Origin of the sequence: Pseudomonas sp. MWU12-2319 (assembly GCF_023242525.1) — a bacterium.
GTDB classification, from domain to species: Bacteria; Pseudomonadota; Gammaproteobacteria; order Pseudomonadales; family Pseudomonadaceae; genus Aquipseudomonas; species Aquipseudomonas gingeri_D.
The window spans coordinates 172,571-287,913 of the sequence record NZ_JALJES010000009.1 but is presented as its reverse complement, the minus strand read 5'-3'; the positions used below and the strand labels follow the sequence as shown (position 1 = coordinate 287,913).

Genomic DNA, 115,343 nt, shown 5'->3' with positions numbered 1-115,343 from the left:
CGTTCCGTCCGGGCGGTACGGTCACGGCGGCGAACTCCAGTTCGATTTCCGACGGCGCGGCGGCGTTGGTGCTGATGCGTCAGTCCGAAGCGCAGAAACGGGGTCTCACGCCCTTGGCTGTGATTCGCGGGCATGCGGCGTTCGCCGATACCCCCGGGCTGTTCCCGGTGGCACCAGTAGGCGCCATTCAGAAGTTGATGAAAAAAACCGGCTGGTCCCTGGATCAGGTCGATCGCTTTGAAATCAACGAAGCCTTCGCCGTGGTCACCCTGGTGACCATGCAGAAGCTGGAACTGCACCACGACAAGGTCAACGTTCACGGCGGCGCCTGTGCCCTGGGCCATCCGATCGGTGCGTCCGGCGCGCGGATTCTGGTGAGCCTGCTCTCGGCCCTGCGCCAGAACGGCCTGAAGCGCGGGGTCGCGGCCATTTGCATCGGCGGCGGTGAAGCCACGGCCATGGCCGTCGAGTGCCTGTACTAGGAGTTCCCATGCTACCCACCGATGAACAACAACAGATCGCCGAAGCGGCCCGGGATTTTTCCCAGGAACGCCTGAAACCCTTCGCCGCCGAATGGGACCGCGAGCACCGCTTTCCGAAGGAGGCCATCGGCGAAATGGCCGGGTTGGGCTTTTTCGGCATGCTGGTCCCGGAGCAGTGGGGTGGCTGCGACACCGGCTACCTGGCCTATGCCATGGCCCTGGAAGAAATCGCCGCTGGCGACGGTGCCTGCTCGACCATCATGAGCGTGCACAATTCGGTCGGCTGCGTGCCGATCCTCAAGTTCGGCACCGAGGAGCAGAAAGCCCGTTTCCTGCCGCCACTGGCCAGCGGTGCCATGCTCGGCGCCTTCGCCCTGACCGAACCGCAAGCCGGCTCCGATGCCAGCGGCCTGAAGACCCGTGCCCGGCTTGAGGGCGACCACTACGTGCTCAACGGCTGCAAGCAGTTCATCACTTCCGGGCAGAACGCCGGGGTGGTGATCGTCTTCGCCGTGACCGATCCGGCCGCGGGCAAGCGTGGTATCAGTGCCTTTATCGTGCCTACCGACTCGCCTGGCTATATTGTTGCCCGGGTCGAGGACAAGCTCGGCCAGCATGCCTCCGACACCTGCCAGATCCTCTTCGAGGATGTGAAGGTGCCCGTGGCCAACCGCCTGGGCGAGGAGGGCGAGGGTTACCGCATCGCCCTGGCCAACCTGGAAGGTGGCCGTGTCGGTATCGCCGCGCAATCGGTGGGCATGGCCCGTGCCGCCTTCGAGGCCGCCCGCGACTATGCCCGCGAGCGGGAAAGCTTCGGCAAGGCACTGATCGAGCACCAGGCCGTGGCGTTCCGCCTGGCGGACATGGCCACCCAGATCGCCGTGGCCCGGCAGATGGTGCATTACGCCGCCGCCCTGCGTGACAGTGGCAAGCCGGCGCTGGTGGAGGCCTCCATGGCCAAGCTGTTCGCGTCGGAAATGGCCGAGAAGGTCTGCTCCCAAGCCTTGCAAACCCTGGGTGGCTATGGCTATTTGAGCGACTTCCCGTTGGAGCGGATCTACCGCGACGTGCGGGTCTGCCAGATTTACGAAGGCACCAGTGACATTCAGCGCATGGTCATTTCGCGCAACCTGTGATCAAGGAATCTATCGATGAGTTATGAAACCATTCTGCTGGACATCAAGGACCGTGTCGGCCTGATTACCCTGAACCGCCCCCAGGCGCTCAACGCCCTGAATGCGCAGCTCGTCAGCGAACTGAACCAGGCGCTGGACGCCCTGGAAGCCGATCCGAACATCGGTTGCATCGTCTTGACCGGCTCGAGAAAAGCTTTTGCGGCCGGGGCCGATATCAAGGAAATGGCCGAGCTGACCTACCCGCAGATCTACCTCGACGACCTGTTCAGCGACAGCGACCGGGTGGCCAACCGGCGCAAGCCGATTATCGCCGCGGTGTCCGGTTTTGCCTTGGGCGGCGGTTGCGAGCTGGCCCTGATGTGCGACTTTATCCTGGCCGCTGACAACGCCAAGTTCGGCCAGCCGGAAATCAACCTCGGCGTGCTGCCGGGCATGGGCGGCACCCAGCGCCTGACCCGCGCGGTGGGCAAGGCCAAGGCCATGGACATGTGCCTGACCGGGCGTTTTATCGATGCGGTGGAAGCCGAGCGTTGCGGGATCGTGGCGCGGATCGTGCCGACCGATGAACTGCTTGAGGAAACGCTGAAGGTCGCGGCACTGATTGCCAGCAAATCGGTGCCGATCAGCATGATGGTCAAGGAAAGCGTCAACCGCGCCTTCGAGGTCAGCCTGTCGGAAGGTGTGCGTTTCGAGCGCCGGGTATTCCACGCGGCGTTCGCCACCCAGGATCAGAAGGAAGGCATGGCGGCGTTTATCGCCAAGCGTGAGGCGCAGTTCAAGGACAGTTGAGTCGCAGGATGATTGGGTAGGGTGGGTGAGTGTGGCGAGCGGGCTTGCCCGCTCGCCATAAGGCCGTGCTCTGCAGTTACACCAGGTAGTGCTTCAGTTCCCGCGCGATCAGCATCCGCTGAATCTCACTGGACCCTTCATAGATCTGGGTGATCCGCGCATCGCGGTAATAGCGCTCCACCGGATAATCTTCCAGATATCCGTACCCACCATGAATCTGCATGGCCGAGGAGCAGACCTTCTCGGCCATTTCCGAGGCAAACAGCTTGGCCTGTGAAGCCTCCGACAAACACGGCCGCCCGGCACTGCGCAGGCGCGCCGCGTGCAGGATCAGCAGGCGTGAGGCATTGATCCGGGTGTGCATGTCGGCCAGCAGGTTGGCGATGCTCTGGTGCTCGATAATCGGCTTGTCGAACTGCACCCGTTCCCGGGCATAGGCCAGCGCCGCTTCGAACGCTGCCCGGGCGATGCCCAGTGCCTGGGCGGCGATACCGATACGACCGCCTTCCAGGTTCGACAGGGCAATGGCCAGGCCCTTGCCGCGTTCGCCCAGCAGGTTGGCTTCAGGCACGCGGCATTGGTTGAGGGTCACCGCGCAGGTATCGGAGGCGCGGATGCCCATCTTGTGTTCGGTACGGTCGACGATAAAGCCCGGCGTATCGGTGGGCACCAGGAATGCCGAGAGGCCTTTCTTGCCCAACTCCGGATCAGTGACGGCAAATACAATCGCCAGCTCGGCGCGCTTGCCGTTGCTGACAAACTGTTTTGCGCCATTGATCACCCACTCGCCGTCCTTCAGTTCGGCACGGGTTCGCAGGTTGTGGGCCTCGGAGCCGGCCTGGGGTTCGGTGAGGCAGAAACAGCCGATGGCCTGGCCGGTGGCGAGGCGTTCCAGCCAGGTTTCTTTCTGGGCCTGGCTGCCGTAATTGAGAACCGGCCCGCAGCCGACCGAGTTGTGAATGCTCATCAACGCACCGGTGGCCCCGTCACCGGCGGAAATTTCTTCCACGGCCAGGGCGTAGGCCACGTAGTCGACATAGGTGCCGCCCCATTCCTCGGGCACCACCATGCCCAGCAGGCCCAACTCGCCCATCTTGGCGACCAGGTCGTCGTCGATCCAGCCGGCTTTTTCCCAGGCCTGGGCATGGGGGGCGATTTCACCACGGGCGAAGTCCCGGGCCATGTCGCGGATCATCACTTGTTCTTCGCTCAGTTCGATATCGTGCATGGTTCAGTTCCCGCTCGTCTCGAAGTCATGGAAAAAGCTGGCGACCTGTTCGGCATCCAGTTCGCGCAAGGTCGGTGGGTTCCAGCGCGGGGACTTGTCCTTGTCGATCAGCAGGGCGCGCACGCCTTCCATCAGGTCGCCACGGTCGAACCACTGGCGATCCAGGTGCAGTTCCAGGGCGAAACAGTCCTCCAGGCTCAGGTGGCGGCCACGGCGGAGCATTTCCAGGGTGACGGCCATGGCCAGGGGCGAGCGGCTCTCCAGCAGGTCGGCGGTTTCCCGGGCCCATTCATGGCTGTCGGCGACGGTCACTTCGCGCAGTTGCTCAACCATGCTCGGCACATCCGGCAGGGCAAAGAAGTGGTCGATGGCCGGGCGCAATGCGTCGAGCGGCGCATCGGGCAGGGTTTGCACGGCGAGTTTGGCCAGCAGGCCCTGGAGGTCCTTGAGCGGTGTTTCGTGCCACTGCAAGCGGTCGAGGCGTTCGTCCAGTTGGGCCAGTTTGTCGCTGGTCAGGTACCAGTCGGCCAGGTCGCAGTAGAGGGCGTCGGCGGCGCGGATCTGTACGCCGGCGACCCCCAGGTAGATGCCCAGTTCGCCGGGAATACGCGGCAGGAAATGACTGCCGCCGACATCCGGGAAATAGCCGATGGCGACTTCCGGCATGGCCAGGCGACTGCGCTCGGTGACCACCCGCAGGTCGGCGCCTTGTACCAGGCCCATGCCGCCACCGAGGACAAAGCCGTCCATCAGCGCCAGCACTGGTTTGCGGTAGTGGTGGAGCGCCAGGTCCAGGGCGTATTCCTCGACGAAGAAATCTTCGTGCAGGCGCCCGCCGCTCTGGTAGCTGTCATACAGCGAACGGATATCGCCACCGGCACAGAAGGCCCGCTCACCGGCACCGCGCAAGACCACCGCGTTCACCTCGGGGTCGTGGGCCCAGGCGTCGAGCTGCTGCTGCAGGGCGCGGATCATGTCCAGGGTCAGGGCGTTGAGGCCGGCGGGGCGGTTGAGGGTCAGGTGACCGATATGGTTGCGCACGTCGGCCAGGACATCGGCGCCGGAGGTGTCGAGGTCCGGGGTGGCGGAGGATGAAACCCGAGCAGTCATTGCTAACTCCCTGCTTTTATTATCTTTTTTGATGTGTTCGGCGGGCGAACGATACCCGATCGTAGCAGTGCAAATTTGCCGTGTACAACCCGAATATTCGCAGGTCGAATCTGCATTTTTGCCTGGATCGATTCGGTGTGCAGATGCCGCCCCTAGACCTTAGTCGTGCCTGGGCTTCAACGCGAACAAGGCCGTACAATGCGCGGATGCAGGACCCCGCGCAAAGCAGACGACTGCAAGCGTTTCTCTCTGACCGTTTGAAGTGAGGCAAGCCATTTATGGCGGATGTTCGTGACCTGTCGATCATTCTGGATCGTATCGACCAGGCAATTATCGAGGTGCTGCGCCACGATGGGCGTATCACCTACCAGAAACTCTCCGAACGTGTGCACCTGACCCCCCGACCTTGCCTGGAACGGGTGCGCAAGCTGGAGCAGTTGGGTGTGATCCGCGGCTATGGGGCGATTATCGACGAGAAGAAACTCTCGGCGGGGTTGTCGCTGCTGGTGCTGGTGGCGTTGTCGAACCAGAGCGGGCGGGCGGCGCAGAAGGCCTTCGAGGCCAAGACCCGAGACTGCCCTCAGGTGCTGGAGTGTCACTTGATCAGCGGTGCGTTCGACTACAGCCTGCGCATGCGTTGCCGCGACATGGAGCATTATCGGGTCCTGACGGAAACCTGGCTGGAAGACCCGGAGCTGCATATCGACAAATTGGTCAGTCATCCCGAGTTGGCCATGGTCAAGACTTCGATGGAATAGCGGGTGCTGCCTGGAGGGGGATCGCGTCGAAAAACCTGTCGATCAACCGTCATCTGCCAACCCTGTTCTTGGCCTGAAAATGTTTCGGATGCCCGGGGGAATGAAAAAGGGCTGCAAAGTCAGTGTTCTGGCTCGGAAAAGCGGTAGAACTGTCATTTCTGACAGTTGTGGGGCGCGGCGATGAACGATTGAATAGCCGGCAGCCCCACCTGCCGGCACGGTATGGAAGGGCGCCACTCCCAGGGAGGACCCGCTCATGATACTGGAGGGACTGCGAGGCTATCGACTTGGCCCGGCGGGCGAAGCGGATTCGACGTTTGGGCAGTCGGGTACGGTCAGGTTGCAGTTCCCCGGTTGTCTGTCGAGCCTGGCCAATGACGTAGTGGCCTGTGCCGATGGCAAGGTCCTGGTGGCACTCAAAGTGGGTTTTGCCGACGGTTGCCGTTTTGGTCTGGCCCGCCTGCATGAGGATGGTGCGCCGGACGCTTCCTTCGGTGACGGCGGTTTTGTCTGCGGTAGCTTCCAAGCCGGTATCGAGGCCATGGCCAGTAGCGTGCAGTTGCTCGCCGATGGACGTATCCTGCTGTTCGGCCTGCACTACCTGGACGACGAGCATACCTTGCCGGGCGTGGCGCGGTTTGACGCCGATGGACGCCTGGATCCGACCTTCGGCGACCAGGGCGTGAAGGTGCTGCGCTTGCCCGGCGGCCTCGCCGAGGGCCCGCGGGACGGCTGGTTACCACCAGGCCTGCCGGGCGTCGAGGCCTGCGCGGGCGTGGTGCAGGAGGACGGCAAGATCCTGCTGATCGCCAACCACACCTACACCTTCGCCGACTATGTCGGATTATTGATCCGTCTTCAGCCCGACGGCACCCTGGACCCGGCGTTCAACGGGCGGGGGTTTGTCGTGGTGCGGCATTTGTTGATGAACTCCTGGCTGAGCTGCGTCCGGGTCCAGGTCGACGGCAAGATCCTGGTGGGTGGCTCGGTGGGCTTTCCCCAGTTGGGACTGATGGTGCGCTACGAGGCCGACGGTCGTCTCGATCATGACTTTGGCGACCTGGGGTTTCTCTCGTTCGGCTTTGCCGGGGCCAGCTCCCTGGTAACAAACCTGGCGGCTGGCAATGAAGGGCGACTGCTCTGTGTCGGCAACCGTTTCAATCCCATGCGCGGTGCCTTGCAGGGGTTCAGCGCCCACGGCGGCATGGACTCCGGTTTTAATGATGCGGATGCGGCGATGCTTGAGCTCGATACCCCGGGCAGTCTTTGGGCCGACCTCGTGGTCCAGGCCGACGGATCGATTCTGGTGGCGGGCTCGACGCTGATGGGCTTTGGCTCGGACTTTGTACTGGCGCGTTACCTGGCCGACGGCCAACTGGACCGGGACTTCGCCGGTGGGCGCGGCTGGGTGCGCACGAGCCTGGGCCACAGCCTGGACACTGTCACCAGCCTGGCGGTGCAGGACGATGAGCGGATCCTGGTGGCCGGCCATTCGTTGTTCGGCAGTTTCAGGGCAGTGGTGTTGCGTTACCGGGGCTGATGGGCCTGCACGGGCACACGACCGTTGGGCTGCCAGATCGCTGCGCGGGCATGGGGGTGCCATAGTAAAGAGCAGCGGATGTAAAAAAACGCTCTGTTTCGGAAGGTGGGTATGTGGCGTTTCAGCCTGTTGTTTGGCGTGATCCTCGCGTTGTCTTCTACGGCTTGGGCGGACGATATGCTCTATGACGTTGTGCAGCCGGTCGAACTCGGCGTCGGAAGGACGCAGGTCGAATTGCAGGCATCGACGCCCACTGATCAAGGGTTGGCGTCCTGGATGGGGCGAGGGCCGTTGGTCCTGGCCTTGTCCGGTATCTGGGCGGCCGAGGCGCCGGCGGTCGCCTATCATCTCTACCTTGATTTGCCGCGGGACAGCATTCCCGGCGTTGATGATCCCGGCTACCTGGGGGGGCTGAATTTTTATGACACCCCCGACCGCTACGTGGCCGAGAATCCCAAACGGCTCAGCTTTCTGCTCGACCAGGCGCTGGTCCGCTTGCGCGATGCCGGGCGGTTGACGCAGCCGCCTACCTTGACCTTCATTCCTGTGCGCCCCGAAGAGCCGGGCTATTCGCCGCGGGTCGAGCATATTTCGATCATCATGACATCTGACTGATGTAAAGGTTCCCACTTTTCTGGAGGAAAACCCCTTCGCTGCTACTCTGAGCGTGCTGTTGATTGTGGAGATCAATTCGTACGGCTCAAGGAGTGAATATGACTGTCAGTCGAAGGAAGGTGCTGAAAGCAGGGCTGGTGGGCGGTGGGATGGCGATGCTGCCGTTCGGTCTTATGAAAAACGCCTGGGCGGCCCCAGGCAAGACCCTGGTGCGTTACAACGTGCTGTCCCAGGAAGGGCAGAAGATGTTGGCGATTTATGCCGATGCCGTGAAGAAGATGATGGCCAAGGATCCCAGGGATCCGCTGTCCTGGACCTTCCAGTGGTACACCCATGCCATGCCCGGCGATCGACCCAAGGCGGAGACCATCGAGAAGATGTACGGCCCCGGTAGCAGTCCGAACAAGGAGTTGGCGAAGGCCATGTGGTGGACCTGCGAGCCCCACGCCAGCAAGGGTGTCAATTCCAATGCCTTTCTGCCGTGGCACCGTATGTATGTGTTGTATTTCGAGCAGATTATCCGCGCTGTTTCGGGCCGGCCCGATTTCACACTGCCGTACTGGGACTATACCGGTCCCTACAGCGCCAGCGGCAACAACTACAGTGTCATGCCCAAGCAGTTTCTGCTGGAGAAGGACCCCGTCTGGGGGCCCCTGTATCGTCCCGATCGCAACCCGGGGTCGAATGCGGGTAAACCCGTGGTCGATGCGGGTAACCCGCTCGACTTGTCCTGCATGAAATGGCCCAACTACGCCGACAAGGGTACGGTGGCGGGGTTCTGTTCCAACATCAATGGCAACCCCCACGGCGCCCTGCATGGCGATGTCGGCAATCAGAAAGGTATGGGCCAGGTCCCTTGGGCGGCGAACGATCCGATTTTCTGGCTGCACCATGCCAATATCGACCGTATCTGGGCCAGTTGGAACAAGAGCGGCGGAAAGAACCCCAATGACAGTGCCTTCCTGAACGAGACCTGGGTCTTTGCCGATGGGGCGGGCAAGGGCGTCAAGGTCAAGGTGTCGGAAGTGCTCGACACGACGACCCTGGCCTATCCCTACGTTTATGCGGAGTATGCCGAGCGTCCCAAGGGCAGCCTGCCGTTTCCCTCCGCTCAGAAAAACTTCCAGCTGCGTGCCGAGAGTGTCGCACCTGGCGCCACGGCCAAGGCGATCGCCTTGGGTGGAAAGGCCACCAGCGTGGCCTTGCAGGTGCCCGTCGCCGTCAATGCGCTCAAGCAATCCTTTGGTGCGCAGCTCAAGGCGCTGCCTTCCAACAGTGTCTACGCCTTGTCGTTCGATGCCATCGACGCGAACGGAGAGCCAGGCAACAACTACCTGGTCTATCTGGGGTTGCCGGCCGGGGCCGCGCCGACACCGGAGTATCTGGTGGGCGGCATCAGTATGTTCGGGGTGGGTATGCAGGGCATGCATGGCGGGCATCATGCCTCTTCCACGCGTGTGAGCTTCCTGGTCGGCGAGCGCATACACGGGCTGCTCGCCGCTGGGGGACTGGAAGCCGCGCCCACGGTGACCCTGGTACCCATCGGTGAGCCAAATCCGGGCACCGAGCCGACGATTGGCAGCATCACATTGCAGTCCCTGGCGGTCTAGCACGTTGGCAGGAGCCGGTCAGCCGGCTCCTGTCGTATGCGTCAGGACTGGAGCTCCGTCCTATCTCTGAACTGCTCCAGCGCCTCGGGATTGGCCAGGGCGTCGGTGTTTTTCACCGCCAACCCGTGCACTACGTTACGCACCGCCAGTTCCACGATCTTGCCGCTGAGGGTGCGCGGAATGTCCGTGACCGCGAGGATCTTCGCCGGCACATGTCGTGGCGTGGTGTTGGCGCGGATCACCTGGCGGATCTGTTGCTCCAGGGCCTCGTCCAGTTCGACGCCCTCGCGCAGACGGACGAACAGCACCACCCGCACATCGCTCTGCCATTGCTGGCCGATGGCGATGCTCTCCAGCACCGGTTCAACCTTTTCCACCTGCCGATAGATTTCCGCCGTGCCGATGCGCACGCCGCCGGGGTTGAGCACGGCGTCGGAGCGACCATGGATCACCATCCCGCCGTCGGCGAATTCTTCGGCATAGTCGCCCTGGGCCCAGACTCCGGGAAACTGGCTGAAATAGGAGGCCTTGAGCTTCTCGCCCCGGGGGTCGTTCCACAAACCCACCGGTATGGCCGGAAAGTGCCGGGTGCAGACCAGCTCGCCTTTGGCATCGAGCACCGGCTGGCCGTTGTCGTCCCAGACCTCCACCGCCATGCCCAGGCTCTTGCTCTGCATCCGGCCACGCACCACGGGCAGTGTCGGGTTTCCGCTGACGAAGCAGGAAACAATATCGGTTCCGCCGGACATGGAGGACAGGCAGAGCTCCTCCTTGATCTGGCGATAGACGTAGTCGTAGCTGCGCAGCGACAACGGCGAGCCGGTGCACAGCAGGGTTTTCAAACTGTCCAGCCGATGGCTCTGGCGTGGTACGAGCCCGGCGTCCTCCAGGGCGGCGAGGTATTTGGGGCTGGTGCCGAAGGCAGTGATGCCTTCGCTGTCGATCAGGTCCAGCAGGCGTTGCGGGCCGGGGTGGAACGGCGAGCCGTCGTAGAGCACCAGGGTGGCGCCGACCGCGAGGCCCGAGACCAGCCAGTTCCACATCATCCAGCCACAGGTGGTGTAGTAGAACAGGCAGTCGTCACGGCCCAGGTCGACATGCAGGCCGTGCTCCTTGAGGTGTTGCAGCAAAACCCCGCCGGTGCTGTGAACGATGCACTTGGGCACCCCGGTGGTGCCGCTGGAATAGAGGATGTAGAGCGGATGAGCAAACGGCACGGGAGTGAATTCGGGATCGCCGCCGGCCTGGTAGAAGTTGTTCCATAGCGCCACGTTGGCCTGGGTGCGGAAGTCTTCGGCGCGCGCTTCGGGACGGGCGTAAGGGACGATCACCAGTTGCTGCAAGCCGGGCAGGCGTTCGAGGATTTCGTTGAGCTTGGCGGTCTGGTCGATCAGCTTGCCGGCATAACGATAGCCGGCGCAGGTGATCAGCACCTTGGGTTCGATCTGGCCGAAGCGGTCGATCACGCCCTGGGTGCCGAAGTCCGGCGAGGAGCAGGACCAGATCGCCCCGAGGCTGGTGGTGGCGAGCATGCCCACCAGGGTTTGCCAGGTGTTGGGCATGCAGGCGGCGACCCGGTCGCCGAGGCCGACACCGGCGGCCCGCAGGCTTTTTTGCAAACCCGCGACCTGGGCGGCGAGTTCGCCGTGGGTCAGGGTCTCCCGGCGTCCGTCTTCGCTGACGGCGACCACCGCCAGGTGCTCGTCGCGGCGGCGCAGCAGGTGTTCGGCGAAGTTCAGGGTGGCCCCGGGGAACCACTGGGCGCTGGGCATCTGCGGGCCTTCGTGCAGTACCGCGCTGGCCGGGCTGTGGAATTCGACGTCGAAGAAGTCGACGATGGCCTGCCAGAAGTCCTCCCGGCGCTCGATGCTGAAGCGGTGCAGGGCGGGGTAGTCGTCCAGTTGCAGGTCGTGGCGATGATTGACGAGGCGCCGGAACGCTTCGATCCGGGTCTTGCTGACACGCTCGGCGCCGGGGCGCCAGAGGACTTCGGCCATGGTCTTTACCTTGTTTTTTTCTAACCGATCTTTGGCAGTGCACGATCATTGTGGGAGCTGAGCTTGCTCGCGAAGGGGGCCGCGAGAACGCCAAAAGCTTCGCGGGCAAGCCCTGCTCCTACAGGTGTGGTGGTGTTTTCGAGAGCGGGTGCCAGGCAATCAACTATTGTGCCAACCAGCCACCATCGATATTCCACGCCGCGCCGCGCACCTGGCTACCGGCTTCGCTGCACAGGAACAGCACCAGCTCGCCCAGGTGCGCCGGGGTGACAAACTCCAGCGATGGCTGTTTCTCCGCCAGCAGATCGTGTTGCGCCTGTTGCGGATCGACCCCGCCGGCGGCACGGTCGTCGATCTGTTTCTGCACCAGCGGGGTGAGCACCCAGCCCGGGCAGATGGCATTGCAGGTGACATTACTCGTGGCGGTTTCCAGGCCCACCACCTTGGTCAGGCCGATCACCCCGTGCTTGGCCGCGACATAGGCGGCCTTGCCCACGGAACCGACCTGCCCATGCACCGAAGCGATATTGACGATCCGCCCCCAACCCTTGGCGCGCATCCCCGGCAGCGCCAGGCGTGTGCTGTGGAACACCGACGACAGGTTGATGGCGATAATCGCATCCCAACGCTCCACCGGGAACTCTTCCACGGTGGCGACATGCTGGATGCCGGCATTGTTGACCAGGATATCCACCCCGCCGAACTCGCGCTCGGCGTAGGCGAACATCTCGGCGATCTGCGCCGGGTCGCTGACATCGGCCGGGTGATGGCCGACCCGGCCACCAAACTGCTGGACCTCGGCGATGACCGCGCCGGCATCACCGAAGCCGTTGAGCACCACGTCAGCCCCGGCCCGGGCCAGGCCCAGGGCGATGCCCAGGCCGATACCGCTGGTGGAGCCGGTGACCAGGGCGGTTTTACCTTTGAGACTCATAGTCGATTCCTCACACGATGCCGGTGGCATAGAAGGTGGCGATCACCACGAAGACCGCCACGGTCTTGATCAGGGTAATGCAGAAAATATCTTTATAGGCTTCCCGGTGGGTCAGCCCGGTGACGGCCAGCAGGGTGATCACCGCGCCGTTATGGGGCAGGGTGTCCATGCCGCCGCTGGCCATGGCCGCGACCCGGTGCAGGACTTCCAGCGGGATATTCGCGGCATGGGCGGCGCTGATAAAACTGTCGGACATCGCCGCCAGGGCGATGCTCATGCCGCCGGAAGCCGAGCCGGTGATCCCGGCCAGCAGGGTGACGGTAATGGCTTCGTTGACCAGTGGATTGGGAATGCTCTTGAGCCAGTCGGCCAGCACCAGGAAACCCGGCAGCGAGGCGATGACCGCGCCGAAACCGTATTCCGAGGCGGTGTTCATCGCCGCCAGCAGGGCACCGCTCACCGCGCTTTTACTGCCTTCGGCGAGCTTGCCGCGAATGGTCCGGAAGCCGAAGATCAGCACCATGATGATGCCCACCAACAGAGCGGCCTGCACCGCCCAGATGGCGGTGATCTTGGCGATATCGGTCTGTACCGGCGTGGCCATGCCCGCCAGGCTGAGGGTGTGGGTCTTGCCGTACCAGAGCGGAATCCACTGGGTGAACAGCAGGTTCATGATGCCCACCAGCAACAGTGGCGAGAGGGCGATCCAGGGGTTGGGCAGGCGGATGTCCTCGGCGGTTTCCGGCTCGTTGCGCAGTTCGGTGCCGTAGCCTTCGCCGGCGCGCTGGGCCTTGTTGCGCTGGCGTTGAAGGAACAGCATGCCGGCGCAGAACACGAAGATCGTGCCGATCAGCCCCAGCCAGGGCGCGGCCCAGGCAGTGGTATTGAAGAAGGTGCTGGGAATGATGTTCTGGATCTGTGGCGTGCCGGGCAGGGCATCCATGGTGAAGGAGAACGCGCCGAGGGCAATGGTCGCCGGCATCAGGCGCTTGGGGATATTGCTCTGGCGGAACATCTCGGCGGCGAAGGGGTAGACCGCGAACACCACCACGAACAGCGAGACGCCGCCGTAGGTGAGCAGGGCGCAGACCAGCACGATCACCAGCATCGCCTGGCGGGTGCCGAACAGGCGGATGGCGGCGGCGACGATGGAGCGCGAGAAACCGGACAGCTCGATCAGCTTGCCGAATACTGCGCCGAGCAGGAAGACCGGGAAGTAGAGTTTGACGAAACCGACCATCTTTTCCATGAACACCCCGGTAAAGGCGGGGGCGACGGCGGAAGGGGCGGTGAGCAGGACGGCGCCGAGGGCGGCGATGGGGGCAAACAGGATGACGCTGTAGCCACGGTAGGCGGCCAGCATCAGCAACGCCAGCGCCGCGAGGGCGATGATCACACTCATGGTGTGTCTCCAAATTGTTATTTTTGTAGGTTAGGTCTGAATCTCCTGTGGGGTTTGCGAGTTCTGTGCCATTTATTTAAGTTATTGAAATAAAAGGGATTTATTGTTTTTTTTGTAATGATGTCTCATGGGCTTGTCTCTGAAGTGAGACGATCTGCCTCTCGAATCGATCGTGAGAGTGTTCCCCGTTATCAGGGTCGCTGATTTCCTGTGGGAGCGGAGCTTGCCCGCGAATGCAGGCGGCGCGGTCTTTCAGGGGGAGCGCGTTATCGTTCTTCGCGGGCAAGCTCCGCTCCCACAGGAGAGTATCTCCATATTGGGAATTGTGTCTCGCTATTGAGAATGCGAGAGACCCAAGGCAAGCATTTTCTTGTACAGGGTCGATCTTCCCAGGCCCAGCCTGCTCGCGGCGTCTTCTACCTTTCCGGCACACTGCGCCAACGTCGCTTCAATCAATTGCCGATCAAAACGCTCCCGGGCCGAGCTGAACGTCTCGTTGCCCAGCGGCTCCATGGTCCGTTCCGGCAGCCGCTGCAACGGTTTGAACGTACCAATCGCCCCACGAATATCCGCTGCACCCAACACCTGTGCATCACTCAACAGCGCCGCCCGCTCCAGCACATTGCGCAACTCGCGGACATTCCCCGGCCAGGCGTGCCGGCCCAGCAACTCCAGGGCCTCGGCCGCCAGCTCATGATGGCTGCGCAGCTCTTCGAGAATCGCCTCGCTCAACGCCGGCAGATCTTCCAGACGCTCACGCAAAGGCGGCACCTGAATCGGCAGGACATTGAGCCGGTAATACAAATCCGCGCGAAATTCACCGCGCTGGATCGCCGCCTCAAGGTCAGTGGAGGTAGCGGCGATCACCCGCACATCGCTGCGCAGCACCTCGTTGGAACCCACCGGCTCGAACTCCTTCTCCTGCAACACCCGCAACAACTTGCTTTGCAGGGGCAGCGGCATATCGCCGATCTCATCGAGAAACAGCGTGCCGCCCTGGGCGATCTGCAGCTTGCCGGGCCGACCCTTGCGATCCGCGCCGGTAAAGGCCCCCGGCGCAGTGCCAAAGAACTCGGCCTCCAGCAAGGTCTCCGGAATCGCTGCACTGTTGATGCTGACAAAGGCCTTGTGCGCCCTTGGCGAGGCACTGTGTATCGCCTGGGCGAGCAACTCCTTGCCGGTGCCGGTTTCCCCCAGCAGCAGAACCGGTGAGTCGCTGTTGGCGCCGCGCCGGGCCCGGCGCTTGACTTCCAGGCTGGCAGCGCTGGTACCGATGAAATGGGCGAAGTTGTATTTGGTCTGCCGCGAGCGCAGCAGCGAGCGTGTTGAAGCCAACTCGGCCTGCATGCCCTGGTAGCGCTTGAGCACGGGCGACAGGCTATGCAGCTCGTCGAACAGGGCGAAGCCGATGGCGCCGATCACCGTCCCGGCGGCATCGTGGATCGGCAGGCGCATGACCACCAGGGGCTCCTTGGGGGTGTCCTGCAGATCCAGCAGGATCGGCTGGCCGGTGCGCACCACCTCGCGCAGCAGGCTGCTCGGGATCACGCTTTCGCAAGCGCGGCCGATGGCTTCGCTGGCATTGGCCAGGCCGAAACGCCGGGCATAACGCTCGTTCATCCAGACGATATTGGCATCGCGGTCGACGATCACCGTGCCTTCGCTGGATTGCTCGATGATTTCGAACAGCGAACGAATCGCCAGCAGGCGAACCTGCTGGTAGTCCTTGAGGCTTTCGGTGTCGGTCATGGCGGGTTCGTCCATTGCCGGCGGGCGGCGATCGATCAGGTCGGGGTCAACAGGGTAGCGGCGAGCAGTTCCCGAGTATAGGGATGCTGCGGCGCATCGAACACCGCGCAGGTGGCGCCGCGTTCGACCACCTGGCCGTCCTTGATCACGATCAGGTCGTGGGCCAGGGCGCGCACCACCGACAGGTCATGGCTGATAAACAGGTAGGTCAGGCCGTGTTTTTCCTGGAGATCGCGGAGCAGGGCGACCACCTGTTTCTGCACTGTGCGGTCCAGCGCCGAAGTCGGTTCGTCCAGCAGGATCAGCGCCGGCTTGAGCACCAGGGCGCGGGCAATGGCGATGCGCTGGCGCTGGCCGCCGGAAAACTCATGGGGATAGCGGTGGCGGCTTTGCGGGTCGAGACCGACTTCCTCCAGCGCCCGGATCACCAGGGCGTCGCATTCAGCGGGGGTGTTGGCGCAGTGCACCTCCAGGCCCTCGCTGATGATCTGCGCCACCGACATGCGTGGGCTGAGGCTGCCGAACGGATCCTGGAAGACCACCTGCATCTGTTTGCGCCAGGGCCGCAGTTGCTTCTGGTTCAGGCCGTCGAGGGCCGTGCCCTGGAAACGGATGCTGCCCTTGGAATCCAGCAGACGCAGGATCGCCTGGCCGAGGGTCGACTTGCCGGAGCCGGACTCGCCGACAATGCCCAGGGTCTTGCCGCGCTGCACACTGAGACTGATGCCGTCCACCGCCTGCAGGTATTCCTTGCGTCGGAACAGTCCGCCGCCGACCTGGAAGCGCACGCGCATGCCCTCGGCCTGCAACACCACCTCGTTGTCGTCCAGCGGCAGTGGCTGGCCCGCCGGCTCGGCGTCCAGCAGCACGCGGCTGTAGGGATGCGCGGGGTGGTTGAACAGGGTTTCGCAGTCCGCCTGTTCGACAATTTCCCCGGCCTTCATCACGCAGACCCGCTGGGCGATGCTGCGCACCAGGTTGAGGTCGTGGCTGATCAGCAGCAGCGACATGCCCAGGCGCTGTTGCAGGGATTTGAGCAGCAGCAGGATCTTGCGCTGCACCGTTACATCGAGGGCGGTGGTCGGTTCATCGGCGATCAGCAACTCCGGCTCGCAGGCCAGGGCCATGGCGATCATCACCCGCTGGCGTTGGCCCCCGGAGAGTTGATGGGGATAGGCCTTGAGGCGCTCGCGGGGTTTCTGGATGCCCACCAGTTCCAGCAGTTCGAGAATCCGTGCCTGGGCCGCCTTGCCGCCCATGCCCTTGTGCAGCAGCAGGGTTTCGCCGATCTGCTTTTCCACGCTGTGCAACGGGTTGAGGGAGGTCATCGGCTCCTGGAAGATCATCGCGATGCGGTCGCCACGGATGCTGCGCAAGGTGCCATCATCGGCCCCCAGCAGTTCCTGGCCGCGATAACGCACGCTGCCGTCGGTCTGGCAGCCGCTGCGTGGCAGCAGTTGCAGGATCGAGTGCGCGGTGACCGATTTGCCCGAGCCGGACTCGCCCACCAGGGCCAGGCATTCGCCGGCGCGGATATCCAGGCACAGGTTGCGCACCGCCGGCTGGCCGTTGAAGGCAACATTGAGCCGGCGGATTTCAATCAGGTTGTCGGTCATCTCGGGCGCCTGGTTCATGAGCGGGGGTCGAAGGCATCGCGTAGCGCCTCGCCGATAAACACCAGCAGCGAGAGGATCAGCGCCAGGGTGAAGAAGGCGGTGAAACCGAGCCAGGGTGCTTGCAGGTTCTGTTTGCCCTGGCCGATCAATTCGCCCAGGGAGGCGCTGCCGGCGGGCATGCTGAAGCCGAGGAAGTCCAGGGCCGTCAGGGTCGAAATCGCCCCGGTGAGGATAAACGGCAGGTAGCTCAGGGTGGCGTTCATGGCATTGGGCAGGATATGCCGCAGGATGATCTTGCGGTCGGTCAGGCCCAGGGCCCGGGCGGCCTTGACGTATTCCAGGTTGCGCCCACGGAGGAATTCGGCACGCACCACGTCCACCAGGGCCAGCCAGGAAAACAGCGCCATGATGCCGAGCAACCACCAGAAATTCGGTTCGACGAAGCCGGACAGGATGATCAGCAGGTACAACACCGGCAGGCCCGACCAGACTTCCAGCAGGCGCTGGCCGAGCAAGTCGATCCAGCCGCCGTAGTAACCCTGCAGGGCACCGGCGGCAATGCCGATCAGGGCGCTGACGGCGGTCAGGGCGAGGGCGAAGAGAATCGACACCCGGGCGCCGAAGATCACCCGCGCGAGCACGTCCCGGGCCTGGTCGTCGGTGCCCAGCCAGTTCACCGTGGTGGGTGGGCTGGGGGCCGGTTTGTTGAGGTCATAGTTGGGCGTGTCGGCACTGAAGGGGATCGGCGGGAACAGCATCCAGCCGCCATCCTTGGTGATCAGCTGGCGTACGTAGTCGCTGCGGTAGTCGGCCTGGAAGGGCAACTGGCCGCCGAATTCCTGTTCGGTGTAGCGCTTGAACACCGGGAAATACAGCGAGCCTTGGTAGTTGAGCACCAGCGGCTTGTCGTTGGCGATCAACTCGCCCCCCAGGCTCAGGACGAACAGCGCGGCGAACAGCCACAGCGACCACCAGCCCCGGCGATTGGCCTTGAAGCGGTCGAGCCGACGCCGGCTCACGGGCGAGAGTCTGAGCATCAGGCGTTCCTCGCGGCAAAATCGATACGCGGGTCGACCAGGGTGTAGCAGAGGTCGCCGACCAGTTTTATCAGCAGGCCAAACAGGGTGAAGATAAACAATGAGCCGAACACTACCGGATAGTCCCGCGACACCGCCGCTTCGTAACTCAGGCGGCCGAGGCCGTCGAGGGAGAAAATCACCTCGATCAGCAGGGAACCGGCGAAGAACACGCTGATAAAGGCCTGGGGAATGCCCGAGACGACCAGCAACATCGCGTTGCGGAACACATGGCCGTAGAGCACCCGGCGTTCACTCAGGCCCTTGGCCCGGGCTGTGACCACATACTGGCGGGTGATTTCATTGAGAAAGGAGTTCTTGGTCAGGATGGTCAGGGTGGCGAAACCGCCGATCACCAGTGAAGTGACCGGCAGCACCAGGTGCCAGAAGTAGTCGGCGATCTTGCCCAGGGTCGAAAGCTGGTCGAAGTTCTCCGACACCAGTCCACGCACCGGGAACCAGTTCAGCGAGGTGCCGCCGGCGAAGGCGACGATCAACAGCATGGCGAAGAGGAACGCCGGCATGGCGTAGCCGATGACGATGGCGGTGCTGCTCCAGACATCGAAGCGGCTGCCGTGGCGGGTCGCCTTGCGGATGCCCAGGGGAATCGACACCAGGTAGGTGATCAGCGTGGCCCAGAGCCCCAGGGAAATGGTCACCGGCATTTTTTCCAGGATCAGGTCGGTGACCTGGGCACCGCGAAAGAAGCTCTTGCCGAAGTCCAGGCTGGCGTAGTGCTTGAGCATCAGCCAGAAGCGCTCGGGGGCCGGTTTGTCGAAACCGTACTGGCGCTCGATATCGGCGATCAGCTTGGGGTCCAGGCCACGGCTGGCCCGCGAGGCGCTTTGCACCGCATCGCCGCCACCGCCGAGGGCGCCGGCACCCGCGCCGCCGATGCCCTGCAAGCGGGCGATGGCCTGTTCCACCGGGCCGCCGGGCGCGGCCTGGACGATGACGAAGTTGACCAGCAGGATCATCATCAGCGTCGGAATGATCAGCAGCAAGCGCCGCAGGGTGTACGCCAGCATCAGTGCTGTCCTCCGGAACTGCCGCGCTTGATCAGCTCGGCGGTCATCTGTTCGTTGGTCAGCGGGGTCGTGCTGACTTCCCACCAGGTTTCCACGGCAGGGTCATTGCTGGCCTGCTCCTTGGGGTAACCGAAACGGTTCCACCAGACCGTCGAGGTGCCCGGCGGGTAATAGTTGGGAATCCAGTAGTAGTTCCATTGCAGCACCCGGTCCAGGGCATGGGCGTAGCTGAGCATCTGCGCCTGGGTATCGGCCTTGATCAGGCCGTTGATCAAGGTGTCCACGGCCGGGTTCTTCAGGGCCATGAAGTTGCTCGAGCCGGGGTCGTTGGCCGCCGCGGAGCCGAAGTAGTTGTACAGCTCGATGCCCGGCGAGGTGGTGACCGGGTAGCCGCTGACGATCATGTCGTAGTCGCGGGCCTTGAGGCGGTTGACGTACTGCGAGGCGTCGATGCGGCGGATATCCATGCGGATGCCGATCTGCGCCAGGTTGCGTTTATATGGCAACAGCAATCGCTCGATACCGTTCTGCGCGTTGAGAAAGGTGAAGGTCAGCGGTTCGCCCTGGGCGTTGACCAGGCGGTCGCCGTCGGGTTTCCAGCCGGCCTGTTCCAGCAGGGCCAGGGCCTTTAGCTGTTTGTCCCGCAGATTGCCGCTGGCGTCGGTTTTCGGCGCTTCGAAGACCTGGGTGAAGACTTCGTCGGGAATCTGTCCGCGCAGCGGTTCGAGGATCGCCAGTTCCGCCTTGTCGGGCAACTGCCGCGCGGCCAGGGCGGTGTTGGAGAAGAAGCTCTGCTGGCGGATGTACATGTTGCGCATCATCTGCCGGTTGCTCCACTCGAAGTCCCAGAGCATGGCCAGGGCTTCGCGCACGCGGCGGTCCTGGAACATCGGCTTTTGCAGGTTGAACAGATAGCCCTGCGCGGCTTGCGGCGCTTCCTGGGCCAGGTGGGCCTTTTGCAGGCGGCCGTCGGTGAGGGCCGGGCTGTCGTAGCCGATGGAATAGCCGGTGGCGGAAAACTCGCGATTGTAGTCATAGGCGCCGCCGCGCAGGACCTGGCGGGCGACATCGGTGTCGCCGAAGTATTCGAGGGAGAAACGGTCGAAGTTGTAGAGGCCGCGGCTGACCGGCAGGTCCTTGCCCCACCAGTCGGGGTTGCGCTCGAAGGTGATGCTGCGCCCGGAGTCGATCTTGCTCACCTTGTAGGGGCCGCTGCCCAGGGGGGCTTCGTAGCCGCCGCCGTTGGCGAAGTCACGGGTTTTCCACCAGTGTTCCGGCAGCACCGGCAGGCTGGCGATATCCAGTGGCAGCGAGCGGTTGTCGTTGTTCTTGAAGTCGAAGCGGACCTGGGTCGGTGACTCGACCTCGACGTCTTTCACCGCTTCGAACTGCATGCGGTAGCTGAGGCTGCCCTGGGTCATCAGCAGGTTGTAGGTGTAGCGCACGTCTTCGGCGGTGATCGGCGTGCCGTCGGCGAAACGGGCCTTGGGGTTCAGGTAGAAGCGCAGGGACAGGCCGTCATCGCTGCGCTGCATTTTTTCCGCCACCAGGCCATAGACGGTGTAGGGCTCGTCGAGGGAACGCACGGCCAATGGCGAGTAGATCCAGCCGTCGACCTGGGTGACGCCGGTGCCTTTGTCGACATAGGGCAGGATATGGTCGTACTGGCCGATCTCGATAGCCGAGCGGCGCAGGCTGCCGCCTTTGGGCGCGCGGGGGTTGGCATAGTTGAAATGGCTGAAGCCGGCGGGGTATTTGGCCGGTTCGCCGTAGACGGTCAGCGCGTGCTGTGGCGGGGCGGCGTTGGCGGACAAGCCGGGAAGCAGGGTCAGGGCGGTAAGTAGCAGGGATAGGGCCAGTCGCATCTTCAGCCTTAGAAGCCGGTTCGGAGTATCAGCAGGAACATGCACCATGGCGAGGGGGCAAGCCCCTCGCCACAGGAGCGGGCAGGATCAGTCCTGACGACTGGTCACTTCCAGCAGGTGGTAACCGAACTGGGTTTTCACCGGGCCTTGCACGGTATTGACCGGGGCGCTGAAGACCACGGTGTCGAACTCCTTGACCATCTGGCCCGGACCGAACGAGCCCAGGTTGCCGCCGTCGCGGCTGGACGGGCAGGTGGAGTTCGCTTTGGCGATCTCGGCGAAATCGGCGCCGCCTTCGATCTGGGCCTTGAGTTCGTTGCACTTGGCTTCGCTGGCAACCAGGATGTGACGGGCAGTGGCTTTGGCCATGGGGTGATGCTCCTTTCTAGAAAGTGTCGAGATTACCGGAATCAGGCCAGATTTTCCTGGCAAAAGTTCCCGGCGGCGCGGAGTGTTGGACCTGTGGCGAGCGGGCAGGCCTGCTCGCCACAAGGTTTCAGGCGCCGACAACCTCCGCCACCTGCTGCTCACGCAACTTCCCGGCCGCCCCGAGCAGCAACGCTTCGGTCGCTTCCCAACCCAGACAGCCATCGGTGATCGAAACGCCGTAGCGCAGGTTCGGGCTCAGTGCCTGGCAGCCTTCGAACAAATGACTCTCAATCATCATCCCGACCAGCGAACGATCGCCCCGCAAACGCTGCTCCAGTACATCGGCGAACACCGCCGGCTGGCGCAGTGGGTCCTTGCCGCTGTTGGCGTGGCTGCAATCGACCATGATCCGCGGCGCAATCGACTGCTTGGCCAGGCCGGCCCGTACCTGCGCCACACTATGGGCGTCGTAGTTCGGCCCGCGATGGCCGCCGCGCAGCACCAGGTGCGTGTCCGGGTTGCCCGCCGTCTGGATGATCGCCGGGTGGCCCTGGCTGTCGACGCCGAAATGCCGATGGGCATGGGCCGCCGAACGCATCGCATCCGCCGCGATCCCGACACTGCCGTCGGTGCCATTCTTGAACCCCACCGGCATCGCCAGGCCGCTGGCCATTTCCCGGTGGATCTGTGACTCCGTGGTCCGCGCGCCAATGGCGACCCAGCTCAGCAGGTCATCGACATAACCGGCGGCCATGGGTTGCAGCAGTTCGGTGGCAATCGGCAGGCCCAGGCGCAGTATCTCGCGCATCAGTTCACGGGACAGCGCCAGGCCGCCGGCCATGTCATCGCTGCCATCCAGGTGCGGGTCGTAGGCCAGGCCTTTCCAGCCCACCGTGGTCCGGGGTTTCTCGATGTAGGCGCGCATCACCAGCAGCATCTGGTCGCTGACCTCGCTCGCCAGGTTGGCCAGTCGGCCGGCGTATTCCAGGGCCGATTGCGGATCATGGATCGAGCAGGGGCCGACAATCACCAGCAGGCGTGGGTCTTCACCGTTGAGGATGGCGCGCACGGCGCGGCGGTGGCGTTCGACCTGTTCGCCGAGGCTGGCATTGAGGGGCAGGTGTTGCTTGAGTTGCAACGCGCTGGGCAGGCGTTGGGTCAACGGCTCGTTGGCCGATGGCAGGACGGAGGACGGCAGGGCGCAGAGAGAAGAATTCATGTTCGGGCTTCCTGGGCTGGCGGCGGGTGCTTCCCGCGCGCGGCCCTACTGGGGTGTTCGACAATCAGCCGGACTGGCTGTGAGTGTGTGCGTGCCACCTGTGCGTGACCGTTCGGAGGCGGCGTGCTGTCCCGAGCGGAGGTTGCTAAATCGCCAGGCGCCGGTGATGTCGTAGCGGTAATAGGTGGAGTCGTTCATGTCGGTATTCCTTGATTTAAAAAGTCGGTTGCAAAATGTGGGAGCCTGAAAAAACAAAACCCCCGGTCGGGAGGCCGACCGGGGGTTGAGAATTCTCTGGTAGGCGACCCCTGTATTCAGTGGGCGCCGGTTGGGTATCAGGCGCGCCAGTGGCTAAACCAATACCCAAAATAAAAGCTTACGCGGGTGCCGACCGTGCTCATCCGGGCAGCCGTAACCGAGCGCGAGGCGCTGGCGGTGTGGCGATGGGCGGATTGAGTCAGGTGCATGGTGCAACTCCGTGTGAATGTCGCCGAGCTTACTAGAGCGGTATCGCCCTGTTCAATCAGAAAATTCTATGGGAACCCGAGAGCAGGCTCTATCGCTTAAATGTGACAGATCTTTATGACACACTCGACGGATATTTCCGATCTGATTGTCAGGACTGAATCATGAGCGTGTTTACCCTTGCCGCCGCCCAAGCTGTTTCGATTGCCGGAGATTTGCAGGCCAATATCGCTCGACACCTGGCGTTCATGCGCCAGGCCGCGGAGCGGGGCGTGGCGTTTCTGCTGTTCCCCGAATTGTCGTTGACCGGCTATGAACGCGGCCTCGCGGCCGAGTTGGCGATTACCCCGGACGACCCGGTACTGGCACCGTTGCGCGAGCTGGCCCGAGAGCTGAAGCTGGTGACCGTAGTAGGCATGCCGATACGCCTGTTCGCCGACGGCCCGGTGCTGATCGGGGCACTGACATTCGGTGCCGACGGTTCCTTGCAGGTCTACAGCAAGCAGCATCTACACGATGGTGAAGAAGTCGCATTTACCCCTGGAAGCGGCGGTGAGCTGTTGACAATCGTCGATGAGCGCATCGCTCTGGCGGTTTGTGCTGACTTTTCCCACGCTAGTCATCCGCTACAGGCCGCGCAATCTGCGGCTAACCTTTACGCCGCCAGTGTATTGATCACTGAGAACGGTTATGGACCCGATACGGCCTTGTTGCAGGGCTATGCCCGGGACCACGGCATGGCGGTGTTGATGGCCAACCATGGCGGTATGACGGGCGGCTGGCAGTCGGCGGGGCGTAGCGCGCTCTGGGCGGCTGGCGGGCAGCGGGTGGTGGTGACAGAGGGGGAAGGGGATGTGTTGGTGATCGGACGACGTGTCGCCGGCCAATGGTCCGGGGAGGTGGTGTCGGTGACGGGCTTGTGAGCGGGCACTGGCGTTTTCGCCCGGCCTTGGGCGCGGACCTGGCATTCGCCCGGGAGCTCACGCGCCAGAACATGATGGCTTACTACTGTGAGTACGATCTGCTTTGGTTGGACGAAGCCTTTGACCAGGCCTGGGCCGGGCGCCAGAACGAGCTGTTGTGTGATGGCGAGCAGGTGCTGGGTTTTGTCAGCTTCAGTCGCGATGCCCGGGCGTTGTACATCCGTGAGTTACAGCTGATCGAGGCGGGCCGAGGCCAGGGCCTGGGCGGTTGGCTGATCCAGCAGGCACGGGAAATCGCCTTCAGAGAGGGGCGTCGTGAGTTACGCCTGACCGTGTTCAAGAGCAACCCCGCGCAGCGGCTGTATCTGCGTCAGGGCCTGGCTGTAGTCGGTGAGGACGAGTGCTTTTTGCGCATGAGTCTCACTGCTTCAAGACCGGCGTCTGGTAATTACTGACGATAGTTTGAGAATTGTCCTATATATCGCCACACGAGGCGCATACTGGGCTTAAGAAGTCGGGAATTACTCACTCGACTTGTCGGTGTCGGATGGGATGATTCCATCCTTCATGCCCAATAGGACCGCGACCTTATGGGCTTCCCCACGCCGTCCCTTTTTTCGCCCAGCGAGCACTTGATAGGTGGTTGCCGGGTCGACGCCATGCTCGCGCGCAAACTCCTGAACCGATTTTCCTTGGTGTTCCAGCCAAGCCTTGGCTTGTGCAGCGGTGCGAATACCGGGCATAGTTCAAAACCGTTCAAATGTGTTTAATGCTTGTTGAGTATATCACCCCTAAGGGTGTTTAAAATGGGATCTTACATCCAAATGAGTGGAATTGGTTCGCGATTGCGGCAAGAGAGAGAGCGGCTGGGTCTGTCGCAGAAGGCTTTTGGTGAAATCGGAGGCGTTGAGGCCAACGCGCAGGGCAAATATGAAAGCGGTGACCGCGCACCGAAGGCCGACTATTTGTCCCGTGTGGCCGCACGGGGCGTCGATGTGCTTTACGTACTGACCGGGCAACCGACACCGATGCAACTGGACAATCTCAGCCAGGTAGAAGAAAAAGTATTGGGCAACTATCGGGTGCTGCAAAAGGAAGATCAGGACGCGATCCATCGACTGACCACTACCTTGGCTGAAACCGCCGGGCCTTATGGGCCAAACGGCCGTGCAGGCTCCAGTGACTCCTGAGTCATTTCATTTCTGACGAAACGCGCTTGCCGTCCGGCAAGCGCTTATAGCGCGTTGATACTCTTATGTGACGCTTGTAACTAGGTCAGGCCCGTGGTTTTTTGCTAAGGTGGTCAATAACCTGATAAGACCAAATTCGTGAGGTGTCTGCTTGATTAGGGTGCTAGTAGTCGATGACCATGATCTTGTGCGTACAGGCATTACGCGGATGTTGGCGGATATCGACGGTCTGCAGGTCGTGGGACAGGCGGAATCGGGAGAGGAGGCGTTGCTCAAGACGCGGGAGCTCAAACCCGATGTCGTCCTGATGGACGTCAAGATGCCTGGCATCGGCGGCCTGGAGGCCACGCGCAAATTGCTGCGCAGTCATCCGGACATCAAAGTGGTGGCGGTGACCGTGTGTGAAGAGGATCCGTTCCCGACCCGCTTGTTGCAGGCCGGAGCGGCGGGTTACCTGACCAAGGGCGCGGGCCTGGCGGAAATGGTCCAGGCGATTCGCCTGGTGTTTTCCGGGCAACGCTACATCAGCCCGCAGATTGCCCAGCAGTTGGCGCTCAAGTCGTTCCAGCCGGCCAGTGACTCGCCGTTTGACGCCTTGTCCGAGCGTGAAATCCAGATTGCGTTGATGATCGTCGGCTGCCAGAAAGTCCAGATCATCTCCGACAAACTGTGCCTGTCGCCGAAAACCGTCAATACCTACCGCTATCGGATTTTCGAGAAGCTGTCGGTCAGCAGTGATGTCGAGTTGACGCTTCTGGCGGTTCGCCACGGCATGGTCGATGCCGGCTGACAATGACTGACCTGTTCGATTCCAGTGCCTTCCTGTCGACCTGCAGTGGCCGCCCCGGCGTCTACCGCATGTTCGACGGCGACGCGCGCCTGCTTTATGTGGGCAAAGCCAAGAACCTGAAGAAGCGTCTGGCCAGTTACTTCCGCAAGACCGGCCTGGCGCCGAAGACGGCGGCATTGGTGGGGCGGATCGCCCAGGTGGAAACCACCATCACCGCCAACGAAACCGAGGCGCTGCTGCTGGAGCAGACGCTGATCAAGGAATGGCGGCCGCCCTACAACATCCTGCTGCGCGACGATAAATCCTATCCCTATGTGTTTCTTTCGGACGGCGACTACCCGCGGTTGAGCATTCACCGTGGGGCCAAGAAAGCCAAGGGCAAGTATTTCGGGCCTTACCCGAGCGCCGGGGCGATTCGTGAAAGCCTGAGCCTGTTGCAAAAGACCTTCCTGGTCCGCCAGTGCGAGGACAGCTACTACAAGAACCGCACCCGACCCTGCTTGCAATACCAGATCAAGCGCTGCAAGGCGCCGTGTGTCGGGCTGGTGGAGCCCCAGGTGTATGCCGAGGATGTACGCCACTCGGTGATGTTTCTCGAAGGGCGCAGCAATGCCCTGACCGACGAATTGAATGCCGGCATGGAACAGGCGGCCAGCACCCTCGATTTCGAGCGGGCGGCGGAGCTGCGGGACCAGATCTCGTTGCTGCGTCGGGTCCAGGACCAGCAGAGCATGGAGGGCGGCACCGGCGATGTCGACGTGGTCGCGGCCTTCATCAACCCGGGCGGTGCCTGCGTGCACCTGATCAGCGTGCGCGGCGGACGAGTACTGGGCAGCAAGAATTTCTTCCCGCAGGTCGGTATCGAGGAAGACGTGTCCGAAGTGCTGATGGCGTTTCTCGGCCAGTACTTTATCGGCAGTCCCGAGCGCGACCTGCCGAGTGAACTGATCGTCAACGTGGTCCACGAAGACTTCCCGACCCTGATCGCCGCCATCGATGGGCTGCGTGGCCGAGAATTGGCCATCAGCCATCGGGTGCGCGGTACACGGGCGCGCTGGCAGCAATTGGCGGTGACCAATGCCGAACAGGCCCTGGGTGCGCGCCTGGCGGATCGTCAGCATATGGCCGCACGCTTCGAGGCCCTGGCCGAAGTGCTGAACCTGGACGAGCCGCCGCAGCGCCTGGAGTGTTACGACATCAGTCACTCCAGCGGTGAAGCGACGGTCGCGTCCTGCGTGGTATTCGGCCCGGAAGGCCCGATCAAATCCGATTATCGCCGTTACAATATTGAAGGCGTTACGGCCGGCGACGACTACGCGGCGATGCACCAGGCGCTGACCCGGCGTTTCAGCAAGATCAAGGATGGCGAGGGCAAGTTGCCGGACATCCTCCTGGTGGACGGCGGTAAGGGCCAGTTGTCCATGGCGCGCGATGTGCTCGATGAGCTATCGGTACCGGACCTGATCCTGCTCGGCGTGGCCAAGGGGGCGACGCGCAAGGCCGGTTTCGAGACCTTGTACCTCAACGACGCGGCCCATGAATTCACCTTGAAAGGTGATTCACCGGCCCTGCATTTGATCCAGCAGATCCGCGACGAAGCCCACCGTTTTGCCATTACCGGGCACCGGGCGCGGCGCGGCAAGACCCGTCGAACCTCAACCCTGGAAGGGGTGGCGGGGGTGGGGCCGAAGCGTCGCCGTGAACTATTGAAACATTTTGGTGGATTGCAGGAGCTGTCCCGTGCCAGCATCGACGAGATCGCCAAAGCACCCGGGATCAGTAAAAAGCTCGCTGAGTCGATTTATGCAAGCCTGCACAGCGAGTAGAATGCCTTTCAACCTCGTAGCCAGTTGTGCCGATGAATATCCCTAATCTGATCACCGTTCTACGCGTCGTACTCATTCCGATTTTCATTTTGCTGTTTTACCTGCCTTACCAGTGGAGCTACACGGCGGCCAGTTCGGTGTTTGCCTTTGCGGCGGCGACGGATTGGCTGGACGGCTACCTGGCCCGTCGACTGGAGCAGAGCACGCCGTTCGGCGCGTTTCTCGACCCGGTGGCGGACAAGCTGATGGTGGCCGTGGCGCTGGTCTTGCTGGTGCAGGAGCATGGCAACCTGTGGTTGACCTTGCCGGCGGCGGTGATCATCGGTCGTGAGATCGTGGTTTCGGCCCTGCGCGAGTGGATGGCTGAAATCGGGGAGCGGGCGCAGGTCGCCGTTTCCAACATGGGCAAATGGAAAACCGCGGCGCAGATGCTGGCGTTGGTGATCCTGCTGGCCAACCCGTCGGACTTCAGCTTCTGGGTGCTGGTGGGCTATACCTTGCTGATGGCGGCGGCGGTGCTGACCCTGTGGTCGATGCTGCAGTATCTGCGGGCGGCGTGGCCGCATTTGAAGTTCAATTCGGAAAATCCTGAAAAAAAATAAAACTATTTTGAATCAAGGGGTTGACGGGGTGCGTAGATTCTATAGAATGCGCATCACCAAGACGCGGGAATAGCTCAGTTGGTAGAGCACGACCTTGCCAAGGTCGGGGTCGCGAGTTCGAGTCTCGTTTCCCGCTCCAAATACACAAAAACGCCACTCATATAGAGTGGCGTTTTTGTTTGCGCGTTTTTTCAGTCGATTATCTTTTTTCCTGAAAGCGATCATCAGACAATTCGCTTTCCATTGACTGATGTTTCCTAGAAAATTCTTTCGCCTTGCGCTTGCCAAAACTGGTCTCTAGTCTTCGTCCATCGCTGCAAAATCAGCGGTCGGGCGTGAGAACCCGTGTTCAGTAAGCGCATCAGTGCCAGCCTCGTTGCGGATATTATTTCGTCCGTGAGCGTTCCATGGTGGCTGTGCGCAGGCAGACTTCGGTCTGGCCGGTTGCCTACTGTCCGGTATTCTCACCCTGTGTACAGCCGCCACCCTTTGCCGCGTGAGAACGGCAAAAGATGGCTCCTCAATCATGTACATGTAGGAGCTGGACCATGGATAAAAGACTTACACCGGACCCGCCTGTAGGCCTATCTGCGTCTTCGCGCGTTGAAAAAGTACTGGACCCTGCCATCGAGCGTGTCTTCGCCCATTATGGGCTTCCCATAAGCGATGACCCGCTCAAACGCGACAGCCGTCCGAGGCTGCCCCGCAAGCCAACGCAGCTTAGTGTCGAGGATAAGCTGGTGGCGGCCAGTTCGGTTCTGCAATCCGCAGCCGCCACCGCGTATGAGTCCGCCGATCAACTGGATGGGGCAAGTCGCAAGTTGGCAATGGGGGCGGTGCATTTGATTGAATTGGCACAGTCGTGGGTGGATTCGGTTTTAGATGACGAACTCGTAACGCGCTGAGTAAGGCTCAGTCCGGTGCATGTGAGGTGTGCATCGGACTGAGAGAGATAGGCTATTTTCCTTGTGCTCCTTGGTTGAATGAAGAAACTGTTCTCAGCCAGTGTTGCCTAGGACCAAGTATCAAGTGAGTATCTTGAATCTGATGACGGAAAGTAGACAGGGAGTGTCAGCATGATGCAATTGACGACTCAGACGGTTTCATCGATCTGGCCGATGATGGGGGAGTTGGGATTGCTTCTAACACCTTCTCAATCTAAGACGTTCGGTGTTGAGTTTGTGACGCCCGAGCGGGTCACGATATTGACCGGAAAGACAAGAGTCATGATCCCTCGGAATGCTTTTGAGGCAGTGTTGGCATATCTGCACGGCCATGATCATTACGCTGGTAATCGATGTGTGATCAAGTCTGACAATAACTATAAAAAATCGGGCCCTTTGTGCAAGGCCTCCCGCCTGCTTCCCACAGGGGCATACGGCCAGCGAAATATCACCTATGTGCTTCCGATCCTCCAGGAACTTGGGGTGGTGGAGATCAACCCGAAGGTGCCGACTAGCACCTGGCTGGTAAAGCACAAAGTGGTTGCCGTGGTCGATCGACCGCTACAGTCTCTGATCATGGGCAATACGCCTCCGGAATCTCTCTCCCCTGATCAGCGCGCTTTCGCTAAACATCTGGCAGCGCTGTGGGTGGGGAAGCCCGATTCTTTTGTTCATCGCTATCAAACTAGCGGACATCGCGCCTGGGGCCTTGGAAAACATTGCAAAAAGGTAGTGACTGGTGGTGTTCGACCTTGGCTCAGGCGGCTGAGCATTATTCTTGGCCTGAAAAAAGCGTACCTGATGACTTTGCCAGTATTGCGGCCCGGCTTCGCGTGGCCCTTGCCAAGCCTTGTGATGCTGCTGCGGAAAAAGCTTGTCTGGAAATATTTAAGTGGGGGGGGTGTTGCTCGGAAGGTTAGCGATGCTTCTCGGGTATGGGTCATGGAGCAAGCTGCAGCCAAGACCCTGTGCAGTAAAATCCTGACTGCCGTCGAGCTGCTTCAACCCGGATGTAGTCAGTCACTGGCGGCTTTCGATGGTGACAAACTGCTCATGAATTCGGCGATGACCAAGGTTTATGCGGCGGCCTCCCCAAATAGCATCATCATTTACGATGGTCGGGTGGGTGCTGCGCTGGGGTTGTTGGTGCGTCACTGGCTTCAGGGAACGGGGGCATGCGTTGTGCCGTCGGACCTCGCATTTCGCTGGGGACCCAATGTCAAAACACGCAACAATAAAATCGAGAAACGCGACCCCACGCAAGGCAGTTTCAAATTTATACAGCTCTATAAAGTTAGCGCTGAGGCGCCGAACCCAACCGAGGTTTGGGCCGGACTTGTGCGAGCGACTAATCGTATCCTGCAAAGTGTAATCAAGACGCTCGCTGTCCAAGTCCCGGGTGTGGCGCTGTTAGATCTGGAACGGGCATTGTTCATGATCGGTTATGACGTGCGTTATTCGTCGTTAGCAGTCAGTAAGTAGTTCAGATAGATTTTCAGCCGGGCCGACCGAGCCTTGGTCGGGCGGTGCTTGTGAGCCGTTCGCCTAATCAAATCTACTTACCGCGCCTTCCAACAAAGCCCAACGACTGAGCCATTTGCGCATCACGCTTGACCGTATCCTGACGCTGCTTTCGATAATGACGTTCGGCTCGATCCTGCAGGGACTTGACCAGCCATCTCAGTGTCTTACGGCTGCTTAGCGGCGTCTTCACCAGCAGCGCCAGCGCTCGCCTGACCAACACCGGGGCGAAGCGTAGAAAAAGCTCATCGTCGATACTGACGATAGCCTCGGTACTGCCAGGATCGCCTTGCCTGGCGCAACGGCCAAACAACTGTCGATCAACGCGTGCGGACTCATGAAACTCTGTGAGGATCACGTGCAGGCCGCCTGCCTGTTCAACATCCGGCTGCAGTTTGATATCCGTACCACGGCCGGCCATGTTGGTGGCCACGGTGATGCGTCCGGTGTGCCCGGCTTGGGCCACCGCCTGCGCTTCACCTTCATCCTGGCGAGCGTTGAGAACGCTGTGTTCGATGCCGCCAAGCGTCAGAGCGCTGCTCAAGCGCTCCGAGGCTTCCACCGAACGTGTTCCGACCAGCACCGCACGCCCTTGCAAGGCAACTTCCACGGCACGCCGGGTAACTTCGGCCCAACGTTGTGTCGAGTCCTGGCAGATACGGTCCGGCAGGCGCTCGCGTCGGCTCCGCTTGTGGGTGGCGATGCGGGTGACACTCAAGTCGTAGCTGCGTTTTACCTCGGGGGCCACTTCCTCAGCCGTACCGGTCATGCCGCATAGCAGCAGGTAACGCCCGAAAAAACGCTGGTACGTGATCTGCGCCAGGGTCCGGCGCTGGCCAGTAATTTCGCCCCCTTCCTTGCACTCGATCATTTGATGCAGGCCTCGTTCCCAAGTGCGGTCGGGCATCACCCGGCCGGTGGATTCATCGACGATCTGCACCTTGTTGTCGGCCAGAATGTAGTGCTGGTCGCGCTGAAAACAGTGAATGGCGCTGAGGGCTTTTTGCACGAACTCCTCTCGCCACAGAACTGAGCGCCAAAGCCCCGTGAAGCTGGACGTTTCTGCCTTGACCCGCTGCCGGCCTTTGGGTGTCAGCCAGATATCGCGATGGGTCCCCAGTCGGTAATCCTCATCGGTCGTCAGTTCCTGCGCCAGGGCGATGGCCTGACTGTAGATTTCCGGGTCCAGGTCGTCGGGCAGGGTTTCTGAAATGATCAACGGCGTACTGGCTTCATCAATCAGCACGCTGTCGGCCTCGTCGATGATCGCAATGTGCAGACCACGCAGGATGGGCGCTTCGCGCCCGCGTATCCCTGCCAGTGCTTGTAGCCCCTGCTGGATACGCGAGGCCTCGCCCATGGCAATGCAGTCCTTCAGATAATCGAAGGTCAACTCTTTGTTGGACACGTAAGTAATCGCACAGGCATAGGCGATACGGCGCTCGTCAACGGCTTGGTCCTGAAGCACAACGCCAACGTCCAGCCCCAGAAAGTCGAAAAGCGCCCGGTTGTGTTCCGCGTCACGCTCGGCCAGGTAGTCGTTGACCGTGACCACGTGGACCGCCGCACCGGTGATCGCCGCCGAGCACGCTGCCAGCGTCGCCGCCAGGGTCTTGCCTTCGCCGGTCGACATCTCGGCCAGACGCCCTTGTAGCAAGGTCCGCCCGGCGAGTAGCTGCACATCGTGGTGACGCATGCCCAGGGTCCGGCGTGAGGCTTCGCGAATCAGGGCGAAAGCCTGGGCCAGCGGTGGATCGCTAAAGCCCTGGCGTTGCAGGTCTCGGGAAACGAGTGCCAATTGCTCACGCAGTTGATCGTCGCTCCAAGCCTTCGCGGCGGTTTCCAGGGCATTGGTACGTTTCACGAATGCGCGTGCAGAACGGCCATCCAGACGCGGCAAGCGGCTGAGCCAGCCGCGCAGACGCTCCTCCCACTGCACCCGTTGGGCGTCCAGGCGTTCCAAATAAGGACCATCACCCAGTTGAATGTCGCGTCCGGCGAGGAGGGCACGTACATCAGACATTGAAGTGGCTCAGGAACACCTGGCGCAGGCGTCGCCAGGCCTGCACGCCGAGCGGTTCATCGCCATGGTTGAAGCGCACTTGAACCCGTTCGCCGAATACCGCGTGGGTGTCGGGCGGCAGCGCCAGGTCGATGATGAATACCCGCGCCAGGGTCTTGAGCCCATCGGTGTCGCCGGGGCGTGTGGCAATCGTGCCGCCACCATCTCATTCCGGGACTGAACACCTAGATCATCTTTGCATTCCATAGGGCACTTGCAAACTCCCTGGAGCGCCCCGTAAAACCCGCCTTGCGAGTCGCGAGGCGTTTGTAGAAGACGGTACCGTTGAGCCACCGTGGATGCACGCTTGATTGCGTTGCAAATGGGTACATACAAGCCTGAGATTGTTCCGTAGGATTCACCCGCCAGGACGGCGCTAAGCACCCAATAGCCGGTCTCTCGAGCTGTTAGCGCCATAGGTTTTGGCCCACGTGTTCGCTACCAAGCGCGCTTTGATGTACTCGACGGGACCTCCGCTTAAATGTCGAATCTTGAATCTGGCGTTTGTCAGGTGACCTTCAGGCAATCGAAGACGGTGATACTGGCGACAGTCATCGGCAATGGCCTGGTGATCTATGACTTCACGGTATACAGCTTTTCCGCTGTGATCATCGGCAAGCTTTTTTTTCCATCGGACAGCTCGTTCGCCTCGTTGCTGATGGCATTGTTGACGTTTGGTATTGGTTTCGCGATGCGCCCGCTGGGCGCAATCGTGATCGGCAACCTCGCTGACCGCAAAGGGCGAAAAGCCGGCTTGAATGTCACCAATTTATTGATGGCAGCAGGTACCGCCTTGATCGCGCTCATGCCGACTCATGCATCTATCGGCGTCACCGCAACGGTGCTACTGGTAATCTCTCGGTTGTTGCAGGGATTCGCAACCGGAGGGGAGATAGGGGTGTCGTCTGTGGTGCTGATGGAGCTGGCACCCCGCGATCAACGCTGCTATCTGGTCAGTTGGCGCTCTGCCAGCCAGGCTGCCGCAGCGTTGGTGGGGGCTGTCGTCGGTGCGGCAACGACCTCGTTGCTGACGCCCGAGCAGTTGCTGGCCTGGGGCTGGCGTATTCCTTTCGTGCTTGGGCTTTTGATTGCGCCGTTTGGGTGGTTTATTCGTCGCAATATGGTGGAAGTAACACGGCGGGGCTCACAGTCACCGTCGCTGCGTGTCTTGCTGAAAAGCCACCGGCCCCAGCTATTGCTGGGGATTTTGATGATGGCAACCCCAACCGCAAGCATCTACCTGATGGTGCTCTATATGCCGACCTATCTGGTCCGCACGCTAGGCATGTCGCCGAGCATGAGCTTGCTCTCAGCGTGCTTTTCCAGTGCGATGCTGTTCATCGCAGCGCCACTGTTTGCCCGGCTCGCCGATCGGCTGCCTCGACGCAAACCCACCCAATATGTGACGATGATCGTCAGCGTCCTGCTGGTCTATCCAGTGTTTCTCGCCTTGACCCACGGTGTTGGCGAGTTGGCTTCCTTGGTGATCATCTGCGTCTATTCGGTTGTAGCGATGGGGAACAACGGTGTTACCACCGTCATGATTATGGAGGCTTTTCCGGCGCATCATCGCGCCACGGGGATGTCGATGGTCTACAGTTTCGGCGTTACGATCTTTGGGGCGTTCTGTCCATTTTTTGTGACTTGGTTGATCGGCATTACCCAAAACCCAATGGCGCCTTCCTGGTATCTGCTGGGCGCGCTATTGGTCAGCCTGTTCGCATTAGTGAAGTTTCCCGCCAGCTCGTCAACTCACTGATCGATTAGGCCCGCTACGTTACGGTTACCCTGCATGGCTTTGCCTATCCGCTGTGCGGCCAGCAGGCGGTGGTCCTGCGGAGCCAGGTCATAACGGCGACGAAAGGCTCGGGTAAACGCTGACGCGCTGTTAAACCCCAGGCTGTAGGCGATTTCAATCACTTGGCGGTCCGGATAGCGCACCAGTTCGTCTGCCGCTTCGCGCAGTCGGCAGTTGAGGATATAGCGACCTAATCCACCCTCATGCTGGAACAGACGGTAGAGCGTGGCACGAGGCAGTTGCATCGCCATCAGAACGTACTCTGGCGTCAACCAGGGTTGATACAGGTTGTTCTGCACATAACGCCTGGCTTTATCGAATATCGCGCTACGCGCTGCCGCCCGCACGTGGCCGCCCAGCTTGGCCTGTTTCGAGAATGCCGCGAGTATGAGTTGAACGGCGGTATCGAACGTCGCTGCGGCCTCGACGCTGGTCATACTGGGCAGTTTTCTCGAAAACGCCGCGACATGTTCGATCATCAACTGAGTCATAGGCGTCGTATTCTCGAAGACACGCCCGTGGATCGACTCGGCATGGGGCAGCGCCGCCTCCACGACCGGTCGCGAGACAAAGAAGGTCAAGACGCGGCAACGCCCCCGGCTCATTCTTATCGGCTGGTTCATGTCCATGGCAACGATGCTCGCCATGGCGGATGTACCACTTTCCTGTGGCCCGCCTCGAATAGACTCTATTGCGCCTTGGGTGAAGACCTGAAAAACATAATCCCGGACCTTGTCGGTAGAGATGCGGGCAATCGAACGGTCCAGCAACAAGGCGTCGCTTGAGCAGTCGGTAAAGACGCGATCGCCCAATTTGTAGCGGTCAATGCTCGCATTGAAGTGCGTGGAGGTTACTTGGGATCTCGGGAGGACGTCGATGACGTGTCCGACCCGCTCACGCCATGCCAGCAATTGGTTGGCAACAGGCCCGGAGCTGACCTCAAAGTGATCATGGGCGTTCCTGGAACTAAGGTGTTTAGGGGCGAATATGACTGAAGCTGGTTTGCTCATGAATTCACTACAGCTCGCAAAGCCTATGTTATCGACCCGTGAACAAGCACTGCATCTATCCAATGTCAGTCCACGCCCCTTACCGGCAGCCAGTCAGAATTCTCTGTTGGTCTCCTTATAGCCGCTTTCTCCATGAAAGTAATGACAAACCGTCTCGGTATCCAACCTGCGCACGTCCGGGCGTCGTCAAGCTCGGGGACAGAGCGCCTGAAAATAATTGAAAAGTTGCGACGCAGGGTCAAGCCATCTGCAAGGCGCTTGATAGATTGACCCATATTCGAATTTCACAGCGTTGTCGTGTTTCCACGCTCTGGAAGCGCATTTTCAACGGGCGAGCACTTCAGGTGTTCACCTGATGGTCCCTATGTCTCGGCTGGCACATGCTTATCCGGCAGTTGAGTGAGCTACACCTTTGAACCTATTGAAGTATCAGGAGTAACGGATGAGTTGCCTCGACCGGGAAGTAGGTTCGTTTGCGATCAGTTTGACTCATCCTGCTGGCGCCAACCCTCGAGAAGGCGCGGCTTTCTCCCTCGCGCAAATCGAAGTGGACAAATTGAACAACATCCACGCCGAGTCTGGAGTGGATTGGCAGAAAGTCGCCGATGCCTGCGTAAAAGTGCTGCGAGAAGAGGGCAAGGACTTCAATGCCGCAGTGTGGTTGTTGTGTGCCTGGACCACCCTGCAAGGCGTGTCCGGCCTGGCGAACGGCGTGCACATCGTGCGCGAAATGCTTGAGCTGTACTGGGAGACCCTGACCCCGCCGCCGGCGCGATTGCGTGCTCGGCGCAACCAGGCCGAGTGGATGCTCGAGTGGCTTACAGCGAAGCTTGAAGGCAACTTCGACGCGGTGCCTGGCGAACAACTGGCAGGCTTGCTCGAAGACTGGGACGCCATTGACAGCCAGTGGAGGGATCGGGATGCCGACGGCCCGAGCTTTTTTGCGTTGCGTCGTCGCCTATCGCAGCTACCCGTGCAAGCCAGTGTCGAACCTATAGCAGCGGCGGCGCAGGAGGTTGCGCCGGCAGTCGATGCGGCTGCGGCGCCCCCGACGCCGGTTGCCCACGCGCCCTCGGCGCCGGTGCCGCCTGCGGTCCTTGCACCGATCCAGCCACTGGGCCGTCTTGACAGCGATGAAGCCATCGAGAGCGCGGTCAATAGCGTGTTTGCCTCGCTGACGCCGCTGCTGGGGTTTTGTCTGGAGTCCCGGACAACCTTGCCGTTGCTGTTTCGCCTCAATCGCCAATCGGCGTGGACGACCCTGGAGCAGGCACCGCCGGCGCTAGGTTGCACGACCCGCCTGCCACCGCCCTCGGAGGCGGAGCGCGAGGCGTTCAGTCGCTTGCAGAGCGTGGGCGAGCCGCTGGACATCGTGCGCTTTTGCGAAGGTCGGTTGACGAGTTATCCCTTTTGGCTGGACCTCAATCGGGCTAGTCATGCCGCGCTCTCACGACTGGGATCGGAAGCGATCACCGGTGCCGCCAGCCTGGCCCTGGAAACCCGCCATTTCCTGGCGCGCCTGCCGTCGCTGGTCGAGCTGACATTCGCCGATGGCCAACCGTTCGCCGATGGCGCGACCCGCAGTTGGCTCGAAGGATTGGCCCCGACGGCCAGCGGTGGCGCGACGGATGCGCTGCAGACGCTGATCGATGAGGTTGGGCGTGATGCCGCTGAAGGGCGTTTGAACGAAGCGTTGGCGCGTTTACAGAGCGCCGTGCGAGAGGCCGGCAGCGGACGCGAGCGGTTTCGCCTGCGCGCGGCCCAATGCCAGTTGCTACAGCGTTTCGACCCGCGCGCTCAGTTGGGTGTTGCCTTGGATGTATTGCTCCAGGAAGCGACGGGGCAGGGCCTCGATCGTTGGGAGCCGGAGCTGGTCCGGCCATTGTTGGAGTTGGCACTGGCCCAGGACGACGGCGGTTCGAGAGCGATGTGGGCGCAACAGTTGGCAGCAATGGATTTGCCGGCGTTCTGGCGGTTGGCCAGCCAGCCGGCAAGTTGAATGAGCAACAGGCAATACCTGGCAGGCGTGTGCATATCCATGCCATGAGTTTTCTAACGGCTGCGTTGAGCGAGTCCGGTAAACAGGAGTGAGATTTAATGGCTAGTGAAGGTTCGGTCGCGCCTAAAGAGCGCGTCAATATTGTTTACAGCTCTGACACCGGCGGCGCGCAGGAGCAGGTCGAGCTGCCGCTCAAGCAACTGGTGATCGGCGATTTCACCTTGCGTGAAGACGATACGCCGGTTGAAGACCTCAAACCGATTCGCGTCGACAAAGACAACTTCACCGATGTGCTCAAGGGCCAGAACCTGAGCCTGCAGTTGGCGGTGCCCAATCGTCTGGCGGAAAACGCGCCGGAGGATGAGCAGCTCCCGGTCTCGCTGACCTTCGAGTCCATTCGCGATTTTGAGCCGGATGCCATCGTGGCCCAGGTTCCCGAGTTGCAGCAACTGATCGCCCTGCGCGATTCGCTCAAGGCCTTGAAAGGGCCGATGGGCAATTTGCCGGAGTTTCGCAAGCAGCTTCAGGCGCTGATGAACGATGACGGTGCTCGCGAGCGTTTGCTCTCGGAACTCGGCGTAAAGGACAAGGAATAACCCATGAGCGAAGAAAAGAGTCAGGCAGCGAGCACGACCGGCCAGGCGGTCGAGTCGGTTTCCCTGTTGGATCAATTGGTGGAAGCGACCCGCGTCAAGCCCGGTGACGAGGCCTATGCCGTCACTCGTCAGGGCCTCGAAGCCTTTGTCGCCGAGCTGCTCGAGCCTGCCCGTCAGGCCGAGAAGGTCAGCGCCGGGTTGATCGACGACATGATCGCCACGCTGGATGCCAAGCTGTGCCGGCAGGTCGACGCGATCATTCACCACCAGCAGTTCCAGAAGCTGGAGTCATCCTGGCGCTCGCTGAAGTTCCTGGTCGACCGCACGGATTTTCGCGAGAACAACAAGCTGGAAATCCTCAGCGTTTCCAAAGAGAAGCTGCTCGAAGATTTCGAGGATGCGCCGGAGATCACTCGCTCGGGTCTGTATAAGGCGGTGTACACTGCGGAGTTCGGCCAGTTCGGCGGCCAGCCGTTCGGCTCGATCATCGGTAACTACGAGTTCAACCCCGGCCCGCAGGACATGAAGTTGCTGCAATCGGTCGCCGCCGTTTCGGCCATGTCCCACACGCCCTTCATCGCCGCAGCCGGCCCGCAGTTCTTTGGTATCGACAGCTTTGCCGACCTGCCCAACCTCAAGGATCTGCAAGCCGTCTTCGAGGGGCCGCAGTTCACCAAATGGAATGCCTTTCGCGAAAGCGATGACGCGCGTTTCGTTGGCCTGACACTGCCGCACTTCCTGCTGCGCACGCCCTATGGCGAAGACACGGTCCCCGCCAAGACGTTCCGCTACAACGAAAACGTCGGTGGTGGTAACCAGGACTTCCTGTGGGGCAACGCCGCGTTTGCCTTCGCCAGTCGCCTGTCCGACAGCTTTGCCCAGTACCGCTGGTGCGCCAACGTCATTGGCCCGCAGGGTGGCGGCACTGTCGGTGATTTGCCGATCTACAACTACGAGGCCATGGGCGAAACCCAGACCAAGATCCCGACCGAAGTGCTTATTTCCGAGCGCCGCGAGTTCGAGCTGGCCGAGCAGGGGTTTATCGCACTGACCATGCGCAAGAACACCGATAACGCGGCGTTCTTCTCCGCCAACTCGTGCCAGAAGCCCAAGTTCTTCGGCAATGACAAAGAAGGCAAGGAAGCCGAGCTGAACTACAAGCTGGGCACCCAACTGCCGTACATCTTTGTGGTCAGTCGCCTGGCCCATTACATCAAGGTCATCCAGCGCGAAAACATCGGCACCTGGAAAGAGCGCGGCGACCTGGAGTCAGAACTCAACACCTGGATTCGCCAGTACGTGGCCGACATGGATAACCCAGCCGCCGGCGTGCGCAGCCGTCGGCCACTGCGTCAGGCGGAGATCACCGTCAGCGACGTCGAAGGCGATCCAGGCTGGTACCGCGTCGGTTTGAAAGTCCGTCCGCACTTCAAGTACATGGGCGCGTCTTTCACGCTGTCGCTGGTAGGCAAGCTCGACAAGAGTTGATCCCAAGCGTGAATGGGCAGCCTGGCCGTTGCCCATTCAGGTGTTCACCCGAGGGTCATTGCCTCGACGTTTCCATAAGATGGATTCAACGCAGCGAGACAGGGCCAGAGGCGCTGATCGATGCCTGAAAACTCACTGATTAACCCCGGAGTACACGTTATGCCAATGCCATGCTACTTGAGTATCGAAGGCCAGAACCAAGGCACGATCGAAGGTTCCAGTACCGTTACCGGTCATGAAGGAAAGATCCTTGTCCAGGCCGTCGAACACCTGATCGATATTCCCAAGAACCCGCAGACCGGCCTGCCGGCCGGTAAGCGTGTTCATCAGGGCATGACCCTGACCAAGGAAATCGACAAGTCTTCTCCAAAGTTGCTGCAAGCCCTGACGTCAGGCGAGCAGCTCAAGTCTGTTGTGCTGGAGTTCTATCGGATCTCGCCTAAAGGCACCGAAGAAAAGTACTACACCATCACCCTGAGCAATGCCGTGCTCGTCTCGGCCCGCACCTGGGTGCCGAACGTGTTGAGCCCTGAGTTCAAGCAAATGGGCCATATGGAAGACATCGGCATCACCTACGAAAAAATCGTCTGGACCTGGGTGCCGGACGGTATCGAAGCCGAAGACTCGTGGTTGGCGCCAAAAGCGTAAACCAGCCTCGGCTGTTCAATGCCGCCCTGGTCCAGGGCGGTGTTCTTGGCATTGCAGAAGGTACACCGCGTTGAGAGAAAAGCGATTGCTGGAGCGCATCACAAGCCTGCAGGTCGAGACCGATCGTACGCATCTGACCCAGGCGCAAGTGTTGACGCAGTCGATCGTCCAGCATCTGCAACGCATCTTGAATACCCGGCGCGGCAGCGTGCCGATCGACGCCGAGTTTGGCGTACCCGACTTTACCAATCTGGCCGGTTCGTTTGCGACCGGCGAGACCACGCAAATAATCGAGAACATGACTCGCATGATCGCCCGCTATGAGCCTCGCTTGAAATCGCCGCGCATTCTGGTCGCCGAAGGTGCCCAGGAAGTGTTGTCGCTGAGTTTCAGTCTTGAAGGCGTGGTGTCGATCGATGACCGGGACATTCCCATTCACCTGGCAACGCGTGTGTCTTCGGACGGCCGCGTGTCCCTGGCGATGCACTAAGTCATGCTCAACAGCCATTATCAAAATGAACTCAACCAACTGCGCCGTCTGGCCGATGAGTTCGCCCGCCGCAACCCGGCCCTGGCACCGCTGCTGGGGGTGGACTCGGCCAATGACCCGGACGTCGAGCGCTTGCTCGAAGGCGTGGCGTTTCTCACCGGGATGGTTCGCCAGCGGTTGGACGACGAGTTTCCCGAGTTCATTCAAGAGCTGGCGCAACTGCTCTATCCCCATTACCTGCAACCCTTGCCCTGTCTGACGCTGTTGCAATTCCAGTCCCGTACGGGATTGCAAGAGGTCTCGCGTATCGCGGCCGGATGCGAAATCGCCTCTGTACCGGTCGACGGCCAGCGGGTGCGCTTTAGCAGCACCGCAGCGGTCGATCTGGAGCCGTTGCAACTGGTCGGCAGTCGCTGGGATGGGGCTGCCGGTGAAGAACGCAGCCTGGTCCTGGACTTCGCATTCACCACCGCCGATCCGAAGAGTTGGGCGGCGGACAGCCTGCGTTTCTACCTTGGCGATGGCTTGGTCGATGGCTCCAAGTTGTTGCGTCTGCTGCAGCTCAACCTGCGCGAGATTCGCATCACCGCCCAAGAGCAGCCCATGACCGTATTGCCGGCTTGCCATTTGCGCGGCCTGGGATTCGATGCAAGCAACACCTTGCTGCCGTTTCCCGACACCGCGCACCCGGCGTACCGTTGCCTGCAGGAATACTTTGCGTTGCCCGAGAAGTTCCTGTTTATCGAGCTTTGCGGGTTCAAGCAATGGCGGGCGAGGGGCACCGACGGGCGCTTCAGTGTTCGCCTTATGTTCGAGAACCTGCCGGACTGGGCACCGAATCTGTCGACCAACAGTTTCATGCTGGGGGTGACCCCGGCGATCAACCTGTTCGCCCAGGAAGCGCACCCCCTGCGTATCGACCACAAGCAAGTCGACTATCGCATCCAGCCTGCCGACCATGGCCAGCGCATGAGCATGCGGATTCATTCGGTGCTCAAGGTCAGTGCGTATTCCGTCGGAGGCGGGGAGCGACTGCTGGAGCCGTTCAATACATTCTCGCAGCGCGACACCTATAACCTGCGCATCCGCGCCTCGAGCATCGATGCCCAAGGCTACGACCACTATCTGAGCCTGCCCTACAGCGAAGGCAAAGTGCCGGGCGAGATGACCTTGTCCATCGGCTTGCTCTGCACCAATGGCAAGCTGCCGGAAAGCCTGCGCCTGGGGGATTTGAACCAGCCCACCGACAACACGCCGCCCAGGGTCGAATTCAAGAGCATTCGTGGCATCACACCGTGCCAGCCGCCCAAGTTCGACGACAAGTTGCTGTGGCGCATGCTCTCGCAGCTCAATGCCAACCACTTCCGCCTGGCCGATCGCGACTACCTGCGCGGCCTGCTCGCGTTGTATCTGCCCAGCGTCGGCGAAGGTGCCCAGGACGCCAACCAGCGGCGCATCGATGCCATCGAAAAAGTCACCGTCAGCCACGAGCGGCGTTTTATTCGCGGATTGCCGATCGAAGGCAGTGTGGTCCGGGTCGAGTGCCGGGGTGACTATTTCCTCAGCCCCGGCAATTTCTACCTGTTCGGTTGCGTGCTCGATGAGTTTTTCGCCGGCTGTACGGCCATCAACAGCTTTACCGCTTTCACGCTGTTCGACAGCGTCAACCACGAGACCTTGAAATGGCCAGCGAAGATCGGGCACCAACGCCTGTTGTGAGCGATCCGCTGCTCGATGACGGCGGCGAGTTCGGGTTTTTCCAGGCCTTGCGCCTGTTGCGCCTGCGGTTCCCGAGCGAAAAAGACTTCGTCGACAACGTGCGGGTCCGGCCGCGGTTGGGGCTCGGGTTTCCGCTGCGGGATATCGAGGGGATCGAGCAGGACGAAGACGGTCGCTATCGGATCGAGGCGAACTTTTTCGGCCTGTATGGCGTGACCTCGCCGTTGCCGACGTTCTACACCGAAGACCTGATCGACGAGCAACTGCAAGGCCACTCTGCGGGACGTGACTTTCTCGACATCCTGCATGCCTCGCTCTATCCGCTGCTGTTTCGCGCCTGGGAAAAGCATCGGATCTGGATCGACATTACCGAGCGGCGCGACGTCAAGAGCCTGCGCCAGTTGCAGGCGTTGATCGGCATCGCGGATGCGCGTCCCGAGCAGCGCGATCAATCCAACGATCTGCTGCGTTATGCCGGGTTGTTCAACCAGTACCCACGCTCGGCCCTGGGGTTGCAGCAGTTGGTCAAGGCGGTACTCGGCGATGTGGCCGTGGAAGTGGTGCCGTGTGTCGAGACGCGCCTGCGGATCGACCGCACGGCACGCACGTACCTGGGCATGCAGTGCGGGGTGTTGGGCGAAGACAGCCTGCTCGGTCGTGAAGTCATGGACCGCAGCGGCACGCTGGATATCCGCCTGACGTCCCTGAGTACCGCGCGTTTTCACGGGTTACTGCCGGGACAGGCGCTGTATCAACAGCTCGAACGCTTGGTGGCGTTGTACCTGCAGACGCCATTACGCAGCCGCCTGGTCATGCGCCTTGCGGCCAATAAACAACAGTGCGCTTCGCTGGGCGGCGGCTGGCAGCGACTGGGCCTGGATACCTGGCTCGGTGACGGAGATACACAGGACGATGTTGTATTCATGCTGACGGCCGAACACGGACCAATGCTCGAAGAGAGGGCTCGCTAGATGATTCAGGTAGAACTCAAACCGCTGTTCGCACGGCTCAATGTGTACAGCACCAAGGCCCTGGAGAACGCGGCGGGCCAAACCCTGGCGCGGGCTCACTACGAGATCTCCCTGGAGCACCTGCTGCGCCAGTTGCTGGAAGATCCGGATGCCGACACGACGCGCATCCTCACGCGCTTCGAAATCGATCCGATGCGCCTGCGTGCGCTGCTGGATGAGGGCCTGGCGCAACTGAAAAACGGCAACCCCGGACGTCCAGTGTTCGCCGGCCTGCTCACCGAGTGGATTCAGGACGCCTGGCTGATTGCCTCGCTGGTGGTCGGCACCGGGCGGATTCGTGGCGGTTCGCTGCTGCTGGCGCTGGTATCGCGCCTGGGTTACTACACCGCCGGTACACGCTACGGCGAACTGCTCAAGCCGATTTCCACCGATGCCCTGACGGCCGAGTTTGCTCAGCTGTTGGGCGGCTCCAGCGAAGGGCCGCTGGACAGCCTGCAGACCGGCGCGGCCTCCTCGAATGTCGCCAACGCTGGCGGTACCGCACGAGCCGCTGAAGACAATATCGCGCGCTTTTGCGAAGACCTGACCGCCAAGGCGACGGCAGGGCGTATCGACCCGATTTTTGGTCGTGATGATGAAATCCGCCAGATGATCGACATCCTTGCCCGACGTCGCAAAAACAACCCCATCGCCGTGGGCGAACCGGGTGTGGGCAAGTCGGCGGTCGTTGAAGGGCTGGCGTTGTTGATCAGCCAGAACGAAGTGCCGGACTTTCTGAAAAATACCCGGCTGCTTAGCCTGGATCTGGGGGCACTGGAAGCCGGGGCCAGCGTCAAGGGCGAGTTTGAGAACCGCCTGCGCGGGGTTATCGAAGAGATCAAGGCATCCGCCACCCCGGTCATTCTGTTTATCGACGAAGCGCACATGTTGATCGGCGCGGGCGGTGCAGCGGGCGGCTCTGATGCGGCCAACCTGCTCAAGCCAGCCCTTGCTCGTGGCGAGTTGCGCACCATCGCCGCCACGACCTGGTCTGAATATAAAAAGTATTTTGAGAAAGACCCGGCGCTGGCGCGCCGCTTCCAGTTGGTCAAGCTGGATGAGCCGAGCGTCAAGACGGCCGTGCTGATCCTGCGCGGCCTCAAGGGCCATTACGAGAAAGTCCATGGCGTCAGCGTGCGTGACGACGCCATCGTCGCCGCGGCCGAGTTGTCGGATCGCTATATCACCGGGCGCCTGCTGCCGGACAAGGCAGTGGACCTGCTCGACACCGCCAGTGCCCGCGTGCGGATCGGCCTGGGCATCAAGCCTGCCGAACTGGAGCGCATGGAGCGACAGTTGTCCGGTCTGGCCCGTGAGCTGGCCGCGCTGGAGCGTGACCGCAGCAACGGTTTCCCGGTGGAGGTGCAGCGCCTGGCCGATATCGCGGATGAACAGGCAGGTATTGAAGACTCCCGTTTGACCCTGGAAACCCGCTGGGTTGCCGAGCGCGACGCGGCGGTTCGAGTGCTGGATGCGCGCAAGCAACTGGCCTTGAAAGAAGACGATCTGCCAACCCCCGAAGAGGGCGAAACGGCCCATGTTTTGGCTTCGCTGGTCGAGCGGCAGGCCGCGCTTGAGCTGGCCCGCGAAGAACTGGCGGCGCTGCAAGGCGACGAGCCGTTGCTGTTCACCGAGGTCAATCCGGACGCCATCGCCAAGGTGGTTTCCGACTGGACCGGCGTGCCGCTCGGTAAAGTCCTGCGTGACGCCGCTGGTGGCGTGCTGGCCCTGGCTTCCAACATCAAGACGCGGATTCGCGGTCAGGACACTGCCGTCGAGCAAATCGCGGAAATCCTCAAGGCCGCGCAATCCGGCCTGCGCGATCCGCAACAGCCGCTGGGTGTGTTTCTACTGGTCGGCCCTTCGGGTGTCGGCAAGACCGAAACCGCCCTGGCCGTGGCCGAGCATTTGTTCGGCGGCGAGCAGGCGATGATCTCGGTGAACATGAGCGAGTACCAGGAGAAGCACACCGTCAGCCGCTTGGTGGGCTCGCCCGCCGGCTATGTCGGCTTCGGCGAGGGCGGTATGTTGACCGAGGCGGTACGCAAGCGTCCGTATTCGGTGGTGCTGCTCGATGAAGTGGAAAAAGCCCACCTGGACGTGGTGAACATTTTCTATCAGGTCTTCGACAAGGGCAGCCTGTCCGATGGCGAAGGGCGGCAGATCGACTTCTCCAACACCGTGGTGTTGCTGACCAGCAACCTGGCCACCGAAGAAATCCAGAACCTGTGCGTCGACGGGCGTCCCGATCCGGACACCCTGGCGGAAAAGATCCGTCCGACCCTGTCCCGGCATTTCAAACCGGCGCTGCTGGCGCGCATGACCATCGTGCCGTTCTTCACCCTGGGTGGCGAGCAACTGGCGGGCATCGTGCGCCTCAAGCTGGGCCGGCTCAGCGAGCGCCTGCTGGCGGCGTCGAAAGTGCGCCTGACGTTTGCAGACGAGGTCGCCGCCGCCATCGCCGCGCGCTGCACGGAAGTGGAGAGCGGGGCACGCAATATCGATTTCATTTTGCGTAAAAGCCTGACACCGCGTTTGTCTGACGTGTTGCTGGGGGCGATTGCCGATCAGCGGCCGCTGGCCGGCTTGCATGTGGCAGTGGATGCGCGCGGCGAGTGGATCATTACCCCGCAAGAAACCGATGGGATCAGGTCTTTACCCGAGCGTGAAGCGCTGCTTGAACCCCTAGAGTGACCGCTCGTTTACCGATTGAAGAACAAGGATTGATTGATGGCTCTCAATGATCACGCGCTCTGCACTTTCGCCAGCCTGGCCCCCTCGCTGCTGCTCGAAACATTATGGGTGCAGCAGTGGCAGGGCGAGGAAAAGCTCTCTCAGCCCTATCGCTTCGAGGTTCGGCTGGCCACGATCAATCCGTTGTTCGACGACGAAGCGCTGCTGGGCAACCGGGCGGTATTGACCCTGAGCGATGCGTTGGGGCAGCCACATCCCTATCAGGGCGTGGTCACGGAGGTGGATTATCTCGACGCCGATTCCCTGTATTTCTACTACCGCGTGGTGCTGGAACCGCGTTTCGTGCAGTTGCGTCATTTCCGCTTTTCCGAAATCTGGCTGGACAAAAGTCTGCCGGAGCTGATTCGCGACGTGCTCAAATTGGCTGACCTTACTGTCGAAGGGCCGGGCATGAGCGGGTTGCCGGGGGCGGCGTATGACTTCGATATTCGCCTGCCGCTGGCTGATGATCGGCTGACCCTGGCGACGTTCACCTGCCAGTTCGAGGAAACCAGTTTCGCGTTCATTTCACGTCTTCTTGAATATTTTGGCGTGTATTACTTCTTTGAACAGGGGCCTGACGGCGAGGCGCTGGTGCTCTGTGGCGACCAACGCTACCAGCCACAACTCCCCAGTCTGCTGACCTATCGCCGCCAAGATTCGGAACTGGATGTAGGCCGGGTCCTGGCGGTGGCACGCACCTTCGAGCGTAAGCTGGTGCGGCAAGCGGCACAGGTCACGCTCCAGGACTTTTCCGCGAGCAACGCGCAGTTGAAGCTTGAGGTCAATGCCTCGGTGGCAAGCGCCAGCCTCGGGGCACATGCTTCGCTCGAACAACGCTCGGCGCTAGCGAATTCGCCTGTATTTATCGGCAAGCAAGGCTTGTATGGCGAGCACTTCGGTTCGCTCGAACAGGGGCAATGGTTGGCGGATCGCCGCGCCCAGGCCATCGGGTGCCGTCAACGGGAGTTTCATGGCAGCGGTCGAGCCACCGGGTTGCGCGCGGGTTATCCGATGCTGTTGGTCGGCCACCCGCGTCCACTGTTCAATGCCGGTTATCAGGTCATTGAAGTCCACCATGACGGTTATCAGCCGTTGCCAGGGCTGGGCGCGGAGGGGGAAGGGCCGGGGCAGGGGATCAACACGCGGTTTATCGCCTTGCCGGGCGACGTGCAGTACCGCGCCCCCTGTGTGACCCCTCGGCCGTATGTGCAGGGCGTGCTCAGTGCGGTAGTGGATGGTGATGAAGATACCGGTCGGCCGCTGCTCAATGAGCATGGTTGCTACAAGGTGAGTTTCCCGTTCATTTGCGGTGAAAAGAATGCGGCGCGTGGTTCGGCCTGGTTGCGTATGGCGACAGTCTCCAATGGCTCAAGCCATGGCATGGCATTTCCACTGCTGAAGGGCACGGAAGTGCTGGTGTCTTTTCTCGGCGGGGATCCTGACCGCCCCGTCATCACCGGCAGCGTACCCAACTCGGAAAATCCGGCGCGAGTCGCGATGGATAATGCGACACAGAGCGGTATCAATACCCCGGGCGGCCATTATCTGGCGATGGAAGACAGTGCATCAGGCCCGATGATGCGAATGGGCGCCCCCGTGGGCAATACGAAATTGACCCTGGGGGAGGGCAACATCAGCGGCGCGCATCTTCAAACCGACAATCATATGCAGTTGGCATCCAACTCGTACAAACACGAGGTTTCCGACATGTATTCCCATAGCATGGGAGGCGGAATCGGCATTTCGTCCAATGGCGCGAACAATGAGGACAGTCAGGACCCACCCGCGGCTGATCCCGCTCCGGCACCCACGCCCACACCCGCATCTGAACCTGCGTCAACGACGCCAGCGGCGGCGGCGAAAAAATCACATACCGTCTTTCCTACTTTTTCGCACACAGGGAGATTCCAGGATTATCAGATCGCTCCGACTGCGACATTTACGCCGTCCTGGTCGATAAAAATGGAGGCGACGCTGGAGCAGACCTCTGCGTCGATAGGCTTGCTGAAGCAAAGCTTGAATGTCATGGGATGGGAGATTGCCGTCAGTATTGCCGGCCCCAAAACGACATACTCGATGAGTCCGGGTGGCCGGGAATTCAAGCTAGGGTACAAGTCGACCTTGGGTACTCAACTGTCGGAATGTCTTAACTCGAAGAAAAAACACATGACCGATACAGATGAGATCATCAATAAGGTTGTGAACACCGGCACCTATATTCACAGTACGACAGCCCTGACGAAGATTGTTTGTGGACCGCATAGCATCTCATTGACGCCCGCCGGAATTGCTATCTCTTCACCTGTGACGCCCATCACCTTGCACGGAGACGTCCATGTCAGCGGCCAACTTGTTGTTAGTGGCGATACGATCACCAACAACCTGACCGCGATCATGAATATCAAGGCTGGCATGGCACTCAGTACCAACAAACTGGAGTCGACCATCATTAAATCAACGCAGCCCATTTTGGGTACTGTCGTTGCCCCGACCATGGTCGCCGTCGAGAAAGCAATGATCTTTGCAATGGATGCAAGCGTTGAAGTCAAAGCTCAAGCGGTCACTGTAGCCAGTGTGGTGAACCGGACAGCAGACCAGCTGAATACAGTCGCGCAAACTGTACGAGAGGTAGCAGGTGTTGTATGAAAAACTACAAACTTGATGAAAACAGTTTGCTACTGATTGTCCGTCACCAGTCCCTATCTTCGAAATACTTGGTGGCGACTATTGGTTTTCTGATGAATCTTCAGACGGGCAGGACGATACCCGCCAAAGACAGCTGGGACTGGATTTCTTCTCGATTTTGCGGTGTGGCTTTCGATCGAGGCCTGAAGAAAAGCTTTGGCACCTTTGCGTTACATGGACAGGCATTCGCGCTCAATGAGCAACAACGAACAGCAATGCCTGTCCATGTACAGGTGGGTTCATGCGAGAAAACCTTGCATGCCTTCGCGCCGCGACGTTGGCGTTACGGGCTGAGTGGCTGGAATGCAGTCTCCAGCGGTAGCTTGGAATCGGTTGCGCTGGATTTTCAGCATGCATTTGGTGGTGACGGCTATGCGGACAATCCGGAGGGTGTGGGCTATGTCGATAACCCTGACCCACGGCAACAGATTGCTCTGCCACAGATAGAGCACCCTGGTGCACCGTTGCGCAGTCCAATGGATCGTCCATCGCCAGCCAGCTTTTTGCCTATGCCGCCGCAGTGTGTCGAACGAAAGGTATTCATGGGTACGCTGGACGAGTCCTGGCTGAAGCAAACCGCACCCTGGTTACCAGCCGATACCGATCCGCGATGGTTCAATGAAGTGGCTGAAGATCAGTGCCAGGCGCACTACTGGCGCGGTGATGAACTCTGGTCGGTAAGCGGCATGCATCCACGGCATGCGCAGTTGTCCGGCAACTTGCCTGGCCTGCGTCCTCGACTATTTGTGGAACGCATTGAAGGTATCTCGGCCATTGTCGAGCAGCCTTTGGACCTGGATACGGTGTGGCTGTTTCCGAACGACGAGCACCTGCTGCTGCTTTATCGCGCGCAAATACCGGTCAATGAAACCGATGCTGAAGATATCGCTGCATTGGGCGTGGTGTGTGAGCAGCGGGATGATCCGGTCCTGAGTGCCCAAGCCTGGATTGACAAACTGTGGGCCCAAGAAACTGTCGAACCAGTCACGGCGGCTGCATTTGAAATACCCACCTTTGACAGCGAGCAGATGTTGCGCGATCTGCAAGCGCAGGCGGATCAAATCCACGCACGAGTTGTGGAGGCTCACCAGGAAGCCTTGCAGGCCGCGCAAAAAATGGCCGCACGCATCGGCAATCCGTTCGATATATCCAAGTTTCCGCCACCTTCACGTGTTGATTTCGCTGAAGCGATTGCGCAACGCAACGTCACGGATCTGGCGGCAGACGTACCCTTTGATCCTGCTGCACTAGAGGTAAACATTCGCGCTGCTGTTGCCGAGTCTGAGGCGGAGGGGCATCACTATGTAGCGCAAATAGCCAAGCGTTTTGATCGTACCGCTGAATCCATTTATGGCCAGGCCGCCGAACTAAAGGCTGCACGCCCGGCGCCATCATTTAATGCCGCCTCCATGGTGGATAAATTACCGCTGCCGGCAGCCAGAAAAGCTGAGTATCAAGCCAGAATCGAGGATGTTTTCACGCAAGCCGTGTCGGTTGAAACACATATCGCTACCGAGATCGCTGCGTTGACCGAGCAAATTTTGGCAACTACTGCGCTCCTGCCAGCGGCCGGGTTGACCGTGCCTAAGGTTGACTGGACCCGTGAACTCATTGAATCGGCATATGCGGCTTCGCAAACTCTGGAAAATCAAAAATTCACAGGACTTGATCTGTCAGGCATCAATTTAAGTGGCGCCAGCTTGATGGGTAGCTCATTTGAAAAGTGCACGTTAACGGGCTCCGTGCTGACCGCCGCCGCCATCCATCAGGGTGTCTTTATCGACTGTGATTTGGCACAGGCGGATTTGCATGAAGGGCAGTTGTCCTCGGCTTTTTTCCAGCGTTGCTGTCTGGACGATGCCAATCTCAGCGGTGCACTGGTGGCTGATGTCTATGCCACCGGATGCAGCCTCCTGCGAACACAATTTACAGCGGCCATCCTGCCTCAAGCACAGTTCGTCGACTGTGCATTGGACAACGCCGACTTCACCCGCGCCGGACTGGCCGGTACAAGCTTTCGCAACTGTACGCTGACCGCGGTGAGTGCCGTTGAAGTCGACCTGTCAAAATCCAGCCTGGATGCCTGCAAGGTGGACTGTTTGAAGGTTTCTGGCGCCGATCTTGAGCAAGCGTCCTGGTCGCAAGTGACCGGCACTGCAGTGGATGCCAAAGGCGCGAAGGCCGTTAATTTTCGCCTTGATCAAAGTTGCCAGTTGCCCGGTATCTGTCTGGATGCTGCGCAATTACAGCGGGCCAGTTTTCAAGGCGCGAATCTACGGGGGGCCAGTTTAAAAGGCACGACACTCAAGCAGGCGCTTATCAGTCGCTGCGATCTGCGAGACAGCGACGGTTACCACCTGAACGCGGTACAGGCTGACTTCACCGGCAGTGATCTCAGGCAGGTCCGTTGGCAAGGTGCAAACCTGATGGAGGCGCGGTTACGTAAAGTGCAACTGGATGCAGCGGATCTAACCGGGAGCAACCTATTCGGTGCCGTGACCGAAGCGGTCCGGGGCAAGGACGTTGTATTGGATCGAGTCCTGCTAGGACGGTGCCGCCTGAAAGAGGATCTCGCCCATGTCTGAGCAAACATTGACAGCCGATCAGTTGCAAATGCTGGTCGCGGAGCATGAACCGTTAGTGGGCCTTGATCTGGAAGGTGGAAACTACTGCGCAATTGATCTTCGAAATGCCCGTTTTGAGCGCGTCAATGCGCGTGGCGCAATCTTTTCACAGGCGCAGCTTGAAGGCTGTTCGTGGATATCCAGCGAATTGTCCGCAGCGCAATTCGACGATTGTACGTTTACGGACGTAATGCTGACCGATTGCACGTTAAACGGTGCGAGCCTGCTAGGTGCCCGGCTGGATCATGGTCTATGGCTGCGCTGCAGTGGCAATGACTTGGATTTGCGCAAGACCCGCATCAAGGGCTTGTCGGTGATAGAGAGCGTGTTTGCCCGCGCGCGTTTCATCGAGGCAAGCATGGAGTCCAGTCAGTGGGATACGTGCACCCTGACTGATCTGCAAACCGCTCAAACTCGCTGGTCACAGGCACGCTTTATCAATTGTCTGTTGGAGCGGGCGCGTTTCGTCGCAATTGTCCTCCATCAGTGCGCCTTTGATCGTTCGACGCTGACGGATGCGGATTTCACGGGGTGCGATGCCCAGTCAGCGTCTTTCTACCAGAGCCAGGGTCAACGTGTGGTGTTCAAAGGTGCACGCCTGGACAACGCTATTTTTTCCAATGCGCAGATGTCAGGTGCCAATTTTACTGGGGCCAGCCTGAACATGGCGTGTCTCAATAACGCCGATTTATCCGATGCAATGTTGTCCAGGGCTTCACTTGAGTATGCGCTGTGCGAGGAGCTTCATGCGCCGAAGGCAAGCTTCATCGACGCCAACCTCAACGGCGCCGATTTTCACGGTGCCGACCTCGCCCATTGTGACTGGCGCGGTGCCAACTTAGACGCCATCCGTCCCGAAGACAGCGAGCGCCTGGCGGCGCAACGCTGGCTACCAGCCCTATAGGAACCAGCGATGCAAGAAGCCCTGAACTTTATCGATACTCCTGCCGTATTGCGCCATGCGCAGATCAATGCGGTCAGCGGCGAACGTTTCGGCGTCGTCAGCACCCAAGGCCATCGCTACTGGTTGAAACCGGCCATGGGGTGCCTGCTTCAGCCTGCCGTCGGCGATACGGTACTAATTACTCTGGCGGGGGAAGACGGCTACATCCTTAGCGTTCTGGAGCGTACTCAACCGCAACCGGCTCAACTGCGTGTAGAGGGTGACGTGCATTTCAACCTGCCCAGCGGCGCATTGAGCATTGAAGCCCGAGACGGCCTTTCGGTGGATGCGGGCACCATGCTTGCATTGCGTGCCGATCAGACGGTGGCGCATTTCGCTGAGGCTCAAGTTGGCGTCACCACGCTTAGCGTCACGGGAGAACGTTCTGATCACTACTGGAGCGAGCGCAACGACAGCGCAATCAGGCATTGCGAAAAAGCGGTGCGACATACCGCGAACTACAGTCAGAGCCGCCGTGAAGTCAAAGGCCATGAGGAGCTCACCTCGGGGTCGCTGCGTCAGCGAGTCGACAAAGGCTGGAGCCTGCGCGGCGAGACGCTGGATTTGTTTGCCGAAGTCACCGTTGCCGTAAGCGGCGAACGAATCAAACTGGGCTAAGAGAGAAGTAGCTATGTACATGCTCAACAATGGTGGCGCGACCGCAAGTTCGACAGTGCCTGATATCTGCAAAACGCCTACGCCTGCTGGACCGGTGCCAATGCCTTATCCCAATACGGCTGATACATCCATGGCTGATCCCGGTGGCTTGGTAATGATGGTTTTGGTCTGTGGTTTGCCTGCAATGAATCTCATGAGCAAGGTTTTGTTGAGCAACGGCGACCAGGCTGGCGCAGCGGGCGGCGTGGTGAGCGGAAAAATAATGGGTTCGATGGCTTTTATTGATGGCAGCGCCACGGTCATGGTGGGCGGTATGCCCGCCGTGCGGCTCACCTCGCAGACAGCTCACAACGGAACCCCGCCCAACACCATGGGTATGGTCAGCGCTCCAAGCCAGACCATGGTCATGGTCATGTCCTGATCAAGGAAGCGGTGCCAGGCAATAAGCAGGCAGCGCTCCACATCCCGGTTATAAGCGGTGAAGTTAAAGCCGCCCGACGGCGAATGAATAAATTGGGTTAAGGGTAGGTGTGATGATGCTTAAAAATGCAGCCGTGCAAAACGGTCTCACTGCTTTCGGAAGGTGCAAAACGCCGATACTCGTACGGGTGCTCGAATGATTAAGGTATTCGCGATACTGCTCACGCTCTGTCTGCTGCTCACCGCCTGCAGCTCCCAGGACCTCACCCCCGAGCAAAAGGCCCTCACCGCGCTCAAATGGGACTACACCGAAAACGCCATCGAGTTGAGCTTCACCGCCGATAACGACCTCAATCAGTACGACGGCCAGGCGCATAACCTGTTGGTGGTGGTCACGCAGTTCGATCAGATCAGTGCGTTTTCCGCCTACACCGGCAGCTCCCAGCAACTGAGCAGCTTGTTGCTGATGAACAGCGCGCCAACCGGAATGATCGGGCTGACGCGGCTGTTTATCGAGCCAGGCCAGACCCGCACGTTAAGCCTGCCGCGACTCGAGGGCGCGAAGATGGTCGGCGTCGCCGTCGGCTATGCGCACCTGGACCCGACGCGCAGCGTCAAGCTCTATCAGATCGGCGTCGACGTGACGTCGACGGGGTTCTTCAGCAAGACCTGGACCGCCACGCCACGCCCCATCGCCATTGACCTGCTTGTCGGGCCCGATGCGCTGTTGCGTGGCAAGGAAAGTCGCCTGGCGTTGCCCAAACCGGTGCAGCCCCGAGAGGGCGAGGTGCGCCTGCCGGGCGCACAGGGCTGACCTGCTTGTGGTGAGCGTTGCAGCGACCACGTTTTTTAAAATTTTTGCCTGAAACCGAGCCCTATGAATATCGATCAGTTGTTGTATTGGCACCAGGGCTTGTTCCTCCAGCCTCAGCATTTTCAACAGAACGATGCGCGTATCGAGCATCGTCTGACCCGTACCACGGAATTGAACCATCCGTACCCGTGGGGCCTGATCTCGCTGAAGATCAACGAGCCCGCGTTGGTTGCCAAGCAATGCCTGCTGGAGCAATTATCGGTGCGCTTCGCCGAAGGCACGCTGGCCGAGTATCCGGGCAATGCGATGCTGGAATCGCGCGCCCTTGACCTCGGCGAGTTCAGTGGCGGCCGCACGCTGTTCGTGGGCTTGCGTCGCTTGTTGCCAGGCGATGCCAACGCGCAAGTGTTCGAGACACTGTCTGCAGGTTCCCGGGCTGAAGCACGCTTTATCGTGGCGGCCGACCCGGAAGTGATCGGTGATCGTCTCGGCGATTCCCCGGAAGCGCGGGTGCGCCCGATGTCCTATGTATTGCGGCTGTTCTGGGACGATGAGCTGGAGCATTTGAGCGCCTATGAGTTGCTGCCGATTGCGCGTTTTGAGCTGGACGGTGATCGCCTCCGGCCGGCCCAGCGCTACGTGCCGCCGTCGGTCAATCTGGCGGCATCGCCGATGCTCCTGCAAACCTTGCGTGAAGTCCGTGACGAACTGGTCGGGCGGGCGCGGCAATTGTCGGTGTACAAGCAGCCGGGCGAGTCGCGGCGCGGCGATCTCGATGCGGCCCAGGTCAATCATCTGATGGCCCTGGCGGTACTGAATCGTTATGGCCCGTTGCTCACCCATTTGTTGGAAACACCGCAGGTTTCGCCGTGGCAGCTTTACGGCACCCTGCGCCAACTGGTCGGTGAGTTGAGTCTGTTTTCCGATGTCTGCGACATGCTCGGCGAGACCCCGGATGGCCGTCAGTTGGTACCGCCCTACAAACATGAAGACGCAGGGGCAGCGACGATTGCACTGGTGGCCTTGATCGGCCAGCAACTGAATGAAATCAGCATCGGCTCGGAGTTGCTGGTTCACCTGCAACCACAGGAAGGTTTTTATCAGGCCCCCTTGCCGGACGCGTTTTTCGGCCCGCGGCATCGTTACTACCTGGTGGCGCGCAGTCTGGGCGATCCGGTGTGGCTGGCCGAGAGCCTGCCGTTGGATGGCAAGCTGGGAGCCCTCAGTGTCATGCAAGGCCTGGTCAACCGCGCCTTGCCCGGCGTCGAGTTGATCTACTTGCAAGTGCCGCCCCAGGGACTGCCGCGGGTGGCCGGTGCGTTGTACTTCCGTGTGGAAACCCTGAGCGATGGCTGGGAAACGCTGGAGCAGGAGCGTCAGGCCGCGTTTTTCCTGCCGCAGCCGCCGGCTGACCTGAGTATCGACCTGGTGGTGGTGCGCACATGATCAATCCCCGCCTGGCCGACTGCTGGATGTCGAGTTTCGAGGCTGCCAAGCGCGGCTTCGTTGATCCGGAGCAGTCCTATGAAACGCTCGCGCCGGCACTCATCGTGCGGCTCGATGGCGCCGCCAATCGGGCTCGCGAACTGCGTTTTGCCGAGGCCGAAGTCCGTGAGGCGTTGTTCGCGGTGGTTGCCTGGATCGATGAGGCGGCGATGTCCGGCGAATGGCCGGGGGCGGCAGAATGGCGGCGGGCACCGTTGCAGCGTCACTACTTTTCCACCAGCCGTGCCGGTGTCGAGTTCTTCCAGCGCCTGGAGGCGTTGCCCGAAGCTGCGGTCGGTGCCCGCGAGGTCTTCGGCCTGGCTTTGCTCGGCGGCTTCCAGGGGCGCTACGCGACCCGTCCGGGGGGTGAGCTGATGCAATACCGTCGGCTCTGCCTGGAGCGGATCATTCTCGATCGGCAGATGGTACCGCTGGATGCCGACAGCCATCTCTTCGAACAACCCGAGGACCACTTGCCGACACGTCTGCGTGCGGTGCGCCGGGGCTTGCCCGGTCTTTCGTTGCTGCTGCTGATTGGGGTGCCCTTGATTGTGTTGACCGTGCTTTACATCAGTCTCGATCTCTCCCTGGGTCGACAAGTCAGCCAACTGCTGGAGATGCGCTGATGTTGAAAAAAGCAGGGGTGTTGTTGCTCGGGTTGCTGCTGTTGGTCTGCATTGTGCTGCTGCTCTGGGGCCTGGCGCTCTACGAAAGCTGGCCATTGTGGTACGTGCCGGTGATTTGCGTCGTTACGCTGTTGGTGGTTTTGTGCCTGCGTTGGATCGGCCGACGCTGGTATGCCTGGCGCTTGCGTCGGCGGATGAACAGCGAGTTGCCCCAGCGTCGCCGCGATGAAGCGCCGGCGCTCGATCAGGATTGGAACAGCGGCGTGCAGATGTTGCGCCAGTCGCGCCTGAGTCGATTGGGTTCACCGCTGTATGTGCTGCCCTGGTTCCTGATGCTGGGCGAAAGTGGCAGCGGCACCCGCACGTTGCTGGGCAACAGCGGGTTGACCTCGGCCTTGCGTTCGACCCGCGGTGGAAAGCCGGCGGCCTCGACCGGGGCCCTGGATTGGTGGTTCCTTGAACGTGGAGTGATCATCGAACCCGCCGCGCGCATGGCCGAGGGCAACAGCGACGCGGGCCCCGAATGGCGGCGGTTGCTGTACTGGTTGCTGCGTTCGCGACGCCGCGAACCCCTCAACGGTGTCCTGCTGGTGATTGACTGCCAGCGCCTGTTGAACGACTCCGATGCAAGCCTGGCCGAGCAAGGACACAATCTGCGCCGCCGTCTTGACGACCTGGTGAAAGTCTTTGGCGCCCGTTTGCCGGTGTATTTCATCATTACCGGTGCCGAAGCCTTGCCGGGTTTCAGCCAATGGGCTTCGGCCCTCACGCCGCCGCAACGCGAGCAACCGTTTGGCCTGCTGAGCCGACAGCGCACGGGGGCGGCGCAGGTGTTTCTCGAGGAAATGTTCAGCGGGCTTGGCCAGCGCCTGTTCGACTTGCGCATCGAGTTGGGCGTGCGCGGCCTGCCTGATCAAGATGCCTTCAGTCTGCCGGAGCGCATCGTCGACTTACGTTCACGTATGGAACATCTGCTGTTGCCGGCGTTTGACGCCAACCCCTACAGCGAGTTGCCGCTGCTCTGCGGGCTGTTTGTGACGGCGCAAGGGCAAGAGGCAGACGGTACAAGCGAAGGCTGGTTCAGTCATGAGCTGTTGGGACAGCTGTTGCCCGCGCAACGCCATGCCTATCAACCCATCGATAGCTGGCATCGCTGGCGCAGGCTGTTGGCCCATGCTGCCGTGATTGGCTGGTTGGGACTGTGTGTCGGCTTTGGCGCCTTGCTGGTGTATGCCGACCACCACACTCAGGCCGTGCTCACCGAAGCGCTCGACGAACCGCCGACGGCCGAGGATTTCGACGGTGGGTTGGAGACCGATCTGGATGCATTGCGGCGCTTTCGCCAAGCGTTGATCAGCCTGTCTGCCCAGCAGCAGGGCGGATGGCATGGCTTGCTGCCGTTCTCGCGCCATATCGACCAAGTCCAGGCGCACTATCGCTCCGACTACGTCAGGCTGTTCGACAGCGAAATACGCACGCCGGTCTTCGACGGTTTCATTTCGCAAAACCTGCGCGGCGCGCTGAACAGCGGCGATCCACGGCTGATTGCCGCGTATGCCGAATTCCTCGTGCGGCGGATCAACCTGCTCGATGCCCGCCTGAATAATCAGTCGATGGATGACTTGCCGTTGCCCGGTTTCGAAGTGGGTTTCCTGAACTTGACCTACGGCTCCAGGCAAGCGATCAGCGCCGGGCAGTTGGTCACCCTGGGGAGCAGCTATCGCTCCTATCTGGAGTGGCAAACCGATCTGGCGCAGATGCAGAGTCAGCGCGCGGCCTTGCTGGGCCAGTTGGAAAGCATGGGGCTTGAAGGGCGTCCCCTGACGTGGCTGAAAGCCTGGGCCGAACTGCAGGGTAATCTGCAGCCGATCCGGCTGTCGGAATACTGGAACGATAGCGGTAACCCTGACCTGAGTCTTTCCGGTGCCTACACGTCGCAAGGGCACAGTGCGATTTTTGCGTTCATGGATGAACTCGGCCTCGCCAGCCGTGACAGTGCGTTATGGAAGACGCAACGGGTGAAGTTCCTCGATCAGTATCAAAGCGATACCCAGGATGCCTGGTATCGGTTTATCCAGGGCAGCCTGCTCAGTGCGCAGACACGCTTGAAGACGCGCAGTGACTGGCAATTGGCCCTGAGTGTGGTCGGTACGCCCAACGATCCGTTCCTGAAGCTGCTGCATCGCAGTGCCGAACGGTTTGCCCTGATCCCAATCGAGCAACGGGCGCTTTGGGCGAATCGTGCGGTGTCCCTCGACCGTTTGCTTGAACTGGCCGGCAACAACGACCTGCATGCCGAAGCCGGCGCGCTGGGCAGTCTGAAAATCACCAATGCCTTGGGAGGAGATGTGCTCAAAGGTATGGCCAATGGCGGTTCGATCGAGAGTGGCGTCAACGGCTTGCGTGACGAGTTGGCCCAGGCCCGTGCATTGGGCAGGTTTCAGATGTTGATGAAAGGTGTGGTGGCCGATCTGCAAAAAAGCGATGCGCAAGCGTTCCAGGTGGCCATGGATACTTGGGGCTTTGGCGCCGATCCTTCGGTGAAGTCCGCGCCGCTGTGGGAAGCCGATAGCGTGCGCAGTGCATTGATCCAGGCGCTGAAGGGGCCTGATCCGCGTGAAGATGTGGTCTGGTCGCTGGCGACCGGCCAGCTGGACTTTTCCTCGCACTATGTCTCTGAAGTGGCGGCCTGCCGCCTGCAAAGTGATTGGAGCGGGCAGTTGCTCAGTTCGATCCAGGGCGTGCAGGACCCGGTCATGCTCAACGAGCTGCTGTACGGCGAGCGCGGTCAACTGCCGGCATTTATGAGTGGGGCGGTGAAAACCTTCGTGCAGCGCGATGTGCAGCGCTACAGCGGACGGGAGGCGCTGGGTGTGCAAATTCCGCTGACCGGTGCGTTTTATGCGTATGTCAGTCGTATGCAGCATGCGCGCAACGATCTGCTCGGTGCCGAGCGCCAGAGCCAGGCCCAGCAGGCCACGGAGCATCAAAGCCGACAGGCACTGGAAGCCGAGCAGAAAGGCCTGGTGGCGCAACGGGCTGAGCTCAAGCAGAGCATTGCCATCCTGCAGGCCACTGCGGCAGTGGTGGAGTTGTCCGCCGCGCCTTCACAGGTCAACCTCGGCGCCCGTTCGCTGCCTCAGCAAACGCGCCTGACACTGCAATGCAGTGGCCGCTCGACGGTGTTGGATAACTTCAACTTTCCCACCAGTGCCAGCTTTGTCTGGGCACCGGGGGCCTGTGCCGATGTCACCCTGGAGATCAGCTTCGCCAACTTCAAGTTGACCCGGCACTGGACCGGGGACCGCGCGTTCGTGGACTTCCTGCGGTTGTTCAATGGCGGGCAACACACCTTTGGCGTCGATGATTTTCCGAGCCAGCGCAACTTGATGGGCAGCGAGAATCTTATCGGCATTCAACTGACCTACCGCCAGGAGGGCGAACAGGTCTTGATGGACAAGTACAGCCAGGCCGACCAATTGCAGCGTCAGGCCGTTGTCATCGATGCACAGTTGAACGGCATCGCCGAACAGTTGACGGCCATGGATGCCCAGGCGGCCGCAACCAGTGTCCGTCTGGCCGCCCTCGGTTCGCCCACCGAGCAGGGGGTCGCGAGTATTCAACCGCCGACCCAGATTGCCTGGTGCTGGACGCCCCGGCCCGTGGCGACGGGGTTGTCGGCCGGTGAAGGGCTGCGGTTGGATCTTGGCACCTATGACAACGAGACGCGCTTGAAGAACCTTGAAGCGCAATTGCGCATCTTGGGCTTGACCAGCCGACGCGAAGCCACGCAGTCGATAACCGGTGACAAGGCGACGCGGTTGCTGGTGGTGGCGTTGCGTGACGACGCGGCCGCGCAACGGGCGATTCGTGACATCGTGGGCAAAATGGGCGTGGCCGCCACACTCGACAGCGCAGCTGCCGGTAAGGTCGACCTGTGACGAAGGGCTGGCGCGCGTCACTGGCGCTACGCATTACCGGTGTCCTGGCGCTGGTGCTGGCGTTGAGTTGGTGCGTGGCCGCCGGGCTCAGCGCCTGGCGTACGTATGAACAACTGCAAGGCAAGGCGCTGGAGGATCTCAGCCAGCGCCTGGCTTTGCTCTCCAGTGTGGACAACGACGATTTTCGCGACGCCGAGGAGGGCGCCAGACGACTGATGACGCGCTGGAACAGCGGCGCGGCAAACGAGTTTGGTGGCAATATTTTCCAACGCAGCACCATGGACTGGGTGCTCAATCCGTCCGTACAAGACGCCTCGGCCACGGAACGGTTGTCCCGCGCCGCCTCCGCCGCCGAAGCCTTCGGTACGGCCGGCCAGGCGATGACAGTCGATACGTTTTTCTATTTTCCCGACGCTGGGGCGGCGTTCTCCACGCAAGTCGATATTCCTTCGGGCTTCGCCCAGGCCCGAGCGACTCATTTGCGCGCGTTGTTCGACGGGTTGTCGGCAGATGGACGCCAGGTTGTCTGGGACGGACCCTATTACGAGCCGTCGCTGGGCCGCCAGTTGATCAGCGTTGCGGTGGTCGCCCGGGATGCCTCGGGCAAACCCTTGTTCATGACCGGCTATGAATTGAAGCTGGATGAGCGTTTGGCCCGTATCGGGCAGTTGCTCAAGGGCTATCCCACTCTGTTGCTGGATGCACAAGGCCAGCGCATTGCCGATCTTTCCGGCAATACGCTGGAGGCGGTTTCCCGCGACAGGCTCAAGCAATTGATCGCGGATTTGCCTGCTGCGGCCGGCTTCCCGCAGATCGGTCGCTTCGACGCCGACACGCCGATGGTCGTCGCTCACCTGGGGCAACCGGATTGGTATCTGTTGACGCTGTATCCGCAAGCACAGCTGCGCGCAGGCGCGTTGGGGCTGATTCTCGCCGAGGTCCCCTTTGCTATTGTCGGCTTTATCCTGTTGGCCCTTGGTTTACTTTGGGTATTGCATCGCGAGTTGGCGCGGCCGCTGGCACGGTTTGCGCGGGAAATCGAAGAGACCGCCCGTGGCGACGACCTGTCCCGGCGTTTGCCACAGGCGCGCGCGGATGAGTTGGGCCGCTTCGCCAGGGCTTACAACCGTTTGCTCGATGCGTTGCAGGCCCAACAGGCCGGGCTGGAGAACCTGGTGGCGGTGCGCACTCAGGAACTGCAGGGCGCCCGGGATATCGCCAACCAGGCCAACCAACTCAAGGGGCAGTTCCTGGCCAATATGAGCCATGAAATCCGTACCCCGATGAACGCTGTCATCGGCATGAATCATTTGCTGGCGGATACGCCGCTCACGCCTCAACAACAGCATTTTGTCACGGCCATCCGCGAGAACTCCGAAGCCTTGCTGGCGTTGATCAGCGACATCCTGGACTTCTCCAAAATCGAATCGGGCAACGTGAATATCGAGCAGGTGGAGTTCGATCTGACCGAAGTGCTGGAAGATGTCACCGAACTGCTGGCGACGCGTGCGGCGGAGAAGGGCGTGCGCATGATCTGCCACATTGCCACCAATGTACCGGGCCACGTGAGCGGCGATCCGTGGCGACTGCGGCAGATTCTGCTCAATCTCTTGAGTAACGCTGTCAAGTTCACGGCCAGTGGCTCGATTCGCTTGCTGGTATGGCGGGCGGATGGCGACCGGCTCGGGTTTCAGGTCATCGATACAGGCATCGGCATCGCGCCGTCGGCACAGTGTTCGGTGTTCGAGGCATTTTTACAGGCCGATGCCTCCACCACTCGAAACTACGGCGGTACCGGGTTGGGCTTGTCCATCAGCCAACGCCTGGCCAGGTTGATGGGCGGGGGAATCGAGTTGCAAAGCCAAGCGGGTGTGGGGTCTGCCTTCACGCTGACCTTGCCTTTGCCGCAATGCCCGGCGCGTGCAGCCGATGCTCCACGGTTGTGGGGGCTGCGAACCCTGGTGGTCGATGAGCACGCCGATGAACGTGGGGCGTTGATGGAGATGCTCGGCCAGTGGCAGATGCTGTGCCAGGGCGCGGCGTCAGCCGAAGAAGCCTTGAACCTGATGCGCGAGCAGGCGCAGCTGGGGATCATGTTCGACTTGGTATTGGTCAATTGGCGCCTGCCGATGGTCGATGGCATCGAGTTCGCCGACCTGTGCCGTGCCGCCCCGACACTGGCGACCACGCGCATCGTGCTGATGGCTTCGCAGGTGGAATCATTGCCGTCTGCCGATGAGCTGCGTGCCTATGGTCTGGCCGCGTGCGTTGTCAGGCCCCTGCGTCGACAGCCTTTCTACCGAACCTTGTGCGAGGTGCAGAGCGGCGCAACGCCGACGCTCAGCGAGACGCCATCGCCGTTGCGCAGTCTGGAGCGACATGACTTCAGCCTGGACGTCTTGGTGGTCGATGACATAGCTACCAATCGGGAGATTACACAGTTGTTCCTGGAGCGTTTCGGTCATCGCGTCATCCATGCCCGCGACGGCGTCGAAGCGCTGGAGATACTGGGCCGGAAGGTTTTCGATGCGGTATTGATGGACGGACAAATGCCGCGAATGGATGGCATGGAGGCTGTTCGTCAGTTGCGTTCGGGGCAGTGCTCAGTTCTGGATGAGGATGTTTACGTCATCGCTTTGACCGCCAATGCCATGAGCGGTGACCGTGAACGGTTCATCGAAGCCGGCGCCAATGACTATCTCGCCAAGCCGGTCTTACCGACGCAACTATTCGATGCGATCTCGCAAGTGATCGCACGGCAGCAGGCACGGGGGATGGAATTGCGCAGCGTAGAGCCCGCAGTGCCGCATCCGACAGCGCCCATGGCAACCCTGGTGCCACTCCACGAACAGGACCCGCTCCGAGCACCTCGTCTGCAGCGTTTGTTCATCGCGGACTGCCAGGCCTTGCTGGTTCGGCTCGAGGAAGCCGTCGCGCAGGTCGATCATGCCGAGTCCGCGCGTATCGCCCATAGCCTCAAGGGGAGCGCCGGGCAATTCGGTGAGGCGGCGCTGGAGGCGTCGGCAGCGTTGATGGAACGGGCTGCGACTGAATCGGATGTCACCACGATGGTCGCGGCGCTGTTACAGCTGCAAATGCATGGTTCGACCCTGGTTGCGCGTCAGCCAGGCCCCTCTGGACAACCTGGAAAACCCGATGATGCCTGAGTGCCGTTTGCTGCTGGTGGATGATCACGCAATGATTCGCGAGGGCTTGTGTGCTTTGCTCGCCGATGTACCGGAACTGACCGTGGCTGGCGAGGCCGAAGACGGTCAGCAAGCCATTGCCCTGTGCCGCGCCTTGCAGCCCGACCTGGTGTTGATGGACCTGAATATGCCGTTGCTCGATGGCGTCTCGGCCCTGAGCTTGATCGCCAGGCGCTGGCCCGCCATCCTCATCATCGCTCTGACTTCCACGGTCTCCGAACATAACGCCGCGCTGGCATTGGAGGCCGGCGCGGTTGGTTATGTGCTCAAACGAAGCCGGCGGGAGGATCTGCTTCAGGCCATCGCCCAGGTGCGCCAGGGGAGAATCTATATCGATTCCGGTCTCGATGCCGCGCAAGTCATGGCGCTACGCGGCGCTGGGCACGCGGCCAGCGGTGTCAGCCTGACCGGACGAGAACGCCAGGTCTTGAAGCTGGTCGCCGAAGGCGCGCGTAATCGAGACGTTGCCGAGATCCTGTGTATAGGCCTCAAAACCGTAGAGACCCATCGGCTCAACCTGATGAGGAAACTGGACGCACACAACGCTGCTGATATGACTCAGTGGGCCTATCGGCTCGGATTGCTTGGAGAGGATCAATGATCGATGGTCACCCTTTGATTAGGCGAGGGGCGTCGTAGACGCTATGAGCGCCTTGACTTAACCAGGCGACACTCCAGCATCACGCGAGTCAGCAACCCCCGCCATACAGTCACCATTAATGATCGGCAAATGGCTTGGAGGTGGGGCTAGGTGGTCGTTCTATTAATCACTCCTCTTTATGACTTTGATATGCCCCAAAAACAAGTCCAAAATTGAGTCAGGTCGATGCCACATCAATCCGGTAACCGCTGTTCGCTCATATTCACCGTGCAATGCTGCTAGGACGCTGCATCAGAGTGCTCTATCGCTCCATGAGTAATCCTGAAGCACATGAACGAGTAATTCGCCCGCACTCGCTTATTCAAACGGGACCGCTTTGGCATTTCAGGTTCCAGTGGTGAGGGTAGACCAAGAGAATGTCTTTGGGGACCTACCCGGAAATCTCTTTGAAGGATGCTCGCGAGCTGCGTAAGGAAGCACGATCACTGGTCGTCAAGGGGAACGATCCACATCTGCACCAACGTAAGCAGCTTGATTATGAAGCTGAGTTGAGCAGTGTCTTCGCGGTCGTATTTACTCGCTGGCGGGCCTTCAAGATTTTGCCACAGCCCATAAAATAAGGGCAATTCTGCGCAACTGAACAGAGGGAGTCTTGATAGACTGCGCCGCACAACTCCAGGGAGTGGTAAATCATGCGTGGAGCATTCGCTCTGATTGCGCTGTTAAGTGTTTTCTGGTCTTGCCAGGGGTATTCAGCCCTTAAAGTGGAGCAGCTCAAGTCCACGATCGATGCAAAAAAAGCAGAAGAATTCGCCACACCACTGATCGTGGGTTCTCCGGCGAATGTCGCACGGCGTATCAATAACTCGTTGCAATATACCCAGTTGGGCTTGATTGACGGCGCGTATAAAACCTCGCCCTTTGAAAATCAGGACCCGGAGACAGGCACAACCGGGTTGGGCTATGCCGTTCTGGGGCAAACTCCGCAGTATTTGTCGCTTGAGTTGCGTAGCGAGTATATGGGGGCCCACCCCAGCTACAACAATCAGCCGGTGGTGTTTGATTTGCAGAGTGGCGACCGGATCGAGCTGGCGGACCTGCTGACACCGTCCGGTATGGCGCGCTTCGACAAACGCATGCTCCGCGAGCGTCTGGCGGCCATTGATGCCTTCGTGAAAGTGCCGAACAAGCGTTTCTCGGAAGGTGATCAGGATGGCCACGAAGACGCCGAAACCCAGCGCAGTCTCTACCGTGAATGTCGTGCAAAAATGGTCAGTGGCCAGATCCGCCGCAACGAGTTTTATCTCGCCGACGGCAAGCTGACGGCGCTGCAAGGCTGTGACTTTCCCCATGTCGTCCAGGCGCTGGATGACCTTATGGATTTACCTCACAGCGAAACGTTTGCCGCGCTGGATCATGACCTGACGCCCTATGGTCACTGCCTGTTGATCGCTCATGGCACGCAGTGTGGTTTGCGCGCCGCGTCGGGGATCCACGAAGGCTTGTACGTGGGCACGATGGCTGGCAAGTTGCCGATCAGCCTGATGGTGTTTGGTGATGGCGGGCCATTTTATTTCTATGACCGCTACAAGGAACACATTCCCTTGACGCTCTCGCGACTGGGAGCGGGGCACATCGTGTTGTTGTTCTCCCACGAAAACCAGTCGTCCGAGAAGTTTGATTTGACCGTCGCTGCCGATGGCAGCCTGTCCGGCGGCTGGAGCCGGGGTGGGGCCGAGCCGGTTCCCGTCGTTCTGCATTAATTTCGCCAGGCCATTTCACCCCAATAAGGAAGTCCCATGTTTAGGGCGCTGTCAGCTTGTGTGCTGCTGTGTTTCGTCGGTCCTGCCATTGCCCTCGGGGTCGAGAGTGTTACGCCCGCATTGCCTTTTGCGCCTTTACCAGCCGTCACGATCAACGAATCCGGCAGCTTCACGCCCAATGCTGCCGGTGTACTCGAGTGGATTGGGCATGACTCCTACAAATCTTCCACAGGTGAAAAATGCCCGGTCAACCCGATGACTTGGGACAGTTGGAACCCGGTGACGGGCGAGTTGGTGCAGCGACCGATAGTCATCGATGGTCACGAAAATGATTCGCTCTATTGGCAGGCGCGACTGGCCACCGGGATCGTCGGGTTCTGGGCCATTGACTGTGGCGGACGCAAGGCCGGCTGGTTCGGTTTCATTGGCAACGATGGCAAGGTGTTGAGGTTGGACGACAAGCAGTGGCCCCGCCTGGTTTATCGTTCACGCACGGTGGTGCTTTCAGCGACCTCGCTGGCGCACGTCTGGCGCGCAAACAACGATCATTATTTACACGCGGAGATTGTCCGTTTGCAAGACAACACCTTGCAAGTGCAGTCGATACCCGACCTGCCAATCGCCTATCGAAACGACTATGGGCTGGCGGCGTATGGCGACCGTCTGATGATTCTCGGGGGTGGTGACGAGGAGTATCGCGGCTGCAATGTGTGCCGTGACGAAACCCATGTGTTCGACGCGACTACTGGCCAATGGAGCGATGGCCCGAAGATGCTGGAAGGTCGATCCGAACTCAACGCCACGGCCCTGGCCGATGGCAGTGTGCTGGTTTCGGGTGGCTACACGCGCAAGGCGGGATGGGGGAAAGGGCCTTCGCAGACTGCCGAGAGGCTAAACCCGGCGACCAACCGCTTTGAACCGGTTGCGCCCATGCCGTCCGCCAATGCAAAACACACGGCCATCGACCTGCCCGGCAGCGACGGCCAGGTGATGATGATCGGCGGCTCCAGCGGCAATATCGTCTCTTATGACCCGGCCAGTGATACCTGGCAGTTGCTGGCGACCTGCAATGGCCCGTGCAACGTCTTCCCCTTTCAGGCCGCCGGTCGCCTATATGGTTGGGTTGAGTCACGCGCCGAAGATAACGATGCCTACAGCGGCCCCAAGAGGCTTGCTCCGATAGCGTTGCGTCAGTCAACCTCGGCTCATCCGGCCGTCGTTGCGGTGGCGCCGCAACTCCTGTCGCTGGGGCGCCAGAGCGTGACGTTCCTGCCTTCGACGGCGACCCTGCCCGCGATGGTGATCAGCGGTTCCGGGCTTAACGCCGCTGATACCATTGACACGTCGGGGCGCATGGTCACGGTCCAGCCCATGTTGGGGCCGCACTATCGAGCGACGGCGTTGCGTTTCAATGGTGGCGTACTGGTGTATGGCGGCGAGCGGGATAATGGCCGTGCGCCGCCGACGGAACCGGCCATGGAGTGGCTACCGCCAGACAACGCGATCGGCCCCGCGCAATGGCAACGGGTAGTCGGAACGCCACCATCGTATATCAGCGCCGTCACCAGCCTGGCCAATGGCAATCTGCTGGAGGTCAACGAGGCGGGCGAGATTCATGAAGTCAGTCTGGACACCAGCCAGGCTCCAGCGACGCTGAAGCGCACGGCGTGGCCTGCTTTCCGGCACTTGCGCAAACCGACCGAGAAAAACCCCATGCAGATTCGCCAGCTTGATGATGGGCGAGTGGTCTTTGCCGCAGGTGAGATCCAACCAGTCGGCATGACCTTGCTGAAGCCTGATTCCGATCAGCCGGATTCCAAGGACGAGGTGCAATACCTGGGGGATTTCGACAGCGCCATGACTTACGCGATATTCGACTCGCGGAATCAGCGGTGGATCGAATCGGCCCCCGATGCCTATGAGAATGTCACGACCTTCATTCTAGCGGACGGTCGGGTCGCCCGCTTTGCCCAGGAGCCACTTGGCCCCGAGGCTGGTTTATCGCCCTCCATGCGCCTGTCGACAGCTGACGGCGCGCATTGGACCAGCCCTGCACGTACCGGCCTACCAGTCGCCAAGGAGGACCGAGTTTATTTAAATATGAGCGACGACCTGCTGAGGAAAGAGTGGCTGATCGAAAAGGGCGCAAAGAACGACGGGCATTACATTCTCGAATGGTTTGACCTGGTGACCTCGACATGGAGCACCGTGCTCGATATGGACACCTACGGTCCCGAGTATCAGGTGGTAACGCTACCCAATGGGCACAGATTTGTGTTGGCCCGAGACATATGATGAAACTCACGCTTTTACTGCTGAGCAGCCTGCTGACGTGTAACGCCGCGCTGGCGCTGGATGACGCCACCTCCTTCGGGCAATTGACGATGGTGGTGGGTAACGATATGACTACCTCGGATGAAATCGTGTCGGGAAACGACTGGCTGTCGTTGCACTGTGACCCGAGCGGTTGCCGACTGCTGCCCGCGACTGTGGCGGTTGGCGGCGAAGAGCCGAGCACTCGCGACAGCATGAACATGACCTTGCATCGCTTGCACTTCGCCAACGCGGGTCCCGAAGGCACCACGGGCGTCGAAGTATGGTTGCGCCGCAATGCCCGTTTCCCCTGGCTCACGCCCGGACCGGTGCTGACCTATACCGCCACAGAGGGGCCTGTGGATGGGGTCGCAGATCTTGCGACCAAGTCGGTCAGCGTGCCGCTGGCCGATCGCACGGTGACGCTGATGCCGTTGCTGGATATCGAGCATCGGCAGATCCCGCTGCAACTTCGCGAGCCGAAACAACGGCAGATGCTCGACGACATGACCGCGTGCCTGGTGGCGACTGGTTACTTGCGTTGGTCTGGAGACCTGGATGGTGACGGGCGTCCGGATTATCTGATCGACTACCCCCGGGGTTCCTCTGGCACCCATGCAGTGTTGTACCTGTCATCAATGGCAGGCCCGAGCCAGTTGGTTGGCTCGGGCGCTGTGTTCGACAGTGCTGTCAGCTTTACCGGATGTGATGACGGTGAGTGGTTTGGCAGCGAATAAAACGTTGTAATATGCCGAACCCCGCTTCAGAAGCGGATTTTTCATTCCTGCTTCTGAGGCTTACTCAGGGGCACAGGAATGGACGCACTTACCAGAGCTCTCAAAGAGACAATCTAGGCCGCTGATTGAGCCATCACAGCCGAAGACTTCGACGAACTGATGAAGTCTTGTGCGCCAGACGATATCATCAAGCTGGTTGCACAGTTACGGTCCTTGAAGACATTCAGGATCACGGTCGCCGTGGTACTCAGTTTTCCTTCGCTGACGGTGTAGGTGAAGGTGTCGGTGCCGATGAAGTTGATAGCTATAGCTGCCATCTTTATTATGAGTTCATTCGCCTTCATCAACAGGTCGTACTCAAGCTGTAGACGGCGCACGTTGAACCGAAGAGATCCAAGTTTCCGTTCCAACTCTTTTCGTTCCGATGACGATGGAGTTTCTCGGAGGGCTATTGTGCTCCGAACCGCACAAGCATTCGTTGCCCCACGCGCAGCGACGTCGGAGGGGGCTGGTCGAGTGCCAATATGCATTCAACCATGCGCATATTGGCTCGTACCAATGGGTCGTCTTCGAGTGTGCTGTTACCCAATACCGCGCTGATGCGTACTACATGGGCGGAAAGGGGCGGTAAACCGTTGTCGCTGTCATTCGACACGTAGGCCTTCATCCCTGGGGTCACAACACCGGTAAAGGATTCATTCAGCTCGGCGCGCACGATGCGTGCTTCATTTGGTAGCAATATGAAGGACGGTCCCGATTGTGGAGAGACTGTAGCGCCAGGCTGGATCAGGCGCCGGACCACCTCGGCTTCGAACGGTGCATAAAGGCTGCGTTGCGCTAGTTCATAGTTCGCGGTGGTGAGTTTTCTTGCTGCCATTTCAGCTTCGCCATGGTTCTTTTCAATGTCGTCGCGCAACTGCTCGGCAGCCTCCCGGGCGTCATCGGCGCTCTGGATGTCACCAGCGCCCGCAGTTGCAGCCGCCATCAGGCGTTTGGCTTTCTCGTCGGCAAACTTGAAGCGTCTTTCCAATTGCCTGTTTTGATCCTTTACTCGCTGTTGCTCGGCCTGTGCCGTGTGCACGGCCAGGCGTGAGAGTTCGCTGTCCAATGAGGCCAGCAACTGACCTCTCTTGACGTGGTCGCCTTCTTTGACCTTGATATCGACAACCACACCGTCGCGGGTGACGCCCAGTTTGAGCAATCCTCCTTCCACATCAATACGTCCACGGGCAACAGCCAGATAGGTGGGGTTCAAGACCGCCGCCTTCGGCGGTGCTTCGTCCCGCGGGCAGCCGGTCAAAAAGAAAAGTGCGCTAGTCAGAACCAGCCATGGGCCAAGTGAATGCGAGTTCATAAAGAGTGTTCCTGGGGGCCGGTAACGTTGGCCGGTCGAAGGGAAGGGGAGTGATCGCTCAAGATGAGGCCGTCTTCTATGGTCAAGACACGGTCCGTATGGCTGACCAGGCGCGGGTCGTGGCTGACACACAGCACGGTCGTACCGCGTACACGGGCAATGCGGTGCAATATGTCGATCACGATTTGGCCGTTGGCGGAGTCCAGGGCGCTGGTTGGTTCGTCGGCGAACAACAATTCGGGCGTTTTGGCTACGGCGCGAGCGATGGCTACACGCTGCTTTTCGCCGCCGGACAGCTCGGCCGGACGCAACCTCATGCGCCGTCCCAGTCCGACTTCTTCTAGTGCCTCAATGGCGCGCCTTTGCACTTCCTTTGGTGGGAGTCCGAGATAGCTCAGAGGCAGTTCGACCTGTTGCAATGCACTCAGGGCCGGAAACAGATTGAAACCTTGGAATACAAAGCCCGTGTGATGGAGGCGAAAGCGCTCCAGTGCCCGTGCGTCGAGCCCTGCCAGATCTTGTCCCAACGCCATGACCCGGCCTTGATCGGGACGCTGCAAGCCGCTGAGAATGGCCAGCAGGGTGCTTTTCCCGCAACCAGAGGGCCCCGAGATCAATGTCAGCTCGCCCGGCCGTACTGACAGGGTGAGTTCATGCAGCACGCTGGTGGCGACCCGCCCTGACGCAAACGACTTACTGATACCCTTGGCCTGAAGCGTGAAGGGGGTTACCGATATCTGGTTTTTCATGGACTGTGTTATCTCAAAAGACTCGCCGGGTCGGCGTGGCGTAAGGAGCGGATGGCGGCCAGGCCGGAGACCAGCGCCAGGGCCAAGCTCAAGAGCAGGCAAGTCCCGGCCGCAACAGGTGAAAGTTCCACTGGCACGTTGAAGTGCCCCGCAAGCGCGAAGAGCGCGCCAGCCAGGATGCTGCTGCCCAGCAGTCCCAGCGCCCCGACCCAGAGCGCCTGCTCCATCACCACTTTGCGCAGAGCATTCACGCCGACGCCAAGGGCGTTCAAGGTCGCGTATTCGCGGATTGAACCAATGACCGCGGCCACCAGGGTCTGGCTGGTAATCACCGCGCCCACCAGGAACACAATCGCCGCCAGAAACAATACGCCGGCTCCGGCCCCGGTATCGAACATCCAATACATCTGCGAGCGGTAAGCGAATTGTTTTGCTGTCCACACCGCGTAGTTGCCAAACGCTGGCGCGCCGTTAAGGCGATTGGCAACGGTATCTGCCTGGCTTGGGTCGCGCACCTTGGCCACGAGGTAGGTGATTCGGTCGACGGCGGCGGAGGGATCGAGTTGCTGGGCCGTGGCCAGTGACGCCACGACGTTTACCCCGCCCAGTGCCCGCAACCCGCTAGTGATACCCACTACGCGTACCCGACGACCGTTGATGGTGGCTGCGTCTCCGAGGTTAACCCCCAGGTTACCCAGGTCGGCCCGGTCGACGATCACGGCACCGGGCTCGTTCAGACGTGCACGCAGCGTAGCCGGCAGTACGCGTTCAAACATCAAGCCTTGCGGCCCGGCCTCGATGCCGGAGACAAATACCGAGACGCCTCCTGTATCACGTGTGCCACGCCAATCGGCGTCCACCCAGCGGAACGGCTCCACCCTGAGTACATCGGGATCCATCCGCAACCGCATCTCCACATCTGAATCGATCGGCCTTCCCAGGTTGACGCTTTGGGTGCCGGGATAACCCACCCAGAGATCGGCTCTAGAGCCGGTGATGTACACGCTGGCACTACCGAAGATCCCCAGTACCAGGGCGGCCTGGAGCAATTGCAGCAAACCGGCGAAGCCCACGGCAATCATCGCGGGTAGGAAGTGGCGCCACTCATGGATCAAGGTTTGACGGGCGAGTGCAACCATCAGTCAGCATCCTTCAGGGGGGCTACCGGCAACGGCGCGCCGCCGAGCGCCTTGTACAGCGCTACATAGGCGATATTGCGCTCGGTACTGGCCCTGTCGGTCCGTTGTTGGGCGCGCAGTTTTTCCACCTGGGCACTTGCCAAATCCAGGTTGCTCAGCAGTCCCGCTCGGGACCGCTGTTGCAATGCATCCAGGCGCGCCTGCGTGGCGGCATAGGCCTGGCGGGATGATTGCTCGCGCAAACGCAGTTGCTCCAAGTCGCTCATGGCGATTTCGGCTTCGGCGACGCCCTGCAATACCGATTGCCGATAAGCCAGTACCGCGGCTTGCATTTGATGGTCCTTGGCTCGCGCATTGGCCACACGCAGGCCCCAGTCGAACAATGGGATACTGATCCCCGGCCCGACCGAGAAGATGCTGTTGCCGGAGGGAGTCCGCTTGCGATTGCTGGCAATGTTCAGCGACCACTGCAGTGATGTGCCGAAGTTGATGTGCGGATAAATATCAGCCTGGCTCATGCCCAGCTCTCCGGCTGCGATAATGACCTCGGCTTCGGCGCTGGCAATTTCAGGGCGCGTACGCAGCAGGTCTGTCGGTACGCTGCTGAGTTGCCATTGGCCAAGCTTGGGTTGCAGCCCTGGTTGCAGCCAAAGAGGTTCCGGGCCAGTCTGGCCCGACAGTAATGCTAACTGTTGCGCGTTGCGGCTTATCAACTGGCGCGGCTTGGCCAGAGCCATCTCGGCCTGCGCCAGTTCGGCCCGGGCGCCATCAACGTCCGAGAGTGGCGCCAATTTTAAATGCTCGCGAACGAGTACCAGCTTTAGTTTTTCACGCTGAATGTCGCGGACTGTTGCCAGGGTACGTTCCATTTGTTGCGCAGACCGCAGCTCGATCCAACACCGAGTGACCTCTGCGACCAACGACACCTGGATGGTGCGCAAGTCGGCTTCTACCAGCGCCTGGTTTCCCTGGGCGAGGCGATTGGCACTCTGTTTTGCACCAAACAATGGAAGCTCCCACAATGCATCGAAACCGATCAGGAAGTACGAAGTGCTGGTATCGGGGCTGACGGAATCTCGGGTCTTTATGCCCAGCGTGGGCCGGAAAGGCGACTGGGCATGCTGGCTCAGTCCCCGTGTTGCACGCAGGCGTTCCGTTGCTTGAGCCACGTTCAGGTTGTTGCGCAGCGCCTGATCGACCAGAGCATCCAGCTTTGGGTCATTGAAGGCGTGCCACCATTGATTAAAGTCTGGTTGCAGTGGCAAAGCATCGGACGGCATGTTGCGCCAACTGTAGGGGGGCGGGGCTTTCAACGCCGGCAATGGGGCGACCGAACAGCCGGCCAACACCGACACCACCAGCGATAGAGTACACAGAGTTCGATAGGACTCCGGTCTGATAAGATGTTTAATCGTAGTCACCTACATGTGCAGATGTTGCTGTTTCGGAAGGTGTGATCGTGTTGACTGGATATGGTTGTTCCGGCACTGATCAATACGCCAGTCAATGGGGCGGTAATCAATCCGTAAAAATATGCATCCGTGGTCCTGGTGAGTGAAATGCCGAGGTCGTACAGTGTCCGTTTCTCGCGATCTGAAAATATTTAAATTATCAAAGCGATGTGAGGGGATTCATTCAAGTAAATTTCACGTCGTTGACGTTTGTCCGGTGGCCCTTTTTTATATTAAACCGCAGCTATTGAAAACAAGGCGGTGTCCACGCGAAGCGAGTAAGGAAAAGTGTCGGTATTGCTTTTTCCTAAAGCGTCTCAATACAGCGATGCGCACGGTGATCACTTTTTTGATTAGGCTGGCCAGCTGAGTTCGAACAGTGTTCCCCTGTTTGCCACGCTGCGACAGATAATGGTTCCTCCATGGGCAAGGGCGATGGCTCGCACGACAGCCAGACCTAACCCGCTTCCACCCTGGGCCCTGGACCGAGAGTTTTCACCGCGCTGGAACGCTTCAAAAATATGCTTGGCGAGTTTTTCATCAATGCCAGGGCCTTCATCTTTGACTCTCAGGTAATTGATTTCATTTTTGCTACTAAGCTGCACGATGACATTTCCCGGTGTGGCATGCCGTCGAATATTATCCAAGAGTGCCAATAACGCTTGCCGAATCCTCGCCGGGTCACAGCGCAAAGGCCGTCTTTGCAGATCCAGTTGTAGAGCAAATCCAGCAGACTGCAGAGTGGGCTCGAATAACTGCGCATCGGCCTCGATCTCAGTGGCCAGATCCGATTCCTGCAGGGTAAGTTCGAGGTGTCCGCCGTCCGCCAAACCAACAACCCGAAGATCTTCGATCAATCGGGTCAATCCTTCGACTTGAGTCAGCAAACTATAGAACTGCGAGGTGTCCGGTTCGAATACGCCTTCAGCCAAGCCCTGTAAACGTCCACGCAAGATGGTCAGGGGAGTGCGTAGTTCGTGTGCAATCGCCGCATTCCAAAAAGCCTGTTCTTCTGCCATGCGCTTCAATCGTTTAGCCATGCTATTAAAATCGTCCACTAATAAGGCGGCTTCTCCCAGCGACTGGTCGCCGGCCACCGCTCGAGCATCAAGGTCGCCATCGGCCAACTTTCGAAGACTACCGGCCACGGAGTTCAGGGGCATTAAAATTCGCCGAGATAACTTTATCGCCGCGATGGCCCCCACGCCCAAACTGACACCGGTGGTCAATATCATCCATGCCCACTCGATCTTTGTCGGTAACCACTCGTCCAGCTCCGCACTGGTAGGAGGCCAGAGCGTCCATAGCAACGCATAAAAAACATAGGAGCCCACTATGGCCAAGGCTATGACGCAGAGCACCACGGCAGACATGGACAAAACAATCTGCCGGCTCAAGCCATTAGGCATCCTCATTCGATACTCCCGAATCGGTAGCCAACGCCTCGAATACTCGCAGGCACACCCTGTAGTCCCAGGTCTTCGATCTTTCTGCGTAACTTGCTGAGATGGCTGTCGACTGTCCGCTCCAAGCTCTCACTATCCGGTGAACAGGCGGCCAGCAATTCTGCCCGGCTGAATACTCTCTTGGGCGATTTTGCCAACTGAGCCAGTAACTTGAACTCCGTTACCGTCAAGGAAAGCGGGAATTTTTCAGCGCCGATGCACACCACGACTTCATGACTTTCGATGTCGATTTCAAATGCATCCACGCGCAACACATTACGACAGGCGCTGTAGCCATAATTGCTCGATCGTCGCAAAACCGCCTGGGTCCGTGCGACTACTTCGGCCGGGTTGAACGGTTTGACAATGTAATCGTCGGCACCGATACGCAGGCCCATCAGTTTGTCCATGTCCTGGTCCTGTGCCGTCAGCATGATCACCGGAGTGTTGCCCCGGTGTCGAACCTCGGCGAGCACCATCCAGCCGTCCAAATTCGGCATCAGCACATCCAGCAGCATGAGATCCGGCTTGAGTGTCTGATGCATTTCAAGGGCGCGACGACCGTCAAGGGCGTGGGCCGTTCGAAAGCCGGCGCGTTTCAAATAGGCCGTCAGAATATCCGCGATTTCAGGCTCGTCTTCCGCGATCAGTACAAGCGCCTTGGACTCTCTGGCACTGTCAATTCGGGGCGTCGATGCCGCGGGGAAGTCGCTCATGTCGTACTCTGTCAATGTGTTGTGGGCTTTCTTGTGCATATTCCCACGGTTATCTATCTTGTCCATGATCAAAGATCGAATCTTGGATCACAGAAGCTATGTCTTGCCGATTTTGGCCTTCGCATACCGATGTGGAGGAGTCGAAGGGGCTTCATAACCGCCGACAGAGCGCGCTCCATTGGGTTGAATTGTCTATAAGAAGGGTGGAGAGATATGGGAGGTTCTGTGGAGGAATGATGGAGAGCCGAAATATTTATTTTGGTTTTCCCCATCGTGGCAGCGGCTCATCGCTGTCAAAATAACGAGTATCGATCAGAAGCGGCTCGTAACTGGGGTTGAAGGCATCCAGTAGATTGCGTAGACGCAGTCATATCCTCAGAATGATTTTTTCGTGACGATATTACAATTCGGTCACTGGTTGTCAGCCGCCTTTGAGGTGAGTAAGCTGTTTGCATGAACCAGCTAATACCAGCACCCAGCGTCCGTGGTCCAGTGGACCATGAGATCCGAGACCAGATTGTCGCGGCGGCCAACGAACATTTCAGTCAATATGGTTACGGCAAGACCACTGTGTCCGACCTGGCCAAGGCCATCGGGTTCTCCAAGGCTTACATCTACAAGTTTTTTGATTCCAAGCAGGCGATCGGCGAAGCCATTTGCAAAAATTGTCTGACGCAAATCGTTGCCGCCGTGGAGAAGGCCATCAATGTCGATGGTATTTCGCCAACGGAGCGCTTTAGACGTTTGGTCAAAACCCTGGTGGCCACGGGCGCGGACTTGTTCTTCAATGACCGAAAGCTCTACGACATTGCCGCGTTTTCTGCCTCGGAGCACTGGCCAAGCTCGGAGGTCTATGACGCACAAATCAAAAGCTTTGTATTGCAAATCGTACGGGAGGGGCGAGAACTCGGTGAGTTCGAGCGCAGAACGCCACTGGACGAGACGGTAGATGCGATACATCTGGCACTACGGCCTTTCGTCAATCCGTTGCTGTTGCAGTACAACCTCGATCTCATCGAGGACGCCCCCACGCTCACCTCCAACCTCATCTTGCGTAGCCTCATGCCCTGAGCTTCGGCTGAGGACTCATATCATTCCAATGTAACGACGCATTCCCCCCCCTCAATGAAAGGTGTTCATTTGCCTGGATTGTGACTATTTAAATAGATAGTCACATGAATAAGTATGGCGCTTCCGTTCTTGAGCGATCACCATGATTCGGAGTCGCCGCAGGCCTTCGTTTTTCTCCAGGTCAGGTCTTTGGGTTTTATGTGCCTTTCAGGCGCCCATGATGCGTGCCATGAGACCTTGGTGAAACCGACGCGGCGTGGCCCAGATCAGGACGGTCATAGCCTTGTTGCCAAAGCCCGGCACGACACTCAATCGCCCGGCTTGCAGTGCCCGAATGCCTGCGCGGACCACGGGTTGTGGCTGCATCATGACCATTTTCAAGGCTGGCGTAATCGTTTGCCTGGCGCTTTGTGCAAACCCGGTATCCGACATCCCCGGACAGAGTGCCGTCACGATGACGCCGTCGCTTTTGAGTTCACGATGCAACGCATCAGAGAAGCGCAGCACGTAAGCTTTAGCGGCAGAGTAAACGGCAAAATTCTTCACGCCTTGAAAAGACAGCAGGCTGGCGACCATCAGGATGTGTCCACGCTTGCGGGCTCGCATGTCTAGCGCGAAGACGTGAGTCAGGGCCGTCAGACTGGCGATATCCAGATCAATCATGGCCAGGGAACGATCCAGGGGCTGATCCAGAAAAGGCCCTTGCAATCCATGTCCCGCATTGTTGATGAGCACATCGACCACTATTTTGCGCTCGCTCAGCCGCTGATGCAGTTCGATGACCGCGGGGATCGACGACAGGTCTACTTGCTCGACGATCACATCGATGGCGAAACGCTGGCGCAACTGCGCTGATAACGCTTCGAGCTTATCCAGCCTGCGTGCTACCAGGACAAGCGATTTCCCCTGCGCGGCATATTGTCGGGCAAACTCCTCGCCAAATCCGCTTGAAGCGCCTGTGATGAGTACCCAGGAATGTTCGTTTGGTTTCATATCGCTGATCTCGGGTTGTTGAGCCAATAGAGGAGGGGGTATGAAGAACTGCCGGGGCTGATCAACTCAGCGACTGGCCACCGGTTTGGTTTCTGGCGGTTGCCAGCCACCCCCCAGGGCCCTGAATGCAGCGACCGCCGCCCGTGCCGATTCCGTTCGCGCTTGCGCCCTGGCATCTGAGGCTTGCAGCAGTGTCTCGTCGGCAGTCAGAACATCGATCAGGCTGGCCGTGCCTTTCTGATAGGCAATGAACGACGACTGCTGCGCCTGTGCCAACGACGCTTCGCCCCGGGTGAGGGTGGTTGTCTGGGCCTCTCGATTCACCAGTGCGGAGAATGCGTTCTCAACGTCCTCGGTGGCGCGCAGTACGGACTGGCGGTATGCGGCGAGGGCTTCGGCTTCCTGTCCCTTGGCTTGATCGATTTGGGCGTTGATGCGGCCAAAGTCGAAGAGTCTCCAGCGCAGACCTAATGTGCCCGCCGACTGGCTGGCGCCGTTGCTGAAAAGATTGCCGCCGGATACGGAGGTGGCGCTGCCCAGCAATGCGCTGAGGGAGAATTTGGGGTAGTACTCGGCAACTGCCTCTGCGATGCGCGCATTGGAGGCCGCGAGGTGGCGTTCGGCCACGATGAGGTCTGGCCTGCGGCGCAGCAAATCGGCCGGTGTTCCCGTGCCCTTTATCTGCGGCGCGAGAGGAATGTTTCCCGCGTTTGCCAGTTGCGTGCGATGCGTGCCGGGCGGGGTGCCTAACATGATATCCAATGCATTCATTGCGGCATCCAGGCCAGTCTGCAGAGCCGGCACTGTCGCTTGGACCTGGGCCAGCGTGCCCTCGGTCTGGCGAACCTGATAGCTGGCGGCGAGGCCCTTGCTGTAGAGCAGTTGGACCTTCTCCAGCAGTTCCTGCTGCGTTTTGACCTGTTGGTTCGCAATGTTCAGGCGGGCCTGCAATCCTCGGACGGTGATGTAGATATCGGCGGTCTGCGCCGAAACCGCCAGCCTTGTGGCTGCGGCGCCCGCCTCGGAAGCCTGGTACTCGGCCAATGCTGCTTCGCGTCCACGACGCAGGCCACCAAAGAGGTCCACCTCCCAGCTGGCACCGAGGTTGAGTTCGTAAGCACTTCCGTATCGATCATAGCCAGGCGTTGAATTCAGCACCTGGCCGAGCGGGGTTTCGACTGATTGGTGGGCGCGCGCAGCCTGGCCGCTGATATTGCCCGAGGGTAGTAAAGCGGCATTGGCCGAACCCAGGCCCGCCCGCGCCTGCGCGACTCGCGCCGAGGCCTGCGCCAGGTCCAGGTTCTGCTCGAGTGCCTTGGCGACGAACTCGGTCAGCGCCGGATCATCAAAGCCTTCCCACCAGTCCACGAGATTGGCGGGCATCGCCGCGGGTCGCTGTTCGACAAGGGGCTGGCCCAGGAAACGGTCCGGAAGCGGAGCGTCCGGACGGTGGTAGTCCGGACCGACCGCGCAACCTGCTATCAAGCTGGCGCTCACCAAAAGAGCTACGGGGCGCAAAGAAGGCATTGAGATTCCTTGAGTCGAAAATGAATTGTGACTATATTTCATACTGGTCACTAATTGTCAATTGACGCCCATGGACTAAATAATCTGGACGGGATACAGAAGGCGTTGATGCATTTGGCCCCGCTGATGTTGCGCAGTTTGGCACTCTGAATGTGACCATTGACAGTTATGGTCACTAGTCTGAGAATATGGCTCCAGTCCTATTCCATTCAGTAAGGGTACCCATGCACCGGCTTCGACCTATCACCATTGCCGCTTGCTTGTTGCCTCTCGTCCTGGCGGCGTGTGGCGATTCATCCACCGCCCAAGATCCGCGCACGCTTGCGCCCCTGGTCAGGGTCTCTGAGGTTCAGGGTTCGTCCGACACCGCGCGATCTTTCACCGGCGTCGTGGCGGCTCGTGTCCAGAGTGATCTGGGGTTCCGGGTGTCAGGCAAGGTACTTGAGCGTCTGGTTGATACCGGTCAGGCCGTCAAACGTGGTCAGCCGCTCATGCGTCTCGACCCCATCGACTTGGGGTTGCAAGCACGAGCGCAGCAGGAAGCGGTCGCTGCCGCCAAAGCCCGAGCCAAACAGACCGCGGATGACGAGGCTCGCTATCGCGACCTGGTTGTCGCCGGTGCCATTTCCGCCTCGGGCTACGACCAGATCAAAGCCGCAGCCGATACCGCGAAGGCGCAACTGAGCGCCGCGCAAGCCCAGGCTGACGTGGCCCGTAATGCGTCGGGTTATGCCGTGCTGCTCGCGGACGCCGACGGTGTTGTGATAGAGACGCTCGCCGAGCCAGGGCAGGTGGTCAGCCCTGGGCAAATCGTGATTCGACTGGCGCGGGCCGGGCAGCGCGAAGCCATCGTGCAGTTGCCAGAGACGTTGCGTCCGACCACTGGGTCCATCGCGCAGGCGACGCTCTATGGCAATACTTCGGGGACGGTCACCGCGAAGCTGAGGCTGCTTTCCGACTCGGCGGATCGTATGACACGCACCTTTGAGGCGCGGTATGTATTGGAGGGCGAGCTGGCCAATGCGCCGCTGGGTTCGACCGTCACCCTTCGAATCGCCGAAGGCTCTGCGCAAGGGCCGGTCCTGCAAGTTCCGATCGCTGCCGTCTATGATCCGGGCAAGGGAACGGGTGTGTGGGTCATTGCCGGCGAACCGGCGAAAGTCAGCTGGCGACCTGTTCAGGTCCTGGGCTTGAGCGACGACGCCGCCCGAATAGCCGGTGATCTCAAGGTTGGCGAGCGCATTGTCGGGTTGGGCGCGCATCTACTGCACGATGGCGAGGAAGTGCGGTTGACCCAACAGGGTGATGTGAAGGTTGCCGGGGGCCGTCAATGAGCCTCAATTTATCGGCGCTCGCCGTTCGCGAGCGCTCTATCACGGTGTTTCTGATCTTCCTGATTGCTGTCGCGGGCACGCTGGCGTTCTTCCAGCTGGGGCGTGCGGAGGACCCGCCGTTCACGGTCAAGCAATTGACCGTCATCACGGCATGGCCGGGCGCGACGGCCCAGGAGATGCAGGATCAGGTCGCAGAACCCTTGGAAAAGCGCCTGCAAGAGTTGAAATGGTACGACCGCACGGAAACCTACACCCGCCCGGGACTGGCTTTCACCATGGTGTCGTTGGTCGATCGCACGCCGCCTTCGCAAGTACAGGAGGAGTTCTATCAGGCGCGCAAGAAACTCGACGATGAGGCCGCGAGACTGCCGGCGGGTGTTATCGGGCCGATGGTCAACGACGAGTTTTCCGATGTGACATTCGCGCTGTTCGCCCTCAAAGCCAAAGGCGAACCGCAGCGTCTATTGGTGCGTGATGCTGAGTCGTTGCGCCAGCGCCTGTTGCACGTGGCGGGCGTGAAAAAGGTCAACATCATCGGCGAGCAGGCTGAACGCATCTTTGTTTCCTTCTCCCATGACCGGCTGGCCACATTGGGTGCCTCGCCCCAGGATATCTTCGCCGCGCTGAACAGCCAGAACCTGCTCACGCCCGCTGGTTCGATCGAAACCAAAGGGCCACAGGTCGTCCTGCGGGTGGAGGGCGCCTTCGATAAACTGGCGAACATTCGTGACACCCCCCTTGCGATTCAAGGCCGCGCGCTCAAGCTCTCGGACGTCGCGACAGTCGAGCGCGGATATGAAGATCCGGCCACCTTCCTGGTGCGCAATAACGGCGAAGAGGCGCTGTTGCTGGGTGTCGTGATGCGTGAAGGTTGGAACGGCCTGGACCTGGGCAAGGCCCTGGACGCGGAAACGGCCAAGATCAATGAAGGCATGCCACTGGGCATGACGCTCACCAAGGTCACCGATCAATCGGTGAATATCGACTCGGCGGTCGGCGAGTTCATGGTCAAGTTCTTCGTCGCGCTGCTGGTGGTGATGCTTGTCTGCTTTCTCAGCATGGGCTGGCGGGTCGGTGTGGTGGTCGCGGCGGCTGTGCCGTTGACGTTGGCCGTGGTGTTTGTAGTGATGGCGGCCACCGGAAAGAACTTCGACCGTATTACCCTCGGTTCGCTGATCCTGGCACTCGGGCTGCTGGTGGACGATGCCATCATCGCGATCGAAATGATGGTGGTGAAAATGGAGGAGGGCTACGACCGGATCAAGGCCTCCGCGTATGCCTGGAGCCATACGGCCGCACCGATGCTGTCCGGTACGCTGGTGACGGCTATCGGCTTTATGCCCAATGGCTTCGCACAATCGACTGCCGGCGAGTACACCAGCAACATGTTTTGGATCGTCGGCATTGCCCTGATTGCTTCCTGGGTGGTCGCCGTGGCCTTTACCCCGTATTTGGGCGTGAAGCTGTTGCCGGACATCAAGAAAGTCGAGGGTGGTCACGCGGCCATCTACAACACGCCTCATTACAACCGCTTTCGCCGGATTCTGACCCGCGTCATCGCCCGTAAATGGTGGGTGGCCGGCACTGTGATCGGTACCTTTGTCGTGGCCATTCTCGGCATGGGCCTGGTCAAGAAACAGTTCTTCCCGACCTCGGACCGTCCAGAGGTGTTGATCGAAGTGCAAATGCCGTATGGCACCTCAATCGAGCAGACTAGCGCCACCACCGCCAAAATTGAGGCTTGGCTGCAAAAGCAGGCTGAGGCAAAAATCGTCACGGCGTATGTCGGGCAAGGTGCGCCACGTTTCTATCTGGCCATGGCGCCGGAACTCCCCGATCCGTCTTTCGCGAAGATTGTGGTGCTGACGGATAGCCAGGAGGCGCGCGAGGTCCTCAAGTTCCGTCTCCGCGAGGCTGCGGCGGAGGGACTTGCCCCAGAGGCGCGTGTCAGGGTGACTCAGCTTGTTTTTGGGCCGTACTCGCCATTCCCTGTTGCCTACCGGGTGATGGGGCCTGACCCGTCGAAATTGCGTGAGATCGCAGGCCAGGTCGAGGGTGTCATGCAGGCGAGCCCGCTGATGCGGACCGTCAATACCGACTGGGGGTCGCTGACGCCGACGTTGCATTTCAGTCTGGACCAGGATCGCCTGCAGGCGGTAGGCCTGACGTCAAATGCCGTCGCCCAGCAGTTACAGTTCCTGCTCACGGGGGCGCCGATCACGGCGGTTCGCGAGGACATCCGTTCGGTGCAGGTGGTCGGTCGCGCCGCGGGTGATATTCGGCTCGATCCCGCCAAGATAGAAGGTTTTACCCTGGTGGGCGCGGCGGGGCAGCGTATTCCGCTGTCCCAGGTCGGAGAGGTTGATGTGCGCATGGAGGAGCCGATCCTGCGGCGACGTGATCGTACCCCGACCATTACCGTGCGTGGCGACATTGCCGAAGACTTGCAGCCGCCAGACGTATCGAGCGCGATCCTCAAGGAACTGCAACCGATCATTGACACCCTCCCTGACGGCTATCGAATCGAGCAGGCGGGGGCGATCGAGGAGTCGGGAAAGGCGGGCAAAGCGATCGTGCCGCTGGTCCCGATCATGGTCGCCCTGACGTTGCTGATAATCATCGTTCAGGTACGATCGATCTCGGCCATGATCATGGTGTTCCTCACTGCGCCGCTTGGGCTGATCGGCGTGGTACCCACCTTGCTGGTGTTCAACCAGCCGTTTGGCATCAACGCCCTGGTCGGCCTGATCGCCCTTTCGGGCATCCTGATGCGCAATACGCTGATCCTGATCGGACAGATCCATCACAACGGGCAAGACGGGCTGGTTCCTTTCCATGCGGTGATCGAAGCCACCGTGCAGCGGGCCCGTCCGGTATTACTGACGGCATTGGCGGCCATCCTGGCGTTCATCCCTCTGACGCACTCGGTCTTCTGGGGGACGTTGGCCTACACCCTGATCGGCGGTACGTTCGGTGGCACCATCATGACGCTGGTGTTCCTACCTGCGATGTATTCCATCTGGTTCAAGATCCGTCCCGATAATGAGAGGGGCCAATGATTGATCTCGAAGGTCAAAAACGAATCGTAGTCACGGGCGTCGGAATTGTCGGGCCGCGTGGCCCTGGCTATCTTCGATGTCGGCGGGTCAGACACGACGGGCCTGGTCGAGCCGGGAATGAACTCACTGATGCAGTATGAAAGTCGCCAGGGTTTGCAGGTCGCTCGGGCTCAACTGTGCGAAAGGTGGCATCGGGATATTCCCCCATTTACCGGTGCCGCCGTGCTCAATGCTGGAGATTACCTTGGCCAGTGCCTGTGGGTCATTGGCATACTTGGCCGCCACATCCTGATACGCCGGGCCCACGACCTTGTGATCAACCGCGTGACAAGACAGGCAGGAGTTGCTCTGGAGCAAGGCCATGGCGTCGACTTTGGCTGCAGGCGCGGCTGGGGGCTGGCTCGCCGATGGCTTTGAAGCGGCCTGCACATCGGCGTCGTTCGCATCGGCACTACCATAGGTGACCGCAAGATAGGCGCCGATAATATTCACGTCCAGATCGCTGATCGGAGCACCGTACACGTGCTGCATCTTGCTGGCTTCGCCAGTCCACTGTGCCAGGCTGAGGCCAGGAGGCTGGAAGTTGATGTAATCAGCGGAATGGCAGGTGGAACACTTCTGCTGAGCCAACGGGTAGCCGGGCAGGGCGCTGGGTTTGAGCACGGCCGTTTCGGGCGGCAAGGTGATCGCGAGTGGCGCTGCGCTAGCCATGGCGGCCAAACAAACCTGAGCGGCACACAGTAAGGTGGTCATGGGTTTCATGCGGGGCTCCTCAGGCAACGGTCACATGGCTGGTTTCTACGACGTGGCGACGATAGCCACCCGGGTTCCAGTCGGCTCGCAGTGGCTGCGTTTCACCCGCCCGATTGCTGGCTCGCACCATCAACTGTGTGGCGCCCTTGCTGCTAAAGGTGATCGGCAGCGTCCACTCACGGAAGGAGTAACGGCCAAGATCCTTCCCAAGTTTGGCCTCGCGCCATTTTTTCCCGCCGTCGATCGACACTTCGACCTTGTTGACCCCAGCACCGCTGTCGAACGCAATGCCCTTGATTTCCACAGTCTTTTTCAGCGGCAGCACATCGCCGTGTTTGAGACTGGTGATGAAGCTGCGTACCGGTAACTTGGAAATCGGCACTGTTTGCGCCGCGGTGGTGCCGGGGGCGATGCAGAAACAATCGTTGTCCGGAACGCGGTAACCCTTGGCCATGAAAAAACCGTCGTAGGTGTGGTCGACGACTTCGATCTCACTCAGGTGCTTGACCCAGTACGTGCCGAAATAGCCTGGCACCACCAGACGTATCGGGTAACCGTTGAGAAATGGCAGGTCGGTACCGTTCATCGACCAGGCGATCATGGGTTCGCCGTCCATGGCATGGCTGATATCCAGTGCCTTGATGAATTCCGGTGTGCTCGTCAGCACAGGCTTATCAAGTCCACGGAATGTCACTTGCCTGGCGTCGGCTTTGACACCGGCCTTTTCCAATACCGTCTTGAGCGGTACGCCCACCCAGCGGGCATTACCCATTGAGCCATTACCCAACTGAGCCCCAAACACACGCGGCATCGAGAAGCCACGACTGTTCCCCGAACACTGATTGACGGCCACTACTTCCACCGGTTCCACCAGGGTCTTGAGTTCTGCAAGGGAAAGTGAGAGCGGTGTGTTGACCGAGCCCTTGATCGTCAAACGGTAAGTCTGCGGATCAATGCTGGTAGGGATATTGGCCAGGTGGTAGCGCACGAAAAAAGCGTCATTGGGTGTGATGGGCCCGTCATTGAAGATGGGGAATGGCGTCTCAAGGTGCGGCGGGCGGGTGGTCACCAGGGTCAACAGCCGTTTTTGCGGGTATTGCACCAGCGGCCGTGGGCCGGTGGCAAAGGTCACTTCTTCCGGTGTTTCGTCGGCTGCCTTGGCGAGGTTTGCCAATGGCGAAGCCGCCAAAGCCAGGGCGAAGGCATCGCGTAGAACGCGTCGGCGGCTCGGGTTGCTGTTATTGACAGGACTGAACTTCATGCGGCTCTCTCCTTGTTGTTTTTACTGAGATGCATCTGATGGCACCCTGCATACCCCGTTAGGTAGGAGAGGCATCCGATGTCATGCGCAAGTGGTTTTTCGATTGACTGACCGATTTCGATGGGCCAGCCAGTATCGTCACGCGCAAAGCGGCGGCTTTTCATTGGGCGTCAGTAACTTGGCAGTTGATGACGGAGGACGCTGGCACGTGCGTTGTTATAGTTATAGTTGGGATTTTTCGCCCAATCGTACCCTTCGCGTTTTGATTTTAGTCTGTGCTTCTTTCGTAGTGCCGAGGCTGGTGCCGGCAGCCCCAGGGAGTTGCAGCCAAGCTTGCCCCGCATCGGTGGGGAGCCGCAGGGAGATGTGCCTCACACAAGCAGGACTATAGCGGCGTCAGCACATTCATCACCGTATCCAGTGCCACGCGCGTATCGTCCAGTTGCACCAGCGACGCATGCCGGGCGCCGAGGGCGTCACGGTTCTTGATCGCGGTGAGGATCGCCTTGTGCCGGGGCAGGCTGAGGCGCTGGATATCGGGGCGGCGGTTGGTGATGCTGATGGATTCGCGCAGCGGCAACGACAGCATGTTGCACATATAGGCGAGCAAATCATTGCGCGTGGCGTCGGCAATGGCCCGGTGGAAGTCCAGGTCGGCCTGCAGCAGCGCTTCGTGGGTCTGCGCCGTCTCCATGCCCCGGTAGGCATTTTCGATGGTGGTGATGTCTTCGTCGGTCGCGGTGGACGCGGCCATGGCGGCAATTTCCGGTTCGAGAATGCGGCGTACACCCGCCAGGGTGTTGAAAAACTCGCTATGGGGCGTGGACTGCATCAGCCAGGACAGCACGTCGGGGTCGAGCAAGTGCCATTTCACGCGAGGCCGTACCACCGCCCCCACCCGTGGCTTGGAATACACCAGGCCCTTGGCGCTGAGTACGCGGGTCGCCTCACGCAACACCGAGCGGCTGACTTTGTACTCTTCGCAGAGCGTGGCTTCCATGGGCAGTCTTTCTTCCGGCTTGAAGCGTCCGGAAACGATGTGCATGCCCAAATCCTGAACGATTTGGGCGTGCATGCTCTTACGCGGCTTGGGCGACTGCTGATCCATAACGAGGAGGTTGCTCTGGCTAAATACCGTGCATCATATCATTGCAATTAGTGGGAATGACGCGGGACTTCCGCCCCACGGCAACCCACCAGGAAATCGAAGTCGCAACCCTGGTCCGCCTGCAGCACATGATCGATATACAGCTGGCGATAGCCGCCGACGAGCAACGGCTGTGGCGGCTTCAGGTCCGCCATGCGCGCGGCCAGCTCGGCGTCCGGGATGTCCAGGTGCAGGCGGCCGTTGGCACAGTCGAGCTCGATCCAGTCGCCTTCGCGAACCGTGGCCAAGGGCCCGCCGGCCGCGGCTTCCGGTGTCACGTGCAAGACCACCGTGCCATAGGCCGTGCCGCTCATGCGCGCATCGGAAATCCGCACCATGTCGGTCACCCCTTGGGCCAGCAGTTTGGCCGGCAAGCCCATGTTGCCGACTTCCGCCATGCCCGGATAACCCTTGGGCCCGCAGTTCTTCATCACCAGGATCGAATGGGCATCGACGTCCAGTTCCGGGTCGTTGATCCGCGCCTTGTACATGTCGAAGTTCTCGAACACCACCGCTCGGCCACGATGCTGCATCAGTTCCGGGCTGGCCGCCGAAGGCTTGAGCACGGCACCCAGCGGCGCCAGGTTGCCGCGCAGTACGCAGATGCCGCCGTCTGCGCGGATCGGGTTGGCGAGGGTACGGATCACTTCGTCCCGGCCGTAGATCGGCGCGTCTTTGGTGTTGTCGCCAAGGGACCTGCCGTTGACGGTCAGGGCGTTGGGGTGCGGGATCAGGTTGGCTTCACCGAGGCGGCGCAGCACCGCCGGCAGGCCGCCGGCATAGTAGAACTCCTCCATCAGGAAACGCCCCGACGGTTGCAGGTCGACGATGGTCGGTATGCCGCGACCCATGCGGGTCCAGTCGTCCAGGTCGAGCTCGACGCCGATGCGTCCGGCGATGGCTTTCAAGTGAATCACGGCGTTGGTCGAGCCGCCGATGGCCGCATTCACGCGGATCGCGTTTTCAAAGGCTTCCCTGGTGAGGATTTTCGACAGCTTCAAGTCCTCGCGCACCATCTCCACCGCGCGCATGCCGGACATATGTGCCAGCACATAACGGCGCGCATCCACCGCCGGAATCGCCGCGTTGTGGGGCAGGGAAGTGCCCAGTGCTTCAGCCATGCAGGCCATGGTCGACGCGGTGCCCATGGTGTTGCAGGTGCCCGCCGAGCGCGACATGCCGCCTTCGGCCGCGAGGAAGTCATCCAGGGTAATGGTGCCGGCCTTGACCTGTTCGCTGAGCTGCCAGACCACGGTGCCCGAGCCGATGTCCTGGCCCTTGTGCTTGCCGTTCAGCATCGGCCCGCCGGTGACCACGATGGCGGGGACGTCGCAACTGGCCGCGCCCATCAGCAGCGCCGGAGTGGTCTTGTCACAGCCGGTCAGCAGCACCACGCCGTCGATGGGGTTGCCGCGAATGGCTTCCTCCACATCCATGCTCGCCAGGTTGCGGGTGAGCATGGCGGTGGGGCGCAGGTTCGATTCGCCGTTGGAGAACACCGGGAACTCCACGGGAAAGCCGCCGGCCTCGATCACCCCACGTTTGACGTGCTCGGCAATCTGACGGAAATGCGCGTTGCAAGGGGTCAGTTCCGACCAGGTGTTGCAGATCCCGATGATCGGCTTGCCGTGGAACTGATGGTCGGCAATGCCCTGATTCTTCATCCAACTGCGGTACATGAAGCCGTTTTTATCGGCGGTACCAAACCACTGGGCGGAGCGTAGGGCGGGCTTTTTATCAGACATGACGACTTCTCTTATTGTATGACTATATGTTCTTTATGTAGTTAACCATAGGCGCAAAATCTTCTGTTTGGAAGCATTGTTTGGTAAATAGTACTACTATATAGTCGTTTTCAGATGAGGTGCGACTCTGGCGGATTTCCGCGAGAGGCGTCCCCCGAGCTTCTATAAAAATAACAATCGGAGATCGATCCATGAGCCAGGAACCGCGGCTTATACGTCGTATCACGCTGAAACTGATCCCCTTCCTGATCCTGCTGTACCTGATCGCCTATGTGGATCGCTCGGCCGTGGGTTTCGCCAAGTTGCACATGGGCGCCGACGTTGGCATCGGTGACGCGGCGTATGGCCTGGGGGCCGGTCTGTTCTTTATTGGCTACTTTCTGTTTGAAATTCCGAGCAACCTGATGCTTGACCGCTTCGGCGCACGGCGCTGGTTCGCGCGGATCATGGTGACCTGGGGCGCCATCACCCTCGGCACGGCGTTCGTCCAAGGGCCGTACAGTTTCCATCTGATGCGCTTTTTGCTCGGCGCGGCGGAAGCCGGGTTTTTCCCGGGGGTGCTCTACTACATCACCCAGTGGTTCCCGGTACGCCATCGCGGCAAGATCCTCGGGCTGTTTATCCTGTCCCAACCCATCGCAATGATGATCACCGGGCCTGTCTCAGGCGGCCTGTTGGGGATGGACGGCCTTCTTGGCCTGCACGGCTGGCAGTGGCTGTTCATCGTCATCGGCACACCGGCGCTTCTGCTGACCTGGCCGGTGTTGCGCTATCTGCCGGACGGCCCGAAGCAGGTCAAATGGATGAGCGAGGACGAAAAGACCTGGTTGGCCGGCGAGCTGAACAAGGACTTGCAGGCCTATGGCCAGACCCGCCACGGCAACCCGCTGCACGCCCTGAAAGACCACCGCCTGTTGCTGCTGGCGTTGTTTTACCTGCCGGTGACGCTGAGCATTTACGGCCTGGGCCTGTGGCTGCCGACCTTGATCAAGCAGTTTGGCGGCAGTGACCTGACCACTGGTTTCGTTTCAGCGGTGCCCTATATCTTCGGCATCATCGGGCTGTTGATCATTCCCCGCAGTTCCGATCGCTTGAATGATCGTTACGGTCACCTGGCGGTGCTTTACGTGTTGGGTGCGGCCGGCCTGTTCCTCAGCGCCTGGCTGAATGTGCCGGTGCTGCAACTGGCGGCGCTGTGCCTGGTGGCGTTCGCGCTGTTTTCCTGCACGGCGGTGTTCTGGACGCTACCGGGGCGGTTTTTCGCCGGTGCCAGCGCGGCGGCGGGCATTGCGTTGATCAACTCGGTGGGCAACCTGGGCGGCTATATCGGCCCATTCGTGATCGGTGCGCTCAAGGAGTACACCGGCAACCTGGCCTCCGGGTTGTATTTCCTTTCCGGGGTGATGGTGTTCGGGCTGCTGCTGACCGGCGTGGTCTACCGCGCGCTGGAGCGCAAGCACCTGCTGCCGGCCGACTCGTTCGCTGCCAGCGCCCGCAGCGCCACGCGTACTTAATCGACTATCAGGAGAAGACACATGCGTTTGGTTCAGTTCGAATTGCGTAACGGTGAGCGTCGGGTAGGCGTGGTTGAAGGCAACACCTTGCGCGAAGTACGAAGCGCGCACAGCGTGCGCGAGCTGGCGCTGGCCGCCATCGAGGCGGGCGTCAATTTGCAGCAGCAGGTGCAAAGCCTCGGCTTGGGTGACAGCCATGACTACGCCGCGCTGTTGGCTGACCTGAAAGTCCTGCCTCCGTTGGATCACCCGGACCCGGCCCATATGTTGGTCAGTGGCACCGGATTGACTCACCTGGGCAGTGCCTCGGCGCGGGACAAGATGCATCAGCAGGCCGGTGATGACAGTGCGATGACCGACACCATGCGCATTTTCAAATGGGGCGTGGAGGGCGGTAAGCCGGCGTCCGGACAGGCGGGCGTACAACCGGAATGGTTCTACAAGGGCGATGGCAGCATCGTGGTGCGTCCCGGCCAGTCGTTCCCGGTGCCGCCGTTTGCCGAAGACGCCGGCGAGGAGCCGGAGATCAGCGGCCTGTATGTCATCGGCCCTGATCGCAAGCCTTATCGCCTGGGGTTTGCGGTGGGCAACGAATTCTCCGATCACGTAATGGAGCGCAAGAATTACCTGTACCTGGCCCACTCCAAGTTGCGCAGTTGCAGCTATGGTCCGGAGCTGCGGGTGGGGGAGTTGCCCCGGCACCTGGCCGGCACCAGCCGTATCCTGCGCAACGGTGTGGTGATCTGGGAAAACGAATTCCTCAGTGGCGAGGCCAACATGTGCCATAGCCTGGAAAACCTCGAATACCACCATTTCAAGTACAGCCAGTTCCTCACGCCCGGCGATGTGCATATCCACTTCTTCGGCACCGCGACCCTGTCATTCGCCGACGGTATACGTACCCAGCCAGGCGATGTGTTCGAGATCAGCCAGGCCGAATTCGGCGCGCCGTTGATCAATGCTGTCGGCAACGTCGACGCGGTGTTCGAGCCCGGTAACGTCGTCACTCTTTAAGGAAATCACCATGACCCGGTTTTCAGGCCACAACTATATCGGCGGCCAGCGCAGCGCCAACGGCACCATCAAGTTGCACAGTGTCGATGCCAGCAGCGGTGCGGTCTTGCCCCATGATTTCTACCAGGCAACCGCGCAAGAAGTCGATGCCGCCGCCAAGGCTGCCGCGGCGGCTTACCCGGCTTACCGCGCCTTGAGTGCGCAGCGCCGTGCGCAGTTCCTGGAGGCGGTGGCCGACGAGCTGGACGCGCTGGGGGATGATTTCGTCGAGCTGGTCTGCCGCGAAACCGCGTTGCCCGCCGCCCGTATCAAAGGCGAGCGCGGTCGTACCAGCGGGCAGATGCGCCTGTTTGCCACGGTGCTGCGTCGCGGTGATTTCTACGCTGCGCGCATCGACAGTGCATTGCCTGATCGCCAACCTTTGCCGCGTCCGGACCTGCGCCAATATCGCATCGGTCTGGGGCCGGTGGCGGTGTTTGGCGCCAGCAACTTCCCCCTGGCGTTTTCCACGGCGGGCGGTGACACCGCTGCGGCACTGGCGGCGGGATGTCCGGTGGTGTTCAAGGCCCATGGCGGTCATATGGCGACGGCCGAGCAGGTCGCCGATGCAATCATTCGTGCGGCACAGGCCACCGGTATGCCGGAGGGTGTGTTCAATATGATCTTCGGTGACTGGGTCGGTGAAGCGCTGGTCAAGCACCCGGCGATCCAGGCGGTGGGCTTCACCGGCTCGCTCAAGGGCGGACGCGCCTTGTGCGACATGGCGGCGGCACGTCCACAACCGATCCCGGTGTTTGCCGAGATGTCGAGTATCAACCCGGTCATCGTTTTGCCCCAGGCGCTGCATGTGCGAGCGGAAACGGTCGCCCGCGACCTGACCGCTTCGGTGGTGCAGGGCTGCGGTCAGTTCTGTACCAACCCCGGCCTGGTGATCGGTATTGCCTCGCCGGCGTTCACCGCGTTCACCCAGCAGGTCGCGCGGCTGATGGCCGATCAACCGGCGCAAACCATGCTCAATGCCGGCACCTTGAGCAGTTATGGCAAGGGCTTGGAAAAACTGCTGGCGCACCCGGGCATCCAACACTTGGCCGGTAGCGCTCAAGTGGGTAATCAGGCGCAGCCACAGCTGTTCAAGGCTGATGTTCAGTTACTGATCGACGGTGATGAGGTGCTGCAGGAAGAAGTCTTCGGTCCGACCACCGTGTTCGTCGAAGTCGCCGACCAGGCGCAACTCAGCGCTGCCCTGGGCGGCCTGCACGGCCAACTCACGGCGACGATCATTGGCGAGGCGGCTGACCTTGAACAGTTCGCCGAGCTGACGCCCTTGCTGGAACAGAAAGTCGGCCGCCTCTTGCTCAACGGCTACCCGACCGGTGTCGAGGTCTGCGATTCGATGGTCCACGGCGGTCCGTATCCGGCGACGTCCGATGCCCGGGGCACCTCGGTCGGGACCCTGGCCATCGACCGTTTCCTGCGCCCGGTGTGTTTCCAGAATTACCCCGATGACCTGCTGCCCGACGCGTTGAAAAACGCCAACCCGTTGCGCATTCAGCGGCTGGTGGACGGCATGCCATCGCGCGACCCGCTGTAACGCGCGCACCGATTTGCCGGATAAGGTCCGGCTTCACCGCTGTACTACGTACTCTCAAAAAAACAACAAGGAGTCATCGTATGAATAGTCGTCGTGGTATCCGTTCCCTGTGCTGCGCCGCCGTGGCGGTCTCGGCCATGAGCTTGAGCGGGCTGTTGCTGGCCGCTGAAGAAGTGAAGATCGGCTTCCTGGTCAAACAGCCCGAAGAACCCTGGTTCCAGACCGAGTGGGCGTTCGCCGAAAAAGCCGGCAAGGACCTGGGCTTCACGGTGATCAAAATCGCCGTGCCGGATGGCGAGAAAACCCTGTCGGCCATCGACAGCCTGGCCGCCAACGGCGCCAAGGGTTTTGTCATCTGCCCACCGGACGTGTCCCTCGGCCCGGCCATCGTGGCCAAGGCCAAGGCCAACGGTATGAAAGTGATCGCCGTGGATGATCGCTTCGTCGACGCCAAGGGCGGTTTCATGGAGGACGTGCCGTACCTGGGCATGGCCGCGTTCGAAGTGGGACAGAAGCAGGGCGCCGCCATGGCCGCCGAAGCGAAAAAACGCGGCTGGGACTGGAAAGACACCTACGCGGTGATCACCACCTATAACGAACTCGACACCGGTAAGAAGCGCACCGACGGCTCGATGAAATCCCTGGAAGAAGCCGGCATTCCCAAAGACCATGTCCTGACTGCGGCCCTCAAGACCCTGGACGTCCCCGGCAGCATGGACGCCACCAACTCGGCCCTGGTCAAGCTGCCCCGTGGCGCGAAAAACCTGATCATCGGCGGCATGAACGACAACACCGTGCTCGGCGGCGTACGCGCCACTGAAAGTGCCGGGTTTGCCGCGGCCAACGTGATCGGTATCGGCATCAACGGCACCGACGCCATCGGCGAATTGAAGAAAGCCAACAGCGGTTTCTTCGGATCGATGCTGCCTAGCCCGCACATCGAGGGCTATAAAACCGCGCAGATGATGTACGAGTGGGTCACTGTCGGCAAGGAACCGCCGAAATACACCGCGATGGATGAAGTGACGCTGATCACCCGTGACAACTTCAAGCCGGAACTGGAAAAGATCGGCCTGTGGAAATAAGGCGGTTCGCTTTCCTTGGCGGCCCTGGTAGCCGGGCCGTCTGATGGCTGTGATGAGGTGGTTATGCACGCGCAACTGAACGAACGACACACTGTTGGTGCCAGCCTGTGCTTCAGCGGCATCGGCAAGACCTTTCCCGGGGTCAAGGCGCTCGATGACATCAGCTTTACCGCCCATCCGGGTCAGGTACATGCCCTGATGGGCGAGAACGGCGCGGGCAAGTCGACGCTGCTCAAGATCCTCGGCGGCGCCTACATCCCCAACAGCGGCACCCTGCGCATCGGCGAGCGGACCATGGCGTTCAAATGCGCCGCCGACAGCATTGCCAGCGGCGTCGCGGTGATCCACCAGGAATTGCACCTGGTGCCGGAAATGACCGTCGCGGAAAACCTGTTCCTCGGGCATCTGCCCGCGCGTTTCGGTGTGGTCAACCGCCGTCTGCTGCGTCAGCAGGCGCTTGCCTGTCTCAAGGGCCTGGCCGATGAGATCGACCCCCAGGAGAAGCTCGGTCGTCTGTCCCTGGGCCAGCGCCAATTGGTGGAAATCGCCAAGGCACTGTCCCGTGGCGCCCACGTGATTGCGTTCGACGAGCCCACCAGCAGCCTGTCCGCACGGGAAATCGATCGTTTGATGGCGATCATCGGGCGCCTGCGGGACGAGGGCAAAGTGGTGCTGTACGTGTCCCATCGCATGGAAGAGGTGTTCCGCATCTGCGATGCGGTGACGGTGTTCAAGGACGGGCGCTACGTACGCACGTTCGAGGACATGGGCACGCTGACCCACGATCAACTTGTCACCTGCATGGTCGGTCGCGATATCGAGGACATCTACGACTACCGTCCACGGGAGCACGGCGCGGTGGCCCTCAAGGTCGACGGCCTGCTGGGACCGGGCTTGCGCGAGCCGGTCAGCTTCCAGGTGCACAAAGGCGAGATTCTCGGCCTGTTCGGGCTGGTCGGCGCGGGACGCACCGAGCTGCTGCGTTTGCTCAGCGGGTTGGCGCGCAGTAGCGCCGGGCATCTGGAACTGTATGGGCAAAAGCTGCTGTTGCGTTCACCGCGCAATGCCATTGCCGGTGGCGTGCTGCTGTGCCCTGAAGATCGCAAGAAGGAGGGCATCATTGCGCTGTCGAGCGTGGCTGAAAACATCAATATCAGTGCCCGTGGCGCGCATTCGGGCTTCGGCTGGTTGTTGCGCGACAACTGGGAGAAGAGCAACGCCGACAAGCAGATCAAGGCGCTGAAAGTCAAAACCCCCAACGCTGAGCAGAAGATCATGTACCTGTCCGGTGGCAACCAGCAGAAGGCCATTTTGGGCCGCTGGCTGTCGATGCCGATGAAAGTACTGCTGCTCGATGAGCCGACCCGGGGCATCGATATCGGGGCCAAGGCCGAGATCTACCAGATCATCCATAACCTGGCCGCCAGCGGTATCGCGGTGATCGTGGTGTCCAGCGACCTGATGGAAGTCATGGGCATTTCCGACCGCATCCTGGTGCTGTGCGAAGGCGCGCTGCGTGGCGAGCAACGCCGCGAACACGCCACTGAATCCAACCTGCTGCAACTGGCTTTGCCGCGCCAACGCGCCGACGGCCAGGCGAACTGAGAGGTAACTATGACCAGCCAAGACCAAGCGCTGCCGATGGCGCGCAAACCCCTGGACCTGCGCAGCCTGCTCGACAATTGGGCGATGTTGCTGGCGGCGGTGGGGATCTTCCTGCTCTGCGCCTTGCTTATCGACAACTTCCTCTCGCCGCTGAACATGCGCGGCTTGGGGCTGGCGATTTCTACCACCGGGATTGCCGCCTGCACCATGCTGTATTGCCTGGCGTCCGGGCATTTCGATTTGTCCGTGGGCTCGGTGATTGCCTGCGCCGGCGTGGTGGCGGCCATCGTGATGCGCGACACCGACAGCGTGCTGCTCGGCGTCGGCGCGGCGCTGCTGATGGGCCTGATCGTCGGACTGATCAATGGCATCGTGATCGCCAAGCTACGGGTCAACGCCCTGATCACCACCTTGGCGACCATGCAGATCGTGCGCGGCCTGGCTTATATCTTTGCCGATGGCAAGGCGGTCGGGGTGTCCCAGGATCAGTTCTTTATCTTCGGCAACGGCCAACTGCTGGGCGTACCGGTGCCGATCCTGATCACCCTGGTCTGCTTCCTGTTCTTCGGCTGGTTGCTCAACTACACCACCTATGGCCGCAACACCATGGCTATCGGCGGCAACCCGGAAGCTGCGTTGCTGGCTGGGGTCAATGTCGATCGCACCAAGATCATCATCTTTGCCGTGCATGGTCTGATCGGCGCCCTGGCGGGGGTGGTCCTGGCCTCGCGCATGACTTCCGGCCAGCCGATGATCGGCCAGGGTTTTGAACTGACGGTGATCTCTGCCTGTGTGCTGGGCGGGGTGTCGTTGAGCGGCGGTATCGGCATGATCCGTCACGTGATTGCCGGGGTGCTGATTCTGGCGATCATCGAGAATGCGATGAACCTGAAGAACATCGACACCTTCTACCAATATGTGATCCGTGGTTCGATCCTGCTGATGGCCGTGGTGATCGACCGTATGAAACAACGCTGAGAGCGATGATGCTTACCGATTGGTAACGCTCCAATCTCCAATGTAGGAGCTGTCGAGCTTTAGCGAGGCTGCGAAAGCGGCAGTACAGTCAACATGGATTTGGCTGACCCACCACTTTCGCAGCCTCGCTAAAGCTCGACAGCTCCTACAGGTTCAGGTTCAGGTTCAGGTGCGGGTACAGGCTCAGTCGGCGGAGAACTTCAGCACCGTCTTCTGGGTATAAGTCTGACCCGGGTCCAAGCGTGCTGAAGCGAAGTTCGGCTGGTTGGGCGCATCGGGAAAGTGCTGGGTTTCCAGGGTAAACGCACCCCAATGGTTGTAGGTCTTGCCCGCCTTGCCCTTGACCGAACCATCGAGGAAATTGCTGGTGTAGAACTGCACACCGGGCTCGCTGGTGTAAAGCTGCAAACGGCGTCCGGACGCTGGGTCGCGCACGTCGGCGGCCAGTTTGCCGACGTCACCCTGGGTGTCCAGTACCCAGTTGAAGTCGAAGCCACCCTGTTTCGGTTCGGCGAATTTGAGCTGGGCGTGATCGTCCTTGATGTGTTCGCCAATGGCGGTGGGTTTCAGGAAATCCATGGGCGTGCCCGCGACAGGGGCCAGTTCGCCGGTGGGAATCAAGGTGCTGTTGACCGGCGTGTAGTGGCTGGCGTGCAGGGTGGCGAGCTGTTTGAGCACATCGCCGTTACCGGCACCGGCAAGGTTGAAGTAGCTGTGGTTGGTGAGGTTCAGCACCGTGGGTTTGTCGGTGCTGGCTTTGTAGTCGATGTGCAGCTCGTTCTTGTCGTTGAGACTGTAAGTGACCTCGGTGGTCAGGTTGCCGGGAAAGCCCATTTCACCGTCTTTGGACAGGTAGGTCAGGGTGACACCGACCGAATCCTTGTTCTTGACGGGCTTGGCTTTCCACACGTGTTTGTCGAAGCCTTGGGCGCCGCCATGCAGCGAGTTCGGGCCGTCGTTGAGCGGCACCTGGTAGCGCTTGCCGTCCAATTCGAAGGTGCCGCCCGCCAGGCGATTGCCAAAGCGGCCGATGGTGGCGCCGAAGAACGCCGTGCCGCCCTGATAGCCCTGGACAGTGTCAAAGCCCAACACCACGTCGTCGAACTTGCCGTGCTTGTCCGGCACCTTCAATGACTGCAGCACGCCGCCGTAGGTGATGACCGTGGCTTGCACGCCATGGCTGTTGCGCAACACGTATTGCTCGACGGCGGTGCCGTCGTTGGTTTTGCCGAAGGGTTTATGTTCGCTGGAGAGGCCGTTGGCCTGGGCACAGAGGCTGGTCATCACCAGCGAGAGGCCGATGCCGGAAAGCAGGTGTCTGGATTGCCGCATGACTGAGCTACCTTTTATTGTTTTTGATTAAATAGTTAGACTATTATCTTTTTAAAGCGGAAAAGACGGTTTATTTATAGACAATACCTCGATATTTGCAATATAAAATAAGACTAAATAAGATCGGAGTGACCGTCACATGAATACCCAACACCCACCTGGCCGCCCAGCGTCATACCCGGATCTGCAAGATAAAACCGTGCTGATTTCCGGTGGCGCTTCGGGCATTGGTGAATCCATGGTCCGTGCCTTTGCGCGCCAGGGTGCCAACGTCGCTTTCGTCGACCGGGCACAAGCTCAGGGCGAACGCCTGGAGGCGCTGTTGCATGCCGAGGGTCACAGCGTCGAGTTCGGTCATTGCGATATCACCGACGAGATCGCCTACAAAGCCGCCATAGGCCGTTTCGCCCAGACCCTGGGGCCGATCAATGTGCTGGTGAACAATGCCGCCAATGACGTTCGCCACACCCTGGATGAAGTTGATTCGAACACCTTCGACAGGCTGATCTCCGTCAACCTCAAGCACGCCTTTTTTGCCGCCAAGGCCGTGGTACCGATGATGAAGGAAATCGGGAGCGGTTCGATTATCAACCTGGGCTCCGTGGGCTGGATGATGGCTTCCAGTGGATACCCGGTGTACGCCGCCAGCAAGGCTGCCGCCCATGGCATGACCCGAGCCCTGGCCCGTGAACTGGGGCCCAGTCGTATCCGTGTGAATACCCTCGTGCCGGGCTGGGTGATGACCGAAAAACAACTGACGATGTGGGTGGATGACGCGGCCAGGGAGCTGATCGCCCGCAGCCAGTGCCTGCCGGGCAGTGTCGAGCCTGAGCATATCGCCAATATGGCGTTGTTCTTGGCGTCGGATGTGTCGGCGATGTGTTCCGCGCAGAACTTTATCGTGGATGGGGGATGGGTTTAAGCCAGCCCAACCATCCTGGCCAGTTCGACGGTACGATTGGCATAGCCCCATTCGTTGTCGTACCAGGCATAGACTTTGACTTGAGTACCATTGATGACCATAGCCCCATTCGGACAATGGTACTGTCATGAAGTCAGTGAGTTCTGTTTTACACCGATTGCAGCGCATCGCGGCCAAGACTGATAAAATCCATTAGCTTCCTAAGTAAATGACCATGAGACGCCCATAATGAGTAATGAGCTGAGCGAGGAGGAGATGCGCCTGGCGCTATTTGGCCCCTCCAGCCCAAGCAGCGATCCTTTACCAACGCCTGAACCTGAACCCGTGTTCGTACCCGCTTCTGCGCCAACCCCCAAGCCTCGAGGTGTTGCGAAAGCACTCTCGCCAAAGCTGCGAGTCACGCTGCGTGCGACCAAGCAGTTCGGCGGTGACGTCGAGGTGCTGACCTATGATGCCAATACCCTGAGCACCTTCATCGCTGAGCAGGAGGCCAAGGCCGAGGCCAAAAAGAAGAAGTTCCGGTATTTCGAGTTGGTGTTGATCAAGCCCATCTAGCGGCTGTGATTCGGCTCACCGGATAGCTAGCGTCGGTGGAGTTCGTTGCCCGTGAAAATGATAGGTGTCCTACTGCGCCGAAGGGAAGCTATCGTCGGGGGCGGAACGGTGAATTCAGTGTGCTCGGCATCTACGGTGTACGACCACGTCCAACGGTAACTAGCGGTCGTTCATCAGCCAATGATCGGCGTCTTCCTGGCTGGTTTTCTGGCCCTTAAAATATCATTTTTTAGAATTAAGATGTTTGTTAAGTATTAAAAATAATAATATTAGTTTATAGCTAAATAGAATTATATTTTTGATATTGATTCCGTTATGTTTGGCCCCTACAACCTACCCCTAACCTCGGATGGTACCAATCGTGATCGAGATTCTGCGTACCATGCCGCAGAGCGCAGCTCGGACCCACCTCCGAACCTGCGTGGCATGACAGGGTGATCTACCGCTGATCCCTGGAGCAGAGTCGTTGGAAGGGAATTCGACGTATGTTGCTCATTCAATCCTGTGATGTGATTTTTTCCTCCCGTCTTGTCCCTGACAGACGCTACGCAATACTGCGGCCCCCTCCTGGTTTTCCTCCCGGCGCATAGCTTGGTCTCCCGAGTGCCACGCCCCATCGCGCAGGTTTTCCAGCGCTTGTAATGGGCGCTCGGCACCCATCGGAAAAACGCGTATGCCGCGCTGTCCTGACGACAGCGTGAATACCCGACTTCGCGATTTGGATGCATCGCCAATGATGGCGACCCGTTGGAGTGGATATGAAACGAGTCATACAACATGCCTGGGAGTCGACTTCAGCCTTGCGGCTCAGTCCGGCAGTCGTGGCCATGGGGAGCATGTTGCTGTCAGGAGGAATCCAGGCCCAGGAGGCCTCGAATCAGGATGATCGGACCTTGTCCACCGTGGTGGTCACCGGTAACCGGGGGGGCGAACAGCGCACGGTGACCAGCAGTCCGGTGCCGATCGATGTGGTCAGCGCCAAGCAATTGCAGAGCACCGGCAAGCCCGGCTTGATGGAAGCCTTGAGTGCGCTGATTCCATCCTTGACCCTGCCGGAAAAAACCGGCTGGGACGCCAGTGGCATGGCTCGCGCGCCCAACCTGCGGGGCTTGAGCGCCGCTGAAGTGTTGGTACTGGTCAACGGCAAGCGCCGCCACACCAGCGCGACCTTGAACATCAACGGTATCAACACCGGTGCGGCGCCGGCGGACCTGGATTTCATCCCCATCGGTGCCATCGATCATGTCGAAGTGCTGCGCGATGGTGCCGCCGCCCAGTACGGCTCCGACGCCATTGCCGGGGTCATCAACGTCATCCTCAAGGCCGACACCAGCGGCACCTCGGTGACCAATGCCGGCATCGGCTATGACGGCAAGAAGCAGACCGTCCAGCAAAGCCTCAACAAGGGCTTCGAGATAGGTGACGGCGGCATCGTGCAGTTGGCCCTGGATGTACGCAGTCAGAACGATGACAACAAGGCCAGCGCCAATGGCTATAGCTACGAGCAGGCCTATGGTCTGGCGGGCAAGTCCACCTATGGTGGGTACGGCACACCCAAGATCAATCTGCAGACCCTGGGTTACAACGCCGAGTTGCCGATTGACGACCGGTTCAGTCTGTATTCCTTCACCACCTATTCGCACCGCAAGGCCGAGCAGGGGCAGAACTTCCGCTTGCCGACCATCACCAACACGATTACCACCGGCCCCAATGGTTATCCGGCGGGGTATGTGCCGACCTGGTACATCGATGAAGACGATTTCCAGGCGGCGTTCGGTGGCAAGGGCAAAGTCGGCCAGTGGGACTGGGACCTGTCCACCACCTATGGGCGCAACGCGGCGGAGCAGGGGACCTGGGACAACCAGAACCCGTCCCTGGGTGAGGCGACACCCAACAGCTTCAAGTCCGGCACCTGGATTTCCACCGAACTGACCACCAACCTGGATTTCAAGCGCGGCTTCGATATCGGCCTGCAAAAGCCACTGGACCTGTCCTACGGCTTTGAGCATCGACGCGACGGCTACGAGGTGAAGGCCGGGGACTGGGCTTCCTATGCCGACGGTGGTTACTGCGTTGCACCTGGCAACTGCGCCTCTTCCGGAGCCCAGGTCACCAACGGCATCTCCCCGGACGAAGCCGGCAGTGCGTCGCGCAACAGCCTCGCCAGCTACGTCGATGTGGGCTTCAACCCGGTTCCGGATTGGTACGTGGGCACGGCGCTGCGCTATGAGCATTACAACGAAGGGGTAGGCGCGACCCGCAGCGGCAAGCTGACCACACGTTATGATTTCACCCCGCAGTTCGCCGTGCGCGCGACCGTGAGCAATGGCTTCCGTGCGCCGTCCCTGGCCAACAGTTTGTTCAGTGCCCGCTCGACCACCTACGGTGTGGTGGATGGTGTCTATCAGTCGATCAATTACGGCGTGCTGCCGGTGGGCTCGGCCGCCGCCAGGGCCTTGGGTGCCGAAAACCTCAAGCCCGAGCGATCCACCAACTTCAGCCTCGGGTTCACCCTGACACCCAGCGATCGCCTGAGCCTGACGGCCGATGCCTATGTGATCAACCTGCGCGACCGCATCACCCTGACCAATACCTTGCTGGGGAGTGAAGTCACCCAGGTGCTGCTCAACAACGGTATCAACTCGACCTCCGGCGGGCAGTACTTCATCAATGGTGCCGACACCCGCACCAAGGGCGTGGACCTGGTCGGCAATTACAGCCAGGACCTGGGTCGGTTCGGCTCCCTGAAGTGGACCGCAGCGTTCAACTGGAACCAGACCCGGATCCTCGACTACAAGGCCTCCACCTCGATCCTCGGCACGCCCTATGAACTGATGGATCGCCAGGCGCGCAACCTGATCACCGACATCCAGCCCAAGACCAAACTCATCCTGGGTGGCGACTGGAGCATCGACCGCTTCAACATCAACCTGGCTTTGACCCGTTACGGCTCCTACAAGGAGGTCAATGACGCCAACGACCGCTCCCTGGATCGGGTGTATGGCGCCAAATGGATTGCCGATCTGGACCTGGGCTACAACCTCAGCAAAGCGCTGAATATCGCCATCGGGGCCAAGAACCTGTTTGACACCTACCCCAAGAAACAGGGGGTGCCCAGCAGCACCATGGTCAGCAGCTATGGCACTTACTCACCCTTCGGTTTTACCGGCGGCTACTACTACACCCGCCTGACCTACGCCTTTTAAGGCTAGCGCCGCCGACGCTGTTCGGTCCCCCTGGAAAAACACCCTGATGTGTTATTGCGTGCGAGGAATAGATCATGCCCATTGTTGCCAAACCCTTTGACCTCATCGATGAGGTGAATGCCTACCCGGTTCGCAAGAGCCGTGCACCGACTGCGATCAAGGCCTTGCGGGTGGTGCCGTCCCGTCATCCCTGGCGCTGGGCCGGATCGGTGTTCGCCGTGCTGGTGCTGTTTGCCATCGGGCATTCCCTGGCCACCAATCCACGTTGGGAATGGGGGGTGTTTGGCCAATGGTTCTTCTCGGCATCGGTGCTGCGAGGCCTGGCGCAGACGCTGTTGCTGACCCTGTTGAGCACGGTGTTCAGCATCCTCCTCGGCACCGCGCTGGCGCTCGCACGCCTGTCCGGCTCGCCGTTGCTGGCGGCGCTGGCCTGGGGGTATATCTGGTTTTTCCGCTCGATGCCGGCGTTGCTGGTGCTGATCATCCTGTACAACTTCGCCTATCTGTACGACCACATTGTGCTGGGCGTGCCATTCACCGACCTGGTGTTTGCCCAGTGGTCGACGGTGGATGTGCTCAGCCAATTTACCGTGGCGGTACTGGGCTTGAGCCTGATGCAGGGTGCCTATGCGGCGGAGATCATTCGTGGCGGCCTGATCGGTGTGGACGCCGGCCAGCATGAAGCCGCCGCGGCGCTGGGATTGCCGGCGTCGCGGCGGGTTTTCCGGATCATCCTGCCCCAGGCGCTGCGTTCGATCCTGCCTTCGGGTTTCAACGAAATCATCGGCCTGGTCAAGGGCACTTCCATCGTTTACGTGCTGGCCCTGCCGGAGCTGTTCTACACCGTGCAGGTGATCTACAACCGCACCCAGGCGGTGATCCCGTTGTTGATCGTCGCCACGGTCTGGTACCTGATCATCACCACCGTACTCACCAGTGCCCAGTACTACGTCGAGCGGCACTTTGCCCGTGGCACGGCGCGGGTCTTGCCGCCGACGCCATTGCAGCGGATGCGCCACTGGCTCAAGGAGCAATCCCATGGCTGAGGCCGCCATCCAGGTGCCCGCCGGGCGCATCCAGATCCAGGGCGTAGGCAAGCGCTTCGGCAATCAGCAGGTGCTCAAGGACATCGACCTGAGCATCGAGCCGGGCCAGGTCACGGTGATCCTGGGGCCTTCCGGCTCCGGCAAATCAACGCTGCTGCGCACCATCAACCACTTGGAGAAAATCGACAGCGGCCACATCACTATCGACGGTGAATACGTCGGCTATCGACGCAAGGGCGACCTGCTCTACGAACTCAAGGAACGGGAGGTTCTCAAGCGTCGGGTCGAGGTCGGCTTCGTGTTCCAGAGCTTCAACCTGTTCCCGCATCTCACGGCCTGGGAAAACATCGCCGAAGCACCGCTGGCCCACAAACGCTGGAGCAAGGCCCAGGCCCGGGCCAAGGCCGGGGAACTGCTGGCCAGGGTTGGCCTGGCGGATAAAGCCGATGCTTATCCGCGCCAGCTTTCCGGAGGCCAGCAGCAGCGGGTCGCCATCGCCCGGGCCCTGGCCCTGGATCCCAAGGTCCTGCTGTTCGATGAACCGACCTCAGCCCTCGACCCGGAACTGGTGGGTGAGGTGCTGGACGTGATCAAGGGGCTGACCCGGTTGGGCGTCACCCTGGTCATCGTCACCCACGAGATTGGATTTGCCCGGGAAGTGGCGGATCACGTGGTGTTTCTCTGCGATGGCCAATTGATCGAACAAGGGCCGCCGGAACAGATCTTTCGTCAGCCCCGTCATCCACGCACCATCGCCTTCCTCGGCAAGGTGCTGTGAATTTTCCCGTGTTAAAGGAGTAACTGCCCATGTTGGTAAAGACTGCCCGTGTGACCTTATTGGCGCTTGCCGTCAGCCTCGCCCTGCCGGTATTGGCCGCTGAAAGCGCCAGTGTGCCGACTGTGCAAAAGGTTGATCTGAGTCCCGACCGCCAGCGCATCCATGCCCCGCGCAACGAGGCGGCCATCGCGCAAATCCCCCCGGGCTTCAAGTTCGCCCAGCCCGGCAAGTTTACCGTGGCCGTGTCGGGGGTGGCCGGGCCGCCCCTGGCGCTGCTGGCCAATGACGATAAAACCACCATCGGCAGCGAGGCCGACACCGCGCAGTTGGTGGCCGACAGCCTGGGCCTGCAATTGAACGTGGTGCAGACCAGTTGGGAGGATTGGCCCCTGGGCGTCAGTTCGGGTAAATACGACGCGGTGATCAGCAACGTGACCGTGACCGAGGCCCGCAAGAAGCGCTTCGACTTCGCCACCTATCGCCAGGACGTCCTGGGTTTCTACGTCAAGACCACCAGCAAGATCACCTCCCTCAAGGAGGCCCGGGACATCGCCGGGCTGAAGATCATCGTCGGCTCCGGCACCAATCAGGAAAAAGTCCTGCTGGCCTGGAACGAGGCCAACGAAAAGGCCGGTATCGCACCGGCGCTGTTGCAGTACTTCGATGATCAAGCCGCGGCGCAGCTGGCGGTGCAGTCGGGACGCAGCGACGCCCTGTTTGGCCCCAATTCGGTGTTTGCCTATTCGGCGGCGATCACCGGCGGCATCAAGCTGGTGGGCATCGTCAACGGTGGCTGGCCACTGCGGGCCGATATCGCCGTGACCACCCGCAAGGACAATGGACTGGTCCAGCCGATCCACGCCGCCCTGGAAGGCGCGATTGCCGGCGGTCAATACGAACAGGTGCTCCAGCGTTGGGGCCTGGATGTGGAGCGCATCGACAAGTCACTGATCAACCCACCCGGCTTGCCGGATTGAAACCTTCAGGGGAGTAATGAATATGGGACTGACTCGACGTGAAGCGCTTTCCAGCATCGCCGCCGTGGGAGGCGAGAAAGCGCTCAGGGATACGCTTGCCATATTGGGATTGGGGCCGTCGTCGCACCGGCGGCCGCAACCCTTGAAGCTGCAAAAGGACCTGGGGCAGGGCACCCGTGTGCTGGTGCTCGGCGCCGGGATTGCCGGGTTGGTGACTGCCCTGGAACTGACCCGGGCCGGGTTCAAGGTGCAAGTGCTGGAAGCCCGTGACCGTGTGGGTGGCCGTACCTGGAGCCTGCGCCACGGTGATCGGGTCGACTACAAGGATGGGCGCACGCAGACCGTGGCCTTTGACCCGGGCCTGTATTTCAACGCAGGCCCGGCGCGGATTCCCAGTCAACATCGGACCTTGCTCGATTACTGCAGTGAACTGGGCGTGCCGCTGGAAGTATTGGTCAACAGCAGCCATGGCGCTCAGGTGCGCCCGGACCTGCAACAGCCGGCGTTCACCGTCGGCCAGGCGGTCAACGATGCCCGTGGGCATCTGTCGGGGTTATTGGCCACGGCGGTGCGCCGTGATGCCCTGGACGATGTGTTGAGCGCCGAGGAACGTAGCCGCCTGCTGGCGTTCCTGCAGGTCTATGGTGATCTGTCACAGGAGCTGGCTTTCGAAGGCAGCATTCGCTCCGGCCACCTCGAATCGCCCCGGCATCCCGGGGCATTGCCCGCTCGCCCGACCCCGGTGGCCCTGGAGCGACTGCTGCATCCGGAGCTCTGGGGCGCGTTGCTGCACACTGAGTTTCCCGAGTTCTCGGCCACCATGTTCCAGCCGGTGGGCGGGATGGATCGCATCACCGATGCCTTCTACCTGCGCCTGACCGAACAGGTGCAACTGGGTGCCCAGGTGCGCCGTATCCGTCAGCTTGAGGACGGCGTGGCGGTGACCTATCACGATCAGCACAGTGGCCGCGAACAGGTGGTGCGTGCCGACTATCTGGTGTCGACCTTGCCGCTGCCACTGCTGGCCAGACTGGACACCGACTTCAGCGATCCGGTGAAGGCGGCGCTGCTCAGCACCCGCAGTGTTCAGGCAACCAAGGTGGCCTGGCAATCCCCGCGCTTCTGGGAAACCGATTACCGCACCTACGGCGGGTTGTCCTGGATCGAACACCCGGCGCGGGTGCTGTGGTACCCCAGCAACGACCTGAATACCCGCGAGGGACTGTTGGTGGCCGGCTATGTCACAGGTCCTGGTGCCGATGCCTTCGGTGAGCAGCCCCTTGAGGCGCAATACGCGACCTCCCGGGAGGCGGTCGAGCTGCTGCACCCGGGGTACTCCCGGCAACTGCGTCACCCTCTGGCGGTGTCCTGGGAGCAGATCCCCTACAGCGAAGGCCCATGGCTGCAACGCGAACACTTTCCCGCCGAGGCCAGCGCCCTGCTGGAAGAACCCCATGGCCGGGTGTATTTCGCCGGCGACGGCCTGGTGCAAAGCGGTGTCGGCATCTGGCAGGAGTCGGCCGCCAATTCGGCGCGCCATGTGGTCGGGCAGTTGGCCGAGCGAATCATCCGGCAGCGACAGACAGCGGCCCTGGCCGCGTCATAAGCATTCATTGAAGGAGAAACAAGATGAGCAGCAGCATTCAACGTACCAGCGTCGGCGATTTCCCTATCTCGCAAACCGTGACCGTGCCGGCCTCCGCCGGCCTGGTGTTCGTCAGTGGCACCTTGCCGGACCTCGCTGACCCGCAAGCCCCGGCGGGTACTCCGGCGGCCTATGGCAATACCGAGGTGCAGACCGTTTCAGTGTTCAACAAGCTGCGCAAGATCCTCCAGCAACAAGCTCTGGACCTGGGGGATATCGTGCAGTTGCGAGTGTTCCTGGTAGGCGCCGAGGAGACGGGCGGCAAGCTCGATTTTGCTGGACTGCAAGCCGGGTATACGCAGTTTTTCGGCACCCGCGAGCAGCCCAACAAACCGGCACGCACGGCCTTGCAAGTGGTGGCCTTGCCATTGCCCGGCGCCCTGGTGGAAGTCGAGGCGATAGCGGCCAGGACGGCTTGATCGCTCGTCCTGTCATCCGGTTGAAAGCGCTGATCACTGGAGCGTGATCAGCGCTCAGAGATCGTAGCGCACCGACAGCAACAGGGTTCGCGGATCGTTGATCGAGTAGTAGCGGGCGCCACTGGACGGCACATACCCGACCGATTGCGGATAGGCCCGGTCCAGCAGGTTCTTCACCGACAGCGTGGTGGTCCAGTGACCGTCGCCGCTGACATAGCTGGTGTGGGCGTTCCAGAAGGTTTGTGTCGGGATTTCCTGGATATCATCGTTCAGCGCATTGGCGTAGGACTTGGTCTGGAATTGCGCGTCGGTGCCGGCCTGCAAGGTGCCGGGCAGCCCGATCGGGATGGTGTAGTTGAGGCCGACGCTGGCGTTCCAGCGTGGCGAGTACACCAACTGCTTGCCGTCGGCATTGACGCCGGCGCCGCCGGCATTTGCGAAGTCGTCGTACTTGCTTTGCAGGTAGCCGAGGTTGGCGGTCAGTTGCAGGTCGCTGCTCAGTGCGGTCAGGGTTTCCAGCTCGACGCCGTAGGTGTGGGCCCGACCGACGTTGGTCCGCAGGCTCACGCCCAGCGCCGGGTCGTAGGCGTTGGTCTGCAGGTCCTTGTAGTCGTTGTAGAACAGGGCGACGTTGGCCCGCAGGCGTTGGTCGAAGAAGTCTCCCTTGAAGCCGGTTTCCCAGGTGGTGACGTCCTCCGGGGAGAAGGCCTGTTCGGCGGCGGCCAGGGTCGGTGCGCGGTTGTCATAGCCACCGGCCTTGAAACCTTTGGCGACGTAGGCGTACTGGTTCAGATGCGCGGTCCAGGCGTATTCGAAGCCGAGTTTCGGGCTGGTGGATTGCCAGGACTGGCTCACATTGGCGGTGAAGTTGGTGCCGGTGATCTGCCGGTTGGTATTGATGGCGTAGTTGGTGTAGTCGAAGTTCTTGTGCTCATGGGTAGAGCGTAGCCCGGCGATCAGCGACAGCCGGGGCGTGATCTTGTAACTGCCCTGGCCGTACAAGGCGTAGCTTTCGGTGTCTGTGGTGCTGTACTGGCCCTGGCCGATCACCTGGTTGCGCGCAATCGAGTAGGTCAGGCTGTCACGGTCGGCTTCGAATTTTTCACGGTACAGGTACAGGCCGGTGCTGAAGCTGAAATCGTCGTAGTCGCCGTTGAGCTGGAATTCCTGGGTGACATAGTTCTGGTTATAGGTGATCAGGTTCTGCTGAATCAGCGCGGCCTGTCCCGAGTTGTCATAGTCCACGGGTTGGTTGAACGCGGAGTAGGCGGTCACCGACTTGAAGTTCAAGTGGTCATCGATCGTATAGATGGCGCGCAGTACCGAACTGCCCTGATCGAGGCGGTTCTTTGGGTCGAGGCTGCTGTAACTCTTGAATTTGTCGAAGTGGCCGTTGGCATCAAAAGGGGTGTAGCTGGTGGTGTCGCCACGGTCGAAGGTGCCGGCCAGGGTCAGTTGCACGTCCCACGGCGAATCAATGGGATTGAAGCGCAGCTTGCCGCGGTAGGACTGTATGTCGATGTTGTTCACGTCTTTTCCTCGGGTCGGATCGGAGACGGTGCCATCGCGGCTCAGGCGAATCGCCGAAAAACTCCCGAACAAGGCGTTGTCCACCAACGGGCCGCTGATCAGCAGGCGGGCGTTCTGCGCGTCGTAGTTGCCGGCGCCGAGTTCGAAGAAACCCCGGGTTTCCTGGGTCGGGTCGCGCGTGATCACCCGGATCGCTCCCGCGCTGCTGTTACGTCCATAGAGCGTGCCCTGGGGGCCGCGCAAGACTTCGACACGTTCGACGTCGTTGAAGTCGAGCATCGAGGAAATAGCCCGCGGGATATACAGGTCATCGGCGTAGACCGCGACAGCAGACTCCTGGATCGGATCGGTCTCGCCGATGCCGCGAATGCCGTAGGTCTGCGCACTGTAGGAAATCGACTGACGGCTCAGGCTCAGGTTCGGTACTTGCCCGGAAAGGTCGCGGATGCTTTTGATCTGCTTGTCCTCAAGGGCTTTTTCGTCGAATGCGGAGATCGCCAGCGGGGTCTTTTGCAAGTCCTCGGCGTGGTGTTCGGCCGTGACCGTGACAACGGGGAGGGCTCCCTCCTTGGTGTCTTCCTCGGCGTGGGCCGACAATCCGAACAGAGCCAACGATATGGCCAGCGTCAGACGGTTTGAAGTGAAGATGTCGTGCATGGTGAACCCCTGGTGTGTAGAAGTGACGTTGGTGTCGTTATGTTTTTTTGGGCAAAGCGTTGCCGGGGCCATGATTCGAAAGCCATGGCAGCGGCGGTTTGAGTCGGTTTCAGGTTTGGCTGTGGCGGTTGACCGTGGAGTGATGTCGGCCGGAAAAAACGCGCAGTTCCGTGGGCCTCCACCTGGTCAGGGGTCGGTGATGGTTGTAACAATATTTGTATATTAAGCGGCTGTAAAAGTCCGATTAGTTATAAGTTAATTATAAAAAATAGGCATTAAGTTTGTAGATTAAATGCGTAACTCTGATGTTGATATAGGGCGATCAAAACGTAGTCGCGGGCAAGCCACGCTCCCACGGGGGATGGATAACCCGTGGATATGCGACTTGCCCGCGATGACAAACGGTGGGTAGTGCCTGGGTGCTCCGTCTCGGCAACATCCTGTCGGAGCACCTGAAGCACACAATCAATAAAGGCCCTGCCCCCTTGAGTCCTACCCCAGAACAAACATCGCCACCGCCGCCACCCCCATCACGGCCGTCGCCACCCAGCCCAGGGCAATCAACGGCCGGCTTGCCGTGAAGTCGCCCATCACCGATTTCTTCGACACCAGCATGATGATGACCACCATCAGCGGCACCGCCACGACCCCGTTGATCACGGCACTCCAGAACAGCGCTTTCATGGGGCTGATGGGCGAGTACTGGATGGCCAGCGCGGCGAGTACGCTGATGGCGATGATGCCGTAGAACCCCCGGGCATCGCGCACTTTACGTTCGAGGCCTTCATTCCAGCCCAACGCTTCGGAAAGGGCGTAGGCGCCAGAGCCCGCGAGCACCGGTACGCCGATCATGCCAACGCCGAGTATGCCGAGGGCGAAGAGCAGGTAGGCGAAGTCACCGGCCAGTGGCCGCAGGGCGTTGGCGGCTTGTGCCGCGGTGTTGATGTCGGTCACACCAGCCACGTTCAGGGTTACGGCCGTCGCGAGAATGATGAAGTAGGCGGTAATGTTGGAGTAGAGCATGCCACTCCAGGTGTCCCAGCGGATACGTTGCAACTCCTTGCGCGCTTCGCGCGGGTCTTGATTGAGCGGTGCATTCAGGGGGGGGTTCAGCATGTCCTCGACTTCTTCCGAGGTCTGCCAGAAAAACAGATAAGGGCTGATGGTCGTGCCGAACACCGCCACGACCACCGCGGCAGCGGTCGCGTTCGGGGTGAAGTGGGGCCAGACGGTACGCAGGGCGACCTGCTCCCACGGGATATGCACGGTAAACAGTACGGCGGCGTAAGCCAGCAGCGAAAGCGTCAGCCACTTCAGGAAAAACACGTAGCGGTGATAAGGGACGAACATCTGCAGTGCCAGTGTCCCGAAGACGAAGAGCGCGGTCATGAGGTGTCGGTTGATGCCACTGACCAGTTCCGCCACCTCTCCCATGGCGGCCACGTCGGCAGCAATGTTCAGGGTATTGGCGATGAGCAGGAGCAGAACGACACTCTGTAGCACAATGGGTGGAAAGGCCGTCTTGATGTTGGCCGCGAGTCCCTTGCCGGTGACTCGGCCGAGGTTGGCGCACATCGATTGAACGGCGGCCATCAGGGGAAAGGTCAGCGGCATCGTCCACAGCATGTTCAAGCCGAATTGGGCGCCCGCCTGTGAGTAGGTGGCGATACCGCTGGGATCGTCGTCGGCCACGCCGGTGATGAGCCCGGGGCCCAGCTTCGACAGCGGGTGCTCTTTCAGGCGCCCCCACAGAACCCGGAAAATATTGGTACGGGGAGCGCGTTCAACGTCCATCGATACACCTCAAGAGTGCTGCGCCGGGAAGGGGGGAGTGAGCGATGCTGTTGAGGGGCAACGGTTTACACCGATGACAAGTATAGAGGTCAAGGTTGCCCATCTCTATATGAATACAGGGCTATTGTTTCAAACGTTTGATCCAGTCATAAAGGTTGGCGCCATCCCTCGACAGTTAGCTACCTGAGCATCGGCACAGATAGTACTGGCGACGGTCATCCACCTCCAGGTCGAACAGTTTCACCCATTCACCCGACAGGCAAGGTCCATAGTGAACATCGATACCCGCATCAAATTCCGCCATCTGCTGTGTTTTCTCGAAGTGGCCCGCCAAGGCAGTCTGACGCGCGCCTCGGACAAACTGGCGATCAGCCAGCCGGCGCTTTCCAAAACCCTCAAAGAGCTGGAAACCCTGCTGGCCACGACTCTGTTCGCGCGCAGTAAAAGCGGTGCGGTGTTGACTGAAGCCGGGGTGGCTTTTCTGCGTTATGCGGGGCCGAGTGTACAAGCGCTACGCGAGGGGGTGAACAGCCTGCGTTCCGGCGAGCATGAACCGGTCACCGCGAGGCTCGGCGTACTCTCCACCGTGGAAAGCCTGCTGGTACCGGAAGTCGTCTGCCGTTTGCACGCTCGACATCCTGCGCTGGTCGTCAGTGTGGTCACTGGGCCGAGTGCGTACCTGCTGTCCCAACTGCGGGTCGGTGAGTTGGACCTGGTGGTCGGGCGCATGACCGAGAGTCCGCAGATTCTTGGGCTGGCATTCGAACATCTGTACAGCGAGTCCATGACCTTGGTGGTGCGTAACGGCCATCCGCTATTGGCCGATTCGCGGGCGCCTAAAAATCTTGAAGACTACCCATTGGTATTGCCATTGGCGGGGACGACGATTCGCAAGTTCGCCGACAGTCTGTTTGTGCAGCATGGCATCAGCCCGCCAAGCCAGAGACTGGAAACCCTGTCATTAACCTTGAGCCGACGTTACGTGCAGTGCAGCCAGGCGATCTGGGTGGCGCCATTCGACGCTGTACGGCAAGACCTGAGTCGAGGTGAGTTGGTGGAGCTGGAGCTGGGGATTCGCGAGCCCGGTGGTTCGGTGGGGCTGTGCAGCAATCCGGCGCTGCCGATGCCATTGGCGGCCCAGTGGTGTGTGGATGTGCTGCGCGAGGTTGGGCAGGAGTATCGAGATGGACGTTATCCGTAACCATTTGGATAGGGGGGGCAATATTGCGTGAGGTGATATCAGGGAACTGCGCCACAGACTGCAACTCGGCAGGGCGCGCAGTTGACCGGCGCCCTGCTTTTTTCGTCTTGTTACAGCAGCGACAGCGGGTAGCTGATAATCAACCGATTCTCGTCGAACTCGTTGGTGCTGTAGTCTCGACGCATGTTTGAGTTACGTAGCCTCAGCGACAGGTTTTTGAGGGTGCCTGACTGTATGACGTAAGCCAGCTCCGACTCCCGCACCCACTCCCGGCCGTTGCTGGTAGTGGTGGTGTGCACGTTGTCGCCACGGATGTAGCGGTTCATTATCGTCAGGCCGGGGATGCCGAGGGCGGCGAAGTCGTAGTCATGGCGCAGTTGCCAGGAGTGCTCGCCGGCGTTGTCGAAGCTGGAGTTATAGCTGTCGTTGGCCAGTGTGCCGCCGCTGGTGCCATTGACTCGCATCCAGTTGTCGCCGTTGACCTTTTGCAGGCCGAGGTAAAAGGTGTTGGCTGCGTACCTTGCCGAAAACATCCCTGACCAGGTTTTGTTATCAAGATGACCTGCCAGATGGCTGCCATCGTCCTTTCCGGTGAAGAAACCGAGGTTGGCGCCCAGTATCCAATCGCCCATCGGCTGACGGTGAGTCAGGTTGAAATACTGCTGCTGGTAGATATCTTCCAATTGGGCATGCCACACGCCGACTTGGGTGCGATTGTCGTTGAAGGTGTATTCGGCACCACCAAAGTTGAAGCGGTCGGACGTCACCTTCGGCACGTTGAATAGCGACATGTCCTCCATGAGGCCATCGTTGCGTGGGCTGTTGCCACGGAACTGGCCGCCATAAAGCGTCAGGCCATCGATTTCCCTGGACGTGATCTGTCCCCCGCGAAAGGTTTGCGGCAGCGAGCGGCCGTCATCGGAGCGCAGGATGGGCAGTACGGGCATCCATTCTCCGACCTTCAACTCCGTCTTGGAAAAGCGCGCCTTGACGGCCACTCCAGTACGTCCGAAATCATCTGCCGGAGAGCCGTCACTGTGGATGGGCAGCAACTGCGTGCCCCCCGTGCCCTTGCTGCCATCGAGCTTCATTGAATACAGCCCCAGCACATCGACACCAAAACCGACCGTGCCTTGGGTGAAGCCGGAGCGGGCGTCGAGGATGAAGCTCTGGGTCCACTCCTGGGCAGTGCGTTGCGCGTTGGCGGGGTTGACGAAATCACGATTGATGAAGAAGTTCCGAATATTCAGATTGACGTTGGCATCGTCGATAAATCCGGCTGCCTGGGTGGTGACTGGAACAAGGACGCTGGCGGCGACAGCGGCTGGAAGTGCGCTGATGAGATGACGAATTTCGGGCATGGCAAGGGACCTTCTTATAGTTATATGAGGGCATCGAATTCGGGGCTGGTTAGTGCTTTTGAACATTTCTTGCGGGGAATGCTTCAAGAAAAGAGGCCTGGAGGGCGGCTTCTTTTACCAACAATCAAGGGTGATCAGTCCTTGATGACTTCAACATCGCGCGGGGACATGAAGTACATCCAGATCAGGGCGATGAAGTACATCGCCGGGATCATCATGAGCAGCACGCTGTAGTTGTTGTTCGTCGCGGTCAGTACCGCGCCGACGATCTGGGTCATGAACATGCCGCCAATCGCAGCGCACATGCCACCGAAACCGAACACGGTACTGATCAGGTCCTTGGGCGTGTAATCCATCACCAGGCTCCAGATATTCGCAGTCCAGGCCTGGTGTGCACCGACGGCCAGGGCGATGGCCAATACCGCAATCCACAAGCCGCTGGCATTGGCGGCGAAAATCACGCCGATGATGGTGATCGCGAATATCAACATCGATAGCAGTCGCGATGTGGTCGCACGCATGCCGCGACCGATCAGCCAGGAAGAAAGGATCCCGCCGCCGATACTGCCGAAGTCGGCCGTCAACCAGATCAGCATGAGCGGAATGCCCATCTGGGTAACGCTGATGCCCAGGTTGTATTGCTGATTGAGGAACGGCGGCAGCCAGTACAGGTAGAACCAGAACACGGGAGCCGTGAGCGCATAGGCCAAGGCAAACGCCCAGGTGCCGCGCATGCGCAGGATGCGTGAGAAGGGGACTTTGGCCGACGCCGGCTCGACGTCCTTATTGATGTAATCCAGCTCGCTTTGGCGCACGGTGGGGTGATCTTCGGGGTTGTGGTACTTCAAGCTCCACCACACCACCCAGATCAGGCCCAGCAGGCCCATGCAGATGAACGCCGCTTGCCAGCCCCATACGGACAGGATCAAGGGCAGCAGGGCAGGGGTCATCATCGCGCCAACGTTGGTCCCGGCATTGAATATGCCGGTCGCGACAGCGCGCTCACCGGCTGGGAACCACAGTCGCGTGGTCTTCATGCAGGACGGGTAGTTGGCGGCTTCGGTCAGGCCGAGAATGAAACGGCAGACCATGAAGCCGACGGCGGAGGTCGCCAGGCCATGGGCGCCCGTGGTGAAACTCCACAGCAACACGGCCAGGAAGAATGCACGCTTGACGCCGACCCGATCGATGAAGCGGCCTTGCAGCACAAAGCCGATGGCATAACCGACCTGGAACCAGAAGTTGATGTTGGCGTAATCCATCGCCGTCCAGC

The 115,343-nt window shown here is 60.4% G+C and carries 90 protein-coding genes, 1 tRNA gene and 2 pseudogenes (2 of these 93 running past the window's edge); 59 read left to right on the top strand and 34 right to left on the bottom strand.

What is annotated here, in order from left to right; genetic code table 11:
- The 3 genes in view from M5C01_RS16990 to M5C01_RS16980 are tightly spaced (at most 15 nt apart) and all read left to right on the top strand, a layout consistent with a single transcriptional unit that may run on beyond the window.
- Positions 1–482: the 3' end of an acetyl-CoA C-acyltransferase gene (locus M5C01_RS16990; protein ID WP_103494770.1), read on the top strand. The gene continues 709 nt to the left of window position 1, outside the view; 482 of the gene's 1,191 nt are visible here — the last part of the coding sequence; its start codon lies off the left edge, out of view; the stop codon is at positions 480–482.
- Positions 483–490: 8 nt separating this feature from the next.
- Positions 491–1,618, top strand: a complete 1,128-nt coding sequence (locus M5C01_RS16985; RefSeq protein WP_103494771.1) for an acyl-CoA dehydrogenase — start codon at positions 491–493, stop codon at positions 1,616–1,618.
- 15 nt (positions 1,619–1,633) lie between these two features.
- Positions 1,634–2,407, top strand: a complete 774-nt coding sequence (locus tag M5C01_RS16980; RefSeq protein ID WP_152740278.1) for an enoyl-CoA hydratase — start codon at positions 1,634–1,636, stop codon at positions 2,405–2,407.
- Positions 2,408–2,483: 76 nt separating this feature from the next.
- On the opposite strand, the gene M5C01_RS16975 is transcribed toward M5C01_RS16980, so the two are convergent.
- Together M5C01_RS16975 and M5C01_RS16970 are read right to left on the bottom strand one after the other, a co-directional pair.
- Positions 2,484–3,635 carry an acyl-CoA dehydrogenase family protein gene (locus M5C01_RS16975; RefSeq protein ID WP_152740279.1) on the bottom strand — a complete coding sequence of 384 codons (1,152 nt, stop codon included), beginning with the start codon at positions 3,633–3,635 and terminating at the stop codon, positions 2,484–2,486.
- A 3-nt stretch (positions 3,636–3,638) separates the two neighbouring features.
- Positions 3,639–4,745, bottom strand: coding sequence for an enoyl-CoA hydratase/isomerase family protein (locus M5C01_RS16970; protein WP_152740280.1), 1,107 nt, complete (start codon positions 4,743–4,745; stop codon positions 3,639–3,641).
- 278 nt (positions 4,746–5,023) lie between these two features.
- Here M5C01_RS16970 and M5C01_RS16965 point away from each other — a divergent pair, with 278 nt between their 5' ends.
- From M5C01_RS16965 to M5C01_RS16950, 4 genes are all read left to right on the top strand, one after another.
- Positions 5,024–5,503: an Lrp/AsnC family transcriptional regulator gene (locus M5C01_RS16965; protein WP_103494775.1), complete on the top strand. Its 480-nt coding sequence runs from the start codon at positions 5,024–5,026 to the stop codon at positions 5,501–5,503.
- Positions 5,504–5,759: 256 nt separating this feature from the next.
- Entirely contained in the window at positions 5,760–7,043 is a 1,284-nt protein-coding gene (locus tag M5C01_RS16960; RefSeq protein ID WP_152740281.1) for a hypothetical protein, read from the top strand.
- Between the two features lie 111 nt (positions 7,044–7,154).
- Positions 7,155–7,658 carry a hypothetical protein gene (locus tag M5C01_RS16955; protein WP_152740282.1) on the top strand — a complete coding sequence of 168 codons (504 nt, stop codon included), beginning with the start codon at positions 7,155–7,157 and terminating at the stop codon, positions 7,656–7,658.
- Positions 7,659–7,756: 98 nt separating this feature from the next.
- Positions 7,757–9,268, top strand: a complete 1,512-nt coding sequence (locus tag M5C01_RS16950) for a tyrosinase family protein (RefSeq protein WP_152740283.1) — start codon at positions 7,757–7,759, stop codon at positions 9,266–9,268.
- A 41-nt stretch (positions 9,269–9,309) separates the two neighbouring features.
- Here M5C01_RS16950 and M5C01_RS16945 read toward each other — a convergent pair whose 3' ends face one another.
- The 10 genes from M5C01_RS16945 to M5C01_RS16900 all read right to left on the bottom strand — a co-directional run bounded on the left by M5C01_RS16945 (position 9,310) and on the right by M5C01_RS16900 (position 22,523).
- Positions 9,310–11,265, bottom strand: a complete 1,956-nt coding sequence (locus M5C01_RS16945; protein WP_152740284.1) for an acetoacetate--CoA ligase — start codon at positions 11,263–11,265, stop codon at positions 9,310–9,312.
- Between the two features lie 163 nt (positions 11,266–11,428).
- Complete coding sequence (hbdH, locus tag M5C01_RS16940; protein ID WP_103495335.1) at positions 11,429–12,199, bottom strand: 3-hydroxybutyrate dehydrogenase; 771 nt, start codon at positions 12,197–12,199, stop codon at positions 11,429–11,431.
- Between the two features lie 10 nt (positions 12,200–12,209).
- Entirely contained in the window at positions 12,210–13,601 is a 1,392-nt protein-coding gene (locus M5C01_RS16935; protein WP_152740285.1) for a GntP family permease, read from the bottom strand.
- Positions 13,602–13,934: 333 nt separating this feature from the next.
- The gene (locus M5C01_RS16930; RefSeq protein ID WP_152740286.1) at positions 13,935–15,350 is read right to left on the bottom strand and encodes a sigma 54-interacting transcriptional regulator; all 1,416 of its coding nucleotides are present in this window, start codon (positions 15,348–15,350) and stop codon (positions 13,935–13,937) included.
- Positions 15,351–15,385: 35 nt separating this feature from the next.
- Positions 15,386–16,966: an ABC transporter ATP-binding protein gene (locus M5C01_RS16925; RefSeq protein WP_103495342.1), complete on the bottom strand. Its 1,581-nt coding sequence runs from the start codon at positions 16,964–16,966 to the stop codon at positions 15,386–15,388.
- Positions 16,967–16,980: 14 nt separating this feature from the next.
- A complete protein-coding gene (locus M5C01_RS16920; protein WP_152740287.1) occupies positions 16,981–18,003 on the bottom strand; it encodes an ABC transporter permease in 1,023 nt (340 codons plus the stop codon).
- Complete coding sequence (locus M5C01_RS16915) at positions 18,003–19,070, bottom strand: microcin C ABC transporter permease YejB (RefSeq protein WP_152740288.1); 1,068 nt, start codon at positions 19,068–19,070, stop codon at positions 18,003–18,005. The genes M5C01_RS16920 and M5C01_RS16915 overlap by 1 nt, the downstream gene beginning before the upstream one ends.
- On the bottom strand, positions 19,070–20,935 hold the full coding sequence (locus M5C01_RS16910; RefSeq protein WP_152740289.1) for an extracellular solute-binding protein: 1,866 nt from the start codon (positions 20,933–20,935) through the stop codon (positions 19,070–19,072). The genes M5C01_RS16915 and M5C01_RS16910 overlap by 1 nt, the downstream gene beginning before the upstream one ends.
- Before the next feature lie 87 nt (positions 20,936–21,022).
- A complete protein-coding gene (locus M5C01_RS32975) occupies positions 21,023–21,304 on the bottom strand; it encodes a peptidylprolyl isomerase (protein WP_100939307.1) in 282 nt (93 codons plus the stop codon).
- Between the two features lie 127 nt (positions 21,305–21,431).
- The gene (locus tag M5C01_RS16900; protein ID WP_152740290.1) at positions 21,432–22,523 is read right to left on the bottom strand and encodes a 3-deoxy-7-phosphoheptulonate synthase; all 1,092 of its coding nucleotides are present in this window, start codon (positions 22,521–22,523) and stop codon (positions 21,432–21,434) included.
- A gap of 629 nt (positions 22,524–23,152) precedes the next feature.
- Here M5C01_RS16900 and M5C01_RS16895 point away from each other — a divergent pair.
- Both M5C01_RS16895 and M5C01_RS16890 read left to right on the top strand, forming a co-directional pair.
- Positions 23,153–23,911, top strand: coding sequence for a carbon-nitrogen hydrolase family protein (locus M5C01_RS16895; protein WP_152740291.1), 759 nt, complete (start codon positions 23,153–23,155; stop codon positions 23,909–23,911).
- Positions 23,908–24,366, top strand: coding sequence for a GNAT family N-acetyltransferase (locus M5C01_RS16890; RefSeq protein ID WP_248747003.1), 459 nt, complete (start codon positions 23,908–23,910; stop codon positions 24,364–24,366). The genes M5C01_RS16895 and M5C01_RS16890 overlap by 4 nt, the downstream gene beginning before the upstream one ends.
- A 66-nt stretch (positions 24,367–24,432) precedes the next feature.
- On the opposite strand, the gene M5C01_RS16885 is transcribed toward M5C01_RS16890, so the two are convergent.
- Positions 24,433–24,654, bottom strand: a complete 222-nt coding sequence (locus M5C01_RS16885; protein ID WP_103495327.1) for a DNA-binding protein — start codon at positions 24,652–24,654, stop codon at positions 24,433–24,435.
- Positions 24,655–24,735: 81 nt separating this feature from the next.
- Here M5C01_RS16885 and M5C01_RS16880 point away from each other — a divergent pair, with 81 nt between their 5' ends.
- The 7 genes from M5C01_RS16880 to M5C01_RS16850 all read left to right on the top strand — a co-directional run bounded on the left by M5C01_RS16880 (position 24,736) and on the right by M5C01_RS16850 (position 30,745).
- Complete coding sequence (locus M5C01_RS16880) at positions 24,736–25,101, top strand: helix-turn-helix transcriptional regulator (RefSeq protein ID WP_103495340.1); 366 nt, start codon at positions 24,736–24,738, stop codon at positions 25,099–25,101.
- 151 nt (positions 25,102–25,252) lie between these two features.
- On the top strand, positions 25,253–25,891 hold the full coding sequence (gene uvrY / locus M5C01_RS16875) for a UvrY/SirA/GacA family response regulator transcription factor (protein WP_100939313.1): 639 nt from the start codon (positions 25,253–25,255) through the stop codon (positions 25,889–25,891).
- A 2-nt stretch (positions 25,892–25,893) separates the two neighbouring features.
- Positions 25,894–27,717 (top strand): excinuclease ABC subunit UvrC, encoded by a 1,824-nt coding sequence (gene uvrC, locus M5C01_RS16870; protein WP_152740293.1) that lies wholly within the window; start codon positions 25,894–25,896, stop codon positions 27,715–27,717.
- A gap of 32 nt (positions 27,718–27,749) precedes the next feature.
- A complete protein-coding gene (pgsA, locus tag M5C01_RS16865) occupies positions 27,750–28,319 on the top strand; it encodes a CDP-diacylglycerol--glycerol-3-phosphate 3-phosphatidyltransferase (RefSeq protein ID WP_103495325.1) in 570 nt (189 codons plus the stop codon).
- Positions 28,320–28,382: 63 nt separating this feature from the next.
- Positions 28,383–28,458, top strand: a tRNA-Gly gene (locus tag M5C01_RS16860).
- Positions 28,459–28,867: 409 nt separating this feature from the next.
- Positions 28,868–29,224, top strand: a complete 357-nt coding sequence (locus M5C01_RS16855) for a hypothetical protein (RefSeq protein ID WP_152740294.1) — start codon at positions 28,868–28,870, stop codon at positions 29,222–29,224.
- 171 nt (positions 29,225–29,395) lie between these two features.
- Entirely contained in the window at positions 29,396–30,745 is a 1,350-nt protein-coding gene (locus tag M5C01_RS16850; protein WP_178129906.1) for a hypothetical protein, read from the top strand.
- Between the two features lie 73 nt (positions 30,746–30,818).
- On the opposite strand, the gene M5C01_RS16845 is transcribed toward M5C01_RS16850, so the two are convergent.
- Positions 30,819–32,807, bottom strand: coding sequence for a preprotein translocase subunit SecA (locus M5C01_RS16845; protein WP_152740295.1), 1,989 nt, complete (start codon positions 32,805–32,807; stop codon positions 30,819–30,821).
- A 4-nt stretch (positions 32,808–32,811) separates the two neighbouring features.
- Between M5C01_RS16845 and M5C01_RS16840 the strand changes: the two genes are divergently transcribed.
- On the top strand, positions 32,812–33,027 hold the full coding sequence (locus tag M5C01_RS16840; protein WP_152740296.1) for a hypothetical protein: 216 nt from the start codon (positions 32,812–32,814) through the stop codon (positions 33,025–33,027).
- 300 nt (positions 33,028–33,327) lie between these two features.
- On the top strand, positions 33,328–34,605 hold the full coding sequence (locus M5C01_RS16835; protein WP_152740297.1) for an MFS transporter: 1,278 nt from the start codon (positions 33,328–33,330) through the stop codon (positions 34,603–34,605).
- Here M5C01_RS16835 and M5C01_RS16830 read toward each other — a convergent pair.
- Positions 34,599–35,654, bottom strand: coding sequence for a helix-turn-helix domain-containing protein (locus M5C01_RS16830; RefSeq protein WP_152740298.1), 1,056 nt, complete (start codon positions 35,652–35,654; stop codon positions 34,599–34,601). The genes M5C01_RS16835 and M5C01_RS16830 overlap by 7 nt on opposite strands.
- Positions 35,655–36,096: 442 nt before the next feature.
- Here M5C01_RS16830 and tssA point away from each other — a divergent pair, with 442 nt between their 5' ends.
- The 23 genes and pseudogenes from tssA to M5C01_RS16715 all read left to right on the top strand — a co-directional run bounded on the left by tssA (position 36,097) and on the right by M5C01_RS16715 (position 69,116).
- Complete coding sequence (tssA, locus tag M5C01_RS16825; protein ID WP_152740299.1) at positions 36,097–37,653, top strand: type VI secretion system protein TssA; 1,557 nt, start codon at positions 36,097–36,099, stop codon at positions 37,651–37,653.
- Positions 37,654–37,751: 98 nt separating this feature from the next.
- Positions 37,752–38,249 (top strand): type VI secretion system contractile sheath small subunit, encoded by a 498-nt coding sequence (gene tssB / locus M5C01_RS16820; RefSeq protein WP_152740300.1) that lies wholly within the window; start codon positions 37,752–37,754, stop codon positions 38,247–38,249.
- A 3-nt stretch (positions 38,250–38,252) separates the two neighbouring features.
- The gene (tssC, locus tag M5C01_RS16815) at positions 38,253–39,737 is read left to right on the top strand and encodes a type VI secretion system contractile sheath large subunit (protein ID WP_152740301.1); all 1,485 of its coding nucleotides are present in this window, start codon (positions 38,253–38,255) and stop codon (positions 39,735–39,737) included.
- A gap of 159 nt (positions 39,738–39,896) precedes the next feature.
- A complete protein-coding gene (locus M5C01_RS16810; RefSeq protein WP_152740302.1) occupies positions 39,897–40,385 on the top strand; it encodes an Hcp family type VI secretion system effector in 489 nt (162 codons plus the stop codon).
- 70 nt (positions 40,386–40,455) lie between these two features.
- Entirely contained in the window at positions 40,456–40,875 is a 420-nt protein-coding gene (gene tssE / locus M5C01_RS16805) for a type VI secretion system baseplate subunit TssE (RefSeq protein WP_231998145.1), read from the top strand.
- A gap of 3 nt (positions 40,876–40,878) precedes the next feature.
- Positions 40,879–42,594: a type VI secretion system baseplate subunit TssF gene (tssF, locus tag M5C01_RS16800; protein WP_152740303.1), complete on the top strand. Its 1,716-nt coding sequence runs from the start codon at positions 40,879–40,881 to the stop codon at positions 42,592–42,594.
- Entirely contained in the window at positions 42,558–43,565 is a 1,008-nt protein-coding gene (gene tssG / locus M5C01_RS16795; protein WP_152740304.1) for a type VI secretion system baseplate subunit TssG, read from the top strand. Before tssF ends, tssG begins: the two co-directional genes overlap by 37 nt.
- Entirely contained in the window at positions 43,566–46,298 is a 2,733-nt protein-coding gene (gene tssH / locus M5C01_RS16790) for a type VI secretion system ATPase TssH (RefSeq protein WP_152740305.1), read from the top strand. It begins immediately after the preceding gene.
- 36 nt (positions 46,299–46,334) lie between these two features.
- Positions 46,335–48,986 (top strand): type VI secretion system tip protein TssI/VgrG, encoded by a 2,652-nt coding sequence (tssI, locus tag M5C01_RS16785; RefSeq protein WP_152740306.1) that lies wholly within the window; start codon positions 46,335–46,337, stop codon positions 48,984–48,986.
- Positions 48,983–51,610: a DUF2169 domain-containing protein gene (locus tag M5C01_RS16780; RefSeq protein WP_152740307.1), complete on the top strand. Its 2,628-nt coding sequence runs from the start codon at positions 48,983–48,985 to the stop codon at positions 51,608–51,610. Before tssI ends, M5C01_RS16780 begins: the two co-directional genes overlap by 4 nt.
- Positions 51,603–52,553: a pentapeptide repeat-containing protein gene (locus M5C01_RS16775; protein ID WP_152740308.1), complete on the top strand. Its 951-nt coding sequence runs from the start codon at positions 51,603–51,605 to the stop codon at positions 52,551–52,553. Before M5C01_RS16780 ends, M5C01_RS16775 begins: the two co-directional genes overlap by 8 nt.
- A gap of 9 nt (positions 52,554–52,562) precedes the next feature.
- Positions 52,563–53,210 carry a DUF3540 domain-containing protein gene (locus tag M5C01_RS16770; protein WP_152740309.1) on the top strand — a complete coding sequence of 216 codons (648 nt, stop codon included), beginning with the start codon at positions 52,563–52,565 and terminating at the stop codon, positions 53,208–53,210.
- A gap of 13 nt (positions 53,211–53,223) precedes the next feature.
- Positions 53,224–53,631 carry a DUF4150 domain-containing protein gene (locus tag M5C01_RS16765; RefSeq protein ID WP_152740310.1) on the top strand — a complete coding sequence of 136 codons (408 nt, stop codon included), beginning with the start codon at positions 53,224–53,226 and terminating at the stop codon, positions 53,629–53,631.
- A gap of 195 nt (positions 53,632–53,826) precedes the next feature.
- Entirely contained in the window at positions 53,827–54,444 is a 618-nt protein-coding gene (gene tssJ, locus M5C01_RS16760) for a type VI secretion system lipoprotein TssJ (protein ID WP_152740311.1), read from the top strand.
- A 63-nt stretch (positions 54,445–54,507) separates the two neighbouring features.
- A complete protein-coding gene (tssK, locus tag M5C01_RS16755) occupies positions 54,508–55,890 on the top strand; it encodes a type VI secretion system baseplate subunit TssK (protein WP_152740312.1) in 1,383 nt (460 codons plus the stop codon).
- On the top strand, positions 55,887–56,555 hold the full coding sequence (locus M5C01_RS16750) for a DotU family type IV/VI secretion system protein (RefSeq protein ID WP_152740313.1): 669 nt from the start codon (positions 55,887–55,889) through the stop codon (positions 56,553–56,555). Before tssK ends, M5C01_RS16750 begins: the two co-directional genes overlap by 4 nt.
- Positions 56,555–60,496: a type VI secretion protein IcmF/TssM N-terminal domain-containing protein gene (locus M5C01_RS16745; protein ID WP_152740314.1), complete on the top strand. Its 3,942-nt coding sequence runs from the start codon at positions 56,555–56,557 to the stop codon at positions 60,494–60,496. Before M5C01_RS16750 ends, M5C01_RS16745 begins: the two co-directional genes overlap by 1 nt.
- On the top strand, positions 60,493–63,663 hold the full coding sequence (locus M5C01_RS16740) for a response regulator (protein ID WP_178129907.1): 3,171 nt from the start codon (positions 60,493–60,495) through the stop codon (positions 63,661–63,663). Before M5C01_RS16745 ends, M5C01_RS16740 begins: the two co-directional genes overlap by 4 nt.
- Positions 63,596–64,303, top strand: coding sequence for a response regulator (locus M5C01_RS16735; protein ID WP_248764354.1), 708 nt, complete (start codon positions 63,596–63,598; stop codon positions 64,301–64,303). The genes M5C01_RS16740 and M5C01_RS16735 overlap by 68 nt, the downstream gene beginning before the upstream one ends.
- Before the next feature lie 377 nt (positions 64,304–64,680).
- A pseudogene (locus M5C01_RS16730) lies at positions 64,681–64,833 on the top strand (Arm DNA-binding domain-containing protein); the annotation flags it as partial.
- A 162-nt stretch (positions 64,834–64,995) separates the two neighbouring features.
- Entirely contained in the window at positions 64,996–66,066 is a 1,071-nt protein-coding gene (locus M5C01_RS16725) for a hypothetical protein (protein WP_152740315.1), read from the top strand.
- Positions 66,067–66,102: 36 nt separating this feature from the next.
- A complete protein-coding gene (locus tag M5C01_RS16720; RefSeq protein ID WP_152740316.1) occupies positions 66,103–68,361 on the top strand; it encodes a hypothetical protein in 2,259 nt (752 codons plus the stop codon).
- Positions 68,361–69,116, top strand: coding sequence for a hypothetical protein (locus M5C01_RS16715; protein WP_152740317.1), 756 nt, complete (start codon positions 68,361–68,363; stop codon positions 69,114–69,116). The genes M5C01_RS16720 and M5C01_RS16715 overlap by 1 nt, the downstream gene beginning before the upstream one ends.
- 113 nt (positions 69,117–69,229) lie before the next feature.
- Here M5C01_RS16715 and M5C01_RS16710 read toward each other — a convergent pair whose 3' ends face one another.
- The 7 genes from M5C01_RS16710 to M5C01_RS16680 form a co-directional block, all read right to left on the bottom strand.
- Positions 69,230–69,526 (bottom strand): hypothetical protein, encoded by a 297-nt coding sequence (locus tag M5C01_RS16710; protein WP_178129905.1) that lies wholly within the window; start codon positions 69,524–69,526, stop codon positions 69,230–69,232.
- A gap of 38 nt (positions 69,527–69,564) precedes the next feature.
- The gene (locus M5C01_RS16705) at positions 69,565–70,470 is read right to left on the bottom strand and encodes a biotin/lipoyl-binding protein (RefSeq protein WP_152740319.1); all 906 of its coding nucleotides are present in this window, start codon (positions 70,468–70,470) and stop codon (positions 69,565–69,567) included.
- Entirely contained in the window at positions 70,467–71,219 is a 753-nt protein-coding gene (locus M5C01_RS16700; RefSeq protein ID WP_152740320.1) for an ABC transporter ATP-binding protein, read from the bottom strand. Before M5C01_RS16700 ends, M5C01_RS16705 begins: the two co-directional genes overlap by 4 nt.
- Before the next feature lie 8 nt (positions 71,220–71,227).
- Positions 71,228–72,358 (bottom strand): ABC transporter permease, encoded by a 1,131-nt coding sequence (locus M5C01_RS16695; RefSeq protein ID WP_152740321.1) that lies wholly within the window; start codon positions 72,356–72,358, stop codon positions 71,228–71,230.
- Positions 72,358–73,707 (bottom strand): TolC family protein, encoded by a 1,350-nt coding sequence (locus M5C01_RS16690; RefSeq protein WP_248764353.1) that lies wholly within the window; start codon positions 73,705–73,707, stop codon positions 72,358–72,360. The genes M5C01_RS16695 and M5C01_RS16690 overlap by 1 nt, the downstream gene beginning before the upstream one ends.
- Before the next feature lie 455 nt (positions 73,708–74,162).
- Positions 74,163–75,224, bottom strand: coding sequence for an ATP-binding protein (locus M5C01_RS16685; protein WP_103497303.1), 1,062 nt, complete (start codon positions 75,222–75,224; stop codon positions 74,163–74,165).
- Complete coding sequence (locus tag M5C01_RS16680) at positions 75,221–75,970, bottom strand: response regulator (protein ID WP_152740418.1); 750 nt, start codon at positions 75,968–75,970, stop codon at positions 75,221–75,223. The genes M5C01_RS16685 and M5C01_RS16680 overlap by 4 nt, the downstream gene beginning before the upstream one ends.
- Before the next feature lie 453 nt (positions 75,971–76,423).
- Between M5C01_RS16680 and M5C01_RS16675 the strand changes: the two genes are divergently transcribed.
- Entirely contained in the window at positions 76,424–77,041 is a 618-nt protein-coding gene (locus M5C01_RS16675) for a TetR/AcrR family transcriptional regulator (protein ID WP_152740322.1), read from the top strand.
- Between the two features lie 207 nt (positions 77,042–77,248).
- Here M5C01_RS16675 and M5C01_RS16670 read toward each other — a convergent pair whose 3' ends face one another.
- A complete protein-coding gene (locus tag M5C01_RS16670) occupies positions 77,249–78,034 on the bottom strand; it encodes an SDR family oxidoreductase (RefSeq protein ID WP_152740323.1) in 786 nt (261 codons plus the stop codon).
- Positions 78,035–78,100: 66 nt separating this feature from the next.
- Positions 78,101–79,561 (bottom strand): efflux transporter outer membrane subunit, encoded by a 1,461-nt coding sequence (locus tag M5C01_RS16665; protein ID WP_152740324.1) that lies wholly within the window; start codon positions 79,559–79,561, stop codon positions 78,101–78,103.
- A gap of 224 nt (positions 79,562–79,785) precedes the next feature.
- Here M5C01_RS16665 and M5C01_RS16660 point away from each other — a divergent pair, with 224 nt between their 5' ends.
- Together M5C01_RS16660 and M5C01_RS16655 are read left to right on the top strand one after the other, a co-directional pair.
- Entirely contained in the window at positions 79,786–80,895 is a 1,110-nt protein-coding gene (locus M5C01_RS16660) for an efflux RND transporter periplasmic adaptor subunit (protein WP_152740325.1), read from the top strand.
- Positions 80,892–83,954, top strand: a complete 3,063-nt coding sequence (locus M5C01_RS16655; RefSeq protein ID WP_152740326.1) for an efflux RND transporter permease subunit — start codon at positions 80,892–80,894, stop codon at positions 83,952–83,954. Before M5C01_RS16660 ends, M5C01_RS16655 begins: the two co-directional genes overlap by 4 nt.
- A 123-nt stretch (positions 83,955–84,077) precedes the next feature.
- On the opposite strand, the gene M5C01_RS16650 is transcribed toward M5C01_RS16655, so the two are convergent.
- From M5C01_RS16650 to M5C01_RS16635, 4 genes are all read right to left on the bottom strand, one after another.
- Positions 84,078–84,716 carry a c-type cytochrome gene (locus tag M5C01_RS16650; RefSeq protein WP_152740327.1) on the bottom strand — a complete coding sequence of 213 codons (639 nt, stop codon included), beginning with the start codon at positions 84,714–84,716 and terminating at the stop codon, positions 84,078–84,080.
- 10 nt (positions 84,717–84,726) lie between these two features.
- Positions 84,727–85,968 carry a molybdopterin-dependent oxidoreductase gene (locus tag M5C01_RS16645; protein ID WP_152740328.1) on the bottom strand — a complete coding sequence of 414 codons (1,242 nt, stop codon included), beginning with the start codon at positions 85,966–85,968 and terminating at the stop codon, positions 84,727–84,729.
- Positions 85,969–86,353: 385 nt separating this feature from the next.
- Positions 86,354–87,076: a FadR/GntR family transcriptional regulator gene (locus tag M5C01_RS16640; RefSeq protein WP_100943707.1), complete on the bottom strand. Its 723-nt coding sequence runs from the start codon at positions 87,074–87,076 to the stop codon at positions 86,354–86,356.
- Positions 87,077–87,123: 47 nt separating this feature from the next.
- The gene (locus tag M5C01_RS16635) at positions 87,124–88,860 is read right to left on the bottom strand and encodes an IlvD/Edd family dehydratase (protein ID WP_152740329.1); all 1,737 of its coding nucleotides are present in this window, start codon (positions 88,858–88,860) and stop codon (positions 87,124–87,126) included.
- Between the two features lie 191 nt (positions 88,861–89,051).
- Between M5C01_RS16635 and M5C01_RS16630 the strand changes: the two genes are divergently transcribed.
- From M5C01_RS16630 to araH, 6 genes are all read left to right on the top strand, one after another.
- The gene (locus tag M5C01_RS16630; protein WP_152740330.1) at positions 89,052–90,374 is read left to right on the top strand and encodes an MFS transporter; all 1,323 of its coding nucleotides are present in this window, start codon (positions 89,052–89,054) and stop codon (positions 90,372–90,374) included.
- 21 nt (positions 90,375–90,395) lie between these two features.
- A complete protein-coding gene (araD1, locus tag M5C01_RS16625; RefSeq protein ID WP_152740331.1) occupies positions 90,396–91,388 on the top strand; it encodes an AraD1 family protein in 993 nt (330 codons plus the stop codon).
- A gap of 10 nt (positions 91,389–91,398) precedes the next feature.
- The gene (locus M5C01_RS16620) at positions 91,399–92,979 is read left to right on the top strand and encodes an aldehyde dehydrogenase (NADP(+)) (protein ID WP_152740332.1); all 1,581 of its coding nucleotides are present in this window, start codon (positions 91,399–91,401) and stop codon (positions 92,977–92,979) included.
- Positions 92,980–93,059: 80 nt separating this feature from the next.
- Positions 93,060–94,064, top strand: a complete 1,005-nt coding sequence (locus M5C01_RS16615) for a substrate-binding domain-containing protein (protein ID WP_152740333.1) — start codon at positions 93,060–93,062, stop codon at positions 94,062–94,064.
- Between the two features lie 63 nt (positions 94,065–94,127).
- Entirely contained in the window at positions 94,128–95,669 is a 1,542-nt protein-coding gene (araG, locus tag M5C01_RS16610; protein WP_152740334.1) for an L-arabinose ABC transporter ATP-binding protein AraG, read from the top strand.
- Positions 95,670–95,678: 9 nt separating this feature from the next.
- Positions 95,679–96,647 (top strand): L-arabinose ABC transporter permease AraH, encoded by a 969-nt coding sequence (gene araH, locus M5C01_RS16605; protein WP_152740335.1) that lies wholly within the window; start codon positions 95,679–95,681, stop codon positions 96,645–96,647.
- Between the two features lie 183 nt (positions 96,648–96,830).
- Here the strand turns inward: araH and M5C01_RS16600 are convergent, their stop codons facing one another.
- Positions 96,831–97,979 (bottom strand): aldose epimerase family protein, encoded by a 1,149-nt coding sequence (locus M5C01_RS16600; protein WP_152740336.1) that lies wholly within the window; start codon positions 97,977–97,979, stop codon positions 96,831–96,833.
- A 139-nt stretch (positions 97,980–98,118) separates the two neighbouring features.
- Between M5C01_RS16600 and M5C01_RS16595 the strand changes: the two genes are divergently transcribed.
- On the top strand, positions 98,119–98,901 hold the full coding sequence (locus M5C01_RS16595; RefSeq protein WP_152740337.1) for an SDR family oxidoreductase: 783 nt from the start codon (positions 98,119–98,121) through the stop codon (positions 98,899–98,901).
- Here the strand turns inward: M5C01_RS16595 and M5C01_RS16590 are convergent.
- Positions 98,898–99,002 (bottom strand): annotated as a pseudogene (locus M5C01_RS16590) (type I glyceraldehyde-3-phosphate dehydrogenase); the annotation flags it as partial. The gene M5C01_RS16595 and the pseudogene M5C01_RS16590 overlap by 4 nt on opposite strands.
- Positions 99,003–99,129: 127 nt before the next feature.
- Between M5C01_RS16590 and M5C01_RS16585 the strand changes: the two are divergent.
- The 7 genes from M5C01_RS16585 (at position 99,130) to M5C01_RS16555 (ending at position 107,527) form a co-directional block, all read left to right on the top strand.
- Positions 99,130–99,456 carry a hypothetical protein gene (locus M5C01_RS16585; RefSeq protein WP_152740338.1) on the top strand — a complete coding sequence of 109 codons (327 nt, stop codon included), beginning with the start codon at positions 99,130–99,132 and terminating at the stop codon, positions 99,454–99,456.
- Positions 99,457–100,214: 758 nt separating this feature from the next.
- The gene (locus tag M5C01_RS16580; protein ID WP_152740339.1) at positions 100,215–102,662 is read left to right on the top strand and encodes a TonB-dependent receptor; all 2,448 of its coding nucleotides are present in this window, start codon (positions 100,215–100,217) and stop codon (positions 102,660–102,662) included.
- A gap of 74 nt (positions 102,663–102,736) precedes the next feature.
- Entirely contained in the window at positions 102,737–103,708 is a 972-nt protein-coding gene (locus tag M5C01_RS16575) for an amino acid ABC transporter permease (RefSeq protein WP_152740340.1), read from the top strand.
- The gene (locus M5C01_RS16570) at positions 103,701–104,486 is read left to right on the top strand and encodes an amino acid ABC transporter ATP-binding protein (RefSeq protein ID WP_152740341.1); all 786 of its coding nucleotides are present in this window, start codon (positions 103,701–103,703) and stop codon (positions 104,484–104,486) included. Before M5C01_RS16575 ends, M5C01_RS16570 begins: the two co-directional genes overlap by 8 nt.
- A 29-nt stretch (positions 104,487–104,515) precedes the next feature.
- Positions 104,516–105,463, top strand: coding sequence for an ABC transporter substrate-binding protein (locus tag M5C01_RS16565; protein WP_152740342.1), 948 nt, complete (start codon positions 104,516–104,518; stop codon positions 105,461–105,463).
- Positions 105,464–105,485: 22 nt separating this feature from the next.
- Complete coding sequence (locus tag M5C01_RS16560) at positions 105,486–107,069, top strand: FAD-dependent oxidoreductase (RefSeq protein ID WP_152740343.1); 1,584 nt, start codon at positions 105,486–105,488, stop codon at positions 107,067–107,069.
- Between the two features lie 23 nt (positions 107,070–107,092).
- Positions 107,093–107,527, top strand: a complete 435-nt coding sequence (locus M5C01_RS16555) for a RidA family protein (protein WP_152740344.1) — start codon at positions 107,093–107,095, stop codon at positions 107,525–107,527.
- Positions 107,528–107,581: 54 nt separating this feature from the next.
- Here the strand turns inward: M5C01_RS16555 and M5C01_RS16550 are convergent, their stop codons facing one another.
- Positions 107,582–109,714 carry a TonB-dependent receptor gene (locus M5C01_RS16550; RefSeq protein WP_152740345.1) on the bottom strand — a complete coding sequence of 711 codons (2,133 nt, stop codon included), beginning with the start codon at positions 109,712–109,714 and terminating at the stop codon, positions 107,582–107,584.
- 492 nt (positions 109,715–110,206) lie between these two features.
- On the bottom strand, positions 110,207–111,508 hold the full coding sequence (locus M5C01_RS16545) for a divalent metal cation transporter (protein ID WP_152740346.1): 1,302 nt from the start codon (positions 111,506–111,508) through the stop codon (positions 110,207–110,209).
- A gap of 271 nt (positions 111,509–111,779) precedes the next feature.
- On the opposite strand from M5C01_RS16545, the gene pcaQ reads away from it, so the two are divergent.
- Positions 111,780–112,709 (top strand): pca operon transcription factor PcaQ, encoded by a 930-nt coding sequence (gene pcaQ / locus M5C01_RS16540; protein ID WP_103494879.1) that lies wholly within the window; start codon positions 111,780–111,782, stop codon positions 112,707–112,709.
- A gap of 110 nt (positions 112,710–112,819) precedes the next feature.
- On the opposite strand, the gene M5C01_RS16535 is transcribed toward pcaQ, so the two are convergent.
- Together M5C01_RS16535 and M5C01_RS16530 are read right to left on the bottom strand one after the other, a co-directional pair.
- Positions 112,820–114,070 carry an OprD family porin gene (locus M5C01_RS16535; RefSeq protein WP_152740347.1) on the bottom strand — a complete coding sequence of 417 codons (1,251 nt, stop codon included), beginning with the start codon at positions 114,068–114,070 and terminating at the stop codon, positions 112,820–112,822.
- Positions 114,071–114,204: 134 nt separating this feature from the next.
- Positions 114,205–115,343 carry the 3' portion of an MFS transporter gene (locus tag M5C01_RS16530; RefSeq protein ID WP_152740348.1) on the bottom strand. The gene runs 190 nt beyond the window's last position, so the window shows 1,139 of its 1,329 coding nt (coding positions 191–1,329); its start codon lies beyond the right edge, outside the window; the stop codon is at positions 114,205–114,207.

Coding starts and splice junctions, on each gene's coding strand:
- M5C01_RS16985 (WP_103494771.1), top strand. CDS start 491: ATGCTACCCACCGATGAACAACAACAGATCGCCGAAGCGGCCCGGGAT.
- M5C01_RS16980 (WP_152740278.1), top strand. CDS start 1,634: ATGAGTTATGAAACCATTCTGCTGGACATCAAGGACCGTGTCGGCCTG.
- M5C01_RS16975 (WP_152740279.1), bottom strand. CDS start 3,635: ATGCACGATATCGAACTGAGCGAAGAACAAGTGATGATCCGCGACATG.
- M5C01_RS16970 (WP_152740280.1), bottom strand. CDS start 4,745: ATGACTGCTCGGGTTTCATCCTCCGCCACCCCGGACCTCGACACCTCC.
- M5C01_RS16965 (WP_103494775.1), top strand. CDS start 5,024: ATGGCGGATGTTCGTGACCTGTCGATCATTCTGGATCGTATCGACCAG.
- M5C01_RS16960 (WP_152740281.1), top strand. CDS start 5,760: ATGATACTGGAGGGACTGCGAGGCTATCGACTTGGCCCGGCGGGCGAA.
- M5C01_RS16955 (WP_152740282.1), top strand. CDS start 7,155: ATGTGGCGTTTCAGCCTGTTGTTTGGCGTGATCCTCGCGTTGTCTTCT.
- M5C01_RS16950 (WP_152740283.1), top strand. CDS start 7,757: ATGACTGTCAGTCGAAGGAAGGTGCTGAAAGCAGGGCTGGTGGGCGGT.
- M5C01_RS16945 (WP_152740284.1), bottom strand. CDS start 11,265: ATGGCCGAAGTCCTCTGGCGCCCCGGCGCCGAGCGTGTCAGCAAGACC.
- hbdH (WP_103495335.1), bottom strand. CDS start 12,199: ATGAGTCTCAAAGGTAAAACCGCCCTGGTCACCGGCTCCACCAGCGGT.
- M5C01_RS16935 (WP_152740285.1), bottom strand. CDS start 13,601: ATGAGTGTGATCATCGCCCTCGCGGCGCTGGCGTTGCTGATGCTGGCC.
- M5C01_RS16930 (WP_152740286.1), bottom strand. CDS start 15,350: ATGACCGACACCGAAAGCCTCAAGGACTACCAGCAGGTTCGCCTGCTG.
- M5C01_RS16925 (WP_103495342.1), bottom strand. CDS start 16,966: ATGACCGACAACCTGATTGAAATCCGCCGGCTCAATGTTGCCTTCAAC.
- M5C01_RS16920 (WP_152740287.1), bottom strand. CDS start 18,003: ATGCTCAGACTCTCGCCCGTGAGCCGGCGTCGGCTCGACCGCTTCAAG.
- M5C01_RS16915 (WP_152740288.1), bottom strand. CDS start 19,070: ATGCTGGCGTACACCCTGCGGCGCTTGCTGCTGATCATTCCGACGCTG.
- M5C01_RS16910 (WP_152740289.1), bottom strand. CDS start 20,935: ATGCGACTGGCCCTATCCCTGCTACTTACCGCCCTGACCCTGCTTCCC.
- M5C01_RS32975 (WP_100939307.1), bottom strand. CDS start 21,304: ATGGCCAAAGCCACTGCCCGTCACATCCTGGTTGCCAGCGAAGCCAAG.
- M5C01_RS16900 (WP_152740290.1), bottom strand. CDS start 22,523: ATGAATTCTTCTCTCTGCGCCCTGCCGTCCTCCGTCCTGCCATCGGCC.
- M5C01_RS16895 (WP_152740291.1), top strand. CDS start 23,153: ATGAGCGTGTTTACCCTTGCCGCCGCCCAAGCTGTTTCGATTGCCGGA.
- M5C01_RS16885 (WP_103495327.1), bottom strand. CDS start 24,654: ATGCCCGGTATTCGCACCGCTGCACAAGCCAAGGCTTGGCTGGAACAC.
- M5C01_RS16880 (WP_103495340.1), top strand. CDS start 24,736: ATGAGTGGAATTGGTTCGCGATTGCGGCAAGAGAGAGAGCGGCTGGGT.
- uvrC (WP_152740293.1), top strand. CDS start 25,894: ATGACTGACCTGTTCGATTCCAGTGCCTTCCTGTCGACCTGCAGTGGC.
- pgsA (WP_103495325.1), top strand. CDS start 27,750: ATGAATATCCCTAATCTGATCACCGTTCTACGCGTCGTACTCATTCCG.
- M5C01_RS16855 (WP_152740294.1), top strand. CDS start 28,868: ATGGATAAAAGACTTACACCGGACCCGCCTGTAGGCCTATCTGCGTCT.
- M5C01_RS16850 (WP_178129906.1), top strand. CDS start 29,396: ATGATGCAATTGACGACTCAGACGGTTTCATCGATCTGGCCGATGATG.
- M5C01_RS16845 (WP_152740295.1), bottom strand. CDS start 32,807: ATGTCTGATGTACGTGCCCTCCTCGCCGGACGCGACATTCAACTGGGT.
- M5C01_RS16835 (WP_152740297.1), top strand. CDS start 33,328: ATGTCGAATCTTGAATCTGGCGTTTGTCAGGTGACCTTCAGGCAATCG.
- M5C01_RS16830 (WP_152740298.1), bottom strand. CDS start 35,654: ATGAGCAAACCAGCTTCAGTCATATTCGCCCCTAAACACCTTAGTTCC.
- tssA (WP_152740299.1), top strand. CDS start 36,097: ATGAGTTGCCTCGACCGGGAAGTAGGTTCGTTTGCGATCAGTTTGACT.
- tssB (WP_152740300.1), top strand. CDS start 37,752: ATGGCTAGTGAAGGTTCGGTCGCGCCTAAAGAGCGCGTCAATATTGTT.
- tssC (WP_152740301.1), top strand. CDS start 38,253: ATGAGCGAAGAAAAGAGTCAGGCAGCGAGCACGACCGGCCAGGCGGTC.
- M5C01_RS16810 (WP_152740302.1), top strand. CDS start 39,897: ATGCCAATGCCATGCTACTTGAGTATCGAAGGCCAGAACCAAGGCACG.
- tssF (WP_152740303.1), top strand. CDS start 40,879: ATGCTCAACAGCCATTATCAAAATGAACTCAACCAACTGCGCCGTCTG.
- tssG (WP_152740304.1), top strand. CDS start 42,558: ATGGCCAGCGAAGATCGGGCACCAACGCCTGTTGTGAGCGATCCGCTG.
- tssH (WP_152740305.1), top strand. CDS start 43,566: ATGATTCAGGTAGAACTCAAACCGCTGTTCGCACGGCTCAATGTGTAC.
- tssI (WP_152740306.1), top strand. CDS start 46,335: ATGGCTCTCAATGATCACGCGCTCTGCACTTTCGCCAGCCTGGCCCCC.
- M5C01_RS16780 (WP_152740307.1), top strand. CDS start 48,983: ATGAAAAACTACAAACTTGATGAAAACAGTTTGCTACTGATTGTCCGT.
- M5C01_RS16775 (WP_152740308.1), top strand. CDS start 51,603: ATGTCTGAGCAAACATTGACAGCCGATCAGTTGCAAATGCTGGTCGCG.
- M5C01_RS16770 (WP_152740309.1), top strand. CDS start 52,563: ATGCAAGAAGCCCTGAACTTTATCGATACTCCTGCCGTATTGCGCCAT.
- M5C01_RS16765 (WP_152740310.1), top strand. CDS start 53,224: ATGTACATGCTCAACAATGGTGGCGCGACCGCAAGTTCGACAGTGCCT.
- tssJ (WP_152740311.1), top strand. CDS start 53,827: ATGATTAAGGTATTCGCGATACTGCTCACGCTCTGTCTGCTGCTCACC.
- tssK (WP_152740312.1), top strand. CDS start 54,508: ATGAATATCGATCAGTTGTTGTATTGGCACCAGGGCTTGTTCCTCCAG.
- M5C01_RS16750 (WP_152740313.1), top strand. CDS start 55,887: ATGATCAATCCCCGCCTGGCCGACTGCTGGATGTCGAGTTTCGAGGCT.
- M5C01_RS16745 (WP_152740314.1), top strand. CDS start 56,555: ATGTTGAAAAAAGCAGGGGTGTTGTTGCTCGGGTTGCTGCTGTTGGTC.
- M5C01_RS16735 (WP_248764354.1), top strand. CDS start 63,596: ATGGTTCGACCCTGGTTGCGCGTCAGCCAGGCCCCTCTGGACAACCTG.
- M5C01_RS16725 (WP_152740315.1), top strand. CDS start 64,996: ATGCGTGGAGCATTCGCTCTGATTGCGCTGTTAAGTGTTTTCTGGTCT.
- M5C01_RS16720 (WP_152740316.1), top strand. CDS start 66,103: ATGTTTAGGGCGCTGTCAGCTTGTGTGCTGCTGTGTTTCGTCGGTCCT.
- M5C01_RS16715 (WP_152740317.1), top strand. CDS start 68,361: ATGAAACTCACGCTTTTACTGCTGAGCAGCCTGCTGACGTGTAACGCC.
- M5C01_RS16705 (WP_152740319.1), bottom strand. CDS start 70,470: ATGAACTCGCATTCACTTGGCCCATGGCTGGTTCTGACTAGCGCACTT.
- M5C01_RS16700 (WP_152740320.1), bottom strand. CDS start 71,219: ATGAAAAACCAGATATCGGTAACCCCCTTCACGCTTCAGGCCAAGGGT.
- M5C01_RS16695 (WP_152740321.1), bottom strand. CDS start 72,358: ATGGTTGCACTCGCCCGTCAAACCTTGATCCATGAGTGGCGCCACTTC.
- M5C01_RS16685 (WP_103497303.1), bottom strand. CDS start 75,224: ATGAGGATGCCTAATGGCTTGAGCCGGCAGATTGTTTTGTCCATGTCT.
- M5C01_RS16680 (WP_152740418.1), bottom strand. CDS start 75,970: ATGAGCGACTTCCCCGCGGCATCGACGCCCCGAATTGACAGTGCCAGA.
- M5C01_RS16675 (WP_152740322.1), top strand. CDS start 76,424: ATGAACCAGCTAATACCAGCACCCAGCGTCCGTGGTCCAGTGGACCAT.
- M5C01_RS16670 (WP_152740323.1), bottom strand. CDS start 78,034: ATGAAACCAAACGAACATTCCTGGGTACTCATCACAGGCGCTTCAAGC.
- M5C01_RS16665 (WP_152740324.1), bottom strand. CDS start 79,561: ATGCCTTCTTTGCGCCCCGTAGCTCTTTTGGTGAGCGCCAGCTTGATA.
- M5C01_RS16660 (WP_152740325.1), top strand. CDS start 79,786: ATGCACCGGCTTCGACCTATCACCATTGCCGCTTGCTTGTTGCCTCTC.
- M5C01_RS16655 (WP_152740326.1), top strand. CDS start 80,892: ATGAGCCTCAATTTATCGGCGCTCGCCGTTCGCGAGCGCTCTATCACG.
- M5C01_RS16650 (WP_152740327.1), bottom strand. CDS start 84,716: ATGAAACCCATGACCACCTTACTGTGTGCCGCTCAGGTTTGTTTGGCC.
- M5C01_RS16645 (WP_152740328.1), bottom strand. CDS start 85,968: ATGAAGTTCAGTCCTGTCAATAACAGCAACCCGAGCCGCCGACGCGTT.
- M5C01_RS16640 (WP_100943707.1), bottom strand. CDS start 87,076: ATGGATCAGCAGTCGCCCAAGCCGCGTAAGAGCATGCACGCCCAAATC.
- M5C01_RS16635 (WP_152740329.1), bottom strand. CDS start 88,860: ATGTCTGATAAAAAGCCCGCCCTACGCTCCGCCCAGTGGTTTGGTACC.
- M5C01_RS16630 (WP_152740330.1), top strand. CDS start 89,052: ATGAGCCAGGAACCGCGGCTTATACGTCGTATCACGCTGAAACTGATC.
- araD1 (WP_152740331.1), top strand. CDS start 90,396: ATGCGTTTGGTTCAGTTCGAATTGCGTAACGGTGAGCGTCGGGTAGGC.
- M5C01_RS16620 (WP_152740332.1), top strand. CDS start 91,399: ATGACCCGGTTTTCAGGCCACAACTATATCGGCGGCCAGCGCAGCGCC.
- M5C01_RS16615 (WP_152740333.1), top strand. CDS start 93,060: ATGAATAGTCGTCGTGGTATCCGTTCCCTGTGCTGCGCCGCCGTGGCG.
- araG (WP_152740334.1), top strand. CDS start 94,128: ATGCACGCGCAACTGAACGAACGACACACTGTTGGTGCCAGCCTGTGC.
- araH (WP_152740335.1), top strand. CDS start 95,679: ATGACCAGCCAAGACCAAGCGCTGCCGATGGCGCGCAAACCCCTGGAC.
- M5C01_RS16600 (WP_152740336.1), bottom strand. CDS start 97,979: ATGCGGCAATCCAGACACCTGCTTTCCGGCATCGGCCTCTCGCTGGTG.
- M5C01_RS16595 (WP_152740337.1), top strand. CDS start 98,119: ATGAATACCCAACACCCACCTGGCCGCCCAGCGTCATACCCGGATCTG.
- M5C01_RS16585 (WP_152740338.1), top strand. CDS start 99,130: ATGAGTAATGAGCTGAGCGAGGAGGAGATGCGCCTGGCGCTATTTGGC.
- M5C01_RS16580 (WP_152740339.1), top strand. CDS start 100,215: ATGAAACGAGTCATACAACATGCCTGGGAGTCGACTTCAGCCTTGCGG.
- M5C01_RS16575 (WP_152740340.1), top strand. CDS start 102,737: ATGCCCATTGTTGCCAAACCCTTTGACCTCATCGATGAGGTGAATGCC.
- M5C01_RS16570 (WP_152740341.1), top strand. CDS start 103,701: ATGGCTGAGGCCGCCATCCAGGTGCCCGCCGGGCGCATCCAGATCCAG.
- M5C01_RS16565 (WP_152740342.1), top strand. CDS start 104,516: ATGTTGGTAAAGACTGCCCGTGTGACCTTATTGGCGCTTGCCGTCAGC.
- M5C01_RS16560 (WP_152740343.1), top strand. CDS start 105,486: ATGGGACTGACTCGACGTGAAGCGCTTTCCAGCATCGCCGCCGTGGGA.
- M5C01_RS16555 (WP_152740344.1), top strand. CDS start 107,093: ATGAGCAGCAGCATTCAACGTACCAGCGTCGGCGATTTCCCTATCTCG.
- M5C01_RS16550 (WP_152740345.1), bottom strand. CDS start 109,714: ATGCACGACATCTTCACTTCAAACCGTCTGACGCTGGCCATATCGTTG.
- M5C01_RS16545 (WP_152740346.1), bottom strand. CDS start 111,508: ATGGACGTTGAACGCGCTCCCCGTACCAATATTTTCCGGGTTCTGTGG.
- M5C01_RS16535 (WP_152740347.1), bottom strand. CDS start 114,070: ATGCCCGAAATTCGTCATCTCATCAGCGCACTTCCAGCCGCTGTCGCC.